Below are 108,651 nucleotides of genomic sequence, written 5' to 3'. Positions count from 1 at the left end.
CGCGCCTCCAGTCCGTTGCACTGTCGCGTCTACGGGCGCAGGAGCACCTTGCCGACGCGGCCGGCGGTGTCCGAGGCGCGGACCGCGTCGCGGACGTCCTCGAAGGCGAACGTCTCCGCGACGGGGAGCGTCAGCGAACCGTCGAGCACGCGGGTGATGAGCTCGCCGAAGAGCTGCCCCTTCGTCTCGGCCGGCATCGTCTTGCTGACGACGCTGCCCCAGAAGCCCTTCACCGTGAGCTGGCCGAAGATGACCTTGCCGGACGGGATCTCGAGCGTGGGGGAGGCCATCGCGCCGAACACGACGAGGGTGGCGTTCTCGCCGAGGACGCTCGCGATGTCGCCGGCGGCCTTGCCACCGACGGACTCGACGCCCGCGACGATCGGCGCACCGCCGGTGATCGCGGCGACCTGGTCCTTCCAGTCGTCCGCGTCGGTGGCGACGATGCGCTCGATGCCCTGCTCGCGGAGTTCCTCGACGCCGGCGGAGCGGCGGACGAGCCCGATGACGTTGATGCCACGCGCGGCGCCGAGCTGGGCGACCATGCGGCCGACCGCGCCGTTCGCGGCGTTCTGGATCAGCCAGTCACCCTCGTGCAGGTCGAGCGAGTGCAGCAGGCTGATCGCGCTGAACGGCATCGAGACGAGCTGTGCCGCTGCCTCGTCGGGCATCGCGTCGGGCACCGGGACGAGCCCGGCGGCGTTCGCGGTGTAGTACTCGGCCCAGACGCCGAACGCCCCGCCGGCGACGCGCTGGCCGACCTGCAGGTTCGTGACGCCCTCGCCGAGGGCCTCGACCACGCCGAGCGCCTCGGTGCCGGAGGCCGCCGGCAGTTCGGGCTTGAAGCCGTACGTGCCGCGGACGGTCCAGAGGTCGTGGTTGTGGATGGGGGAGAGGACCGTGCGGACGAGGACCTCGCCGGCGCCGGGGGTGGGGACCGGGCGCTCCTGCACACCGAGGACCTCGGCCGGCTCGGCGAAGGTCTCGTGGACGACGGCGCGCATGGTGGTGGGGGTGGTGCTCATGGACTAGTCCTCCGAGACGGTGATGGTGACGTCGATGTTGCCGCGGGTCGCGTTCGAGTACGGGCAGACCTGGTGCGCGGCGTCCGCGAGGGCCTGTGCCTGGTCGTGCTCGAGCCCGGGCAGGACGACCTCGAGCAGCACGGCCAGCTGGTAGCCACCCTCGCCGTTCGGGCCGATCTGCACGCGGCCGCCGACGGAGGAGTCGGCGATCTTCACCTTCTGGCTGCGGGCGACACCCTGCAGTGCTGAGTGGAAGCACGCGGCGTACCCGGCGGCGAAGAGCTGCTCGGGGTTGGTGCCGGCGCCCGAGCCACCCATCTCCTTCGGGATCGCGAGGTCGAGCGCGAACGAGCCGTCGCTGGTGGCGACGCGGCCGTCGCGGCCGGCGCCGGTGGAGAGGGCCTCGGCGGTGTAGAGGGCTTCCATGGTGTTCCTTCCTTCGTGGGGTCAGTGGTCCGCGGCGGCGCGGTTCGGCGTCGCAGCGGCGTGCATGGTCTCGGTCAGCCGGTGCAGCGTCGCGATGAGTTCCGTCGCGGCGTGCTCGTCGGGCAGGCCCATCCCGGCGGCGATCGTCGACGGGATGTGGGCCAGTTCGCCGCGGATCGAGCGGCCGCGGTCGCCGAGCGTGATCGTGACGACCCGTTCGTCGGTGCTGCGACGTTCGCGACGGACGAGGTCCGACTGCTCCATGCGGCGCAGGAGCGGCGAGAGGGTGCCGGAGTCGAGCTGCAGGTGGTCGCCGAGACCGGAGACGGTCTGGTCGCCCTCGATCCACAGCGTCACGAGGACGAGGTACTGCGGGTAGGTGAGTCCCCACGGTTCCAGCAGGGTCCGGTACGCCTGCGTGGTCGCACGGCTCGCCGCGTAGAGGGAGAAGCACACCATCTCGTCGGTCACGGGCATGCCACAAGCATTGCACGCAACTCAGTTGTGCACAACCGTATCGGGGGCACCTGTTGCCGATCTGTCCCGGTCACGCCCGGTCGACCGCCCATGGTCACCGCCGTCCCCACCGCGGCGAGGACGTCTCCCTGGCAACGCGGGTCCCTCGCTGGCCTGCTGGCGTGTCTGGCCGAGTGAGCGACCCGCGTCGCCCCCGGCGCGGGGCCCGGTGGGGCGGACGGGAGGCGCGGGGCGGGGCCGACCCGCGCCTCCCGTCCGTCAGTCGGTCGCGTCGGCGGTCGTCGGGGCGGCGTCCGGTCCGGCCTCCTCGGTGTCCTCCGGGCGACTGCGCAGGCGCAGGGTGGCCGCGAGGCCGAGCACCAGGAAGCCCGCGGCCGACCAGGCGGCCGCGCGCGTGCCGTCACTGAACGCCTCGGCCGCAGCGGCTCCTGCCGTCGGACTCTGCTCGGTGAGTGCCGCGATCGACCCGCCGGAGGACGCGACCACGGCATCGGCGATCTGCGACGCGGCCGCGCTCGAGGACCCGGCGTCCTCGAGCCGGTGCTGCAGCAGCGTGCCGGTCGACGTGAACAGCACCGTGCCGAGCACCGCGATGCCGAGCGCCGACCCGATCTGCCGGGCGGTGCTCTGGGCGCCGGAGGCCTCGCCGCTGCGCTCGACCGGGACGTCCCGCAGCACGACGCTCGTGAGCTGCGCGGTCGCGAGACCGACACCGAACCCGTAGACGAACAGGCACGGCACGATCGCCCACCACGGCGTCGACGAGGTCACGACGAAGCCGATCGCCGCGACGCCGACGATCTCCGCGGCGATGCCGATCCGGACGATCCGCAGCGCGCCGATCCGCTGGCCGGCCGTCGCCGCGAACCCGCTCGCGACGAACGACCCGATGGCCAGGGCGAGCAGGACGAACCCGGTCTGCAGCGCCGAGTACCCGAGCACGTTCTGCAGCCAGATCGGCAGGGACAGGATGATGCCGAACTCGCCGAGCGACACGATGAGGGCCGCGATCGACCCGTTCCGGAACGACCCGATCGTGAAGAGGTCGAGCGCGATGAGCGTGGAGCGGCCCGCGCGCTGTCGCCGCCTCGTCCAGAGGACGAACGCCACGCCCGCGACGACGCAGAGCGCGAACGCGTACGGGATCGGGGAGAGCGGTCCGGGCCAGGTCCAGTCGCCGACCGTCAGCCGGGTGGCGTTCGACCACCAGCCGTACGTGCGTCCCTCGATGAGGCCGAACACGAGCGAGGCGCTCGTCACGACGCTGAGGACGGCGCCGACGACGTCGATCCGGCCGGCGTGCACGGTGTCGCGGGACTCGCGGACGGTCAGGGACGCGCCGACGACGATCGCGATGCCGAGCGGCACGTTGATGCCGAACGCCCACCGCCACGAGAAGTCCGTCGTCAGCCAGCCGCCGAGGAGCGGGCCCACCGCGACCATGCCGCCGATCGTGGAGCCCCAGACGGCGAAGGCGATCCCGCGCTCGCGGCCGGTGAAGGTGGCGTTCACGAGCGAGAGGGTCGTCGGCAGCACCATCGCGCCGCCGACGCCCTGCACGATGCGGGCGAGCACGAGCAGGTCGCCCGTCGGGGCCAGTGCGGCGAGGACCGAGGCGAGCGCGAACACCGTGACGCCCACGATCAACAGGCGCCGCCGGCCGAAGCGGTCGGCGAGCGAGCCGAACACGAGCAGGAGCGCCGCGAAGACCAGGGTGTAGCTCTCCTGCACCCACTGCACCAGGGTGGAACCGATGTCGAGGTCGGCCACGATGCTCGGGATCGCGACGTTCACGATGGTCGAGTCGACGATGATGAGCGAGACGGCGATGCTGATGACGACGAGTCCGGCCCAGCGTCGGCGGTCGGGGGTGTGGTGGGTGCTCACGGGGCGGCTCCTCGGGTAGTCAGCATGCTGACTATCACCGTACGCCCGGAACGGCGACCTCGTGGAGCGCGCTCACGGGCGGGGTACGGACACCGTCGAGCGCGTGCATGGCCGGGACGGTTAGGCTGACGTGACCCACGATGACCACCAACGACCTCGACAACTCAGCGACCACTGGAGCCGGCCCCACCCGCCGCACCGGTAGGGCGTCGTCCCACGGCAAGACGATCCTGATCGGGGAGCACGCCGTGGTCTACGGCGCACCCGCGCTCGTCCTGCCGGTCATCGACGCCGTGGTGGTCGCGACGGTCACGCCGATCGACGACGCCGAGGGGCACCGCCTCGAGTCGGCCGTGCACACCGGCCCGCTCGACCTCGCCCCCGCCGCCGTGATGCCGACCGTCACCGCGGTCACCGCCACGCTGCGGCACTTCGGCGTGACGGACCGCCGCTTCCACGTGCGCGTCGACAGCGCGGTCCCCACCGCTCGCGGCATGGGATCGAGCGCGGCGGTGGCAGCGGCGGTGACCGCGGCGGTCGCGGACGCACTCGGCGAGACGCTCGACGCCGAGGCGCACCACGGACTCATCCAGGAGTGCGAGCGGGTCGCCCACGGCCGACCGTCCGGACTCGACGCCCGCGGGGTCGTCGCCGACGCACCGGTCTGGTTCGAGGGCGGCCGCATCGAGCCGGTCGAGCTCGGCGCCCGGTTCGCCTTCGTGGTCGCCGACACCGGGGTCCCCGGCCACACGCGCGAGGCGGTGTCCGCCGTCCGTGCCCGTCACGACGCCGACCCGGACGGCACCGGCGCCGTGATCGACCGGATCGGCGCACTCGCCCGACGCGCGCGGGCGACGCTCGTGGACGGCGACGCACAGGCGCTCGGTGCCACGATGGACGCCGCGCACGAGCTGCTCAGCGACCTCGACGTGTCGAGCGACGACCTGGACCGGCTCGTCGGTGCCGCACGTGCGGCCGACGCCCTCGGCGCGAAGCTCACGGGCGGGGGCCGCGGCGGGTGCGTCATCGCGCTCGCCACGGACGTCGACCACGCGGACCGCATCGCGGCCGCACTGCGCGGCGCGGGTGCCGCAGCCACCTGGACCACCACGATCGGAGACCGCGCCTGATGACCGCCACCGCCGTCGCGCACCCCAACATCGCCCTCGTCAAGTACTGGGGCAAGGCGGACGCCTCCCTCGCCCTGCCGGCGACCGGCAGCGTCTCGATGGGACTCGACGTGTTCCCGACGACGACGTCGGTGACCGTCGGGGACACGGCGGACGACACCCTCACCCTCAACGGCTCGGTCTCGACCGACGGGGCGCTCGTGCGGGTCACGCAGTTCCTCGACCTCGTGCGCGAGCTCGCCGGGTCCTCGGCGCGGGCGTCGGTGGTGTCCGAGAACACCGTGCCGACCGGAGCCGGACTGGCCTCGAGCGCCTCGGGGTTCGCGGCGCTCGCGACCGCGGCCGCGGCGGCGTACGGTCTCGACCTCTCCGCGCGCGACCTGTCCCGGCTCGCCCGACGCGGCTCCGGTTCGGCCACCCGGTCGATCCCCGGTGGCGTGGCGGTGTGGCACGCCGGCGACGACGAGGGCTCCTACGCCGAGCCGATCCCCGCGCCGCCGATGGCCATGGTCGTCGTGACGATCGACGCCGGCCCGAAGGCGATCGGCTCGCGCGAGGCGATGCGGCGCACCGTCGCGACGTCGCCGTTCTACCCCGCCTGGGTCACCTCGACCACCAAGACCGTCGGGGACATGCTCACCGCCTGCGCCGCGGGGGACTTCACCCGCATCGGTGAGCTGACCGAGAGCAACGCCCTCCGCATGCACGCCACGATCGAGGGCGCCTTCCCACCCATCCGCTACCTCAACGCCCGCAGCGTCGCCGTGTTCGACGCCGTGGCCGAACTCCGTGCCGCCGGGGTCGAGGCGTACGCCACCGCCGACGCCGGCCCGAACGTCGTCGTGCTCACGAAGCCCGAGGGCCGGGGCGCCGTCGCGTCCGCGCTCGCGGGCTTCGGCGACGTGATCGAGTCCGGTACCGGACCAGGCGCGCGCCTGCTCGGCTCCGAAGTCCCTGCGACGCAGGACCCGGAGGCACCCGCACCGGGTGTCGTCCGACCAGAGGAGTCCGCCGAGTGATCGAGTTCCGTGCCCACGGCAAGCTGTTCGTCGCGGGCGAGTACGCCGTCGTCGAGCCGGGCCAGCCGTCCGTCATCATCGCCCTCGACCGCGCCATCACCGCGCGCGTGCGCGAGGGCCACGGCGCCGGCAGCGTGCACTCCGAGGAGTACGGACACCTCCCGCTCACCTGGACCCGCGCCGAGGACGGCATCGCGCTCGACACCGAGCACCACCCGTACGACTACGTGATGGCGACGATCGACCTCGTCGAGAAGCTCCGCGCCGAGCAGGGCATCGCACCGCGGTTCCACGACCTCCGCATCCACAGCCAGCTCGACGACGCGAGCGGCCGGAAGTTCGGGCTCGGGTCCTCCGCGGCGGTGACCGTCGCCACGGTGGGGGCCCTCGACCGCTTCTACGGACTCGGGCTCTCGCAGCGGAAGCGCTTCCAGGTCGCCCTGCTCGCCACGATCCGGGTGAACCCGCGCGCATCCGGCGGGGACCTCGCCGCGAGCACCTTCGGCGGCTGGCTCCGCTACAGCGCGCCGGACCGCGAACGGCTCGCGGCGCAGCTCGACACCCGCACCGTGACCGAGATCCTCGGCGACGCGGGCGCGTGGGAGGGCTTCGACGTCCAGCGGCTGCCCGCCCCCGAGAACCTCGAGCTGCTCGTCGGCTGGACCGGTTCGCCGGCCTCGACCACGAAGCTCGTCGGTGTCGTCCGTCGGCACCGCAACGGCGGCTACCAGGCGTTCCTCGACGAGAGTCGCACCTGCGTCGACGACCTCACCGTCGGCCTCCAGACCGGCGACGCCGAGCGCACCCTCGGGGCACTCCGGCGCGCCCGTGGGCTGCTCCAGCGCCTCGGCACGTCGGTCGGCTCGCAGATCGAGACCGAGCGACTCGCGACCCTGTGCGACGTCGTCGAAGCCGCGGGCGGGGCGGCCAAGCCGTCCGGTGCCGGCGGCGGCGACTGCGGCATCGCGCTCGTCCCGGCGGACACCGACCTCGCCGGCATCCACCGCGCCTGGGAGGCGCACGACATCAGACACCTCAGCGTCGCGGTGCAAGCGCCCGAAGGGAGCGTCGATGACTGACCTGCTGACCCCGATCCCCACGAAGTGGGTGGGGCCGATCCGCATCAGCGGCAACGCGGTGGAGGGCGAGCACGAGGTGCCGCTCGCCACGTACGAGTCGCCGCTCTGGCCGTCCGTCGGCCGCGGCGCCCGCATCTCGCGCATGGTCGAGGGCGGCATCGTCGCGACCGTCGTGGACGAGCGCATGACCCGTTCGGTCGTCGTCCGTGCCGACAGCGCGGCCGCGGCACACCTCGCGACCGGGCGCATCCTCGCCCGGCAGGACGAGCTCGAGCAGATCGTCGCCGGCCAGAGCCGCTTCGCGAAGCTCATCGAGGTGCACCCGGAGATCGTCGGGGACCTGCTGTTCCTGCGCTTCGCGTTCACCACCGGCGACGCCTCCGGGCACAACATGGTCACGCAGGCGGCGGACAAGCTCCTGCCGGCGATCCTCGCGTGGGAGCCGGGCCTGCGGTACGTCAGCGTCTCGGGCAACTTCTGCACCGACAAGAAGGCCACCGCGGTGAACGGCATCCGCGGACGCGGCCGGAACACCGTCGCCGAGATCGTCATCCCGGGCGAGGTCGTCGAGAAGCGGCTCCGGTCGAGCGCGGCACGCATCGCCGAGCTCAACGTCGCGAAGAACCTCGTCGGGTCGACCATCGCCGGGGCCATCCGCTCCGCGAACGCCCACTACGCGAACATGCTCCTCGGCTTCTACCTGGCCACCGGGCAGGACGCGGCGAACATCGTCGAGGGGTCCCAGGGCATCACGAGCGCCGAGGACCGCGACGGCGACCTGTACTTCGCCACCTCGCTCCCGCACCTCATCGTCGGCACGGTCGGCAACGGCAAGGGCGGGGACCTGCCCGTCGTCGAGGACGCCCTCGTGCGCCTCGGCTGCCGCGAGGACCGCGAGCCCGGTGCGAACGCCCGCCGGCTCGCCGCCCTCTGCGCCGCGACCGTCCTGTGCGGGGAACTCTCCCTGCTCGCCGCGCAGACCAACCCGGGCGAGCTGATGGCCGCCCACGTCGCGATGGAACGTCGCGGCGCGAAGCCCGCCGGAGGTGCAGCGTGACCCGCATCGGCATCCACGACCTCGCCGTCGCGACCGGGCACCACGTGCTCGAGCTCGACGACCTCGCCGAGCGCCTCGGGGTGGACCCGGCGAAGTACCACGTCGGCATCGGGCAGGACGCGTTCAGCGTGCCCGCTCCCGACGAGGACATCGTCACGATGGGCGCCGCCGCCGCGAAGGAGATCATCGACCGCCACGGTGCCGACGGCATCCGCACGGTGCTCTTCGCCACCGAGTCCGGGGTGGACCAGTCGAAGGCCGCCGGGGTGTTCGTGCACGGCCTGCTCGGGCTGCCGCAGAACGTCCGCGTCGTCGAGCTGAAGCAAGCCTGCTACGGCGGGACCGCTGCCGTCCAGCTCGCCCTCGGCATCGTCGCGCGTGCTCCGCGGGAGCGCGTGCTCGTCATCGCCGCCGACGTCGCGCGCTACGACGTCGACACCGCCGCCGAGCCGACGCAGGGTGCCGGCGCCGCCGCGATCCTGATCGCCGCCGACCCCGACCTCATCGAGATCGAGCCGGCCGCGGGTGTCTTCACCGCCGACGTCGACGACTTCTGGCGGCCGAACGACCGCTCCACCGCACTCGTCGACGGCCGCCTGTCCGTGAGCGCCTACGTCGACGCGTTCGTCGGGGCGTGGGACGACCTCGCGGGGCAGGGCGGACCGGCGTACGAGGACATCGTGCGATTCGTCCACCACCAGCCGTTCACGAAGATGGCGCTCAAGGCGCACCGGAAGCTCACGCAGCACGTCGGGGTGCCCTTCGACGAGTCCGAGCTCGCCCTCGGGTTCACGTACAACAAGCAGACCGGCAACACCTACACGGCGTCGCTCTGGATCGGGCTGGCCGCACTGCTCGACCTCGACGACGACCTCGCCGGGGAGCGCATCGGCCTGTTCAGCTACGGGTCCGGCAGCGTCGGGGAGCTCATCACCGGCATCGTGCAGCCGGCGTACCGCGACCACCGCCGTGTGGGCCGGGTCCGCGAGCTCCTCGCCGCCCGGGTGCCGCTCTCGGTCGACGCCTACCGGGAGCTGCACGCCGCGGGTGCCGCGACGAGCGAGGACGTCGAGCGTCCGCGGGTCACGGCTGCGCCGTACCGCTTCGCCGGCGTCCGCGGCGGCGCACGCCGCTACGAGGCGACGCGCCCCTGACGTGACCGCGCGTCCCTGACGTGACCGGCTGACGGTCGGGAGGCGCGGTGCCGGCCGGCACCGCGCCTCCCGTCCGTCACGACTCATGCCGCCGCGGACAGGACCTCGCGTTCCAGACGCTGGTAGCTCGTCTCCATGCCGTCCGTCATGCCGGTCGCGAGGATCATGTCCCGCTGCTCCCGGTCGGGGTAGGTGATGCGGAGCGTCATGAGCGTGACGCCGTCGGCCTCGTCGAACTGCAGGTCGTTGACGTTGGCCGGGAACGGCGCACCGGTCATCCGTTCGGTCGTGACCATGCGGCGTTCCGGCTCGATGACGAGGTTCTCGCCCTCGAACCCGAACGCCTCGCCCTCGGTGTCCCCGACGGGCGCCCAGGCCTGCCGGAACGAGCCGCCGACGACCAGGTCGTTCTCGCACACCGTCATCTCCCACCCGTCCGGCCCGAGCAGCCAGCGGCGCATCAGCTCCGGCTCCGTGTGCGCACGCCAGAGCAGGTGCCGCGGCGCCGCGAACGCGCGGGTGATGGCCACGTGGGTGTCGTCCACGATCTCGGTGACCGTGCCCCGGCCGAGGGCGTACTCGCGGAGGTCGGCCAGCACCGTGTCGAGCTGCCCGAACGCCTGCTCGTAGCCGTCGAGCATGCCCATCTCGAGCATGGCCTCGAGGTCGGCGGAGGACGCGAACGACGTCAGCACCGTCACCCGTGACCCGCTGTCGACGGTGTCGAACGACAGCACGGTCTCGCTCGCGGGCAGCGAGTCGTCGACCGTGCCCTCGGCGTCGGAGAACAGGTCGCGGAAGGCGATCCGGCGGGGTTCGTCGACCTCGGACACCTGCCAGAGTGCGTGGAAGCGTTCGTTCTCGGGCGAGGTCATCCGGTAGTGGGCGACGCCGCCGGGACGGAGGTCGAACGACGTGAACGTGGCGGGGAACCCGGGCGGGCCCCAGAAGCGTTCGAGCTGCCGGGGATCCGCGAACGCTGCCCAGAGGCGTTCGACGGGGACGGGGAACTCGGCCACGAGGGTCATGGTGAGCTCCTCGGGGTCGGTGTGGACGGACGTGGTCGGCATCAGTGGCTCCCTTGCGTTCGGTCGTCGCCGCGCGGCGCGCGGTCTGCTCCCAGCAGTGCGTCGAGCCGGTCGATCCGGCCGCGCCAGAGGTTCGCGTAACCGTCGAGCAGCCCACGGACGCGATCGATCTGTCCCGGCTCGGCGCGCACGATGCGGGTGCGGCCCCGGGGTTCCTTGGTCACGAGTCCTGCTCCTTCGAGGACGGCGACGTGCTTCTGGACGGCGGCGAACGACATCGCGTAGGCGTCCGCGAGTGCGCTCACGGACGCCTCGCCGACCAGGGTGCGACGGACGATGTCGCGTCTGGTCGCATCGGCCAGGGCGTGGAAGACCCGGTCGACCTCGGCATCGCTCAGTTCGGTTCGTGCAACCATTTGGTTGTACGTTACGACGGTCCTGCCCGCCGCACAACCCCCGCGGTGTACAAGGACGCATGGGTCAGCTCATCTACGACGGAGAGCCGCTCGACCTCCGGATCGACGATCGAGCGCTCACACACCTGCAGATCGTCATCGTGAACATGCTCCGGCGGGAGCACCGGTTCGCGTTCTCGTGGAAGGACGACGCCGTCCACGGCAACGGGCGCAGCACCATCTGGATGCACCCGAACGTGAGCCTGCACTTCAAGTTCTCCGGCAGCCGGGTGCCCCGGATCAACCGCAGCTGGCTCGAGGACCTCTACGCCGCCGCCACCTCGGGGTCCGGTCTCGTGCTCACCCCGGAGCCGTCGGACACGAGCACGGCGGACGACTCGGCGTGGTCCCGTGCGGTGGTGCCCGGCGACGCGGACGACGACTCCGGTACCGACGACGCCGGATAGCACACAGCCCGTGAACGGTCAACGGGTCGCGCACGTCCGTGCAGTCTGAGTACGGTGGGCGTACCGCGCGAGTGATCGACTCCGGCCCAGGGAGCCGGTGACGGTGGCTCCGCGGTCGGAGGGGGGAACCACGCGACGTGCGAGGAGTCCCGGATCAGGGGCCTCCCGGCCCACAGCGCCCCCTCGCCGTCGCCCCGGTCGTGGATTCGGGTTCCGCACCGGGGCGACGGGCGTGGCACCGGCCGCGCGCGCCGCTCGCCGGCCGCGCGCGCCGCTCAGTACACGTCGCGGACGTACCGCTTGCCGCGCCGCATGTCGGCGAGGTACGCCTGCGCGTCGTCCTCGCCCTTGCCCCGCTGGCTCCCGATGACGGCCAGGAGCGCCTGCTCGACGTCCTTCGCCATGCGTGAGGCGTCACCGCACACGTACAGGTGCCCGCCGTCCTCGAGCCACGAGTAGAGCTCCGGGGCCTGTTCGAGCATCCGGGTCTGCACGTAGACCTTCTCGGCCTGGTCGCGCGAGAACGCCAGGTCGAGGCGGTCCAGGACGCCCTGCTCCTGCAGCTCGGTGAGTTCGTCCTCGTAGACGAAGTCGGTGTCGCGGTGCTGGTCGCCGAAGAACAGCCAGTTCCGTCCCGTCGCCCCGGAGACCGCACGCTCGTGCAGGAACCCGCGGAACGGAGCGATCCCGGTCCCCGGGCCGACCATGATCATCGGCGCGGACGGGTCGGCGGGTACCCCGAACGACGCGTTCGGCTGCAGGTAGACGTCCACGGTGCCGTCGGGGGCGACCCGGTCGGCGAGGAACGTCGACGCGACGCCGGCGTACATGCGGTGCGGGTCCCCGTACCGGACGGACGCGATCGTCAGGTGGATGCGGTCCGGGTGCGCGAGCGGGCTCGACGAGATCGAGTACTGGCGCGCCTGCAGCGGTCGGAGGTTCGGCAGGAGTTCGTCGAGTCCGGGTGCCGCGGGTCCGGCGTCGCGGAGCAGGTCGAGTACGTCGCGACCCCACAGCCAGCGGTCGAGCTCGTGCTTGTCACCGTGCGAGACGACGGCGGCGAGCTCCGACGACGGTGCGCGCTGGACGAGGTCCGCGATGAGGTCCTTCGAGGGCGTCCGGATCTCACGGTCGGTCCGCAGGACCTCGGTGACCGGGCGGCCGTCGAGCGTCTCGGAGCCGTTCGCGCCGACCTGCTCGAGCAGCTCGCCGACGAACACCTCGTCGTTGACCGGCACGACCGCGAGCGCGTCGCCCGCCGAGTACTCGATCCCGGAGTCGCCGAGGTCGAACTCGTAGTGCCGGATCTCCTTCGCACTGCGCGGCGAGGAGAGCAGCCGGTTCTCGACCAGCGTCGACGGGTACGGGTTGCGCTTGTTCCACTGGGCACCGGGCCTGGAGGCACGGCTCGCGCCCGCCCCGCCGGCCGCGGTCGTCGCACCGGTCGCCGCCACCGCCGTGGTCGCGCCGGGCTGCACGCCCGCCTCCGCCGCCAGACGGTCGAGCACCGCAGCCGTCCAGAGCGCGGCCGGGTCCTCGTAGTCCACGTCGCAGTCGACGCGGTCGTGGATGCGGGTGGCGCCGAGCTGCTCGAACCGGGTGTCGAGGAGCTTGCCGGCCTGGCAGAACTCGTCGTAGCTCGTGTCGCCGAGCCCGAGGACGGCGTACTGCAGTCCCTCGAGCCGCGGCACGGTGGTCGCCTGGATCGCGTCCCAGAACAGTCCGGCGTTGTCGGGCATCTCGCCCTCGCCGTACGTCGAGGTGACCACGAGCACGTGCGACATCCCGGCGAGCTGCTCCGGCGTGACGGCGTCGAGCGCGGTGGCACGACCGCCGAGCCCGCGGGCCTTCGCGCCGGCGACCAGCTCGTCGGCGAGGAACTCCGCGTTGCCGGTCTGCGTGCCGAACAGCACGTCGATCGTCGTCGTCGGGGCGCCGCCGGAGGCCCGCTTGCCCGCGGCGGCGATGCCGGCGATGAACCCGGCGAGCCAGGACTCCTGGGCCTGCGAGAACGGTGCGTCGACCGGGATCAGCGATCCGGTCGGGGGGAGCAGGCTCACGCGGACACCGCCTCGGTCGGCGCCTGCGGTGCACGGCGGGCGATGTCCTCGAGCGCTGCGTTCGCGAGCAGCTCGTCGAAGCGGGCCTCGCGGACGCGGCCGTCGTTCTTGGCGTTCTGGTGCATGATCCACCCGGTGGTGCCCGGCGCGTCCATGCTGCGGTTGTTCCGCTGCGTGAGCGCGCGCTTGTAGTCGTCGAGGCGCTTGATCGCGATGAGGGTCGCGAGCTCGTCGTCCGCGAAGCGGTCCAGCGTGCCGCGCAGGTACTTCACGACGCGCTGCTTCACGAAGAAGTCCTCGGTGAGGATGAGGTTCTTGACCGCCTCGGTCACCCGGGGGTCGTTCGGGCCGGCCGCGCCGGGGACCCGCTCGAGCGCGAGGTCCTGGGCGACGCCGAGCACGGTGTACGAGGACAGGAGCGAGAACATGTCGTCGCCCTGGTCGCCGAGCGACGGGGCACGGCCGCCGAGGACGGCGCGCTGGTCGCGGTAGTCGACCTTGAACGCGCGGAGCTTGTCCGTCGCGATCGAGGTCGCCAGCTCGTCGAGCAGTTCGTTCCGGCTCGCCGCGGCCAGGATCTCGCCGGCGTCCTGGGTGAGCAGGAGCGCCCGGGGCATGCCGACGAAGACGTGCTGGCGGGTGGTCTCCCACTCGGCGAGCAGACGCTCGGCCAGCGCCGAGCCCGTCGCCTCGAGGTGCCACTCGAGCAGCAGGCGCGCCGCTGCCTCGTGGAAGGCCCCGCGCTCGGTGTCGGTGACCGGGAACACGAGGAGCGAGTCGGTGCTCGCGCGCTCGGTGACCTCGCCGGAGGGGTCGTACTGGTACAGGAACCCGCCGGACATGCCGTTGCCGAGGCCCTTGCCGAAGGTACCGAGGTTGAACACGGCACCGCCCGTCATGTACTCGCAGCCGAAGTCCCCGACGCCCTCGACCACGGCCGTCGCGCCGGAGTTGCGCACGGCGAACCGGTCGCCGGCCTCACCCTCGACGAAGGTGCGGCCACCGGTCGCCCCGAACAGTGCGAAGTTGCCGACGAGGACGTTGCCGCCCTGTCCGGCACTGCCGCCACCGGGTGCGCGGACGATGATCCGGCCACCGCTCTGGCTCTTGCCGACGCCGTCGTTCGCGGTGCCGGTGTGCTCGAGCACGATGCCGTCGTTGTTGAACACGCCGTACGACTGCCCGGCCGACCCGAGCGTGCGGATCGTGACCGCGCCGTCGACGAGTCGGCGGCGTCCGCGGTCGTCCGTGGTGATCGCCGGGTGCCCGGACAGGTCGGTGTCGCGCAGCTCGTGGTTGAGCAGGCGCTCCACGTCGATGCCGAGCTGGCCGCCGACGGACTTGTCGCTGTTGCCGAGCAGCACGCCGTGCACGAGCACGTGCGCCTGCTCGTGGTCGACGAGGGCCGTGCGGACCCGCTCGAGCAGCGCGTCGTCGGTGTGGAAGTCCTTCTCGAGGTACTCCGGGTCCTCGACGAGCTTCTCGGGGACCTGCGCGAGGAGCGCCCGGACGTCGAGGCGCCCGACGCTCGCCGGGTGGTCGAGGAGCTGCAGCAGGTCGGTGCGACCGCGGGCCTCGCGCAGGGAGCGCAGGCCGAGGCGCGCGAGGATCTGCCGCACGTCGTGGGCGATGTTGAGCAGGTACTGCGCGAGCGCACGGGGGTCGCCCTCGAACGCCTCGGCGTTCGTGGTGAGGCCAGCCGGGCACTTCACGTTGCAGTTCTTCGCCATCACGCAGCCGAGCATCATGAGCGCGGTCGTGCCGAACTCGAAGCTGTCGCCGCCGAGCAGCGCGCTCGTGACCACGTCGGAACCGGTCTGGTGCGCGCCCGAGCAGCGGAGCGTGACCTTCTGGCGGAGGCCGTTCGCGACGAGCGCCTGGTGGACCTCGGCGACGCCGATCTCCGCCGAGCGGCCGGCGTACTTCAGGCTCGTGACGGCCGCGGCGCCCGTGCCACCGGTGTTGCCCGCGACGTTGATGACGTCCGCGCCGGCCTTGGCGACGCCGACCGCGATGGTGCCGATGCCCTCGGAGGACACGAGCTTCACGATCACCCGGACACGGGCGGCCTTGCAGTCGTGGATGAGCTGCGCGAGGTCCTCGATCGAGTACGTGTCGTGGTGCGGCGGCGGCGAGATGAGCTCGACGCCAGGGGTGCCACCACGGGCCGCGGCGATGTCCACCGTGACCTTCGGCGCGGGCAGCTGGCCGCCCTCGCCCGGCTTCGCGCCCTGGCCGATCTTGATCTCGAGCTCCTCGAGCATCGGGTCGGCGAGGTAGCCCGCCCAGATGCCGAACCGTCCCGAGGCGAACTGCTTGATGCGCGAGCCGCGGATCGTGCCGTAGCGGGAGTGGTGCTCGCCGCCCTCACCGCTGTTCGACATGCCGCCGACCATGTTCGTGCCGTGCGCCACCGCCTCGTGCGCGGTCGCGACGAGCGCGCCGTGGCTCATCGCGCCGGACGCCAGGGTCCGGGTGATCTCGTGCGCCGGCTGGACCTCGTCGAGCGCGACGCTCGCCGGGGCGTGGTCGAGCAGTGCGAGCAGCTCGACGGCGGAGCCGGTGGCGCGGAGCGTCACCTGGGTGTCGTCGACGGAGTCGACGTCGACCTGGCCGGGGTGCAGCAGCGCGAGGCCGTCCGCGAGGGCCGCGTGGCGCAGTGCACCCGTGGTCCCCGTCGACGTGAGCTCGAGGCGGAAGCGAGCCGTGCCTCCTGGGAGGTCCCCGTCGTCGGCCGGACGCGAGCCGGAGAGCCCGCGCACCGTGACGCTCGCGTTGCCGGTGGTCGAGAAGCGGCCGAGCTCGCGGGCGAAGTCCTCTGCCGTGTCGATGCCGGTGACGTCCGCGGGCAGCGCGAGGACGTCGCGGAGGGCCGCGGGACGGCGCGAGCGCTCGTCGTGCGTCGTCTGCAGGAACGTGACGTAGCCCGGGGTGATCCGGTGCGCGTCGATCTCGGCGTCGCTCAGCCGGTCGTAGCCCGTGTTCCGGTAGGCGGTGTCGGTGATGCCGAACGCGTCGTCGAGCTGTCCGAGCGTGAGGAGCCGCAGCGCCTCGGAGTCGCCGGAGCGCTCGAAGGCCGGACGCTCCTCGGTCATGCCGCCGAAGCCGCGCACGCTCGCGACGCCGAACGAGTGCCCGGCACCGTCCGAGCGCTCCTTGAAGAGGCCGAGCATGGGCACCTGGCCCTCGGACTCGACCGTGCGGGCGCGCTCGTGCCAGTCCGTCGCGGCCTGGGCGATGCGGGCGAACCCGACGCCGCCGACCGGGGCCTGCATGTGCGGGAAGACCCGGGCGAGCAGGTCGTCGCGGGTGTCGAGGTAGTTCGGCTCGAAGAACTCACCGCCGATGTAGCTCTCGGCCGTGCAGAGCCCGACGCGGCCCATCGTCTTCGCGAGGGCCTTCTCGGCCGCCTTCCGGAAGCGCTTGAGGGCGAGGTCGGTCGCGGTCAGTTCGCCGGCCGGGGCGGGCGCTGCGGGGTACTTCTCCTCCGCACGGAGACGTGCGGAGAGGCTGTACACCGCTGCGGCGCCGAAGCCGAGCGCCGTCGCCACGTGGTGTGACGATGGCAGCTGACCGGACTCGGCGACGACGGAGATCCGCAGGCGCAGGCCGGTCTCGATGAGCCGCTGGTTGACGGCGGCCACGGCGAGGATGACGGGGAGGGGCGCGTGCGTCGACGACACGTTGCGGTCGGTGAGCACGGCGATGCCGCCGGTGCGCTCCGCGAAGGCGGCGACGGCGTCGGCGAGGTGCTCGGTCGCGGTGCGGACCGCGTCGGCGTTCGCCTGCTCGTCGCCGAGCACCGGCACGTAGAGCATGTCGAAGCGCTCGAGCGGCACGATGTCCTGCTCGCGCAGGCGCACCATGTCGAGGTGCCCGAGGATCGGGGACTCGACGACGAGCTGCCGCGTCGCCGAACCCGTCCCGTCGGGCTTCGCGCCGAGGGCGACGCGCATCGACATGCCGTCGGCTTCGCGGATCGAGTCGAGCGGCGGGTTCGTCACCTGGGCGAAGCGCTGCGAGAAGTACTTCGCCATGCCGCCCTCGGTGTCGCTCAGGGCGTTGATGGCGTTGCCGTAGCCCATCGCCGAGATCCGCTCCGAGCCGTTCTGCAGCATCGGGTCGAGCATGAACCGGAAGCTCTCCTGGTTCAGCGAGTACGCCACGTAGCGGCCCGCGAGCGACAGATCGCCCTCGTAGCCGAGCGTGGTCGTGGTGCGCTGGTACTCCGGCGCCGGGACGTCGTCCAGGTTGACGCGGGCGGCGTCGAGGAGCGTGCCGTACGGCTTCCGCGCGGCGAGCATCTCGAGCACCTCGCGCGTGCGCATGAGCGTGCCGGTGCGGTGGTCGACGACGAGCATGCCGCCCGCCTCGATGCGGCCGCGGTGCACGACGTCCTCCGGCTCGAACTCGACCTGACCGGCCTCGGACGACACCATCAGGTACTCGGCGGTCTGCACGGAGCGCAGCGGGCGCAGGCCCAGTCGGTCGAGCCGGGCGCCGACCACGTCGCCGTCGCTGAAGATCACGGCGGCCGGGCCGTCGTTCTTCTCCTCGTAGAGCGAGAAGAACTCGAGCATGTCCCGCACCGCCGGGGTCAGGGTGCGGTCGTTCTCCCACGCCGGGGGCATGAGCGAGACCACGGCCTCGACGATCTCGAGGCCGTCGTCGAACACCCGGCTCTGCAGGGTCTGGTCGAGGCGGCTCGAGTCGGACTGGCCGGGCGGGCGGACGATGCTGCGGGTCCGTGCACGGGCGAGGGCCTCGTCGGACAGCCGGTTCTTCCGGTCGGTGTTCAGCTCGCCGTTGTGCGCCATCAGGCGGAAAGGCTGCGCCATCGTCGGGTGCGGCTCGGTGTTCGTCGAGAACCGGGTGTGGAAGTAGAGCGTCCGGACCGAGTGGCGCGGGTCACGCAGGTCGGTGAAGTACCCGATGACCTCGCCGGAGTTCAGCCGCCCCTTGAGGATCTGGGTCCGGGCGCTGAGCGACAGCGGGTACAGGGCGGCGTGCTCGGCGCGGTCGGCGGCGGCCTGGCCGTACGACACCGCCTCGATCGCGAGGAGGGCGCGGTTGGCGGCGGCGTCGACCTCGGCGCGGGTCCACGCCTCGGGGGCACGGAAGACCCACTGCACGATCGGCAGCTGGTACTGCTCGGCCTCGGGACGGGCGACGGAGTGGTCCACCGGGACGTCACGGACGAGCAGGAGCTCGAAGCCCTGCTGCTCGATGGCGTCCGTGACGGTCTGCTGCGCACGGGCGCGCTCGGCGTCCGCAGCCGGGCCTGTGCCGCTCGGCACGAAGCAGTTCGCGACGCCGAAGTGGCCCGCGCGGAGCTCCTCGCCGGTGATCGCGCTGAAGAACTCCACCGACAGGTCGATGCTCACGCCCGCGCCGTCACCGACACCCTCGGCGGACTTGCCGCCGCGGTGGGGGATGGCGCACAGCGCTTCGTCGCCCTTGCGGATGACGTCGTGGCTCGGCATCCCGTCGAGTCGGGTGATGAAACCGACGCCGCAGTCGCTCGATTCGCGGGCAGGGTCGTAGAGACCGAAGGAGGAGGGGTTCACGTGTGCAGGTCCAGTGGGGCGTTGCCGGCAGCGGACGGCCAGGCTGCATCAGTGGAGCGCTCGCCGCGGGCAGACCGATGGTGGCAGTCGGGCCCTGTGGGGTTGTGGTGCGGTGAGGCGATGCTACGGCGCGGTATACCGCCCGCGCAACACCGCGGGGCCGGGGTGCGCGGCGCGGGCGCGGCGGGGGTGTGCGGCGCGGGTGCGGCCGGGGTGCGGCGCGGTTCGCTTGCGCACAACGAAAGTCACTCCGCGCCGCGGATCCCCGTGGCGCGGAGTGACTTCGGTTGTGCGAGCGCGCGGCCGCGGGGCGGCCGGGCGGCCCGGCGGCGTCAGGCGGCGTGGCGCTCGTCGACCGCGATCGGCTCGGTCGCCGCCGTGCTCGCGTCCGCCGCCGGGGTCGTGCCCGGGCGGATGAGCTCCGGCCGACGCCGGGACCGGAACACCCACGCCTTGAACAGGACGAAGCGGACCAGCGTCGCCACGAGGTTCGCGGCCGTGAGCACCACGATCTCCGCACCGTGCGACGATCCCGGTGCCGCCGAGTGCAGGATCACCAGCGACCCGGACGTGATCGCCCACGCGATCCCGAACACCACCAACCCCTGCACGTGGTGCCGCCCTGCGCCGGCACGTCCCCGCACCCCGAACGTGAAGCGTCGGTTGAGTGCCGTGTTGCCGATCGCGGTGACCAGGAGCGCCAGGAAGTCCGCCGTCTGGGCACCGATCGCCGGGCGGAACAGGGCGTAGAGCACGGCGAACGCGATCGTCGACAGCACGCCGATCGCCCCGAAGCGCAGCACCTGCCCGACGATCCCGACGTGCGGTGGCGTGAACGGACGGCGGCCGATGGCGTCGTACACCGCACCGATCGGCACGCGTCCGGTTGCGAGCCCGCGGGAGACCCGCCACATCCCCTTGAGGTCCTCGGTCGCGGTCGAGGCGATGTGCACCGATGAGTTCACGTCGTCAACCCAGTCGACCGGGACCTCGTGGATCCGTAGTCCGGCGTGCTCGGCCAGCACGAGCAGCTCGGTGTCGAAGAACCACGCGTCGTCCTCGCACAGGGGCAGGACGTGTTCCGCGGCCTGCCGGGTGATCGCCTTGAAGCCGCACTGCGCGTCCGAGAAGGACACCCCCATCGTGGTGCGGAGCAGCAGGTTGTACGAGCGGGAGATGAACTCGCGCTTCCCGCCGCGCACCACACGTGACGAGCCCGCCAACCGGGTGCCGATCGCCACGTCCGAGTGCCCGGACAGCAGCGGGGCGACGAGGGGTTCGAGCGCGGCGAGGTCGGTGGAGAGGTCCTCGTCGACGTAGACCAGCACGGTGGCCGGCGACGCTGCCCAGACGGCCTTGAGCGCACGGCCCCGGCCCTTCTCCGGCAGGTGCACCGCGTGCACGTCCGGCAGCATCGCGGCGAGGTCGTCGGCGATGCGTGCGGTGTCGTCGGTCGAGGCGTTGTCCGCGATCGTGATGCGCCAGGTGTTCCGGAGCGACGTCCGGCAGAAGGTGTGCAAGCGGCGGACGTGGGCGGCGAGCGTGTCCTGCTCGTTGTAGCAGGGGACGACGATGTCGATGTCGAGGGTGTGGTTCGTCTCCGTCATACCGCACATGCTCGGGACCGGGCATACGGGGACCGCAGCAGCCTGCTGTGCCGCGTCTAAGAACGCGCGGCCGGCCACCGCGCAGCCCGACGACGACTGCGCACGGTGGACCACGAGCAGTCGTCGTCAGAGCGCGCACCCGTGGCCGGGCAGGACGGAGCGGACAGCGCGCACCGTGGCCGGGCAGCGCGCAGCGGGTCAGCGCGCGAACAGCACCTGCACGACCGCGATGACCACGAGCGCCGCGATGGGGACGCCTGCGATCCAGACCGCGGCGCGCACCTGCGTCCGCCGGATCGTGGCCGGCGCGTGCGACGTCCGGGCGAACTCGGTCGCCGCGACGAGCTCCGGGGCCGCGGCCGGCGGCGCGGGCTCGGGCTGGGGTCGGTCGTCCTCGAACGCGGGCACCTCGACCACGAGGTCGTCGGCGCGCGGCCGCTCCGGCAGTCGTGCGAAGTCGTTCGGCATGCGGGCCCCCGTCCGTTCCCGTCCAGTGTGCCACGGCACCGACGGCACCGACGGCTTTCGCGCCGGCCGCGAGCCCACCGGCAGCCGAGCTGCTAGCCACGCGCCCCACCGGCAGCCGAGCTGCGGGTCAGCCCTCGACGGTGAGCGCTCCCGACTGCAGGACGACCCGCCCGTCCTTCGGCAGCCACACCTGGAGTCCGCCGACCTCGGCGACCGAGAACCGCGACCGCTCGGAGTCGAACAGCTGCGTCACGGCCCCGGACGGCGGGAAGCGTCGGTCGTTCCCGACCACGATCGCGACGTACGGCCCCTGGTCGGCCCGGGTGGTGCCGCGCTCGGCGACGTACGGCACGAAGAGCCCCGGGGTCGCCGACACGAACAGGATCTTGCCGTCGGGCACGTGCTGTTCCTCGAGGTAGTCCCCGAGCAGCGCGATGCCCGTCGGGTGCTGGCGCGCGATGTCCTGGCTGAGCCGGACGGACGGCACGACGAGCGAGACGACCAGCACGAGCGACAGCGCCGTCGCGACCGGGGCCGCCCCCCGCACCGGCACACGCGGCAGTCGCGCCAGCCCGATCGCGGCCAGGACGAGCAGGAACGGCATCCACGCCGAGTAGTACGTGGGCAGCGCGATCTTCGCGACGACCACGTAGAAGCCCACGAGCAGCGCCAGGGCGACGCCGACGTACGCGACGAGCCGGTCGGCCCGGATCGCCAGCGCCGCGACGACCCCGACGGCGAGGACGACGAGCAGCAGCACCCCCGTGCCGGCCTCCATGAAGTGCAGGTTCGCCCACCACGGGGCGAACCGGTAGACGGTGCCGCCGATGGTGATCGGGTGCCCGGTGGTGTTCTGCCCCTCCTGGAACTCGATCATGTACCGGATCGCGGACCGGATCCCCATCGGCACGTACGACACGACGAACACCAGCCCGAACGCGGCCGCCCACATCGCGCCGCCGACGAGCAGTCGACGCCATGCCCGGAACAGCACCGGCAGCAGCAGGAACACCGGCAGCAGCACCACGGTGGAGACCTTCGACGTCACCGACAGGGCCATCAGCGCACCGGACACGGGCGCGAGCCACCACCGGTCGCCGCGCATCCACACCCACGCCGTGGCCACCGCGAGCACGGCGAACACGGTCATCACCGGGTCGAGCAGTGCCAGACGGTCGACGCGCGGACCGGCACCACCGCGCGGCGTCAGCCACCAGAGGGCGGCGGCGAGCAGGGCGCCCCAGTAGCCGATCTCGCGCCGCAGCCACCAGTACAGCGCGACGCCGACGCCGAAGGTGAGCAGGGCGACGAGCACCCGCGGACCGATCGGCCCCTGCCCGGCGACGAGCTGCGCGAGACCGAACAGGTACTTCGCGGTCGGGGGGTGCTCGCGGTTGAACGAGAAGTCGCCGTGCACGTACTGCCACCCGGCGCGGAGGTAGATGTCCTCGTCGCCGGTGATGTTGGGCCCGCCGATGTTCCAGAAGCACTGGTAGAGGGCCCAGAGCAGGACCACGGCCGCCACTCCTGCCCGGATGCGGAGGTCACCGGCGAGTGCGGACAGTCGTGAGGGCACCGTCCGAACCTAGTTGCTCGGCCGCTCCCGAGCGAACCAGCCCGGTCAGTCGGCGTCCGGTGTCCGACCCGGCAGATCGACCGTGAACGCCGTCCGCCCCGGCTCCGAGGCGACCCGGACGAGCCCGTCGTGCGCGGTCACGACGGCCCGGACGATCGCCAGCCCGAGGCCGCTCGTGCCGTGCTCGCGGGACCGGGACGCCTCGCCGCGGGTGAAGCGGTCGAACAGCGTCGGGAGCACCTCGGCGGGGATGACCGGTCCGTCGTTCGCGACCACGAGACGCACGACGTCGCCGGTCCGCTGCAGGGAGACCACCACGGACGTGCCCTCCGGCGTGTGCGTCCGCGCGTTCGCCAGCAGGTTCGTCACGACCCGCCGCAGCTGCGTCGCGTCCCCGGACACCACGAGCGGGTGGTCGTCCAGCACCTGCAACGTCCACCGGTGCCCGGGTGCGGTCGCGCGCGCGTCCATCGTCGCCTCGACGACGATCGACGTCAGGTCGACCGGCTCGCGCGCCGGTGCCGGGCCGGACGCCAGGGCGACGGCGTCGAGACGAGCGAGCAGGAGCAGTTCCTCCACGAGGTCGCCCATCCGCACCGCCTCGCGCCCGATCCGGTCGACGTTGCGGCGGACCGCGTCGGGGTCGTCCGACGACGCCGAGAGTTCGGCGTACGCCCGCACGGTCGCGATCGGGGTCCGCAGCTCGTGCGACGCGTCGGCGACGAACGTCCGCATGCCCGTCTCGGCCTCGCGTCGGACCGTGAGCGCCCGGGCGACGTGTCCGAGGAGGCGGTTGAGCGCGGTGCCGACCTGCTCGACCTCGCGGTTCGCCGCGAGGTCCCCGGCCGAGACCCGCACCGGGATGTCCGTGTCCCCGCGCTCCAGGTCGAGCTCGGTGACGTCGGACGCCACGGCCGCGACCCGTTCGAGCGGGCGGAGCGATCGCCGGACGAGGAGGGTCAGCGCCCAGGCCGCGACGAGCAGCCCGACGACCGTCACGACACCGATGACGAGCAGGAGGCGGGCGATGGCGGCGTCGAGGTCGCCGAGCGGCAGCGCGGTCACGAAGACGTCGCCGTCGTCGCCGACGGCCTGCGCCCGGTAGGTGCCGAGCTTCCCCAGGTCGACCGTCACGGGGTCGCCGTCGCTGGCGATGCGCGACAGGGTCGCCTCCTGCGCCGAGGACAGCCCGTGCTGCCGGCCGCTGCTGTCCGTGTACCCGCCGAGGACGGTCGCGCCGTCGCGCCGGATCGCGACGACGGTGCCGGCGGACTGTCCGGGAGCGCCGATGAACGCGTTGTCCGGGTCCGAGCCGGAGCCGGTACCGGTCGACGGGGGCGGTGGCCGTTCGCCGTCCGGCCCGCCGACGGTCCGCTCGGCCGCGGTCGCGAGTTCCGCGTCGAGCCGGTCGACCAGGTACCCGCGGAACGCGACGACCGTCACCGCTCCGACGACGACGTTGGTCGCGACGAGCAGGAGCGCCACGGCCGCCACGATCCGCCACCGCAGCGACGGCACGCGCCGCCGACGGTCGGTTCCGTTCCGGGCCCGGGAGGCGCGGCTCGCCGTCCGCGGTCGGCTCACGTCGTCGGCCGGAGCACGTACCCAGCTCCGCGGACGGTCTGCAGCATCGGCTCGCGTCCGGCGTCGAGCTTCTTGCGCAGGTACGACACGTACATGTCCACGAGGTTGGACGACGTGCCGAAGTCCATCCCCCAGACGTTCGCCAGGAGTTGCTCCCGGGAGAGCACGCGGTTGGCGTTCCGCACGAGGTGCCGCAGCAGCTCGTACTCGGTCGCGGTGAGGTCGATCGGTTCACCGGCGCGCGTGACCGTCCTGGCGTCCTCGTCGAGCCGGAGGTCGCCGACGCTCGTCGCGGCCGGACTCCCGACGGCCGTGACCCGCGGCGACGTCCGGGCCAGGATCCGCGCCCGGACGAGCAGCTCGTCGATGCCGAAGGGCTTGGTCAGGTAGTCGTCGCCGCCGCCCGTGAGTCCGGCGAGCCGGTCCTCGGGGGCGTCCCGCGCCGTGAGGAACAGCACCCGCACGTCGTCCCGGGCGTCCCGGAGTCGTTCGAGCACCTCGAACCCGTCGATGTCCGGCAGCATCACGTCGAGGACGACCACGTCGGGTCGGAAGTCCCGGGCGGCGAACAGCACGTCGCGCCCGCGGTGCACGGCCCGCACCTCCCAGCCGTCGCCCGCGAACGCGAGGGCGACGGCGTCCGCGAGGGCGTGCTCGTCGTCGACGACGAGGGCGCGGACGGGTGAGCCGTCGGTGCGCTGCAGCGGTTGCCCGGTCACGCCCGCGAGCCTATCCACCGCGCCCTCGTCGTCGATCACTTCGTGCTGCTCAGGTCGTAGACGGTCTGCCCGCCGACCGTCGTGGACTCGTAGTTCGCCGCGACCCACTCCTGGATGGCCGACGCCGTGGACGATCCGCCGCCCATGCCGCCGCCGCCCGAGCCGGAGGACACGTAGTACCCGATGTCCCCGTCGGCGACGTACGCCTGGAACTGGGCGAGCGTCGGTGCCGGGTCGCTCGACCAGCCACCGATCGCCATCACGGCCGTGTCGGTGTCGAGTTCGAGCTGTGCTGCCGACTGCGAGCCGTTCACCGCGGCCGCCCACTTCGCGTCGGACGCCTCGAGGAGCTTCTGCAACGCCGACGAGGTCGTCGACCCGCCACCGCCCATGCCGCTCGGGGCGCCGTCGGTCGATCCCTCGGCGGTGCCGTCGGTCCCGGTCGAGCCCTCGGTGGTCCCGGAGGCGCCACCGGGCGCCGTCCCGTCGGCACCCTCCGGCGCCTCGCCGCTCATGCCCTCCGGCGGGGTCCCGCCGGGACCCTGCTGGGAGCCGTCGTCGGAGGTGGAGCCGCCGCTCTCGGAACCGGAGGTCGACCCGCCGGGTCCACCCGCGCCTCCCGGCATGTCACCCGTGCCACCGCCGCCCATGCCGCCGGTGCTGCTGCCCGCCGGACCGACGCTCGGGATCGAACCGGAGTGCGCGACGGTCGTCGTGGCGAGGGCGTAGGCCGTGGTGCCGCTGAGCCCGAACAGGGTGCCGGCGAGGACGCCGATCGTGACGAGCCTGCGGAGCGACGGCACACTGCCCATCACGACGAGCGCTGCCGACAGCAGGCCGCCGGCCAGCATCACCCAGCGGAGCCAGGGCAGCCACGTCGGGTTCTCGTTGAGCAGGCACCAGCCCCAGAAGGCCGTGACGCCGATCATGGCGGCCAGACCGATGCGGCCGGTGAAGCGCTCGCGGGCGTGCCAGAGCAGCGCGCCGCCGGTGCCGACGAGTCCGGCGATCGCCGGGGCCAGCGCGACCGTGTAGTACGGGTGGATCGTGCCGGACATGTACGAGAAGACGAGTCCGGTGACGAGCAGCCAGCCACCCCAGAGCACGAGTCCGGCGCGGGCGGGGTCGGCCAGGTGACGGCGGCCGACGACGACCAGGCCGACGATCAGCGCGATGAGTGCGGCGGGCAGGAGCCACGAGATCTCGAGGCCCATCTCGGACGAGAAAAGCCGGTTCAGACCCGTCGACCCGCCGAACGAACCGCCCGCGGTGCCGCCGGTCATGCCGCCGCCTCCGCCGCCGTTGCCCGAGCCGCCGAAGATCCGACCGAGGCCGTTGTAGCCGAACACGAGGTCGAGCACGGTGTTGTTCGTCGAGCCGCCGATGTAGGGGCGGGACTCGGCGGGCCACAGCCACACGGCGACCACCCACCAGCCGGCGGCGACGACGAGGGACCCGGCGGCGACGAGCAGGCCGACGACGCGACGGCCCCAGGTGGTGCGAGCGGCGAACAGGTACACGAGGCCGAACGCCGGCAGGACGAGCAGCCCCTGCAGCATCTTCGTCAGGAAGGCGAACCCGAGGGCGACCCCGGCGAGGGCGATCCACTTCCAGCTGCCCCTCGGGAGCGCCCGCACGGTGCAGTACGCGCCGGCGGTCATGAGGAGGACGAGCAGCGCGTCCGGGTTGTCGAACCGGAACATCAGCGCGGCGGCCGGGGTCGCCGCGACGACGAAGCCCGCGAGCAGCGCGCCGACGTTCGCCGTGGTGGCCCCGAGCCGGGCGAGCGTGCGGCGGACCGTTCCCCACACGAGCGCGACGGACCCGACGGCCATGAGGGCCTGGGGGAGCAGGAGGCTGAAGCTCGAGAATCCGAACAGCCGGGCGGACAGCACCATCACCCACAGCGAGGCCGGGGGCTTGTCCACCGTGATGAAGTTCGACGAGTCGAGGGAGCCGAAGAAGAACGCCTCCCACGACTTCGTGCCGGCCTGCACGGCGGCGGCGTAGAAGCTGTTCGCGTACCCGGAGACGCTGAGGTCCCAGAGGTACACCACGGCGGTCACGGCGAGGAGCGCCCAGAACGCGGGCCGGAGCCAGCGGGCGTCCTCGCGCTCGCCGAGGAACAGGCGGGCGACGGGCTTGCGGCGCCGATCCCGCGCGTCGGTGCGCGCGGTCTCGCGTCGATCGGTCACGGGTATCGGGTACGTGGTCATGGCAGTGAGGATTCCGGGCGTTCCCCGACTGTCACCCTGCGGCGGCTATGCGCGCCCTAAGACGCGCGGCGCGCAGTTCACGCGTACCGCTGCGCCGCGCGCAGCGCCGCCCCCGTGTACAAGCCGCCGAACAGGAACACGTGCAGGAGCAGCGGCGCGAGCTGGTGCAGCTCGACCCGCTCCTGCCACCCGGCGGCGAGCGGGGACTCGGCGTCGTAGGCGGCGAGCACGGCCTCGAGTCGGGGGAGTCCGAAGAGTCCGAGGAGCGCCAGGTCCGTCTCGGCGTGCCCGCCGTGCGCGATGGGGTCGATGAGCACCGCTCCCGTGGGCGTCGTCCCGTCGACCGGCTCCGCGTCCGTCGGCCAGAGCACGTTGCCCGCCCAGAGGTCGCCGTGCAGCCTCGCCGGCCGGTCCCCGACGAGCTTGGGCTGCGGGGACCCGAGCGTCCCGTCCTGGACCCGGTCGGCGACCCGGTCGAACACGGCTGCCTGGGCGTGGTCGAACCCGCCGGCGTCGACGATGCGGCGGACGAAGTCGCGGATCCGGTACTCCGCGAAGAACTCGCCCCAGGTCGCCGGTGCGTCCGCCGCGGCGACGAACGGCGTGCGGGAGCGTCCCATCCGCAGGGGCGTGCCCGTCGGCCAGCCGGAGGGCGGCGCGCCCCAGTGCTCGGCGCCCGCGGCGTGGGTGTGCGCCAGGGACCGGCCGAACCGCTCGGCCTGCCGTGTCGACGGCGAACCGTCCGGGATCAGCTCGAGGTCGAGGACCGTCGGGCGGGGTCGACCGAGCACGCGGGCGATCCGGGTGCCGCCGTCGGGTTCGGCCTCGGCGAGCCAGTCCAGACCGGCTGCCTCGGCGGCGGCCTCGTCGGGGGAGGCGAAGGTCTTCACGTGCGTCTCGGCCATCGCCCCATCCTGCCGCCGTCGCCTCCGCACCGGGTCAGACCGCGTCGACGAGCGCCCTCGCCAGCGGGTGCCACTCGCGGGACGTCGGCCCGCTCAGCACGAGCGTCCGTGAGAGTCGCCGGGCCATCGGCACCATGACGAGGTCCGGCGGCAGCATCACCCGCCCGAGCGTCGGCACGATGGACACGCCCTCGCCCCGCTCGATCATCCCGAACATGGTGCTCATCTCCCGCACCCGGTGGGCGTACCGGAACGGCTGCCCGTCGAGTTCGTGCAGCCGCTGGATCTGGTGTTCACACCCGCCACCGCCCGCGACGAGCCCGTCCTCGTGCAGGTCGTCGAGCGTCAGCGCGGGGAGGTCGGCGAGCGGGTGGTCGCGGCGGACCACCGCGGCCATCTCGTCCTGCGCGACGACCACACCGCCCGGTGGCACCGGCGTCGGGTCGACGAGCACGGCGGCGTCGACCGTGCCGGCCTCGAGCCACTCGGGCATCTCGTCGTCGTCCCCCTCGTAGACCTGCACGTCGACGTCCGGCAGCGTCACCGCCCACAGCTCGCGGAGCCGCGGCAGCAGGCCCTGGCAGACGGTGGGGACGGCCGCGAGGCGCACGGTGCCGCGCGCCGTGGCGGGCCGGACCACTGCCTCCAGGGCCTCGACGGAGGCGAGCACGCTGCGGGCGTGGGCCAGCAGACGGTCGCCGAGCGGCGTCGTGACGGCGGCCGCCCCGCGCCGGACCACCGGACCGCCCACCTCGCGCTCGAGTCCTGCGAGGGCGTGCGACACGGCGGACTGCCCGACGCCGAGCACGGACGCCGCGCCCGTGAAGGAGCCGGCGTCGACGGTGGCGACGAACGCGCGCAGCTGGGGCACCGAGACGGTCATGCGTCTTCCTCATCCGTTCATGAGCGACATGCGTTTGCCGCATGCGCCGAGGATGTCGACACTAGGCGACATGAACGCGGTCCTCTACCTCCTCGTGGCACTGACCTGGGGCTCGAGCTTCCTGTTCGCGAAGATCGGGCTCGACGGGCTCGCACCGCAGCAGGTCGCCACGGTGCGCACGGTCCTCGGCGCGCTCACGCTCGTCGCGGTCCTGCTCGCGACCCGTCGGCGCTGGCCGCGTGAGCCACGGGTCTGGGGACACCTGCTCGTGGTGTCGGTGTTCCTCAACGCGGTGCCGTCGTCGCTCATGGCGTGGGCGGAGCAGACGGTGCCGTCCGGTCTCGCGAGCATCTACAACGCGACGACGCCGATCATGACGTTGGCGGCCCTCGCGGTGCTCGTGCCGTCCGAGCGGCTCCGCGGACGGCAGGTCGCGGGCATCGTGCTCGGGATCGTCGGCGTCCTGGTGCTGGTCGGTCCGTGGAACGTCATCGGGGACCCGGAGGTCCTGGCGAGCGTGCCGGGGCAGGTCGCGCTGCTCGGGATGACCGCGTGCTACGGCATCGGCCTCGCGTACCTGCGCCGGGTGGCGGTCGGCAGCGCGTACGACCCGGTCACGCTCGCGACGGTGCAGCTGACGCTGGCCTCCGGACTGCTCCTGCTGGTCGCGCCCGTCATCGCCATGGGTCCGGTACGGCTGGACTGGAGGATCGTGGGGGCGATGGTCGCACTCGGTTGCGTGGGCACGGGGCTGGCCTACGCCTGGAACACGCGGCTGGTGCAGGCGTGGGGAGCGGGTCGCGCCTCGACGGTCACCTACCTGACGCCCGTCGTCGGGGTGGTGCTCGGCGTGCTGGTCCTCGGCGAGCACGTCCGGTGGAACGAGCCGGTCGGGGGACTCGTGGTGCTGCTCGGCATCGCGCTGGCGTCGGGCGTGGTGGGTCGGCGACGTCTGGGCGTGCGGGCTCCCGCCTGAACGGGGGCCGGATCCGGAAGCGACCGCGGCCGTAGGATCGGGCCGAGAAGTCGTCCACGGAGTCGTCGACGGAGACGGAGACCGGTCATGACCGCCACCCACCACACCAGCGCCACCGCCTCGGTCGCAGCGATCCTCGCCGAGTCCGCAGCGCGGTACCCGGACGACGTCGCCGTCATCGTCGGCGACCGGCACACCACCTACGCCGAGCTCTGGAGCCAGACGCTCGCGTACGCCGGTGCGCTGCGGGCCCGCGGCGTCGGACCGGGCGACCGTGTGGCGATGCTCGTCCCGAACGTCGAGGACTTCCCGCGGGTCTACTACGCGACCCTCGCGCTCGGCGCCGTGGCGGTCCCCGTGCACGCGCTGCTCAAGCGACGCGAGATCGAGTACGTCCTGCGCGACAGCGGCGCCGCGCTGCTCGTCTGCGCCGCACCGCTGCTCGGCGAGGGTGCGGCCGGTGCCGAGCTCGCCGAGGTCGACGTGGTGACGGTGCTCGCCCCGGCCGACTCCCCGGACCGACTCGAAGCGCTCGCGCAGCAGGCCGAACCGCTCGACACCTACGTCCCCCGGCACCCGTTCGACACCGCGACGATCCTCTACACGAGCGGCACCACCGGCAAGCCCAAGGGTGCGGAGGGGTCGCACTTCTCGCTGCTCGAACAGGTCAACACGAACCTGATGACGACGTTCGACATGCACCGCGGGGACGTCCTGCTCGGCGCCCTGCCGCTGTTCCACACCTTCGGGCAGACCTGCACGATGAACACCGGCTTCCGGGTCGGCGCGACGATCGTCATGCTGCCGAAGTTCGACGGCGACACGGCGCTCGCCGCGATGGTCGAGCACGGGTGCGGCATCTTCATGGGCGTCCCGACGATGTACATGGCGCTGCTCGACGCGGCGACCCGCTCCGATGCCCGTCCGACCCTGCGGTACGCGATCTCCGGCGGCGCCTCGCTGCCCCTGGCGGTCCTCGAGCGGTTCCAGGACGTCTACGACGCGCCGATCCACGAGGGCTACGGCCTCACCGAGACCTCGCCGGTCGCGACCTTCAACCACGTCGGACGGCCACCGCGCCCCGGCACGATCGGCACCCCGGTGTGGGGCGTCGACGTCGAGATCGCCGACCCGGAGCAGCACGACGCGATCGTCATGCTGCCCCACGGCGAGATCGGCGAGCTCGTGATCCGCGGGCACAACCTCATGAACGGGTACCTCGACCGTCCCGAGGACACCGCGGCCGCGATCGTCGACGGGTGGTTCCGGACGGGCGACCTCGGGACGAAGGACGACGACGGCTACCTGACGATCGTCGACCGGACGAAGGACATGATCATCCGCAACGGCTACAACGTGTACCCGCGGCAGGTGGAGGAGGTCCTCGCGACCCACCCCGACGTCACGATGGCCGCGGTGTTCGGCGTGCCGCACGAGCTGCACGGGCAGGAGATCGAGGCGGCCGTGGTGCTCCGCGCCGAGGCGACGGCGACGCCGCAGGAGCTGATCGACTTCGTCGCCGCCGAGATCGCTGCCTACAAGTACCCCCGGGCGGTGCACGTCCTCGACGCGCTGCCCCTCGGCCCGAGCGGCAAGGTGCTCAAGCGCGAGCTCGTCGACCGGTTCGGCGCGGAGGTCCCGGCGGCCGGGTGACGTGGACGTGGACGTGGACACCGTCGTGCGGTCACCATCGCCGGCCGACCTCGCTCGGGGCCTGGCGGCGCTGCGGTCGTGGCAGCGCGACGACGCACTCGTGCAGCTCCACCCCGGCGACCTCGGGTGGGCGTGGCGCCAGGGGGCGGACGCGGTCGCGCGTGCGGTGCGCATCTGGGAGGTCGACGGGCAGATCGTCGCCTTCGGCTTCCTCGACGGACCGACCACGCTCCGCATGACCGTGGCCCCCGAGCGCTGGACGGACCCGGACCTCGCGCGCGCCCTGGCGGCCGACGCCTCCGACCCCGGCACCGGCGTGCTCCCGAGCGGCCCCGCGTCGATCGAGGTACCGGACGGCACCGCCCTGCGCGGAGCGCTGCACGCTGCGGGATGGGGCGCCGGCGAGTCCTGGACGCCGCTGTCCCTCGACCTGGCCGCGCCGATCGGAGTACACGGGTCGTCGCTGCACGTCGAGATCGTGCACGGCGCGGACACGTCCGACTTCACGGCGGTCCACCGCTCGGCCTGGGACAACGGGTCGTTCACCGACGAGCGCTGGAGGGCGATGTCCGCCGGTGCACCGTTCGCGGAGGCTCGCTGTCTGCTCGGCAGGGACGACGCCGGAGAACCGGTCGCCGGGATCACGGTCTGGTCGGCCGGTCGCGGCCGTCCCGGACTCATCGAGCCGCTCGGCGTCCACGCCGCCCACCGCGGTGCGGGGCACGGGACCGCGATCTGCGTCGCCGGTGCGGCACTGCTCCGCGAGACGGGAGCGTCGACCGCGTGGGTCTGCACCCCGAGCGACCTCGACAGCGCCGTCGCGACCTACCGGGCGGCGGGTTTCACGAGGCTCCCGGAACGGCTCGACTGCGTCCGGCAGGCCTGAGGCGAGTGACTCGGCGGGTGCCGGACGTACGCTGGCACCTGTGACCCGGCCACGCCGACCCTCGACCGCACGGTTGCTGTTCGCGTCGTCGCACCCGGGGCCCACCGTCACCGTGACCGTGCTCGCGACGGTGATCGCCGTGGCGGTCGGGCACACGTGGTGGACGGTCGTCCTCGTCGCCCTGACCGTCGTCGCTGGGCAGCTCTCGATCGGGCTCGCGAACGACTGGATCGACGCCGATCGCGACCGGGCGGTCGGCAGGTCGGACAAGCCCGTGGCACAGGGGGCGATCGCCGTCGGCACGGTCCGTCGCGCGGCCTTCGGTACCGCCCTGGCGTCCGTCGTCCTGTCGGTGTTGCTCGGGCCGGTCGCCGCCGTCGCGCACCTCGTGCTCATGGCCGCGGGGTGGGCGTACGACGCAGGGCTCAAGCGCACGGTCTGGTCCGTCGTGCCGTTCGTGGTCGCGTTCGGGCTGCTCCCGGTCGTGGCGGTCTCGGCCGGGCCGGACGGCGACTGGCCGGCGTGGTGGGCGATCGCGACGGGGGCGGTGTTCGGCGTCGCGATCCACTGCACGAACGTGTTGCCGGACCTGGTCGACGACGCGGCCACCGGGGTCCGGGGGTTCCCGCACCGGCTCGGGCTCCGGGGCGCGGGCGTCACGGCGTTCGGGTCGCTCGTCGTGGCGGCGCTGCTCGTGCTCGGTGGTCAGGTGCTCGGGGACGATCCGGTCCGGGGCGTGGGGGTGGTGCTCGCGGTGCTCGGGACCGTCGTGGTCGTCGCGCTCGCCGGGGTCGGGGTGCGGCTCGTGCTGGCCGGGCGGGCATCGCGGGTGCTGTTCCGGCTCGTCATCGCGTCGTCGCTCGTGCTCGTCGTCGAGCTCGGCCTCGCCGGCGCCCGCCTGGTCGCCTGACCGGCGCCCCCGCGACCCGTCACGCCCACCGCATCGCGTACACACCGGCCAGCGCATCCGCGGTCGGGAGGGACAGGACCGTCCGGAGCAGCGCCTCCCGTCCGGCCGCCCCCACCCTGCCGAGCGGACGGCCGAACGGACGCCCGAGCGCCATGTTCACCTCCGCCTGCCGCGCCGCCCGCCGCGCGACCGCCTGCCGCCGCCGCGCGTACTCCGGCCACGGGCCGGCGCTGCCCGAGGCGACCGCCTCCGCGAGGAGCGGCGCGAGTTCGGCCGCGTCGAGCCACCCGAGGTTCATGCCCTGCCCGCCGATCGGGCTGATCTCGTGCGCCGCGTCCCCGGCGAGGACGACACGGCCGACGCCGACCCGCTCGGCCTCCCGGCGTCGGACACCGAACCCGCTGCGCATGCTGCAGGACGTCGGGTCCGGCCGGACACCGGTGCGTGCCGCCACGATCGCCGCGAGGTCCGCCGCGCTCGGCGACGGATCGTCCGAGGACGCCAGGAGCACGACGCACCGACGACGGTCGCCGGGCAGCGGGAAGGACTCGACCACGCCGGCCGGCCCGACGTCGACGAGCGCGTCCGTCCGGGCAGCGGGGTCCTCGACGTCGGCGAAGTCCCCCATCGCGTAGCGGTCCGGGTAGTCGCGACCGGTGGTGGCGATGCCGAGCAGGTCCCGCACGGTGCTCCGCGAGCCGTCCGCCCCGATGACGAACCGGGCCCGCACGGCCACCGCGCCGTCGGGGCCGGTCCCGACCGCGTCGACGTGGTCCGGGTGCCGCTCGAGCGCCGAGAGCACCGTGCCGGTCCGGAGCGCGTCCGGCGCTGCCGCCGCGAGACGCTCCCGCAGCAGGGCCTCGGTCCGGTGCTGGTCGAGCGTCGCGACGTACGGGTGCGTGGCCGACGCGTGGTCGAACGTCAGGGCGCCGAGCTCCCGGCCACGGCTGCGCGCGACCCCGCGGCGGACCCGGACGGCCTCCGCGAGGACCGGCCCGTCCAGCCCGATCGCTGCGAACGCGTCGAGGGACGGCGGGTGGATCCCGATCGCGCGGGACCCGGTCGGCGCACCCTCGCGCCGTTCCCACACCACGACCTCGAGCCCGCGGGCCGCGAGGAGCGCCGCGGCGAAGAGGCCGACGGGCCCACCGCCGACGACGAGGACGTCGACGCGCTCCGTGGTCACGGCCCGAGCCTACGGACGGTCGGCGCAGCGCCCACCCAGCCGATCGGCACCCGGGGTCATCCGCTCGACCGAAGCGCTCCACCGGGGCCGTCCGCGATGCTGGGGTGGTGCCCTTCACCGTCAGCCACGCGGTCGTCGCCCTGGCCGCCCGCCGCACCCCGCTGCCCGTCGCGGCGGTCGCCGTCGGAGCCATGGCGCCGGACGCCGTCCTGTTCGCGCCGTTCCTGCCGCCCTACGTCGTGGCGCACTCGTGGGTGGGCGTCGTGACGATCGACCTGGTGGTCGCGCTGGTCGTCCTCGTGGCCTGGTGGTACCTGGTGCGGCCCGCGTGGGCGGAGGCCGTGCCGGGCGTCCGCGAGCGGCTGCCGGCGAGCTGGTCGTCCCCTCCGCGTGCCGGGGACCGGCCGGTCCGCCGGGCGGTCGCGGTCGTCGTCGCCTGTCTCGTCGGGAGCGTGACGCACGTCGTGTGGGACGCGTTCTCGCATGAGGCCGGGTGGGCGGTGCAGGCGATCCCGTTCCTCCGCGAGGGTCCGGCGGCCTATCCGGTCTGGGCCGGCGTGCAGGACGGTTCGAGCGTGCTCGGACTGCTCGGGCTCGTCGTCGCGGCTGTGGTGTGGTGGCGACGGAGCACACCGCGTCGGATGCCGCCGCCCGCTCGGTGGGAGGCCGCGGTCGTGGTGGCCTCGGGCGCGATCGTCGTCCTCGCCGTGCTCGGGATCGCCGGTCGGGTGCTCCTCGGCGGCGGTGGCGTCGCCGGGATCGTCACCGAGCTCGCCTTCCGGTTGCCGGTGGTCGTCGCGCTGGTGCTCGTGGTCGGCGCCGTCGGACTGCTGGTCGGACGCCGCCGTCCCCGTCGCAGCCGCTGACGCGGACCCCGGAGGCGCGGTGCAGCCGCCGTCGGTCGTCTCGCGTCCGGCAGACCGTGGGTCGGGAGGCGCGGTGCACGCACCGTCGGTCGTCTCGCGTCCGGCAGACCGTGGGTCGGGAGGCGCGGTGCGGGGCCGACCCGCGCCTCCCGTCCGTCAGGCGGTCGCGTCCGCCGTCTCGCGCGCGGACCGATCCGCGGCGACCAGTCGCCGGGCCTCACGGAACCGCTTCCGCAGCCGCTCGACCGGCACCTCGACCGCGTAGGCCGCCCCGACCGCGACCAGCAGCGCCGCCCCCACGAGCCACACCGTGCCCCACGCCCCGATCGCGAACGTGCCGAGCAGCGCGATGACCACGGGGTGCCAGAGGTACGCCGAGTACGACACGCGACGACCGAACCACGACACGGGCGTCCACGCGAGCGCGGCCGACAGCGGCGACCGCACCGACACCAGCCCACCGATGAGCAGCGCCGAGATCAGCCCGGTCACCGGGAGCACGACGCCGAACGACCAGGCGTGCTGCGTCCAGTCGTCGTCGATCCAGAACTGCACCGCGGCGAGCAGCCCGATGCCGAGCCAGGTGCCGACGTGTCCGGCGATCCCGGAGGCCCACGTGCGGAAGCGCTCGTCGTCGAGGAGCAGTGCGAGCAGGCACCCGGTCGCCAGCGGCACGACGCCGAGCACGGGGGAGAAGTACACGTCCGGGGTCGCGCCGCTGTTCGGCGTCCGGTAGCTCAGCCACGACGCCGCTGCGGCACCGACGATCACGACGCCGAGCCCGGTCATCAGCCAGCGCCGACGCGACCGCAGTGCGAACAGGAGCACGAGGACGGGCGGCCAGACGAGGTAGAACTGCTCCTCCATCGACAGGCTCCACGTGTGCGCGAAGACGCCCTGCGTGGTGTCCCAGTACGAGCGGAAAAGGTTGCCGGTGTAGCTCAGCGCGATGAACGCCGCCTCGCCGGGGGAGAACGAGGCGCCCTTGTAGTCGCCGACCCAGTTCCACAGCGCGAGGCCGACGATGACGAGCGCGAGCAGTGCCGGGTAGAGGCGGAGGAGCCGCTTCGTCCAGAACGAGCCGAGCCGGATGCGCCCGGTGCGGCGGTGCTCGCCGAGGAGCAGCGTCGAGATGAGGAACCCGGAGAGCACGAAGAACACCGTCACGCCGATGAACCCGCCCTCGAACTGCGGCACGTGCAGGTGGTAGAGGATCACGATGAGGATCGCGACCGTCCGGAGCCCGTCGAGCGCCGGAGCACGGTTCGTGAGCGGCGGCGGGGGCGTCGGTCGTGCGTGCCTGCCGTCGGTGTCGGCCGGTGCGGATGTCGTGCGGGTCCGCTCCGGCGAGGTCGTGGTGATGGCCACGGACGCCTCCTGCGCGATGCTGTCGATGGGGTCACGGGCCGTCGGGCCGTGACCGGATCGTTACATGATGCTCGCGGAAGGTAAGAGCCGTCTCAACGACCGGGGTGCACCAGGGTCGTCAGGGCGTCGAGTCGTTCGTGGGCGATCGTGGCGAACGGGCGGTCCTCGTCGTCGGCGATCCACTGTGCGAACGACAGGTGGAACACGGTGACGGCGGTCTCGGCGGCGATGGTCGCGGCGGGCTCCGGGACGCCGCGGTCGCGCAGGACCTCACCCAGTCGGACCTTCAGGGTCGCGAGCTTGCCGAGCTCCCGTTCGCCGAGTGCGGGGTTGCCGTCGATGATGCCCTGGCGTGCGCGCGACCACGGGCGGCGCTCGTCGGGGAAGAACGCGCCGCTGGCGTCGAGCGCGAGCCGGACGAGGTCGAAGGGCGGAGTGCCGGCCGGTGCCGCCTCGATCGGGGTGGTGAACATGCCGAGGAAGTCGTCCTGCCCGGCGAACAGCACTTCGCGCTTGTCGGCGAAGTGTCGGAAGAATGTGCGCTCGGTGACCTCGGCCGCGGCGGCGATCTCGGCGACCGTCGTCTCGTCGTACCCCTGCTCCGCGAAGAGCTGCAGGGCCGTGGCCTGCAGTCGCTCACGGGTCCCGGGTTGCCATCTCGCCATGTCCGCAGTCTACTGATGACAGCGACTGACATCGAGTGCTACGGTGATGTCAGTTCATGACATCACCGCCGTGGACACCTGCGAAGGGAAAGCACATGCACGTGTTCGTCACCGGGGCCTCCGGATGGATCGGCTCCCACACCGTCGACGAGCTCCTCGCCGCCGGACACACCGTCACCGGCCTCGCCCGCTCCGACTCGTCGGCCGCCGCGCTCGAGGCGAAGGGCGTCGCCGTCGTCCGCGGTGACCTCGACGACCTCGACGCCATCCGCCGCGGGGCCGCCGCGTCCGAGGGGGTCCTGCACCTCGCGAACAAGCACGACTGGGCGAACCCGGCCGCCACGAACGCTAGCGAACGCGCCGCGGTCGAGACCATCGGCGAGGCGCTCGTCGGCACCGACCGGCCGTTCGTCGTCGCCTCGGGCGTCGCCGGACTCGCACAGGGCCGCCCCTCGACCGAGGCGGACCCCAACCCGTTCGTCGGCCCGGACAGCATGCGCGGCGGCAGCGAGAACCGCGGGTTCGACTTCGTCGACCAGGGCGTGCGCACCATCGCGGCCCGCTTCAGCCCGACCACGCACGGCACCGGCGACCACGGGTTCATCGCCGCGATCGTCGCCGCCGCACAGCGCACCGGCGTCTCCGGCTACATCGGCGAGGGCACGAACAGCTGGGCCGCCGTGCACGTCACCGATGCCGCTCGGCTCGTCCGGCTCGGCCTCGAGCACGCACCCGCGGGCACGAGGCTGCACGCCGTCGCCGAGACCGCGATCCCGACCCGGGCCATCGCCGAGGCCATCGGCGACGCCCTCGGGCTGCCCGTGACCTCGGTCGACCCGGCCGACGCGGTGTCGCACTTCGGGTTCATCGGGCAGTTCTTCGGCATGGAGATGTCGGCGACGTCCGAGGCCACGCGCGAGCTCCTCGGCTGGGAGCCCACCGGGCCGGGGCTGCTCGAGGACATCGCCGCCGGCGCCTACTCCGACGTGCGGGTGGCGTAGCGCGACCCACCGTCGGCCTGGAGGCGCGTGGCGGCCTCGCCCCGCGCCTCCAGGCCGTCGCCGGTCCGGACCACCGCCGCCGGTCCGGACCACCGCGCACTTGGTGAGCAGAAATGGTCGGGTCCCGTCTCCGGACCCGACCATTTCTGCTCACCAAGTGGGCGCGCGGCGCGCGCGGGGCGCGCCCGCGGGGCGCGGCGCCCGCGCGCGCCTACTCCGCCTTCTGCATCTGCCAGGGCTCGGGCTCGCGGTCGCCGTTCGGCCGCACGGGCCGGACGTCGCCGACGATCGGGATCGCCCGCTTCCGCATGAACCAGAGGTACCGCACGAAGAAGTGCGACAGCGTCGACAGCCGGTTGCCGTTGCCGAGCAGCGACGCGATGTGCACGGCCACCCATGCCGCCCAGGCCACGGGCCCGACCATCGTGATGCCGCCACGGAGCTGGGCCACCGCGGCGTTCGTGCCGATCGTCGCCATCGTGCCCTTGTCGAAGTACTTGAAGTGCTCGGTCGGCTTGCCCGCCATGAGCCGCACGATCTGCCGCGCCGAGTGCCGTCCGCCCTGCAGCGCCGGCTGGGCGAGCTGCGCGAGGGCGTCGTCCTGCGCGGCGATGTCACCGGCGGAGAAGATCCGCTCGACGCCCTTCACGCTGAGGTCGTCGTTCACCTGGATGCGTCCGCCGTGGGTCTGCGGCATGCCCCAGCCCGAGACCTCCTTGTGCGCGGCCACACCGGTCGCCCAGATGACCTGCGACGCCGGGATGAACTCGCCCTCGGCCGTCATCACGCCGTCGGGCTTGACCTCGGAGACGCCGGTGTTGAGGCGCAGGACCACGCCGCGCTTGCGGAGGACCTTGGCCGCGTACCGACGCAGCCGCGGGGCGAACGGCTTGAGGAGCTCGCCGCTGCGGTGCACGAGGGTGATCGAGATGTTGCCCCGCTCGATCTCCGGGTACGCGCCGACGAGGGCCTGGTCGCGGAGCTCGGCGAGCGCACCGGCCATCTCCACGCCGGTCGCGCCACCGCCCACGATGACGATCTTGATCTCGTCGGGGCCCTGGTTGGCGGCGGCTTCCTCGAGGCGGGTGAACAGCTCGTCGCGGATGCGGAGCGCCTGCGAGCGGGAGTACATCGAGTACGCGTACTCGTACGCGCCGGGCGTGCCGAAGTAGCTCGTGTTCACGCCGTTCGCGAGGATCAGCCAGTCGTAGTGCAGGTGCTCGCCGTCGGACATCTCGGCGACCCGCTCGACCGGGTCGATGCCGGTGAGCAGCCCGTGCCGGAACTCGGCGTTGCTCTGCTTCGCGCGGAGGCTCCGGAGGAAGTACGTCACGTCGCCGGCGTTCAGCCCACCGGTCGCCACCTGGTACATGAGCGGCTGGAACATGTTGTAGACGTGGCGGTCGACCAGGGTGACCCGCACCGGTGCGTCGGCGAGCTCGCGCATGGCCGCGACACCGGCGAATCCACCGCCGACGATGACGACGTGCGGGCGGGTGTCCTGGGGCATGCTGACTCCGGCTTCCTCGGATGGTGAGATGGTCACCACCGAGGGTACGCGCGGTTCGGACAGTCGTTCGACGGCCGGGAGGCGCTGCGCACCTCCGTCAGGCGTCGAGCCGCGCGTAGGTGCTCACGACGTTGCCCTTGCTCGTCACGGTGCTGTCGACCAGGCGCAGGCGCGTGGGCGGGTCGGTCGGCTCGAAGAGCCTGCGGCCCGAGCCGGCGATCGCCGGGTGCACCATGAGCTGCAGTTCGTCGAGGACCCCCGCGAACAGCAGGCTGCGGACGAGCGTGACACTGCCGCACACCGCGATGTCGGCGCCGTCCCGCTGTTGCAGCCCGCGGACGAAGTCGGGGACGTCGCCCGTGATCCGGGTGCTGTTCTCCCACGCCAGGTCGTCGCCGAGCGTGGTGGACGCCACGTGCTTCTCGATCGGGTTGATCCACTGGCCGAAGGGGTCGTCGGGGTGGGCGGGCCACCACTCGGACCACTCCAGGTAGCTGTTCCTGCCGAGGAGGACGGTGTCGGTGCGGGCCATGAACGCGCCCATGCCCGCACCGAGCTCGTCGTCGAAGGAGTCGTACTGGAAGGTGTACGGGTCCTGCACGACGCCGTCGACCGACGTGAAGAGTCCAGCGGTGACCTTGCGCATGGTCGGAGCGTAGCCCTCAGCTGTTCGCGGAGGAACCGCTCGTGTCCGATCCGGTGCCGGAGCCGGTGCCGGTCCCACCCTGCGTGCCGTTGCCCGGGAACTGGCCGGTGCCGCCGCCGGGGAACTGGTTCGTGCCGCCGTTCGTGCCCGGCACCTGCGTCGTGGACTGGCTCGTGCCGCCGCCGATCGCGTGTCCGATGGCGAAGCCGATGCCGCCGCCGACCAGCAGCGCCGCGAGGCCGACCCCGACGGCCAGCACCTGCCAGAACCACGGCGGTCGCGGGCCGCGCCCGCGCCCGCGCCGGGGCGTCGCCGCGGATCCGTACCAGGGCGTCGCGCCGTTCGGGGCGCCCGGGTTCCACGAGCCCGCGGACGGTGCCGGTGTCGCGTACGGGTGCTCGGGCGCCGGCGCCGGGGCGTCGAGCGTCGCGGTCGAGGTGGGCGTCGGTGCGGCGCCCCAGCCGGCCGGGCTGGCGGGGTACGGCGTGGTGGGCTGGTGGGCTGCGGGGTCCACGTCGTCGCGGGACTCGGGGTTCACGGGGGTGCGCTCGGTCATGAGGACGAGTACAGACCGGTCGCCTATGCGTGGGCGATGACGACGCTGGTGCGTCACTGTGCACAGCGCCGTCCGCGTAGCCTCGCATCGTGCGCGCGAGAGTCGAGACCGTCCGGATCGACGGACTCCCCGTGCGCCTGCACACGCTCGCGCCGGCCGGCAGGGTGCACGACGCCCTCGCCCCGACGGTCGTGCTCGTGCACGGCATCGGGATGTCGCACCGGTCGTTCGCGCGGTCGCAGCGGGCGCTCGCCGCGACGCACCGGACCGTGAGCGTCGACCTGCCGGGCTTCGGCGGGCTCCCGGCGGCCGGCCGGCGCCTCACCATGACGGAACTCGGGGACCTCGTCGTCCGCGCCGTGCGGTCCCGCGGGGCCGGGGACCTCGTGCTCGTCGGGCAGTCGATGGGGACGCAGGTCGTCGCCGAGGCGGCCCGTCGGCACCCGGACGCCGTCGCCTCGGTCGTGCTCGTCGGTCCGGTCATCGCCGCCGGTCGTCGCCGGCTGCTCACGCAGGCGCTCGACCTCGGGCGGGACGGCTTCGTCGAGGGCGCCCGGATGAACGCCGTCCTCGTGACCGACTACCTGCGGAGCGTGCGGCAGTACGTGCCCGAACTCCGACCGATGCTCCGCTACCGCCTCGAGGACACCGTCGGCGAGCTCGCGCAGCCGGTGCTGGTCGTCCGTGGCACCGAGGACCCGATCGCGCGCCACGACTGGTCCGCCCGGGTCGCCGCCACCGCCCCGCGCGGCGCGTTCGTCGAGCTGCCGGGGCCGCACCACGTGCAGGAGCGCCAGCCGGTGGCGTTCGCGCGGCTCGTGGGGGAGTTCCGCCGCGTGCAGACCCTGGAGGGGCTGCGGTGACCGACGCGACCACGTCGGGGACGGACGGGGCGCGCACGGACCGCACCGCGCCTCCCGTCCGCGCCTCCCTGCTCCGCCGCACCCGGTGGGCCGTCCTCGACTGGTGGTACGCGATCCGCTGGCAGGTGCGGAGCCTCGGGCCGACGACCGCCGACGACTACCGCAGCGGCGACGGCCAGCCCGTCGTCGTCGTGCCCGGCGTCTACGAGACCTGGCACTTCATGCGTCCGCTCATGGACGCCCTGCACGACCGGGGACACCCCGTGCACGTGCTGCCGGTGCTGCGGCACAACCTGCGTCCGGTGCCGGAGTCCGCGGCGGAGGTGCTGGCGTACCTCGACGAGCACGACCTCCGCGACGTCCTGCTCGTCGCGCACAGCAAGGGCGGGCTGATCGGGAAGTACGCGATGACGCGCCTCGACGACCACGGGCGGATCGACCGCATGGTGGCGGTGTCGACGCCGTTCGCGGGCTCCGGGTACGCGCGGCTCGCACCCGTCCGGCACCTGCGGGCGTTCCGGTCGAGCGACCCGGTGCTCGCCGGCCTCGCACGGGAGCTCGACGCGAACGCCCGGATCACCAGCGTGTACGGCGTCTTCGACACGCTCATCCCCGAGGGCAGTGCGCTCGCCGGGGCGACGAACGTGCGGGTCCCGGTCGGCGGGCACTTCCGCATCCTCGGCGACCCGCGGACGCGTGCGGCAGTGCTTGCGGCGGCGGATCCGGACCACCAGGCCCCGGCCGAGCCCCGGCCGAGCTCCGGCCCGACCCCGGCCGAGCCCCTGCCTGGCCCGACCCCGGCCTGAGCCCTAGGCGCCCGGCAGGAACAGGCAGAACGGGTGCCCGTCGGGGTCGAGCAGCACGCGGACGTCGTCCTGCGGCTGGAACGCCGCCTGACGAGCGCCGAGCCCCTCCGCCCTGGTCACCGCCGCCGGCAGGTCCTCCACCTGGAAGTCGAGGTGCAGCTGCATGCCGGGGGCGTCCTCCGTGCCGGGCCACGTGGGCGCCACGTAGGCCGGTTCGTACTGCACGGAGAGGCCCGGTCCGTCCTCGGGGCGGATGCGGGCCCAGGTCGGGTCGTCCTCGTGGACGGTCCAGCCGGTCAGCGCGCCGTAGAACCGGGCGAGCGCGAGGGGGTCCGGCGACTGCAGCACGGTGGCGGCGAGCGTCGGCATCGACGGGTCAGCAGCGGTCATGCGGCGGAGCGTACGCCGGACCCGCCCGCCCCGGTCAGCGCGTGGCCACGCTCGCGCGCTCGACGATCCGGTGCGGCACCACGACGGTCTCGGGCGGAGCCTCGCGGTCCTCGATCCGCCGGGTGAGCAGGTCGAGCGCGGCCGTCGCGAACGCCCGTCGGTCGAACGACACCGTGCTCAGCGCGGGGATCGCGTACGCGGCCCCGTCGACGTCGTCGAACCCGATCACGCTCACCTGCTCGGGGACCCGCACACCACGTGCAGCGAGGACGTGCAGCACCCCGAACGCGATCGAGTCGGTGAACGCGAACACCGCGTCGGGCAGCGGGTGCTCGTCGAGCCACGCCGCGAACGCCGACGCCGCCGCGCTGGTCGACCACGCCGGCAGCGGGACCCGCAGCTCCGGGTCCGCACCGATGCCCGCCTTCGCGAGACCCGCGAGGTACCCACGCTCCCGCAACTCGCTCGTCGCGGTGGCCTCGACGTCCCGGGCGGCACCGACGATCGCGATCCGACGGTGGCCCCGGCCGACGAGGTACGACGTCACCTGCTCGGCCGCGGCACGGCTGTCGACGTGCACCTGGTCGACGTGCTCGGGCTCCACCTCGCCGATGACGACGGTCGGGGGCAGCCCCTCGGTCGAGGCCAGCACGCTCGCGCTGAGCGACACCGGGTTGAGGATCAGCCCGTCGACGAGGTGCGCCCGGGCACGCGAGACGAGGTCCCGCTCGCGGGCGGGGTCGTTCGCGGTCTGGTCGAGCTGCACGGTCCAACCGCGCTCCCGCGACAGTTCGACGAACCACTGCGCGAGTTCGGCCGAGTAGGCGCTGGCCATCTCGGGGAGCGTCAGGGCGATCGCACCCGAGCGTCCGTTGCGCAGACCCCGGGCGGACAGGTTCGGCACGTAGTCGAGCTCGGCGAGTGCCTGCTCGACCCGTGCGCGGGTCTCCGGGCGCACCACGACACCGCCGTTGATGACGTTGGAGACGGTCTTCGGCGACACCCCGGCGAGGGCAGCCACGTCCCGCACGGTCGCGCGCATCGCCACGAGCGTAGCGCGGCTGCGGCTCAGGGACGCACGTACCGGTGCACGTACGTGGTGTAGCCGACGGGGACGGTCGCGCTCCCGGCGGTCTCCGGATCGTCGTCGAGCACGCGCCGCACCCGGTCGAGGAGGGCGGTGCGCTCGTCCGGCGGCAGCACGATGACGTAGCTGCGCGAGGCGACCATGTCGAGGAACGCCGACCGGTCCTGCTCGTGCACCCACGGGAACCGCTCGTGCTCGACGGCGCCGTCGTCGAACGGCGCTCCGACGACCGGCGCGCTCTGGACGCTCGCCCGCGACTCGGGCTGGGACAGGATCGCGCTGATCCGGGCGGACCAGGGCCGGGTCTCGTCGCGGACGTTCCACACCAGACCGAGCACGCCGCCGGGGCGGAGGACCCGGGCCACCTCCTGCGACCCCCGCACCGGGTCGACCCAGTGCCACGCCTGCGCGAAGGTCACGGCGTCGGCGCTCCCGTCGGCGAGGGGGATCGACTCGCCGGTCCCCGCGAGCGCCCGCACGTCGGGCAGCACCGCGGTGAGCCGTTCGCGCATCGCCGGGTCCGGTTCGACGGCGACGACCTCGGCGGCGCGTCCGACGAGGCTCCGCGTGAACTTGCCGGTCCCCGCGCCGACGTCGGCGACGAGTCGGGCGTCCGCCGGCAGGAGCCAGTCGACCGCCGCCTCGGGGTACCCCGGCCGTCCGCGCTCGTACGCATCGGCAGCGGCTCCGAACGAGTTGGCGTACTCCTCGAGGGTCATGCGTCCAGCATGCCCCGCCCGGCCGGGTGGCGGACCGGAGACGCGGGCCGAGCCGGTCGCGCGCCTCCCGGCCGGCCGTGTGACGGACTGGAGGCGCGGGTCGGGGCCGCCACGCGCCTCCCGTCCGCAGTGGGGTCGCCGGGCGACGCGTCGCTCACGCCGTCGGGACGGGCACCGTCCTGCCGGTCCGCACCGACTCCTGCGCCGCGAGGACGATCGACAGCGTCCGCAACCCGACCTGCACGTCGGGCTGGGGCTGCGCGCCGTCCCGCACCGCGTCGAGGAACGTCCGCAGCATCGGCACGTCGTGGTCCGCCCCGTACCGCAGTTCGATCGGCCGGCCGCCGACCGCGTCGAGCCCCCTGGCCGCCGCGCCGAAGAAGTCGACCGACACCGTGCCGCCCGTCCCCGCGACGTCGAGCGTCAGGCCGCCCCACGCGGGCGCCGTGTCCGGGCGGCTCCACGAGCAGTCGACCGCGACGACCATCCCGGTGTCGTAGCTCACCGTCACGAGCCCGGCCGTCTCGGCCCGTGCGCGCTCGGCGTGCAGCACGCGGTTCGCGACGGCGGTGACGGACACCGGTCGCGCGCCGGTCAGCCCGTCGACGAGGTCGGCGACGTGCACGACGTGGTCGACGATCGCGCCGCCGCCGCTCAGCCCCGGGTCGGTGAACCAGTCGCGCGTGAGCGGCAGCATGCCGTTGTTCGCGCCGCGGACCGAGAACACCGTGCCGAGTGCACCCGAGGCGTGCGTGGCACGCAACCGGTCGAACGCCGACGCGAACCGCACCGGGTAGGCCATCATCAGCGTGACCCCGGCGCGCTGCACGGCGTCGCGGATCGCGAGGCCGTCCTCCCACGAGGTGGCGAGCGGCTTCTCGCAGAGCACGTGTGCGCCGGCGGCGGCTGCCCGTTCGACGAACTCGCGGTGCCGCGCGTTCTCGCTGGTGACCACGACGGCGTCCGGTCCCCAGGCGAGGAGGTCGTCGACCGTGTCGGCGTGGCCGACGCCGAGCGCTCCGGTGAGGTCGGCGCCCCGGAGTTCGCCGAGGGTCGTGCCGGTCGAGACGCCGCCGGGGTCCGTCCCGCGCACCTCGACGTCGGGCATCGCGGCGAGCGCCGAGAGGTACCCGATCGCGTGCGTGTGGGCGAAGGACAGGACGCCGACGCGGAGGGTCACAGCGTCACCTCCACGGGTTGTCCGGACTCGATGGACGCCAGGGCGGCGTTGGCGAGGCGCACCGCGACGGCACCGTCCGCCGCACTGACGCGGGGGAGCGGCCCGCCGTCGAACGCGGCGACGAAGTCTGCGAGCTCGAGGGCGTACGGGTCCTCGGCGGGGTCGACGGACGGCAGGAACCCGTCGACAGCGGTCGGGGTCGCGAGGTCGGCGCGGGTGTCCTCCTCGGCGAGGGACGAGTGCGACAGGCTGCCGAGCGTCCCGGTCACCGAGTACTCCGTGCTGAAGGCCAGGTGCGGTGGTCCCCAGAGTCCGGCGACGTGGCTGATCGCGCCGGACGCGTGCGTGAGGAGGACGTGCGCGGCCTCGACCGGGTGCTCGTCGTCGCCCGTGCGGACGGTGACGGCGGACACCCGGGTGACCGGACCGGCGACCCAGCGGGCGATGTCGAGGTCGTGGATCATCTGGTCCATCACGATGCCGCCGGACTGTGCCCGGTCGCCGAACCACGCGACACGGGTCGGGAACGCCCCGGAGCGGGAGAAGCGCAGGACGGCGAGGTCGCCCAGGAGGCCCGTGGTGACGGCCTCGTGCAGCCGCCGGTACGCGGGGAACCAGCGGACGACGTGCGCCGGGTAGAGCTGCAGGCCCGCGTCCGCCGCCCGGGCGACGAGGTCGTCGGCGTCGGCGTCGGTGCGGGCGAGGGGCTTCTCGGAGACGACGTGCCTGCCCGCCGCGAGTGCCGCGCGGACGACGGTGGCGTGGGCCGGTGTCGGGACGACCACGTCGACGACGTCGACCGCGGCGAGCAGCTCGTCGAGCGAGTCGGCGACGGTGATCGTGCTGCCGACCCGTGCGGCCTCGTCCGCGAAGGCGGCGGCGAGCGCGGGCGCACCGTCCTCCGAGTGCACGACGAGGTCGCCCAGGCGGAGGAGCCCGGGGACGTGCGCCACCGCGATGCCGCCGGCGCCCACGAGTCCGATCCGCCGGCGTGGTCGGGGTGCTGACTGCAGCGTCATGGAGCCAGCGTAGAGGTCCGCCGGACGCGGTGCGGCGATGAGACCCGGCTTCGTCCCGATGGACCGTTACAACGATGGAAACGTTTGGCAACGGGTTGCCGCACGGTTGCCGTCACCGCCAGGGTCGCTCCAGGAATCCAACGGAGGGGGCCACCGAGTGACGAAGCTCGACGACCGTGCGACGAACCGCACGAGGACCGCTGCACAGCGCGACCCGGGAGCGGCACCACCACCCGACCCCGGGCTCCGTCGGCGCAGCACGTGGCAGCGGATCCGCCGTGACCGCGTCCTCCTGCTCATGGGCCTGCCCGGCGTCGCGCTCCTGCTCGGGTTCCACTACCTGCCGCTGCTCGGGAACCTCATCGCGTTCCAGGAGTACCTGCCCTTCGTGCCGCTCGGCCGCAGCCCCTGGGTCGGCGTCGAGAACTTCTCCGTCATCTTCGACGGCGACCCCGAGTTCCTCCGCGCCCTCGGCAACACGCTGCTCATCACGCTCGTGCAGGTCGTGTTCGTGTTCCCGGCGCCGATCATCCTCGCGCTCATGCTCAACTCGCTGCTCTCCGAGCGGATCAAGCAGGTCGTGCAGTCGGTGCTGTACCTGCCGCACTTCCTGTCGTGGGTGATCGTGGTCGCGGTGTTCCAGCAGATCCTCGGCGGCTCCGGACTCGTGAACAACGCCATCCGCGCGGCCGGCGGTGACGCGATCGACTTCCTCGGCAACCCGAACGGGTTCATCGCCCTGCTGACCAGCCAGGTGATCTGGAAGGACACCGGGTGGGCGACGATCCTGTTCCTCGCGGTCCTCAGCCAGATCGACGCGAGCCTGTACGAGGCCGCGAAGATGGACGGCGCGAGTCGCTGGCGGCAGCTCTGGCACGTCACGCTGCCCGGCATGCGCGGCATCATCATCCTGCTGCTCATCCTCCGGCTCGGCGACTCCCTGACCGTCGGGTTCGAGCAGATCCTCCTGCAGCAGCAGGCCGTCGGCCGGGCCGCGAGCGAGGTCCTCGACACCTACGTCTACAACAACGGCGTGCTCGGCGGGCAGTGGGGCGTCGCCGCAGCGGTCGGGCTCGTGAAGGGCGTCGTCGGCGTCCTGCTCGTCCTCGGCGCCAACAAGCTCGCGCACGTCTTCGGCGAAGCGGGCGTCTACCAGAAGGAGGCGAAGTGACCGCCACGCACACCGTGACCGTCCCCCGGACGAAGAAGCGCCGCCGCGGTGGCCCGGACGCGCCCCCGCTGCCCGGACGGCTGCTCACCGGGTTCGTCCTGCTCGTGATCTGCCTCGTCGTCATCCTGCCGTTCGTCGGCATCGTGTCGACCAGCCTCGCGCCCGTCGCCCAGGTGAACGACGCCGGCGGGTTCGTGGTGTGGCCGCAGGGACTCGACCTCGGCGCGTACCAGAGCATCTTCGCCGGCGGCGTCGTCACCCGCGCGATGCTCGTCAGCATCGGGATCACCGTCGTCGGGACGCTCATCAGCCTGTTCGTCAGCGCGATGCTCGCCTACGCCCTGAGCCGTCCGGGGTCGTACGGCTCCGGGTTCGTCCTGAGCCTCGTGCTGGTCAGCCTGCTGTTCGCGCCCGGGCTCATCCCGAACTACCTCGTCGTCAAGGAGTTCGGGCTGCTCGACTCGTACTGGGCCCTGATCCTCCCGACGGCCCTCAGCGCGTTCAACGTCATCGTGATGCGGTCGTTCTTCATGGCGATCCCGAAGGAGCTCATCGAGTCCGCCCGCATCGACGGCGCCGGCGACTTCCAGGTCTTCTGGCGGATCGTGCTCCCGCTGTCCAAGGCCGTCCTCGCCGTGATCGGCCTGTTCTACGCGGTCGGCTACTGGAACGCCTTCTTCAACGCGCTGCTCTACATCAACGACACCGCGAAGTGGCCGCTCCAGCTCGTGCTGCGCACCTACGTCATCAACAACGCGCAGCTCGGCGGCGCCGACCTCGGCACGTCCTCCGACGCGCTGCCCCCGCAGGCCTCGATCCAGATGGCGATCCTCGTCGTCTCGATCGTGCCGATCCTGATCGTCTACCCGTTCCTGCAGCGGCACTTCGCCAAGGGTGTCCTGACCGGCGCGGTGAAGGGCTGACCATGACCACCTCCATCAGCCGCCGCGCGCTCGTCGCGGGCGGACTCGGGATCGCGGCCACGACCCTCCTGGCCAGCTGCTCGACCGTGACCCGGTCCACCGACGTCCGGGCCATCAACAAGGCCGTCCAGCTGCCGGACTACGTCCCGTGGACCGGCGGCCCCGAGCCCGTCCTGCCGAAGACGAGCCCGCTCATGCCGAGCGCCTTCCGGAAGATCCCGGCGACCCTCGTGCCGACCAGGGGCAAGCCCGGCGACGGTTCGACCGTGCACGGCAGCGTGCCCACCAACTCGCCCGTCCCGCCGTCGAAGGGGAGCAACCCGTACTGGCAGGGCCTCGACGAGCGGATGGGGATCGACCTCGACCTGACGATCACCCCGAACGCGGACTTCGGCAACAAGTTCGCCACCCAGGTCGCGGGCGACACCCTCGGCGACGTCTTCACGATCAACCAGGCGTTCTCGTACCTGCCGCAGTTCCTCGAGGCGAAGGCCGCCGACCTCAGCCCGTACCTCTCCGGCAGCGGCGTCCGCGACTACCCGTACCTGGCGAACCTGCCGACGGCGTCGTGGCGCGGGACGGTGTTCTCGGGCGGCATCTACGGCGTCCCCGTGCCCCGGGGGCCGCTGACCTCGCAGGCGCTGCACCGCCGCCAGGACCGCTTCGAGCGGCTCGGCGTCGACCCGTCGTTCTCGAGCGTCGACGAGTTCGTGCAGCTCTGCCGGCAGGTCTCCGACCCGCACGCGAACCGATGGGCCCTGGCCTCGGTGCCGACGAGCATCCTCGCGCCGATGCTCGGCCTGCCGAACCAGTGGCAGGAGCAGGGCGGGCGGCTCACCCACATGTACGAGCTCGAGGAGTACGTGGAGCTCCTCGACGTGTCGCGCCGGCTCATCGCCGAGGACCTCGTCCACCCCGACAGCGTCACGGCCTACAACGGCAAGGTCTGGTTCGTGCAGGGCTCCGCGCTGATGCTGTCCGACACGTACAGCGCGATCCCGGGACTCCTGCAGCAGGCCACGCCCGGCTCCGGGTTCGAGCTGACGATCGCCCCGTTCGTCGGACCGTCCGGAGAGGCCGCGAAGCCCTGGTTGGGTGACCCGAACAACACGATCACGTCCGTGGCCGCCGGCTCTGAGTCCCGGGTGCGGATGCTCCTCGACGTCTTGAACTGGTGCGCGTCGCCGTTCGGCACCGAGGCCTGGACCTACCGCAAGTTCGGCATCGAGGGGCGCGACTTCGAGTACCGCGACGGCGCCCCGGTCCTGACGAAGACCGGCAACAGCGAGACCGCGCTCGGCGAGTTCCCGCTGCAGTACTTCACCGAGTGCCCGCTGCCGCTCTACTACGCGGGCAACCCGACGATGACCGACACCGTGTACGAGTCGCTGGCGTCCTGGCTCGACCGCGGACTGCCGAACCCCGTCTACGGCCTGTACTCGCCGACGAACTCGACGAAGGGACCGGCGGTCGGCACGTTCGCGACGAACGCGATCAACGACGTGCTGCTCGGGCGGGCGACGGTCTCGTCGTGGCGGGCGACGGTGCGCGACTGGCGCCGACGGGGCGGCGACGCGATCCGCCGCGAGTACGAGCAGGCGCTGGAGGCGCGCGCCTCCTGACGCGGCTGCTGACGGACGGGAGGCGCGGGTCGGCCCCGCCCCGCCCCTCCCGTCCCGCAGCCCGGCGCGCCCACCCCCCACCGGACTCCGCTGGCTCGCGGACGTCCGCATCCGCCTCCGGTCGTGACCGTTCCGGTTCGCGGAACCCGGGGATCGCGAACCGGAACGGTCACAGGTCGCGCGGATTGCCCGAACCCGGCGCGCTCCGTGCCCTACGCTCGGGCTGTGGGGAAGCGCGGCATCTACGTCGAGACGGTCATCGACGTGGACGTCGACCGGGTGTGGGCGGCGACGCAGGACCCCGAGCAGCACGTCCGGTGGGACGTCCGCTTCTCCGAGATCGTCCCCGAGCCGGCGGACGCCGACGGTGCCGCCCGCTTCACGTACGTCCGGCGCTCCCCGGTGCACGACGTGCACGGCACCGGCGTGAGCATCGGCGAGCGACGTCGTGCGGACGGCACCCGCACGTCGGCACTGCGGTTCGCGACCGACGACCGGTTGTCGCCGATCCGGGCCGGCCGCGGCTACTGGCGGTACGTCCCGACCGACGACGGGCGCACCCGGTTCGTCACCGGCTACGACTACGACTCCGGCTGGGGCCCGCTCGACCTGGTGGTCCGGCCGCTCCTCGGCTGGGCGACCGCGTGGAGCTTCGACCGGCTCCGGATCTGGCTGGAACGCGGGGCCGAGCCGGAGGCCTGGCCGCTCACCTCGGTGCTGCAGCCGTGGCGGCGGGACCGGCCCCGCGCCTCCAGGACCCGCCGCGCGCCCGTCGGTGGCACCCGGCGAGGCGACCAGCTGCACGACGCGCCCGCCACCCTGGCAGCGCTGCCCGACCCGGGAGGCGACCGATGAGCTCGGTGTTCGAGGAGGCGCTCGGCGCCGACTTCCAGCGGCTGCACCCGCAGATGCGCCGCAGGTTCGGCGTCGGTCTCGACGCCGCCGAGGCGTGCACCGGCCGCGGCGTCATGACGTCGATCCGCCGGGGACCGTGGTGGACCGTGCCGTTCCTGCAGATCGGGCGACTGCGGAACATCCTCGTCCCGGACGTCGGGACGGACGTGCCGTTCACGATCGAGAACTACCCCTACCGCGACCGGTACGGCCGCGAGACGGTGACGTTCGTCCGGACCTACACGACCAAGCCCGGGCGGACCGCTCGGTTCGACGCCACGATGGTGCTCGTCGACGGCCGGGTGCTCGACTACCTCGGTTCCCACCAGCACCTCGCGGTGGACCTCGACCTGACCGTCGACGACCGCGGTGGCCTCGTCCTGACCTCGGAGGCGCAGCGGTTCTACGAGGGGCCGATCGCGTTCCGTTTCCCGATGCTGTTCAGCGGTCGCGCGACCCTCCACGAGTGGTGGTCGGACGACGACCAGGCGTTCCACGTCGACCTCGAGGTGCACAACCGCGTCTTCGGGTTCCTGTTCGGCTACCGCGGGACGTTCACCTGCGAGTGGACGCCGGCGACCGACGCCCCCGAGCGGTTGAAGCCGCGGCGGACCGAACTCCGGACCTGACCGCGGCGGCGGGCACCAGGGTGTTCAGCGGCGGAGCCACCCCGCCTCGGCGAGCACCGTCTGGAGCTCGTCGACGAACCGGGACCCGTGGAAGCCGTCCGTGACCGCGTGGTTCACCTGGAGCGCGAGCGGCATCAGCGTGCGCCCCTCGACGAACCGGTACCGGCCGATGGTGAAGATCGGCAGCAGGTGGTCCCAGCCGTCCCGCACGTGCAGGGCGAACCCGGTGAAGGACGCCCCGGGCAGGGTCGAGATGTCGAAGACGTTCCGCGGGCGGTCCTCCTGCGGGAACATCCGGTGGTCGTCCCGGTAGCGCTCCATCGTGGCGACCGCGGCCTCGTGGAAGCGCGCCGGATCGTCGTCGTACGGCACGGTCAGCACCGAGAACGTCTCGGTGTCGGGGTGGAACACGGTGAACATCGGGTGCACCACGTCCCAGACGGCAGGCGACCCGTCGTCGAGCAGCTGCATCCGGAACTCGGCGTGCCGGTTCACCACCGAGGCGATCGCCCAGATCTGCGACGCGTACGTGCGGCGGTCCGTGGCGCGCACGGTCTCGGCGAAGTCCGTGACGTCGAGCTCGACGGTCATCTCCCACGTGCAGGGCACCCGGTCGCGGTAGTGCTCGAAGTGTTCGCGTCGGGGCCAGCGGTCGAGGTCGACGGGGCGGAGCTCGGTCATGGGACCAGCTTCGTCGCGAGCGCCTGGTCGAGTGCCGAACGGTCCCCGTCGATCGTCACGGCGACCGTGTCGAGTGGACGCCTGCCCCAGAGGACGAGCAGCAGGTCCTCCGCCCGCCCCGTCACCCGGACCGCCGGCCCGGCACCCGCCGTCCCGACGAGCTCCGCCTCGCCGTCGGCGTCCGGGAACCGGAACACGACGGTCTGCGACAACGGGTCGACGCGGCCGAGGCGCACCTGGCGCGGGTACAGGTCGCCGACCGCCTCGCGCACGCCGTCGGCCGCCGTGTCGGCCTGGAGGCGCGGCTCGCCCCCGACCGCCTGCTGCGCGTCCCACAGGTGGATCGTCGTCTCGTGCAGCTGCCGTCGTGCCCACGTGCCGGCCGCGTCGGGTGGGTAGATCGCGCTGCACGCCGCGTCCGCGGGGCGCGCGCGGAGCGCGGCCACGAGGCGGTCCGCGCCGGCGCGGAACCGGTCGGCGAGGTCGGCGGGCTCCGGCGCTTCCGGGTCGTCCGGCTCGGTTCCGGTGAGCTGGCCGAGGGCCCAGCGGTGGACGTCCGTCAGGTGCCCGGCGAGGTCCGCCAGCGTCCACCCCGGGCAGGACGGCACCACGGCGCGGTGGTCGCCCGTCCGGAGCACCGCCTCGAAGCCGTCGACCGCCTCCGCGAGCAGGTCGATGCGGGCCCGGTAGGTGGATCCACCGGCGTCGGTGAGGTCGATGCCGCTCGAGCGCAGGGCAGCACGGAGTCCGTCGACCCCGGTGAAGTGGTGGACCCGCATGCCGAGCTCCTCCGCCCCGGCCAGCTTCCGCTCCGAGTCATCCGTGAAGAACACCTCGGGTCCGTCGAGGTCGAGCGCGTCGAGCACGTGCCGGAAGGCCCGGACGTCGGGCTTCGCGAACCCGATCTCGTGCGAGCTGAACACGGCGTCGACCCGGTCGTGCAGGCCGAACGAGGCCACCTCGGCCGGGATGCCGTCCGTGCCGTTCGTGAGCACCGCCGTCGTGTACCCGGCGGCGCGGAGCTCGTCCGCGAGGGCCAGTACCTCGGCGTCCGGGGTGAACGGCTGTCGGCCCCAGGCCTCGGCGGCGTGCTGGTCGCCGATGCGCTCGCCGACGGCCCGGACCCACTCGGCACGGGTGATCCGGCCGGTCGTGACCTCGTCGATCAGGGGTGCGGCGAACGCCACCGCCTCGATCGTTCCCGGTGGCAAACCGTGCGCGCGTTCGATGGCCGCGACGTGCTCCGGGTGGAAGTGCCGGATGACGCCGTCCAGGTCGAACAGGACCGCTCGGATGCCCGTCACGAGCCGTCAGTCGTTCGGACGGATGAGGCAGAACGGGTGCCCGGCCGGGTCGAGGTACACGCGGAACGTGTCCGTCCCCGAGCCCGTCGCCGTCGCCCCGATGGCCAGGACCGCGGTCTCGCCGGCGTCCAGGTCGTCGACCTTCACGTCGAGGTGGCTCTGCTGCGGGACGTCCTGGCCGGGCCACTCGGGGGCGCGGTACTCCGCCACCTGCTGGAAGGCGAGGATCGGCCGGTGGTCCGTGAAGGGGAGCGCGACCTCGGTCCAGTCCTCGTCGAAGCCGACGATCTCGCCGCCGAGCAGTTCGGCGTAGAAGCGGGCGAGGGCGCGAGGGTCTGCGCAGTCGAGGACGATGACGTCGAGTGTGCCGATCACAGGAGTGCTCCCGCCGTGACGATCGCGAAGGTGAAGAGGACCCAGTCGTTGATGATGTGCGCGCCGGTGCTGACGGCGATGTTCTTCGTGCGGATGTACGCCAGCGTCAGGACGAGCCGTGCGACACCGATGACGAGGAACGCCTGGACGGGGTTCCAGCCGTACGTGGGCAGGTGCGCGGCGCCGAACCAGACCGCCGTCACGAGCCACGCCACGAGGATCGCGCCCTTCCGCGACATCCCGCCGCGCGCGCAGAACGACAGCACGGCGAGGAACGGCAGGATCGAGAAGAGCTCCTCGCCGAACAGCTGGATCGCCGTGCCGACGTAGAAGCTCGTCACCTCGGCCGCACCGTGGATGCCGTCCGTCGCACCGTTCGAGTTCGCGCCGAACACGTACTTGACGACGATGCCCACCGCGAAGGTCACGATGAGGTTCGCCACCGCGAACCCCACCATCGTGAGGACGTCCCGCCCCGTGGTCCGCTGGAAGATCCGCGACCAGTGCCGGCGGGTGAAGACGATGAACACCGCGAGGGGGATCGCGGCGAAGAGGAACCGGGGGACCAGCGACTGGACGTTGTCCGCCGCGGGGGTGAAGCTCAGGACGAGGAACCCGACGGCACACGCGGCGATCACCGCCACCCACTGCAGGATCGACAGCGGCAGCGGATCACCGTCGTAGTACGGGAAGTCCCGCCCGTCCCTGCGCTCGATCGCCCTGCCGTACCGCGCCTGCACCCGTTCCGGCCTCGCCGTCGTCCCCACCATGCCCCGAGGCTAGCGGGATCAACGGGCGGCGGCCAGGGCCTTCGTGATGCGCTGCAGCGAGACCGTCTCGGCGGTGCCGAGCTCCTGCGCGAACAGACTGAGCCGGAACTCCTCGAGCATCCAGCGGGCGTGCACGAGTTCGGGGTGCGCGCCGACGGACGGCGGGAAGGTGCCGCCCGCGTCGACGTACCGGTCGGTCGCCACGGTGACCTCGCGCATCCACGTGGCATCGCGCCCGGGGTTCTGCAGGAGCTTCTGCACGCGTGCGTCGACGCCCTGCAGGTACACCCGGATGCGCCGGAGACGATCGAGCCCGGCGACCGAGACGAACCCCGGGAAGACGAGCCGCTCCATCTGCTGCCGCATGTCCGTGAGCGCCGGCAGGAGCGACATCGAGTTCGCCTGCTTGAGCGACCGTTCCGCGGCGCGGTGCGCGGCGAGGACCGCGGCCACCTCGGACACGGCGGTGAACATCGTGTCGACGACGGTCGCGGACACGGTGTCGCGCACGGACTCGAAGTCGGTCTTCGTGAACACCAGCCCGTCGGGGTGCGCCCGGCGGATCCCGGCGTCCACGACCGCCGCGAGGACGTCGTCGAAGAGCGCCGCGGTGGAGGGGTACGGGCTGGCGGCGAGCGCGAGCTTCTCCTGCGCGGTCAGGTGGGACTGGATGTAGGAGACCGGCGAGGGCACCGCGTGCATGACCAGCCGCCGGACACCGGCGGGCATCCGCACGGCCCGGTCGGACGGCGTCGCGAGCAGCTGGACGCCGACCGTCGCCTTCGGGCCGTCGCCCTCCTCCACGAGGGACGGGTACGCGCGGATCACGCCACCCGCCTGCTTCGTGTCGAGCACCTGCGGCAGGTCGTCGGACGGCCAGGTGGTGAGCTCTGACCGCTCCACGGCGCCACCGGAGGCGGCGGACGCGACGCGAGCCGCGCCTCCTGGACGCCCTGCGGCGCGCGTCGTCGCCGAGGCGACGCTCTGCTGCGTCCGGTCCTTGAGCTTCGTCTGGAGGGCCGAGAGGTCCTTGCCGGCCTCGACCCGACGGCCGCGTTCGTCGACGACCGCCCACGTCGGCAGGAGGTGGCCCGGAACCCGCGAGAGGTCGAAGTCCGACTCCGACACCGGCACGTAGGTCATGCGCTGGATCGCCTTGGCGAGGGTGGCGCGGAACGACTCGGTCGGCTCGGTCGGGGCGTCGTCGGGGAGCTCGGCGACGATCTTCTCGGCCCAGTCGGCAGCGGGGACGACGTTCTTCCGGATCTGCTTCGGCAGGGACTTGATGAGCGCCGTGACGAGCTCCTTGCGGAGGCCGCGCACCTGCCAGTCGAAGCCCTCTTCGCGCATGCGGGGGAGCAGCGCGAGCGGCACCTGCACGCTCACGCCGTCGTCCTGCGCGCCGGGTTCGAACCGGTACTTGATCGCGAGGCGCTGGTCGCCGCTCCGCCACTGGGTCGGGTACTCCTGCTGGTCCTGTGCGGCCTCGGCCGCGTCTTCGTCCAGCAGGTCCGACCGGCGCATCGTGAGCAGGTCCGGCTGCTCGCGCCTCGTCTGCCGCCACCAGCCCTCGAAGTCGCGCGTGGTCGCGATGTCGGCCGGGATGCGGGCGTCGTAGAACTCGAAGACCCGCTCGTCGTCGAAGAGGATGTCGCGGCGACGCGTGCGCTCCTCGAGCTGTTCGAGCTCGCGCCGCAGCCTGCGGTTGTCGCGGTCGAACGCCTGCTGCGCGTCCCACTCGCCCTCGACGAGCGCGTGCCGGATGAAGAGCTCACGCGAGTGCTCCGGGTCGACGCGCTTGTACTGCACGCGGCGGCGCTGGACGATCGGGACGCCGAACAGGGTGACCCGTTCGTAGGCGACCGCCGCACCCTGCTTCTTCTCCCAGTGGGGTTCGCCGTACGTGCGCTTCAGGAGGTCCCCGGCGAGCGGCTCGACCCACGCCGGGTCGATCCGACCGACCGTCCGGGCGAAGAGCCGACTCGTCTCGACGAGTTCGGCGGCCATCACCGCGTCCGGTTGCTTCTTGGCGAGGACACTGCCGGGGAACACCACGAACCGGGTGTTCCGCGAGCCGAGGTAGTCGCGCTTCTCACGGTCGCGCAGACCGATCTGGCTGAGGAGTCCGGCCAGCAGGGAACGGTGCACCGCGTCGCCGTCGTCGGAGCGCGCCTGCCCGATGCGGACGTCGACCTGCTTCGCCGCGCGGGAGAGCTGCCGGTACAGGTCCTGCCACTCGCGGATGCGGAGGTAGTTCAGGAACTCGGCCTTGCACAGGCGACGGAACGCACTGGACGAGAGCTCGTCCTGCTTGTCCTCGATGTGGTTCCAGAGGTTGAGCAGGGTGAGGAAGTCGCTCGTCGGATCGGCGAACCGGGCGTGCAGCTGATCGGCGTGCGCGCGCTTCTCGAGGGGGCGCTCGCGCGGGTCCTGGATGCTCAGGGCGCTGACGACGGCGATGACCTCGCGCCCGACGCCCTGCCGACCGGCCTCGAGCACCATGCGTCCGAGCCTGGGGTCGATGGGCAACCGGGTGAGCTGCTTGCCGGTCTTCGTGATCGTGCCCGCGGCGTCGACGGCTCGGAGCTCGCGGAGCAGGTCGAGGCCGTCCTTCACACCCCGGGAGTCCGGCGGCTGCAGGAACGGGAACGCCTCGATGTCGCCGAACCCCAGCGAGATCATCTGCAGGATCACCGCCGCGAGGTTCGTCCGCAGGATCTCGGGGTCGGTGAACTCCGGACGGCGTTCGAAGTCGTCCTCGGAGTAGAGCCGGATCGCGATGCCGGCGCTCGTGCGGCCCGCGCGACCGGAGCGCTGGTTCGCGCTCGCCTGCGAGATCGCCTCGATCGGCAGCCGCTGCACCTTGGCCCGCGGCGAGTAGCGCGAGATGCGGGCGGTGCCGACGTCGATCACGTACTTGATGCCGGGGACCGTCAGACTCGTCTCCGCCACGTTGGTCGCGAGGACCACTCGGCGTCGGATGCCCGGTGTGGTGCGCCGCTCGAAGACCCGGTGCTGGTCGGCGGCGGACAGACGACCGTAGAGCGGGAGGACCTCGGTACCGGGGTAGCGCTTGCCCTCGATGGCGTCCTGCGCGTCGCGGATCTCGTTCTCGCCGGAGAGGAACACGAGGACGTCGCCCGGGTCCTCCTGCGCGAGTTCGTCGAGCGCGTCGGTGATCCCCTGCATCGTGTCGCGGTCGTCGGCCGTGCGGCCGCCGTGGTCGTCCGTCCGCGGATCGTCCTCGTCGCCTTCGTCGTCGCGGTCGGCGTCGTCGGCGTCCTCCGCGACGAGCGGGCGGTACCGGATCTCGACCGGGTAGGTGCGGCCGGACACCTCGATGATCGGTGCCCCGCCGAAGTGCTGCGAGAACGACTCGGGGTCGATCGTCGCACTCGTGATGATGAGCTTGAGGTCCGGCCGGCGGGGGAGCAGCCGCTTGAGGTAGCCGAGCAGGAAGTCGATGGTGAGGGACCGCTCGTGCGCCTCGTCGATGATGATCGTGTCGTACCGCTTGAGGTCGCGGTCGAAGTGGATCTCGTTGAGCAGGATGCCGTCGGTCATCAGCTTGACCCGGGTGTCGGAGGACACCTTGTCGGTGAAGCGGACCTGGTACCCGACGAGGCCGCCGAGCTCGCCCCCGAGCTCTTCGGAGACGCGCTCGGCGATGGTCCGGGCAGCGATCCGTCGGGGCTGGGTGTGCCCGATGTGCTCACGTCCGAGCTCGAGGCAGATCTTCGGCAGCTGGGTGGTCTTGCCCGACCCCGTGGCGCCGGCGACGATCACGACCTGGTTGTCGCGGATGGCGGCAGCGATGTCGTCCCGCCGCTGCGACACCGGCAGTTTGGGCGGGTACGTGATGACGGGGGTGGCAGACATGAGCCCTCCAGGATACCGCGCCGGGGGTCGGTGGGTCGCTAGCCTGTCGTGCGGACTCGATCGCCGAGGAGAGGAACCGGCCGGTGCACGTGTGGATCCGCCCGAGCGCGCGTGGTGCGGTGCGAGGAGCGGCAACCGCTCGGGAGCGGCCCTGGGATGCACTGGCCGCGGTCCGGACGCTCGACGCGGAACTGAGCAGCGGCCGACGGTTCTGGGGTGGGACGGTCTCGGTCGCACTCGCGGTGCTCGGAGGCGCGGTGCTGTCCGGGGTCGGCGGCGCTCGGAGCGGTCCGGATGTCGTCGTAGTGGCGATCACTGCCTCGCTGCTGCTGGGAGCGGCGATCTGGGTGGGGATCGGAGTCCTCCGTGCACGGCACGCCATCGTCGAGGCGTTCGTCACGTGGTCGTCGATGTCGGCGCCGCTCGGCCCTTCGTCGGTCTTCACCGGGCAGCTCAGCGGGAAGAGCATCGCTCGTACGGCGCTCGCCGCCGTGCTCTTCATCGCCGCTGCGTTCAGCTGGTCGTCGGTCGCGGCCGGCCCGTGGGCGTCCGATGACTGGTCGTTCCGCCTGTCCGCCGTTGTGTGGGGTGTCGCCAGCACGGTCGCGATGCTCGCTGTCGTCGCGACCGAGGTCCGTGGGAACCTCGCTCGGACCGGGCGCATCGCCCGTGGCCGGCTCTGAGCGCCCCTGACTCCGCCGCTTCCGGGTGTCGCCGCCGGTCGGGCCGCGAGCTGGTCACGCGCTGAGCTGTGCCGTCAGCTCGTCGACCGACCGCGCGGGCAGGGCGCACACGCGGTCGTGGCAGACGTACCCGGCGGGGTCGAGTCCGTCGCGGGACTCGAAGAGCGTGAAGCCCGCGGTGGACCAGTCGGCCGCCTGTGCCGGGGTCACCGTGGCGACGACGGTCCCCGGACGCCGAGCGCCGCGGGCCACCGCACGGATCGGGTCGTCCGGGTCCGACGCGACCACGACGACCTCGCGCGAGGGACGCTGCAGCGCGAGCGCGATTCCGAGGGCATCGGCGTGCCCGAGCGGCCGCTCCGTCCCGGTGACGGCCCGGTCGGCCACGAGCGACACCGCCGCCGCCCGGTACGACTCGTCGCCGGTCAGTGCGGCGAGCGTCGCGGCGGCCGCGGCGAGTGCGACCGTGCCGGAGCGCATGGCGGTCTGCGGTTGCTCGCCCGTGGCGGTGCCGGCTGCCGCGAGCACCGGGTCGGTGTCGAACCGCCCGGCCAGGCCGTCGTCGACCAGCGTGCGCGCGATGTCGGCGTAGGGGCGCTCCCCGGTGACGAGGGCGAGTTCGAGGAGTCCTTCGGCGAGGAGTCCCACGTCCTCGATGGTGGGCGCCGCCGTCGACGCGCCGCGCGGAGTGCTCGACCGGACCGACACGTGTCCGTCCGTGAGGTGTCCGGCGACGATCGCGTCGGCCGCACCCCGTGCGAGCTCGATCATCTCGGCGTCCCCGTGGCGGGCCCCGGCGATGGCGAGCCCCCGGATCGCCAGGCCGTTCCACCCGGTGAGCACCTGGTCGTCGAGCGGCGGAGGATCGAGCCGCCCACGCGCGTCGAGCGGGAGTCGGTACCACTCGCCCTCGACCCGCCGGCCGTCGATGGTGGACTCGCTGTCCTGCGCCGCGACGAACGCGCCGTCCGCACGCCGGAGCGTGTCCCGCAGGAAGTCGGCGATCCCCCGGGCCTGCTCCGCCCCGGCCACCGCGAGCACTCCCGCGTTGTCGTAGAGCATCCGCTCGTAGTGCGGCACCGACCAGTCGCGCTTGGTCGCGTACCGGAAGACCCCGCCGTCGGCGTCGGTCAGCTCGCTCGCGCGGATCGCGTGCAGGGAACGTTCGAGCAGTGCGGACGCCCGAGCGTCGCCGTCGGCGGCGACGTCCGACAGGAACTCGAGCAGCGGCGCGCTCGGGAACTTGGGGGCACCGCCGAAACCGCCGTATGTGGTGTCCTCGGCCTGTGTCAGTTGGTCGACGACGGCTCGGACGTCGTCGACGCTCGGGAGGCGCGGCTCGTCCCCGCCACCGTCCGCGCCACCGCGGGCGGTCCGGTCCGCCTCGGCCCCCTGCCGGATCGCCGCCGCGATCGCACTCGCGTTCGCGTCCACCTCGTGCCGGCGCTCGGTCCACGCGTCGAGCACCGCCGCCAGGATCTGCCGGAACGCCGGCACCTGCCCGACGGGCGACGGCGGGAAGTACGTCCCCGCGAAGAACACGTGCCCGTCCGGTGTGAGGAACGTCGTCAGGGGCCAGCCGAGCTGCTGCGTGAAGGCACTCGCCGAGGCCATCAGGCTGGCGTCCACGTCCGGCCGTTCTTCGCGGTCGACCTTCACCGCGACGAAGTCCTGGCGGAGCAGCTCGCCGATGCCCGGGTCGGAGAAGCTCTCGCGTGCCATGACGTGGCACCAGTGGCACGTGGCGTAGCCGACCGACACGAGCACGGGGACGTCGCGCTCGCGGGCCTCGGCGAAGGCTTCCGGACCCCACTCACGCCAGTCCACCGGGTTGTCGGCGTGCTGGCGGAGGTACGGGCTGACGGCGGAGCCGAGGCGGTTGTCGGTCATGCGTCCAGCCTGCCTCGACCGTCCTGGGTGCGCTGCCCTCAGTCGCGATCTGTGGACGGATCCGCGGTGTCCACAGGCAGCCGCAGACCGACCCAGCCCACGAGCGACGCGAGCTGCGCGGCCACGTCGACCGGCGACCGGGAGTCGGTGTCCACCCGGGTGACGTCGCCTCGGACAGCCGAGTCGAGCCTCCTGGCCGTCCGCGTGCTGTGCGCCAGCTGCGCCTCGGGGAGGTGCCCACCGGAACGACGGCGCAGCCGGTCGGCGGTCGTCGTGTCGCCGGCGCGGAGCAGCACGGCGGTCACGACGGGATCGTCGCCCATCGCCTCGGCCAACGCGTCCCGCTCCAGCACCGACACGGTGTTCGTGTAGACGAGCCGGTGGTGGCCGAGTTCGCGGTACCGGGCCCACATCGCGGCGAGGTTCCGTTCGGCGAGGCGGGCCTCCGGGTGCTCGACGTGCGGCGCGGGGTGGGCGAGGTCGAGGAAGTCGCCCTCGATGACGGCGTGCGGCACGTCGGCGGCGACGAGCAGGTCGTGCAGTGCCTCCGCCGCGGTCGACTTGCCCACGCCGGACCTGCCCCCGATGAAGAGGACCTCGGTGCGGGGCACGGCGTCAGTCCCCGCTGAGCGACAGGAGGGCGAGGGCGGCGTCCTCGGGGCCGTAGTCGAACAGCCGGTCCCAGAACGGGTCGTCGGCCCACGGCACGTCGCTGCCGGCCGGGACCGCGTTCGCCGTCTCGACGAGCCAGTCGAGCTCCGGCCGGACCGCCGTCGCGAACACGGGCGGCTCCCACCCGAGGGCACGTGCAGCGGTGGTGTCGAGCACGAACGGCGTCGGCGTGGTCCACGGGGTGGGCCCCACGAACGCGGGGGCGTCGGCGTCGAGCAGGACCTCGTCGAACGGGTGGTCGAGGTGACCGGCGATGGTCCGGACGATCTCGAGCACGCTCGGCGCGGTGTCGTCGGCGACGTTGAGGATGCGCCGGTCAGGTGCATCGGCGACGAGGCGGACGAGGGAACCGATGCCGCTGGCGGCCGTGGTGTGGTCGACGCTGCGGCCGTGGTCGGCGAGGAGGATGCGCTCCCGACCGTCCAGCGCCCGCCGGACGACGAACCACTCGCGGGGCCGACCGATGCCGACGCCGTACACCTTCGATGGCCGGACCACGGTGACCGGGGCGCCGTGGTCGAGCAGCACCTGTTCGGCGGCGACCTTGGCGGCGCCGTAGCCGTCACGACCGGTGGGGTCGCCGTCGCCCGCCGTGACGGTCGGCTGCAGCTCGGTCACCGCGCCGCCGAACACGGGCTTGTCCAGCGAGTTCGCGTGCCGACCCTGCTCGTCGGCGTACACGGCCTTCGATGACACGAACACGGTCGAGCCGACGTCCTCGAGGAAGGGCAGGAGCTGTCGGGCGTCGTCGCGGGTGAGGCCGACCGTGTCCACCAGCAGGTCGGCGCCGGGGCGGAGGAGGTCGCGGAGGACGGCGGTGTCGCGACGGTCGCCCGGGAGGAACGTCGCTCCCGCCGCGGTGAGTTCGTCGGCGACGGGGCCACCGCGGCGGGCGACCACGTCCACCTGCCAGTCGTCGCCGCCGCGTCCGGAGGCGTCGAGGAGCGCACGCGCGACGGCCGAACCGATCCCGCCGGTACCGCCGAGGACGACCGCGCGTCTGGTGCTCATAGGTCAACGGTAGTCGGCGCGGGCGCGGTGCAACCCGAGACGAGGCCGGCGTCGGCTGCCGGTGTCGGCGGGGTCGGCTGCCGGTGTCACCGGTGTCGGCCGCCGGTGTCGGCGGTGTCGGCCGCCGGTGTCGCCAGCGTCGGCCCCCGGGTCGTCGGGCTAGGAGGCCAGTGCCTCGGGCTCGCGCCGCCACCAGTCGAGCAGGGACCCGTCGTAGACCCGGACCTTCTCGTGGCCGAGCACCGTCAGCGCGAGGGCGTCGACGCACGCGGCACTGCCGACACCGCAGTACGTGACGATCTCATCGGCGTCGAGCACGGACGCGAAGGCCTGCTCGAGGGCGGGACGGCGCAGGTACGCGTTCGTCGTGGGGTCCACGAGCGTGTCCACGGTGATCGGGGTGCTGCCGGGGACGATCGGCGGGTGCTCGGCGCCGAGGGCGGACTCGGGCGCGGCGAACACCAGCGACGCGGGCTGCTCGCCCGAGACGGCACGGAGGACTCGTTCGTGGTCGGCCCAGAGCGGACGCTCCTCGCCCGCGAGGAAGGTCGTGGTCGCCGTCGCGTCGCCCACGTGCGACGCCGGGGTCGACGCTGGCTTCGGCGCCGATCGGAGCGCGCCGACGCGCACCGGGCGACCCTCGTCCCGCCACTTCGTGAAGCCCCCGTCGAGCACAGCGACGGAGTCGAAGCCGAACGAGCGGAAGATCCACCAGAGCCGCGCCGACCACTCGCCGACGCTGTCGTCGTAGACCACGACCGTCGAGGTGTTCGTCACGCCGAGGTCGCCGGCGGCGGACTCGAACCGCTCGGCGCCGGGTCGGGTGAACGGGACGTCGGCGTCGGGCGTGGAGAACGCCTCGACGAGGTCGGCGTACCGGGCGCCGGGGACGTGTCCGCGCTGCTCGTAGGAGTCCCGCGCCGTCTGCCACGTCGTCTCGAGACCGGTCCCCGCGGTGTGCACGGACGCGTCGAGCACGACGAGCTCGTCAGCACCGAGGTGGTCTGCGAGCCACTGCGTCGACACGAGCGGCGAGGTCAGGACGGGGGCCATGCCGGAAAGGGTAATCGGCACCCCTGACGTGTGCGAGGGAAACCGACACACGGCGCAACCGGGCCGCGTCCTGCGGCGGATCGTCAGACCGGACGGAGCGGTTCCGGCGTGCCGGCGGGGACCTCGACGCGGATGCGGTCTCCGGGGCGGACGACCCCGCCGGTGACGACGACGGCCATCACGCCGCCCTTGCGCTCGACCGAGCCGTCCTCGGCACGACCGAGCACGGCGCGGAGGAGCCCAGGCTCGAAGTCGTTGATCTGCTGGCAGGGGTTCCGCAGGCCGGTCACGCGGACGCAGGCGTCGTCGCCGAGGTGCAGGAGCGTGTCGGTCGGCAACCCGAGCAGGTCGACGCCGCGGGTGGTCACGTTCTCGCCCATCTGGCCCGGGGCGACCTCGTACCCGGCCTCGGCGACCTCGTCGAAGAGTTCGGTGTGCAGCAGGTGGACCTGCCGCAGGTTCGGCTGCGAGGGGTCCCGCGCGACCCGGGACCGGTGCTGGACGGTGGTGCCGGCGTGTGCGTCGCCCTCGATGCCCCAGCCGGCGACGAGCACGACCTCGTCCACGACCGGCTTGCTGAACCGGTGATCGGTGTCGCGGCTGACGGAGACGACGGCGGCGTGGTCTTCCTGGTGTTCGGTCACCCCTCGATCCTGGCGCGGATCGGGTCGGGGCGCGAGGGGGTCCCGCGCGGAGTGCGACGTTCCGCGAGTCGATCCACCCGCGGGTTGTCGAAGACCGCGTGCAACCCAGGGCGAGCCCGCGCACACGAACGGCCCGCCCCGGAGAACCGGGACGGGCCGTACGTGTCGAGCGGGACGGGTCAGTGCGCCGCGGTCGGGATGCTGCCCGTCGTCGCCGCGCTGGCGTGTTCGAGCTTCGCGAGCCGCACCGACTGGCGGTTGATGAGGAGCCCACCGGCCAGTGCGACCAGGACGAGCACGCCCGCCGAGATGCCGAACGCCACGTGGTACCCGTCGAGCACGGCCTGCGCCTGCTGGAGCTTCGTCGGCGCCGCGGAGAGCCCGGAGAGGCTGTTCGCCACGACGTCCGCGAAGATCGTCGACAGGAGCGCGGTGCCGATCGAGCCGCCGATCTGCTGCATCGTGTTCACCGTCGCCGAGGCCACGCCCGCGTCGGCACGGGCGACCCCGGTCGTCGCGGTGTTCATCGCGGACGAGAAGATCGTGCCCATGCCGAGGCCGATCACGATGAGCGCCGGCAGGACGGTGCCCGCGTAGGAGCTGTCGAGGTCCGTGCGGAGGAGCAGCAGCAGACCGATCGACCCAACGAGACCACCGGCGAAGATGAGCACCTTCGGCCCGACGCGGGGGAGCAGGCGACCACCGATCTGCGTCGCCGAGATCATGATCGACAGCGGCATCGGCAGGAACGCCAGACCCGTCTGCAGCGAGCTGAACCCGAGGGTCTGCTCGAGGTAGTAGGTCAGGAACAGGAAGATGCCGAACATGCCGATCGCCACCAGGCCGATCGCGATGAACGAGCCACCGCGGTCACGGTCGAGCACGACCCGGAGCGGCAGCAGCGGGTGCGCGACGCGGGTCTCGATGAAGACGAACGCCGCGATGAGCACGACGCCCGCGGCGAGCATGACGATCGTGACCGGGGAGTCCCAGCCGTTGGTCTCGGCGTTGGAGAAGCCGTAGACGACGCCGACGAGCCCGGCCGTGATCGTGAGGACGCCGGCGACGTCGATGCGCGGGCGCTCGACCTTCGGCGGCTTCGCCATGAACACCAGGGCGCCGATCACGCCGAGCACCGCGAACACGACGTTCACGTAGAGGCACCAGCGCCACGACGCGTACTCGGTGAGCACGCCGCCGAGGAGCAGGCCGATCGCGGCACCGGAGCCGGCGATCGACCCGAAGATGCCGAACGCACGGCCGCGTTCCTTCGGGTCGCGGAAGGTCGTCGTCAGCATGCCCAGCGCGGAGGGGGCGAGGAGCGCGCCGAACACGCCCTGCAGTGCACGAGCGGCGACGAGCAGGCCGAACGAGTCCGCCAGGCCGCCGAGCACGGACGCCACGGCGAAGCCGACGAGCCCGATGATGAAGGTGTTCTTCCGGCCGAAGAGGTCGCCGAGCCGCCCGCCGAGGAGCAGCAGCGACCCGAACGCGAGCGAGTACGCCGTGACGATCCACTGGCGCTGGTCGGTGCCGAAGTCGAGGTCGGCCTGGGCCGAGGGCAGTGCGATGTTGACGATCGTCGCGTCGAGCACGACCATCAGCTGCGCGAGGGCGATGACCGCCAGGGCGATCCAACGGTGGTTGCTCTTGTCGGGCGTGGAGCCGGAAGTCGTGGGTGCTGTCCCGGTGGGGGTCGGCACGGTCTGTTCTGCCGTCACGGCAGCCTCCTTCGAGAAGGTGGAGGGATGGTGGAGCACGCGCCGTCGGGCGCTCCGGGAGAGGGAGGGGTGAAGCGGATGCGATGCATCCGCTTGTGACCAGTGTAGACCGAAACGGAAGGTCCGCATCCGCTTATTCCCAGAAAGTTCAACTAGCGTCGAGGCCGTGAGCACCACCGACCTCGAGCGCCCCCTCCGCGCCGACGCAGCACGCAACCGCGAGCTGATCCTGCAGACGGCACGCAAGTGCTTCGCGGAACGCGGGTTGTCGGTCACGCTGAACGACATCGCGCACGAGGCCGGGGTCGGCGTCGGGACGGTCTACCGCCGCTTCGCCGACAAGGACTCCCTGATCGAGGCGCTGCTCGCCACCAAGTTCGAGGCGATGAACGACGCCGCGGCACGTGCGGCGGACGAGTCCGATCCGCGCGAGTCCCTGCGGGTGTACCTGATGGGCGTGTTCGAGTTCCGGGCGCGCGACCGGGCCCTCGCCGACGCCATCGTGCGTGCCGGCAAGTCGCGTCCGTCGATCGTGCAGGAACGCGATCGACTCGAGACCCAGGTCTCCGAGATCATCCGCCGTGCGCGGGACGCCGGCGTCGTGCGGGTCGGGTTCGACTACCGCGACCTGCCGATGCTCACCTCGATGGTCGGCGCCGTCGCGGACACCACCCGCGCGCACGACCCGAACGCGTGGCGCCGCTACGCCGAGGTCCTCATCGAGGGCGTGCTCCCGGGCGAACGGGAAGCGCCCATGCTCGGCGACCCGCTCGACCGCGAATCGATCGAGCGAGCGCTGCACGCGCAGTCCTGACGCCGCGCACGCCGCAGTCCCGGCACCGCGGCGGCCGAGCGCTACAACCAGCTCGGCACCCAGTAGTGCGACCGGACGAAGTCCCACGGCATCTGCATACCGGTCCACATCGGGAACCAGTACGCCGACGCGAGCACCACGACCCCGAGGTACACGCCGACCCAGACGACCGCTCGGGTCCGGCGTGGCCGTGGATCGTCCCGTGAACCGAGCACCAACCCGATCGCCGCGGCGAGCGCCATCACCATGAAGGGCTCGAACGAGACCGTGTAGAACTGGAACACCGTTCGGTTCACGTAGAGCAGCCACGGTAGGTACCCCGCCGCGACGCCCATCAGGACGAAGGCGTACTCCCACCGGCGGCGCAGGATCCAGAGCACCAGCAGCGCCACGGTCGCGATGACCGCCGCGTACCAGATGAACGGGTTCGCGATGCCGGTGATGGCCTCCCCGCAGCGGGTCGCCGTGCAGCCTTCCTGACCGGCGTTCGTGCCGACGTAGTACATCGACGTGGGCCGCTGCATGAGCAGCCAGAGCAGTGGGTTCGCCTGGTACGAGTGCGGGGTGTGCAGGCCGATGTTGAAGCCGTAGATCTCGGACTGGTAGTGCCACCAGTTCTGCAGGCTGTCCGGCACCCACGACAGCACGCCGGTCCAGCGCTGCCCGCCCGTGGCGATCCAGTCGCGGTCCCAGCCGTCCTTCGACACGAACCACCCGGCCCACGACGCGACGTAGGTGACCGCGGCGATCGGCACCGTGAGCAGGAACGACGCCGGTCCCTGCTGCAGCCAGGCGCTCGAGGACCAGAACTCGATGCCGGCCCGCTTCCGCAGCATCATGTCGGTCAGGACGGAGTACACCGCGAAGAACGCGAGGAAGTACATGCCGGACCACTTCGTCGCGGTCGCGAGTCCGAGCGCCACCCCCATCGCGATCAGCCACGGACGCCACCAGAGCACCGGTCCCCAGAGCGTGTCGCGGCCGGCTGCCGTGCGCCGGGCGACCCAGGCGTCGAGCCGCTTGGACGTCCAGCGACGGTCGAGCAGCAGCGCGCCGAAGCCGAGCACCACGAAGAACGTCAGGATCCCGTCGAGCAGGCTCACACGGGACAGCACGATCGCCTGCCCGTCGATCGCCAGCAGGAAGCCGGCGAGGGTGCCGACCAGCGTCGAGCGGAAGAGCGACCGGGCGATGACCGCCGTGAGGAACACGGTCGCGATGCCGAGCACCGCCACGGCGAACCGCCAGCCGAACGAGTTGTCCGCGCCGAACAGGAGCATCCCGAGGCCGATGAGGTACTTGCCGAGCGGCGGGTGCGCGATGAACTCCGCAGCGCTGGTGAACAGCGAGGTCTCACCGGACGCGAACCGCTGGTCCGTCGTCGGCAGGGAGCTGTCGGCGGGGTTGCCCGGCCAGGTGCCCTCGTACCCGAGGTGCACGATCGACCAGCCGTCCTTGACGTAGTAGGTCTCGTCGAACACGAGCGAGTGCGGGTGTCCGAGGGCGACGAGCCGCAGCACCGCGGCCAGCAGCGTGACGGCCAGGGGCCCGGCCCAGCGCCAGACGGCGACGCGCCTGGCGGTGGAGAGCGTGCGCCCCCACCAGTCGTCGAGGCGGGAGCCGACCGGCCCGTCGGGGACGGCGGTGCGGTCGTCGGTCAGCTCGCTGGTCATCGGAGAGCATCCTACGGATCGGCGCCATGTCCCCGCAGCCGCGCACAGGCGACCACAATGGTCCCGTGATCGTGCTCGCAGCAACGCCCATCGGCAACCTCGGAGACGCCTCCCGGAGGTTGGTCGAGACCCTCTCGAACGCGAGTGTGGTCGCCGCCGAGGACACCCGCACCGCGATCCACCTCATGCGGGCGCTCGGCATCGAGAACCGCCCGCGCCTCATCGCACTGCACGAGCACAACGAACGGGCGAAGGCAGCCGAGGTCGTCGAGCTCGCGCGGGACGAGGACGTCGTCGTCCTCACCGACGCCGGCATGCCCGCCATCAGCGACCCGGGCTTCCCCCTCGTCGAGGCCGCCGCGGCCGCCGGGGTCACAGTCACCGCGCTGCCGGGCCCCTCGGCGGTGCTCATGGCGCTCGCCGTGTCGGGGCTGCCGACCGACCGCTTCAGCTTCGAGGGGTTCCCGACGCGGAAGGGCGGGGAACGTCGGCGGCTCTTCGCGTCGCTCGCCGGGGAGCAGCGGACGATGGTGTTCTTCGAGTCGCCGCACCGGTTGGGCGACACGCTCGCGGACATGGCCGCGGGCTTCGGGGACGACCGGCGCGCGGTCGTCTGCCGCGAGCTGACGAAGCTGCACGAGGAGGTCCGGCGCGGGTCCCTCGCGGAGCTCGCGGCGTGGGCAGCCGACGGGGTGCGCGGTGAGATCTGCGTGGTCGTGGAGGGGTCGACCGGTGCGCTCGACGACACGACGATCGAGGACGGCGTCCGGCTCGTGCTGGAGCGGGTGGCCGCCGGGTCGCGCATGAAGGAGGCGGCCGCGGCCGTCGCGGACGCGACGGGGCTGTCGAAGCGCGACCTCTACGAGGGCGCGCTGGCGGCGCGGTAGACGCGAGCGTCACCGGACTGGAGGCGCGGCTCCGGACACGCACCGCGCCTCCCGTCCGGTTCTCCACAGGTGGCGCGCGGGGCGCGTCATGCGGCTCCCGCCCGCCCGTAGGATGGTCCGCATGTCCGACGGGTCCTCGTTCAGCATCACCACGCCGATCTTCTACGTGAACGACGTGCCCCACATCGGGCACGCCTACACCGAGGTCGCCGCGGACGTCCTCGCGCGCTGGCACCGGCAGCGCGGCGACGACACCTGGCTGCTCACCGGCACCGACGAGCACGGGCAGAAGATCCTGCGGACGGCCTCGGCCAACGACGTCACGCCCAAGGAATGGGCTGACCGGCTCGTGACCGATGCGTGGAAGCCGCTCCTCGACACGGTCGACGTGGCGAACGACGACTTCATCCGCACCACGGACGAGCGCCACGAGCGCGGCGTGACGGCGTTCCTGCAGAAGCTGTACGACGACGGCTACATCTACGCGGGCGAGTTCGAGGGCTTCTACTGCGTGGGCTGCGAGGAGTACAAGCAGCCGAGCGACCTCGTCCCCGGCACCGGTGCGTACGAGGGGCAGCAGGTCTGCGCGATCCACTCGATCCCGGTCGAGGTGCTGTCCGAGCGCAACTACTTCTTCCGCATGTCCGACTTCGAGCAGCGCCTGCTCGACCTGTACGAGTCGAACCCGCTGTTCATCCAGCCGGAGAGCGTCCGCAACGAGATCATCTCGTTCGTCAAGCAGGGTCTGCGCGACCTGTCGATCTCGCGGTCGAGCTTCGACTGGGGCATCCAGATCCCGTGGGACCACGACCACGTCCTCTACGTGTGGTTCGACGCCCTGCTCAACTACGTCACGGCGCTCGGGTACGGCACCGACGACGACGAGGCCTTCCAGCGCCTCTGGCCGAGCGTGCACATCGTCGGCAAGGACATCGCACGGTTCCACGCGGTGATCTGGCCGGCGATGCTCATGGCCGCCGGGCTGCCCGTCCCCGAGCGCGTGTTCGGCCACGGCTGGCTGCTCGTCGGCGGCGAGAAGATGTCGAAGTCGAAGCTGACCGGCATCGCGCCGTCGGAGATCACCGACACGTTCGGGTCCGACGCCTTCCGCTACTACTTCCTCCGTGCCATCACCTTCGGGCAGGACGGCAACTTCAGCTGGGAGGACATCTCCGCCCGCTACCAGGCCGAGCTCGCGAACGGTTTCGGCAACCTCGCCTCCCGCCTCGTCGCGATGCTGCAGAAGTACTTCGACGGTGCGGTGCCCGAGCGTGGGCCGCTGACCTCGTCCGACGAAGCGATCGACGCGCTCGCGGTCTCCGTCACCGAGCGCGCGGACGCCGCCATCGCCGCGTTCGCCCCGCACGAGGCCATCGCCGCGGTGTGGGAGCTCGTCGACGCCCTGAACGGGTACATCACCGAGCAGCAGCCGTGGGCGCTGGCGAAGGACGACGCGCAGCGCGAGCGGCTCGGCACCGTCCTGGCCACCGCGCTCCGTGGGCTCGGCACCGTCGCCGTCCTGCTCTCGCCGGTCATGCCGAAGGCGACCGAGAAGCTCTGGGCCTCGATCGGTGCCGGCGGATCGATCGCCGAGCAGCGGGTGGACCGTGCCTGGGAGTGGCAGGGTGCCTCGACCGTGGTCCCGCTCGAGTCCGGGTTGTTCCCGCGCATCGAGCAGTCGGAGCAGGGCGCAGCGTGACCGACGCCCACCTCCGCGCCCGTGGTGACGGCGACGGGTCCAAGCGGGACCTCACCTACCCGCCCCTGCCCGAGGCGCTCGTCGTCCCGGTCTACGACAACCACACCCACATGGAGATCGCCGACGGCGGCGACGGCGCGCTGGACTACCGGGAACACCTCGACCGCGCGTCGAGCGTCGGCGTCCGCGGTGTCGTGCAGGTCGGCACCGACCTGGCCACCTCGGAGTGGTCGGCGGCGATCGCTGCTCGTGAGCCCCGGGTCCTCGCAGCGGTGGCGCTGCACCCGAACGAGGCGCCGTCGCTGCAGGAACAGGGTCTCCTCGACGAGCACCTCGCCGGCATCGAACGGCTCGCGGCACTGCCCCGGGTCCGGGCGATCGGTGAGACCGGTCTCGACTTCTTCCGCACCGGCGAGGACGGCCGCGACGCCCAGGTCCGCTCGTTCGAGGAGCACATCCGCATCGCGAAGGCGCACGACCTCGCGCTGACGATCCACGACCGCGACGCGCACGACGCCGTGGTCGAGGTCCTCGACCGTGTCGGCGCTCCCGAGAAGACCGTGTTCCACTGCTTCTCCGGCGGTCCCGACCTCGCCCGGCTCTGCGCGGAGCGCGGCTGGTACATGTCGTTCGCCGGCACCGTGACGTTCAAGAACGCGGCCCCCCTGCGCGCCGCGCTCGAGGTCGCACCGCGTCACCTGATCATGGTCGAGACCGACGCCCCGTACCTCACGCCGACGCCGTTCCGCGGTCGCCCGAACGCGCCGTACCTCATCCCGCTCACCCTCCGGTCGATGGCCGAGACCCTCGGGACCGACGCCTCGATGCTCGCGGCACAGATCGCCTCGACCACCGAGCTCGTCTACGGCGCGTGGGACGCCGAGCCCGTGACGGTGGAGCAGTAGTGGCATCGCTCCTCGGCCCGGCGGAGATCCGGGACCTCGCGGCCCAGCTCGACGTCACGCCGACGAAGAAGCTCGGCCAGAACTTCGTGCACGACGCGAACACGGTCCGTCGCATCGTGGCGTCCGGTCGGGTCACCGCCGACTCGAAGGTGCTCGAGATCGGTCCCGGTCTCGGCTCGCTGACGCTCGGGTTGACCGAGACGGGCGCGTCCGTCACCGCGGTGGAGATCGACGGCCGGCTCGCCGCACAGCTGCCGACCACGGTCGCCACGATGCAACCGGCGGCCCGGCTCGAGGTCATCCACCAGGACGCCCTCACCGTCGCCGCGACGGACCTGCCCGAGGCGCCCACGCACGTCGTCGCGAACCTGCCCTACAACGTCTCCGTCCCGGTGCTGCTCCACCTGCTGGCGACCTTCCCGTCGATCGAACGGGCGCTCGTCATGGTGCAGGCCGAGGTCGGCTACCGCATCGCCGCGGGCCCCGGCAGCAAGGTCTACGGGGCGCCGAGCGTGAAGGCCGCCTGGTACGGGTCGTGGTCGATCGCCGGACAGGTCAGCCGGCAGGTGTTCTGGCCGGTGCCGAACGTCGACAGCGTGCTCGTCGGGTTCGACCGGCACGACCCGCCCGGGGACGAAGCACTGCGGGCGCAGGTCTTCGCGCTCGTCGACGGGGCGTTCCAGCAGCGGCGGAAGATGCTCCGCCAGAGCCTCTCCGGTGTCCTCGGCAGCAGTGCCCGGGCGTCGGAACTCCTCACCGCCGGCGGGGTCGACCCGACGGCTCGGGGCGAGATGCTCAGCGCCGACGACTTCGTGCGCCTCGGCCGGACGGTCCTCGCCGCGGCGGAGTGACCCCGGCGGCCGCGTCCGCCGTCGTGCTCCAGTGCCCGGGGCGCTGGAACCCCTCCGGCAGGACCGTGGCCGCGTCGCCCCGCGCCGCGTTGACCTGCATCTGCGTGAGGAACACCGCGCCACGGAGATCGGTGCCGCGCAGGTCCGCGTCGCGGAGGTCCACGCCGAGCAGGTCGCAGCGCTCCAACCGGGCGCCCCGGAGGTCTGCTGCGATGGCGAGCGACCCGCGCAGCGTCGCCCCGCGCAGGTCGGCCCCGCGCAGGTCCGCGCCGACGAGGTCCGTCCCCGGACCGACCCGCTGTGCGTGGGCACCGACCGGACCCTGCCGACGCGCGATCGCACTCGCGTCGAGCAGGAGCGGACGGGCGCGGTCGTACTCCGCGTCGACGTCGAGGGTGGTGAGGTCCTCCGGCGTTCCGTCGCTCAGCAGGCGGACGTGCTCGAAGGCCGCGACCCAGGAGGTCTCATCGTGTGTCGCTCGCACGAGGGTGATCGCCTCGTCGAGGTACCGCAGGAGGTCGTGGAGTCGTCGGACGATCGGGAACGTGGCGAACATGGACCGCCGCGTCTCGGGGTCGTCGCGCCACGAGCGGCCCGCGAAGGTGTGCCGGGAGACTTTCTGCCCGGCCCCCGAGCAGTCGAACACCGTGCAGCCGGAGAAGCCCCGCTCACGCAGGTGCGGGTGGATCCGGCAGCCGTCCGCGTCGTCGAGGTTCGTGCACGGGTCGCCGGCGTCCTTGTCGAACGGGAAGTCCGCGGACTTCGCGAACGCCAGGGCGACGCAGCACAGGCCGAAGCAGTTCGCGCAGTCGGCGCCGAGGTCCTCTCGTCGCCCCAGCTCGACCCGCGTCCGCGTCGCCATCAGTGGTCGTTGACCCGGACGACCGTCCCACCGGTCAGCGACAGCAACTGCTCGAAGGTCAGGGGGAGCACGCTGTTCGCGGTCCCCGCCGCCGACCAGACCGTGTCGTACTCGCGGAGCGCCTCGTCGACCACCGTGCGGATCGGGGCCGGGTGCCCGACGGGGGAGACGCCGCCGATCGGCTGCCCGGTGATCTCGCGGACCTGCTTCGCGGTGGCCATGGTGAGCTCGGTCGCGTCGATCTGGGCGGCGAGCAGGTCGGTGTCGACCCGGTGCCGGCCGGACGTCATCGCGAGTAGGGGTTCCCCGTCGGCCAGGAACAGCAGGCTGCTCGCGATCGCTCCCGGTTCGGTGCCGAGCGCGGCGGCGGCCTGCGCGGCGCTGTGGGTCGAGTCGGGGAGTTCCCGGGCGGTCGCGTCGATGCCGGCTTCGGCGACGATGCGCTGGACGGTGGCGAGGCGGTCGTTCATCACCGTCCATCCTCGTGGGAAGCGGTGTCGAGCGCGAGCACCTGCCCCGAAGTCATGGAAATCCAACATGTTTGCAGACCGGCTCCGTGCCCGCCTACGGTCGTCCCCACGAACCGAAGGAGACACCATGACCAGCACCCGTCGTCCGCATTTCGCACATCGCACGCTCACTCCTGCTGAGATCGAAGCACGTCGTACCCGACCGACCGGCACCCCGGCGGAACGCGCACAACGGGTCCGCGAGATCCTCAGCACGTCGACCTTCACGATCGCTCCCCGTCCCACTCGTCACGCCTGGCGGGGTGTCCGAGGACATGCCGCTGGAGTTCGCTCCGATCGACGAGCCGTACCGTGTCTTCCCGATGGAGGACGTGGCGCGGATGCCCGCTGCGGTGGTGCTCGAGCGGAGCTTCGTCGTCGCCGCACTCGAGCGCAGCGCTCCTGGGCACGACTCGGCCGCCGGCTTCCTCGAACGGATGGTGCTGGCGGACACGACGCTGTTCTGCAACGACGTCCTCGAGCTCCAGCTCCAGGACGCTGCCTTCGACCTCGCCCTCCGAGAAGTCCGTCTCACGGGGACACGCTCGGAGGCATCCGTCTGCTCACACCGCTGCTCGAGGACGTCATGTACTACCGCGAGCGCTTCGGTCTCCCCGCCCTCGACTCGGTCCAGGCGGCGATGGTGATGGCGTCCGGCGCGGACGGCATCGTGACCGTCGACCAGTACTTCGGAGAGGTCGATCCCTCGCTGCTCCCGATCTTCACACCCCAGCAGTTCGTCCGTGGCACCCGAGCGCGTCGACGCTCGAGCGGCTGGACGAGTCCCTGACGAGAGCACGAGCGTGATGCGATCGCACCGCCCCTACGATGGCGGCATGACCGACGGGACGGTGCGATCGCACGCGCAGGGGATGGCCGCCGACAACGTGCTCGCGGCGACCGGTCGCACGCCGGACGACTGGTACGCCCGCATCGACGAGATCGACGGACGGACGATCGGGCACGCCACCATCGCCGCCTGGATCGTCGAACAGGGCGTCGAGCCGTGGTGGGCGCAGGGCGTCACGATCGGGTACGAGCAGGCGCGGGGCCTCCGGATCCCCGGGCAACGATCGGACGGCTCGTTCGCGGTGTCGGCGTCGCGCCAGGTGCCCGGGGAGCGCGAGACGGTGCTCGACGGGGTCGTGCCGGTCTGCACGACGGCGTTCGGGTTCGCCCCGACCTCGGAACGCCGGGGTGGGAAGCGGCCGTCGGCGCGGTGGATGTTCCCCGATCGCGAGTCGGTGCTGCTCACCATCGAGGACGGCTCCCGGGCGGGCACGGTCCGGATCGCCGTGCAGCGGGAACGGCTCACCGGACCGGAACGCATGCCCGTCGCCAAGGCGGAGCTCCAGGACTTGCTCGCGGCACTCTGAACCGGGGTCCCGAACGGGGCACGCGCGGATCGACCGGATGGCCCTAGGCTTCGACGGGTGTCTGCACCGCGTTCCCGTTCCGCACTCGTCCTCCTGCTCACGGCAGTGGTCGCAGGGTGCGCCATCGTGGTCTTCGCCGTGCTCGCGCTGCTCCGGGATCCGTCCGACGCCGCCGCGTGGGTGGCCGTCGTGCTGGGCGGGCTGTTCGTCGCGTGGGGGATCACGTTCGACCGCCTTCCCGACGATGACGATGACGGCGACGGCGACGGCGACCACCACGACCACGACCACGACCACAGCCACGACCAGGGCTGGACGCCCCGCCGCCTCAACGCCGCCCTGTCGACCGGCCTGGCGATGACCGGCGCGTACGTCGTGATCCGCGCGCTCGACCGCCCGGTCGACACGGCGCTGGTCGGGGCCCTCGCGTGGCCGGCCTGGCGACTCGTCAACCGGATCCTCGACGGCGTGATCCGACGGCGCGGAGCCCGCGGCGAGGCGGACGGCGCCACCGACTGAGCGAGGCGGACTGCGCCCCCGCCGACCCGCCAGCGGAGGCCGGCGAGCCGGTCGTCAGTGCCCCCGCGACGCCAGCGCCTCGATGAGCTGCTGCTGCGTCCCGTCCCGCTCCGACCACCGCAGCGGCAGCACGTTCTGCACCAGGATCTCCGGCGCGGCGCCGGCCTGCAGCAGCGACACCACCTCGTCGAGGAACGAGGACAGCGGCATCCCGCCGAAGTCGACGCCCTCGCCCATCAGGTCCGTGGCGACCGCCGGCGGCACGAGCTCGAGCACCGAGACGGGTGACCCGGTCAGCTGCTGGCGGAGCGACTGCGTGTACGAGTGCACCGCGGCCTTCGTGGCGCTGTAGGTCGGGGTCGCGGCGAGCGGTGTGTACGCCAGCCCCGACGACACGGTGACGATCGTCGACGCCGGACGACCGAGCAGGTGCGGCAGGAACGCGTCGATGAGGCGGATGGTGCCGAGCAGGTTCGTCTCGACGGTGGCGACGGCGTCGGCCAGGTGCTCCGACGATCGCAGGTCCTCGGCGCGCATGATGCCCGACATCGTGACGAGGGCGTCGAGCGACGGGTAGGCATCGATGACGGAGGCGGCAGCGGCGGTGATCGACGCCGGGTCGGTGACGTCGAGCTCGACGGTGCCGAAGCCGTACTCGTCGTGCAGCGAGTCGAGCAGGGCGCGACGTCGGCCGCCGATGACGACGGTGCTGCCCGCTGCCTGCAGGCGCTGGGCCAGCCCGAGGCCGATGCCCGAGGTCGCGCCGGGGATGAAGACGGTGGAGTTCGTGATGTCCATGACGACCACGATCCACCCGCCCGACCGCCCGAACCAGAGCGCCGTCATCGGGGGACCGCCGATCCCTGGCACGGTCGCCGGGCCCGGTGCACGATGAAGGCATGGACCGCCCCGGGCTCGCCGACTTCCTCCGCCGCCGCCGCGAACTGCTGCGCCCCGAGGACGTCGGGCTCGGTTCCGGACAGCGCCGTCGCACGCCGGGCCTCCGGCGTGAGGAGGTGGCCGCGCTGGCGGGGATGTCCGCCGACTACTACACGCGCCTCGAGCAGCAGCGCGGACCGCAGCCGTCCGAGCAGATGGTGGCGGCGATCGCCCGGGCGCTCCGCTGCAGCCTCGACGAGCGCGACCACCTGTTCCGCCTCGCCGGGCACAACGCGCCCGCTCGGGTCCACCGTTCCGACCACGTCGACCCCGCGATCCTCCGGGTGCTCGACCGCCTCGAGGACACCCCGGCGATCGTGGTGAACGACCTGGGGGAGACCCTCGTCGAGAACCGGCTCGGGGCGGCGCTCCTCGGCACGACCACGGGGTTGCCGGGCAACGAGCGGTACCAGCCGTGGCGCTGGTTCATGACGGGCTACGAACGGGCGAAGTACGCGCCGGAGGAGCACGAGCGGCTCGCCCGGGCACAGGTCGCCGCACTCCGCGCCGCGGTCGGCGCCGCGGGACCGACGGACACCCGGGCAGCGGAGCTCATCGCCGACCTCGAGGCGAACAGCGCGGACTTCCGAGCGCTGTGGTCCCTGCACGAGGTGGCGAGCCGGTGGGAGGACCACAAGACGTTCGTCCACCCCGAGCTCGGTCGCATCACCGTGGACTGCCAGGTGCTCCACACGACGAGCCAGACGCAGGCGCTGCTGCTCTTCACGGCACCGACGGGCAGCGAGGACGCGCAGAAGCTCGAGCTCCTCGGCGTCGTCGGCCAGCAGACCTTCGCCCGCTGACGGAGTAAACCCGCGTCACACACCTGGCGACTCCCGGCAGGCCGTGCCTAGGGTGGCGAGGTGAGCACTCCCCGCGTGTACGTCATCCACGAGAACCCCGAGTGGTTCCCGCCGCTCGCCGCTGCCTTCGAGGCCGAGGGAGTCCCCGTCGAGGAGATCCTCCTCACCGAGGGACAGATCGACCTCGCAGCCGACCCCGAACCGGGCGTGTACTGGTCGCGGATGTCGGCGAGCTCCCACACGCGCGGGCACGAGCACTCGAAGGAGTACACCCGCGCGGTCCTCGGCTGGCTCGAGCGTGCCGGTCGACCGGTCGTCGGCGGCAGCCACGTCCTCGAGCTCGAGGTCTCGAAGGTCGCCCAGCACGGACTGCTCCGGAACGCCGGGTTCGACGTGCCCCGCACCACGGCCGTCTTCGGGCGCACGACGCTCAAGCAGGCGGCCCACGACTTCACCGGCGGCCAGGACGTGCCGTTCATCACGAAGCACAACCAGGGCGGCAAGGGCCTCGGCGTCCGCCGGTTCGACTCGCTTGCCGAGTTCGACGCCTACGTCGACAGCCCGGAGTTCGAGGAGCCCGTCGACGGCATCACCCTGCTGCAGGAGTACCTCACGGCCCGCGAGCCGTTCATCACGCGCGTCGAGTTCGTCGGTGGCGAGTTCGTCTACGCCGTCCGCGTCGACACGAGCGCCGGCAGCTTCGAGCTGTGCCCGGCCGACGCGTGCGAGGTCCCGCAGGTCATCGCGGGTGCTGTCTGCGACGTCCCCGGCACCGAGGCCGCCGGGGCACCCCCGGCGTTCAGCGTCCGCACGGAGGTCACCGCCGAGCACCCGCTCGTCCAGCAGCTCCGCGGGTTCCTCGCGGAGCAGCGGATCCAGATCGCGGGCGTCGAGTTCATGGAGACGACGGACGGTCGCACGGTCGTCTACGACATCAACACGAACACGAACTACAACCCCGCCGTCGAGGAGACGGCGCCGGCCTCCGGCCCGCGCTCCATCGCGCGGTACCTCGGCGGCCTGCTGGAGACGCAGTACGCGGCGCAGCTCACGGCCTGAGAACGCAAGATCCACCGGACTGGAGGCGCGGTGCGGGCCCGCCCCGCGCCTCCAGTCCGTCCCTCCCCACCTCCCCAAGGAACTCACCCCGTGCGATTCGGATACTGGACCCCGCTCTTCGGCGGCTGGCTGCGCAACGTCGACAACGAGAACATGCCGGTCACCTTCGACTACGTGAAGCGGCTGGCGCAGCGCGCCGAGCGGATCGGCTTCGACCTGACGCTCGTGCCGGAGCTCAACCTCAACGACATCAAGGGCACGGCCGCGCCCTCGCTGGAGGCCTGGTCGCTCGCCGCGGCCATCGCGGCGACGACCGAGCGCCTCGAGATCATGGCGGCGATGCGTCCCGGGTACCACCTGCCCGCGGTGACGGCGAAGCAGGCCGCGACGATCGATGACATCTCGTGCGGCCGGTTCACGTTCAACGTGGTGAGCGCGTGGTGGGCGGAAGAGGCCAAGCAGTACGGCGGCATCTTCTCGGAGCACGACGACCGGTACAAGCGCACGGCGGAGTTCGTCGAGATCATGAAGGGGCTCTGGCGGGAGACGCCGTACTCCTTCCACGGCGAGTACTACGACATCGAGAACAGCCACCTCGAGCCGAAGCCCCGGGTCACCCCGCGCATCTACGCCGGCGGCGAGAGCGAGGCCGGCAAGGCGGCGATCACCGGGTACGCCGACGCCTACGTGACCCACGGCGGCACCGTCGAGGAGCTCCGGACGAAGATCGCCGAGATGAAGGAACGCCGTGTCGACGCCGGGCTGTCGCCGTTCGAGGCGTTCGGCATGGCCGCCTACGTCATCGTCCGCGAGACGGAGGAGGAGGCACAGGCCGAGCTCGCCCGGATCACCGACGTGCAGCACGGCAACGCGTACGAGTCGTACCAGGACTTCATCTCGAAGTCGCAGCTCGAGCACGTCCCCTCGCTCGAGGACTACTCGGTGTCGAACCGCGGCCTGCGCCCCGGGTTCGTGGGGACGCCGGAGCAGGTGGCCGCGCGGATCCGCGAGTTCGAGGACGCCGGGGTGGACACGCTGCTGCTGCAGTTCTCGCCGCAGCTCGAGGAGATGGACCGGTTCGGCGAGCAGGTCATCCCGCTCGTCCGGCCGTCCGTGGCCGCGCCGTCCGGGGCGGTCGTCTGATGGGCGACGCCTCCGACGGCACCGAGGCCGGCTGGGCCTTCGAGACCCGGCAGATCCGTGCCGGCTTCCGGGCGGACCCCGGGTTCGGTGCCAACGTGCCGCCGATCGCGCAGAGCGCCGCGTTCGTGTACCCGTCGGGTGAGGACGCGGCCGATCGCTTCATGCTCAACGCGCCCGGTCACACGTACTCGCGGGTGAACAACCCGTCGGCTGCGGCGCTCGAGCGGCGCATCGCGGACCTCGAGGGCGGTGTCGGCGCCCTCGCGCTCGCGTCCGGGCAGGCTGCGACCTCGCTCGCCGTCCTCGGCCTGGCCCGCGCCGGAGACCACATCGTGTCGAGTGCGTCGCTCTACGGCGCGACCTACACGCTCTTCGCCTCCACCCTGGGCGACCTCGGCATCGCGTTCACGTTCGTGCAGGACCCGACCGACCTCGACGAGTGGGCGGCGGCGGTCCGTCCGGAGACGAAGGCGTTCTTCGGCGAGTCGATCCCGAACCCGCGCGGCGACGTCCTCGACTTCGCGGGGGTGGCCGGTGTCGCGCACGAGCACGGCGTGCCGCTCATCGTCGACAACACCATCGCCACGCCCTACCTCGTCCGGCCGATCGAGCACGGTGCGGACATCGTCGTGCACTCGGCGACGAAGTACCTCGCCGGGCACGGCAGCGCCATCGCCGGACTCATCGTCGACAGCGGGAACTTCGACTGGGCGGCGCACGCCGAGCGGTACCCGCAGCTCGCCACGACCGAGCAGTCCGGGTTCGCGAACACGAACTTCGCGGCGAAGTTCGGGCGGCGCGCCTTCATCCAGCGCACCCGCTCGAAGCTCTCCGCCGACCTCGGGCCGGCGATCGCACCCTTCAACGCCTTCCTCGTCCTGCAGGGCATCCAGACCCTGTCGCTCCGGATGGACCGGCACGTGTCGAACGCGGCCGCGGTGGCGACGTGGCTCGACGCGCACGACCAGGTGCTCGGCGTGCACTACGCCGGGCTGCCGTCGTCGCCGTGGCACGAACTCGCCCAGCGGTACGTGCCGGCGGGTCCGTCGGCGGTGCTCGCGTTCGACCTCGACGGCGGGGTCGACGCCGGGCGGCGGTTCGTCGCGGCGCTCGAGCTGTTCGACCACGTGTCGAACATCGGCGACGTGCGCTCGCTCGTCGTGCACCCGGCGTCGACGACCCACGTGCAGATGACCTCGGCGGAGCGGGCGGCCGCGGGGGTCGGGGACGGGCTGATCCGGCTGTCCATCGGACTCGAGCACGTGGACGACATCCTCGCGGACCTCGCGCGCGGCTTCGCGGCTGCGTCGGGATAGGTTGGGGGCATGACCACGCTGGCCGCACCGACCCGTGTGCGGACGCGCGCCCCCGGGAAGATCAACGTCTACCTGTCGGTGGGGGCCCTGCAGGACGACGGGTACCACGACGTGGCGACGGCGTACCAGGCGGTCTCGTTGTACGAGGACGTCTCGGCCGAGCCGGCGGACGACTTCTCGGTGACCTTCACCGGGCCGATCGACACCCGGTCGGTGCCGGTCGACGAGTCGAACCTCGCGATCCGGGCCGCGCGCCTCGTGGCCGACGCTGCCGGGTACCGCGGGGGCGTCCGGCTCACCATCGACAAGCAGGTCCCGGTCGCCGGTGGGATGGGCGGTGGATCGGCCGACGCCGCAGCGACCCTGCTCGCCGTCGACACGCTGTGGGGGACCGCGCTCGGGCGTGAGGAACTGCTGCGTCTCGCCGCGCAGCTCGGCGCCGACGTGCCCTTCGCCTTCGCCGGCGGGACCGCGGTCGGGACCGGGCGCGGCGACGAGCTGAGCCCGGCGCTGGCCAAGGGCGAGTTCCACTGGGTGCTCGCCCTGAGCGACGCCGGCCTCTCGACGCCCGCCGTGTACCGGGCCCTCGACGAACACCGTGAGCGGTACCGTGCGGACATCGCGCCGGCACCCACCACGCCCGTGGTCGAGGCGAACGTGCTGCAGGCCCTCCGCGCCGGCGATCCCGACCTGCTCGCGGACTGCTTGCACAACGACCTGCAGGCCCCGGCGATGCGCCTCCAGCCCGCGCTCGCGACGACGCTCGAGATCGGTGAGAAGGCCGGTGCCCTCGCCGGACTGGTGTCGGGCAGCGGGCCGACGGTGGCGTTCCTCGTCGCCGAACGTGATGCCGCGCTCGAGGTGCAGGTCGAGCTCAGCGCCGCCGGCATGGTCGCGGTGCGTGCCGCCGGACCGGTGCACGGCGCCCGCGTCCTGCACTGACCGTCCTGCACCGACGGTGGCACGGCCCCGTCGGACGGCCGCGGGCGGCGGGCCTCGTCCGGTCAGTTCCGGACGTACTCCGTGATGACGACCGTGCCGGTCTTCCAGTGCTCCTTCGCCGTGAAGCCGTGCTCCGCGAGCACCGCGGCGGTCTCCGGCTCGATGTTGCGTGCCTTCACCGTCCCGCCGACGAACCACACCGTGTCGATGTCGCCCAGGCGGCTCGGGATCGTCGTCTCGAGGTCACCGGTCTGGTTCCACAGGACGCCGGACTCGGCTCCGACCTTGCGCACGCCGAGGTCCGTCATGCCCGCGAACGCCGACGGGTAGGAGACGCGGATGACGTCGGCGGTGGTGCCGGGGTGCCCGTAGACGCTGCCGAACACGACACCCTCGTCGGCGTCGGCGCGGTTCGTGCTCCGCTCGGCGATGATCGAGGCGGCACGGGCCCAGGTCGAGTCCTGCTTCGCGAGCGGCTCCTTCACGGCCACGGCCGTCGGCACCGACAGCACGAGGACGGCGGCCACGGCTGCGGCGAGCAGTGCCTTCGGCCGGACCAGCGTCAGGGCGAGGGCGATGAGCAGCGCGACGAACGGCAGGCTGAGGGTGGCGTACTTCGGGGAGTACAGGTGCTTCCCCATCGCCGTGGCGAGCACGAGCGCGGCCGTCGGGATGACGACGAGCGGCACGGCGACGCGGACCGCCTGCGCTCGGACGAGCGACCGGACCGTGGCGGAGCGCCGGTGCGCCTCGACGAGGGCGAACACCGTGCCGACGAGCATGAGCGCCCACGCGCCCGCGGCGTACACGTCGACGCCACCGAACCACGCCGTGGCGAACACCTGCACACCCGTGCGCTCGCCGATGCCGGCGATCCACGCGACCTGCTTCGACTGCGAGGCGACCTCGACGACGAGCGGCGAGACGGCCACGGCGGCGAAGGCGGCTGCGACGGCCCAGCGGACCAGGACCCCGCGGGTGACGAGCGCCGGACCCAGGTCGTGGCCGCGGCGGGACACCGTGGCGCGACGGACGGCCGCGCGGCGGGCCACCAGCGTCCACAGCAGGGTCACGGCGTGCGCGACGACCGCGAGCGAGAGGTAGACGTTGAAGGTCACCGAGACGAGTGCGAGTGCCCCGTAGGCCGCCCACCAGTGCAGGCTGCGACCCGTCCGGGTGCGGCGGACCGCGGTCAGGCCGACGAGGGTGAGGCAGACGGCCAGGGTCGTGATCGTGGCGTACGGCCGACCTTCGGACCCGGCCCACTGCACGCGGGGCAGCGCGAGGAACACGAGCCCGGCGGTGATGCCCAGGCGGAGTCCGCCGAGCCGGCGCCCGAGCGCGACGAGGAGCCCCGCGGCCACGCCGATGGCCAGGGCGCTCGGGAACCGCAGCGTGAACGGTGTGTACCCGACGAGCCAGAACCAGACGTGCATCAGCGAGTAGTAGAGCCCGTGCACGGCGTCGACGCTGTGCAGCTCGGCCCAGAGCTGCGGCCAGGTCCGCTGGGCGCTCGTGACCGTCGCGGCCTCGTCGTACCAGAGCGACGGGACCCAGGCGAAGGCGGCGCAGACGATCACGCCGAACGCGCCGACCGTCAGTTCGGGCGTACGGACGACGGCGGTGCCGATGCTCGACACGAGGCCGCGGAACCAGGAGCGGGAGCGGGCACGGACCGGCGCGATCCCCGACGTTCGGGGGATGCTGATGGTGCCGGTCCGTGGTGCAGTCACGGTGAGGACGGTATCCGCGGCGGCTGGGCAGGTGCCCGGCGTCCCCGCAGCCCAGACTGAGAGTTCCACATACCGGTATCGTGCGGAGGACCATGACGAAGCTCCGCATCCGCGACGCCGCGCGGTACCTCGGCGTCAGCGACGACACCGTCCGGCGGATGGTCGACGCCGGGACCTTCACGCGGGGGACGGACCCCTCCGGACGGACCGTCGTGGACGGGCGGGAACTCGCGGCGCACATCCGCGGCACCGGCGGGCAGCTCGACGACCCGTCGGGGACGAAGAGCTCGGCGCGCAACCGGTTCGTCGGGATCGTCACCGACCTCGTGGTCGACGGCGTGATGGCGCAGGTGGAGCTGCAGAGCGGCCCGCACCGGGTCGTGTCGCTCATGAGCGCCGAGGCCGTCCGCGACCTCGGGCTCGAGGTCGGGACGGTCGCCGTCGCATCGGTCAAGGCGACGATGGTGTCGGTCGAGGTGCCGGCGGAACCGACGGACGCATGACCGACGACCGGCAGACGAGCGACGACCGCCGTCGGTTGCTGTCCCGGACCGCGGCGCTCCAGGGCGCGGGGGACCGGGCCGTCCGGGCGCTGTCCGAGGCGAGCGTCCTCGTCGTCGGTGCCGGTGGCCTCGGCGCGCCCGTGCTCACGTACCTGGCCGGGTCGGGACTCCGACGCGTCACCATCGTCGACCACGACGTCGTCGACACGTCCAACCTGGCACGGCAGACGCTCTTCGCCGCGGCGGACGTCGGCCGACCCAAGGCCGAGTGCGCGGCCGAGCGGGTGCGTGGCGTCGACCCGGAGCTCGAGGTCGTCGCACTCGCCGAGCCCTTCCACGCCGACCACGTCGCGGGCCACGACGTGGTCGTCGACGCCGCGGACAGCGTCGAGGTCACCCGGGCGATCTCGGACGCCTGCTCCACGGCCGGGGTGCCGTTCGTGTGGGGCACGGTCCTCGGCACCGACGGGCAGGTGTCCGTGTTCCACGACGCCGGGCCGGAGCCGATCGACTTCCACGACCTGCACCCGGACGCCCTGCCGGACGAGGGGTCCTGCGCGCTCGACGGCGTGCTGCCCGCGCTGTGCGGCGCCGTCGGCTCGGTGATGGCGGCCCAGGTGACCGCGCTCGTCGCCGGCATCGGGGAGCCGTTGACCGGCCGGTTGCTCACGGTCGACGCGCGACGGTGGCGCTGGACAGAGAGCACGCTGCGACGCGGCCCGGGCTCCCGGCGTCCGGCCCCCGCGGTGGACGAGGCCCCGCCCCGGATCGCCCCGGCGGCACTCGCCGCCCGACTCGACCGGACCGCCGGCGGCAGCGGCGGACCCGTCCTCGTCGACGTCCGCACCCCGGCGGAACGCGCCACCGGGATCGTCGCCGGCAGCCTCCCGCCGGACGACCTCGCCGCAGACGACGACCGACCCGTCGTCGTGGTGTGCGCCAGCGGCGTCCGCGCGACCGCCTGGGCACGCGCAGCCCGTGCCGCAGGTCGTGACGCGACGGTCCTCGACGGTGGGATCCAGGCCTGGGACCGGGAGGGCCTGCCGACGATCCGGCCCACGGCGACCGCAGATGCGGATACGATCGAGCGATGACGACGCACGTGCGGAACGCCGCCTTCTTGATCGCCGCGACCGCCCTCGTCGCCGTCGGCCTCGCCGGCTGCAGCACGGCCGACACGGCCGACACGGCTGGCACGGCCGGCACGACGGACACGACCGCCCCGAGCAGCAGCGCGAGCAGCACGGCCGGGGCCCCGACCGGGAAGATCACCGTCTTCGCCGCGGCGTCGCTCCAGAAGACGTTCACGACCCTCGGTGAGCAGTACGAGGCCGCCCACCCGGGGACCACGATCACCTTCTCGTTCGCCGGCTCGAGCGACCTCGTCACGCAGATCCAGAACGGCGCCCCCGCCGACGTCTTCGCGTCCGCCGACGAGGCGAACATGGACAAGCTCGTGAAGACCGACATCGCCGCCGGTTCGCCGCGGGACTTCGCGACGAACGTCCTCGAGATCGCCGTGGCTCCCGGCAACCCGAAGGGGATCAAGGACCTCGACGACCTGACCGCCTCGGACGTGCAGCTCGTCACCTGCGCCACCCCGGTGCCGTGCGGTGCCGCGACCGCGAAGGTCGAGCAGGCCACCGGTGTCGACCTGCAGCCGGTCAGCGAGGAGCAGTCGGTGACCGACGTCCTCGGCAAGGTCGAGTCCGGCCAGGCGGACGCGGGACTCGTCTACGTGACCGACGTCGAGGGCACCGGCGGCAAGGTCGACGGCGTCCGGTTCGACGCGGCGTCGAAGGCCGTGAACACCTACCCGATCGGTGTCCTGAAGGACGCGTCGAACCCCGACCTCGCGGCGGCGTTCACGGCGTACGTGCGTTCCGACGCCGGCCAGAAGGTGCTCGCCGACGCCGGCTTCGGAGCCCCCTGAGCCGTGCCCGACCACTCTGACCGAACACCCCGGGCGAGCCCGTCCGTCCGCACCCCGGTGCCGTGGTGGCTGCCGGTCCCGGCGGTCCTCGGCGGCCTGTTCGTGGTGGTCCCGGTCCTGGCGATGGTCGGCCGCGTCGACTGGGGGTCGTTCGGCGCACTCGTCACGTCGCCCGCGTCGCTCACCGCCCTCGGACTGAGCCTCGGGACCGCTGCCGCCGCGACGGGCATCGCCTTCGTGCTCGGCTACCCGCTCGCCGTCCTGTTCGCCCGGTCCACGTCGCGGTGGATCGGGGCCGCACGCGCCCTGGTCCTGCTGCCGCTCGTGCTGCCGCCGGTCGTCGGGGGACTGGCCCTGCTCGCGGCGTTCGGTCGGCTCGGCGTCGTCGGGGCGTGGCTCGACGACCACGGTCTCCGGATCGCCTTCACCACGGCCGCGGTCGTGATCGCGCAGACCTTCGTCGCGATGCCGTTCCTGGTGTCCTCGATCGAGGGTGCGCTGCGCGTCGGCGGTGACCGGTTCGAGCGGGTCGCCGCGACGCTCGGCGCGTCCCCGACCCGGACGTTCCTGACGGTGACGACACCGCGGGTGCTCCCGGGCATCCTGGCCGGCCTCGTCCTCTGCTTCGCCCGTGCCCTCGGGGAGTTCGGCGCGACCCTCACGTTCGCCGGCAGCCTGCAGGGGGTCACCCGGACGCTGCCCCTCGAGATCTACCTGCAGCGCGAGATCGACCCGGACACCGCGGTCGCGCTGGCGCTCGTGCTGGTCGTCGTCGCGCTGGTGGTCATCGGCGCCTCCGCGCTCCGCACCCGGACGGCACTCGCATGAGCCGCGAGCGTCCGGCGCACAGCGGCCTCCGCGCCCGCGTCGTCGTCCCCGACCGTGGCGTCGACGTCCACCTCGACGTCGCACCGGACGAGTGCGTCGCGCTGGTCGGGCCGAACGGCGCGGGCAAGTCCACGGTCGTCGAGGCCCTCGCGGGACTGCTGCGCATCCGGTCCGGATCGGTCCTGCTCGGCGACCGCGACCTCACGGGCGTCCGAGCGCACCGCCGCGGGGTCGGGCTCGTCGCGCAGCGCGCGGACCTCTTCCCCCACCTGTCGGTCGCCCGCAACGTCGGCTACGGACCGCGTGCGGCCGGTTCCGGGGGCCAGGAGGCGCGGCTCCGCTGCGACGCGGCCCTCGCCGCCGTCGGCGTGGCCGGTCTGGCGGACCGCGCACCGGGGACGCTCTCGGGAGGGCAGGCCCAGCGCGTGGCGATCGCCCGGGCCCTCGCCACCGAGCCGGCGCTCCTGCTGCTCGACGAGCCCACCTCGGCGCTCGACGTCGACGCCCGGGCCGAGGTCCGCTCCGCCCTCGGGACCGCCCGGACCGGTCGACCGACGGTCCTCGTCACGCACGACCCGCTCGAGGCCGTCACCCTCGCGGACCGCATCGTCGTGCTCGAGGGTGGCCGGGTCGCCGAGCAGGGGCCGACCGCCGTCGTCCTCGGGCGTCCGACCAGCGCGTTCGCGGCGTCCTTCTCGGGCCTGACGCTCCTGCGCGGCACCGCCACCCGGGGTGGGATCGCCCTCGACGACGGGGGTGCGCTCGCGTCGTCGACCGGCACCGCGCCTCCTGGCTCGTCCGCCCTCGCCGTCTACCACCCGACGGCCGCCGTCGTGACGCGCGACGGTGCCGGGCCGGAGCGCCGGGTGACCGGACTCGAACCGCGGGACGGGCTCGTCCGGGTGCGGGCCGGCGACCTCGTGGCGGACGTCACGGTCGCGGTGGCTGCGGCGCTGGGGCTCGCGCCGGGGGATGCCGTGCGGATCGCGGTCCCGGCGGACGAACTGACGGTCTACCGGCCGGACGGACCCACGCCGGACTGAGCCGGACACGGCCGCGGGGCACAGGTGCCGGACTCGGCTGCCGGACTCAGTCGCCGGAGTCGGCTGCCGGGCTCAGCCGCCGGAGTCGGCTGCCGGGCTCAGCCGCCGGCGAAGGGCGGCATGACGTCGACGACCGCCACGCCGTCGAGCCCGGTCGCCCGGTCGCGCGTCGTCACCCCGTCGACGAGGTACGAGCAGCGCTCCTGCAGCGCCCGCCACCGATCGGGGTCGTCCGCCGTCACCGACCGCAGGGCCTCGTCGAGCGTCGCTGCCTGCACGGCGACGTCGTCCACGCCCACCGCTGCCCGTGCCGCGGCGAAGAACCGGATCGTCGTCACCGTCATCCGCCGATCGCGCTCATGCCCCGGGTGGGGTGCACCAGGTCGTCGCTGTCGTCGCCGTGGTCGCGGGGCTTCGCCCACATCGCCAGGCGCCAGAGCTCGGCGACCTCGTCGTCGGAGGCACCCTGGCGCATCGGGCCGAGCACGTCGGTCTCGTCGTCCGAGAAGAGGCAGCTGCGGACGTTGCCGTCGGCCGTCAGACGGGTGCGGGTGCAGTCGGCGCAGAACGACTCGGTGATGCTCGCGATGATGCCGATCGTGCCGAGCTCCGCACCGACGCCGCCGTCGGCCGTCCGTGCGAGCACCCGGAAGCGCTCGGCCGGGGCGCCGTCACGGGGCGCCTCGTCCGGCACCAGGGCGAAGGACTCGGACAGCATCGCCCGGGTCTCGGCCGCGGTCACCATCGACGTGCGGTCCCAGGCGTGGTCGGGGTCGAGCGGCATCTGCTCGATGAACCGGAGCTCGTAGCCGCGGTCGAGGCACCACCGCATGAGGTCCGGCGCCAGGTGGTCGTTCACGCCCCGCAGCAGCACCGCGTTGACCTTGATCGCGAGCTCCGCTGCCCGGGCGGCCTCGAGCCCGGCGATGACCTTGTCGAGGAACGGGCGGCGGGTGACGGTGGTGAAGACGTCCGGGTCGACGGTGTCGAGTGACACGTTCACGCGTCGGAGGCCGGCGTCGTACAGGGCGGCTGCGCGGTGGGCGAGCCCGATCGCGTTCGTGGTGAGCGACAGCTCCGGGGCGTCGGGGAGCGCGGCGCACCGGGCGATCACGTCGACGAGGTCGTGGCGGAGCATCGGCTCACCGCCGGTGAAGCGGACCTTGCGCACGCCGAAGCGGTCGGTCGCGAGCCGGACGAGCCGCTCGATCTCGGCCGCGGTCATGAGTGCGTCGTCGGGGGCGAACGGCAGCCCGGCCGCCGGCATGCAGTAGGTGCAGCGCAGGTTGCAGCGCTCGGTGAGCGATACGCGCAGGTCGACCGCGCGCCGCCCGAACCGGTCGAGCAGGCCGCCGGTGGAGCCGAGCATGGTCGCGGGTGCCATGTGCGTCAGCGTACGGGGTCGGCGGGTCCTCCACCTGATGACATCGCGAGCGCTCGTTCCCGGAAGGCGAGCCGGCGCCCCCAGCGCTCCCAGTCGGACCGCCGGGTGCGCACCAGCGTGACCACGATGACCACGACGACCGCGGCGGCGAGCCACCAGCGGTACGCGTCCGCCGACGGCCAGACGCCGCGCAGGGCGATGGCGAGCCCGATCGACAGCCACTCCCAGCGCCCGGAGAGCACCACGAAGGGGATGAGGAGCAGCGCGTACCAGGGGTAGCGCGGGCTCACCGCGAGGAACGTCACGCCGATGAGGAGGACCTCGCCGGACCACGGCCGCGCGGGGTCGGACAGCCGCCACGCCACGAACGCCGCCAGCAGGACGAGCAGTCCGACCACGAGCGTCGCCGCGTCGCCGTGGAAGACGAGTGAGACCAGGGCGAACCGGGAGCCGTCCTCGTAGCCCTCTTCCGACAGGTACCCGGGCAGGTAGCCGAGGACGTCGAGGCCCGTCGTCAGCACGTACGGCACGTAGAGCAGCCCGAACACCGCGATGCCGACCGGGATCGCCCACCAGTTCCGCCACCGACCGAGCAGTGGCGGGTACACGATCGCGGGGATGAGCTTCGTCGCGGTCGCGGCGCCGAGGGCGATCCCGCCCCAGATCGGCCGACCGAATGCGACGAGCACGGCGCCGGCGGTGGCCAGAGCCGCGCCGAGGGCGTCGACGTGCGAGTTGGTGACGGCCTCGGACGCGACGAGCGGGGACCACGCCCACAGTGCGGCCCACCACGTCGGTCGTCCGAGCTTGCGGAGCACGACGACCAGGCCCACGGTGACGCCGAGCGACAGGAGCAGCCCCGCGACCTGGAACGGCATGTACTGCGCGGTGGCCGGCACGAACGCCCGCACCGCCGCGAACCAGAGCTGGGCCATCGGCGGGTAGATCGTCACGACGTCCGGGCGGTTGATCGCGACACAGTGCCCGTCCGCGCCGTCGCCGAGCCCGCGGAACCGGGGTTCGAGCGGCTTGCACGTGCCGTCGACCTTGTCGGGGAAGAGCCAGTCGGGGCGCAGACCGGACAACGCGGTCGACTGCGGCGTGTGCGCGTACGGCGAGATCCCGGCGTGCTGCACGATGCCGTCCCAGGCGTAGCGAGCAGAGTCGGTGCTGGTGTTCGGCGGCCCGGCGATGGCGGCGAGCCCGACCACCAGGCCACCGCCGACCACGAGCCACGTCATCCACTTCGCCGGGACGAACCGCAGCGCGAGCACCGCGAGCGCGAACACCGTCCAAGCGATCAGGGTCCACGCAACGAATGGGGAACGATGACCGGACCGGAGGAACCCCAGATGCGTGACGCCGAAGGCGATGACGCCCGACAGAGCGAGCACGCCGACCACGGCCAGCACGGTCGGCAGGAGTCGGCCGGGGCGAAGTCGTTCACTCATGGTGCGACGAGGCTATCCATGGTCCGCGGGCTGCTCCTGGATGCACGATCCGCGATGGCGTCGCCGAACCGGAACGCGCGGACGGCGGTCGTCCTGGGGCGGTTGCTCGGGGTGGCGTTCCTGGTCTGCTTCGCGACCGGCGTCTACAGCTACTTCCTGCAGCAGCCGCTGCCGTGGATGCGGTTCCCGACCCGTCCCGCGCAGCTCTACCAGTTCACGCAGGGCGTGCACATCACCGCGGGGATCGCGATCATCCCGCTGCTGCTCGCGAAGCTCAACACGGTCATGCCGGCACTCGTGCAGACCCCGCCGGTGCGTGGGCCGCTGCACCTGCTCGAGCGGCTGTCCATCGCGGTGTTCGTGGCGTCGGCGATCGTGCAGGTGACGACGGGCCTGCTCAACACGTACCAGTGGTACCCGTGGCCGTTCCCGTTCAAGCAGGTCCACAACGCGCTCGCGTACGTGCTCATCGGGTCGCTCGTGCTGCACATCGGCGTGAAGCTCCGGCTGATCAGCCGGTACTGGCGGAAGCGGGACTCGTACGACGAGCACGGCCGGTTCGTGGTCGACCCGGCCGCGGGGAGCGAGTTGCTCTCGCCGTCCCAGGAGGCACGGGTCGACCCCGCCACGTCGGCTCCGGCACCGCAGGCGGTCGCGTCCTACCCCCGCGGCATCACCGGCCGCGTGCTCCGCTGGGTCGATGGCGTCCCGGCCGTCCCGGCCGTCCCGGCCGTCCCGGCGGACGCTGCCGAGACTCGTCCCGGCGGACCGGACTCGGCGTCCACGACCCGAGCGGCGTCCGCAGAGCCGAGTCTCGGCGTGCCGCAGGACGGTGCGGCGGAGGCGAGCCGCGCCTCCAGGGCCACGCCGGAGGCGACCGACGGCCGACGTGAGCGGATCGCCCGACGCGGGTTCTTCGCCGGTGTGACCGCCGCGACGGTCGGTGTCGTGGCGTTGACCGCCGGACAGTCGAGCACGCTCGCCGAGCCGTTCAACGTGTTCGGCGCCCGACAGCGGCACCGCGGGCCGAACGACCTGCCGGTCAACCGCACGGCTCGTGCCGCCGGTGTGCTCGCCACCGCCACCGCCGCCGACTGGTCCCTGACCGTCGTCGGGCACGACGTGGTCCGCACCTTCTCGCGTGCCGAGCTCGTGGCGCTCGGCACCGCCGAGGCCGAGCTCCCGATCTCCTGCGTCGAGGGCTGGAGCCAGATGGCGACCTGGAAGGGCGTGCGGATGCGCGACCTGCTCGGCGCCGTGCAGGCGGCGCCGGGGTCGCACGTGCGGGTGACGAGCCTCGAGCGGCACGGCGGCTACCGCATCATGGACATGGGCCCCGAGTACGCCGAGGACCCGACGACGCTCGTCGCGCTCGAGCTGAACGGCGCGACACTCGACCTCGACCACGGGTTCCCGGCGCGGATCATCGCTCCCGGACGACCCGGTGTGCTGCAGACCAAGTGGATCGAGAAGATCGAGGTGATCGCATGAGGGCCGCACGCATCGTGCTCGTCGTGGTCGGGGTGCTCGTCATCGCGTTCGGGGCGTACGTCCTCGTGACGACGGTCCGACCGAACCGGATCTGGGGGCTGGCGACCTGGCTCCTCGGGGCCGTGATCCTGCACGACGCGATCCTGTCGCCGTTCGTCGTCGGAGTGGGGCTCCTGCTCCGCCGGACCGGGCGGACGCTGCGGGCCTGGGCGCTCGTCGTCGTGCAGGCGGTCGTCGTGCTCGGGAGCGTCCTCGCGCTCGTGGTCCTGCCGGAGATCGCGGCGAAGGCGCACGGGCAGAAGAACCCGACGGTGCTGCCGTTCGACTACGGCGCGCGGCTGCTCCTCGTCGAGGGGGTCCTGCTGCTCGTCGTCGTGGCGGTGCTCGTGGTCGCCGCACGTCGTCCGGCACGCGTTCGCGCGAGTACTGGTTGAACCGACAACCTTTCGGTAGACTCGACGCATGACCGACGACACCCCGTGGCTCACCCGCGACCAGCTGCGCGCGTGGATGAAGCTCGTCGCGGTCATGGAGCTCCTGCCGGCCGCGCTCGACCAGCAGCTCCAGCGCGACGCCGACCTGACGCACTTCGACTACATGGTCATCGCGATGCTCTCCGAGACCGACTCCCGGACGCTCCGGATGTCGGCGCTCGCCTCGGCGACGAACGCCTCGCTGCCGCGGCTGTCCCACGTGGTGTCCCGGCTCGAGAAGCGCGGCCTCGTGGCGCGCTGTCCCTCGACCGACGACCGGCGCGCGACCGACGTCCGGCTGACCGACGCCGGCTACGCGACCATCGTCGACGCGGCGCCCGACCACGTCCGGACCGCCCGTCGCGTGGTGATCGACGCGCTGAGCGACGAGCAGGTCGGGCAGCTCGACGGCATCGCCGCGGCGCTCCTCAGCCGGCTCGACCCCGAGGGACGGTTCGCCGCCCTGACCTACCCGCGCGACGACGACGAGCCCGCCATCTGCGAGGCCCGGCTGACCGGCACGGCCACCGACTGACGCCACCGTCACGCACGCCTGCGGGCCGTGGGCGTTGCAATAGGCTCGCCGCATGACCGAGTCCGCCGCGCCGTCCGACACGTACTCCTACCTCGGACCCGCAGGGACCTTCACCGAGGCTGCGCTCAAGCTCGTGGACGCGGCGGCCGGCAAGCCCTGGCGGAGCGTGAACAACGTCGGCGAGGCCCTCGACGACGTCGTCAGCGGCCGGTCGATCGGTGCCGTCATCGCCATCGAGAACAGCGTCGACGGCGGGGTCAGCGCGACGCAGGACGCCCTCGCCCGGATCCCCGGTGTGCGCATCGTGGGGGAGTACCTCGTCCCCGTCGACTTCGTGCTCGTCGCCCGCCCCGGCACCGCGCTCGCCGACGTCCGCACCGTGAACGCCCACCCCGTGGCCTACGCCCAGACCCACAACTGGCTCGAGGCGAACGTCCGCGGCCACGGGCACATCCCGGCGTCCTCGAACGTGGCCGCCGCGGCAGCCCTGCTCGACGAGCACCCCACCGCCGACGCCGCCGTCGCACCCCCGGGGATCACCGACCACTACGCGCTCGAGGTCCTGGCCTCGTCCATCGGGGACAACGCCTCGGCGGTCACCCGGTTCGTGCTCGTGTCGAAGACCCTGGCGCTGCCCGAGCCGACCGGGGCCGACAAGACCAGCGTCATCGTCGAGCTCCCCGCCGACCACCCCGGCGCCCTGGTCGACATGCTCGAGCAGTTCGCGACGCGGGGCATCAACATGGGGTTGCTGTCCTCGCGGCCGATCGGCGACGAGCTCGGGCGGTACCGGTTCGTCATCGACCTCGACGGGCACGTGCGGGACGAGCGCGTGGCGGACGCGCTGCTCGGCCTGCGGCGGTTCAGCCCGCGGGTGACGTTCCTCGGGTCGTACCCGCGGGCCGACGGGGTCCGGCCCGAGGTGCCCGCGCGCTACTCGGACGTCGCGTTCGTCGAGGCGCGCGACTGGCTGCGCGCGATCGTGTCGGGCGAGCCCGAGGCGCGCTGACCGCTGCGCGCTGCGCGCTGCCCCCTCGTGCACCGGCGCGATCTGCTCCCGCACAACCGAAGTCCCTCGGAACCGCGTCGTCGCGTGGTTCCGAGGGACTTTCGTTGTGCGGAGCGCGCACCGCGCCGCGGCGCGCGCGCGGCCCGCGCTACCGCCGGCGGCCGCGGCCCGTCGCCGGCTCGACCGCGGGGATCCGCACGTCCAGCGAGCCCGGGTCGATCTTCGCGCGGAACGCCACGATCTCGCCCACCGGGTCGCCGTCGATCTCGAACTCGTCCGGCTTCGCCAGGCGCAGCGTGAACTCCTCGCCGCGCAGGTACCGCAGCGGGCGCTCCTGCTTCGCGGCCGTGGTGATCCGGCGGCCGATCACGGTGTCGGACAGGGCCGACCGGCGGAACCACCGCAGGATCCCGTTCTCCCAGAACACCCGGGCCGCGATGCGCACCCAGCCGAAGAACCCGCGAGGCCGCATCACGACGATGTCGAACACCCCGTCGTCGATCTCGGCATCGGGCAGGAGCATCGCGTTGGCCTGGAGCATGCCGCAGTTGCCGACGATGACCGAGTGCGCCCGGACCGAGCCGTTGCGTGCCGACTCGTCGAGCCGGTACTTGAACTCGAAGCCGTCGGTGTCCCGGACGGAGCGGAACAGCGAGTCGAGGTAGGCGAGCCACCCGACGCGCTTCTTCAGCTCGGGGCGCGTGTTCGCGAGCATGCGGGCGTCGAGCCCGAGGCCGGCCATCACGACGAAGCCGAACCGGTCGCGGGAGCCGTCGGGACGCTCGACGCCGAGCAGTCCGAAGTCGATCGAACGGTCGTGCCCGGTGAAGATCGCCTTGGCCATCCCGCCGAGGTCGTCCAGCGGCAACTTCATGTTCCGCGCGAGCAGGTTTCCCGTGCCGCTCGGCAGCAGCGCCAGCGAGGCGTCGGACCCGTGCACCACCTCGGCCACGGCGCGGACGGTCCCGTCCCCGCCCGCGGCGGCGACGACGTCGGCACCGGCTTCGAGCGCGGCGCGGGCCATGCCGCCGCCCGGGTCCTCCTCCGTCGTCTCGAACCAGAGGGTCTCGGCCCAGCCGGCCTCCTGCTGGTGCTTCTCGACGGTGCGCTTGAGGGTCGGCAGGTGGACCTTGACCGGGTTGTAGACCACCGCGGCCGTCCGCTGTTCGGTCTGGAGGGCGTCCTGGTCCGCGGGCGCGGTCTCCGAAGGGGTCGACATGCACCAACGGTACCGATCGAAGCCTGGAGGCGCGGGTCGGGCCCGCACCGCGCCTCCAGTCCGTCCGCAACTGCGCCCCTTTAGGATGGTGCGGTGATCGATCCCCAGCTGCTGCGTGACAACCCGGACGTCATCAAGGCCTCGCAGGAGGCGCGCGGCGCCTCCGTCGCCGTCGTCGACGAGGCCGTCGCCGCGGACGCGGCACGGCGGAGCGCGATCACCTCGTTCGAGTCCCTCCGGGCCGAGCAGAACGCCTTCGGCAAGACCGTCGCGAAGGCCCCGAAGGACGAGAAGGCCGCGCTCGTGCAGCAGGCCCAGGCGCTCGCCGCGAAGGTGAAGGAAGCGCAGGCGACCGTCACCGCGGCCGAGGAGTCCTTCAACGCGGTCGTCCGGAGCATCCCGAACGTCGTGCTGCCCGACGTGCCGAAGGGCGGCGAGGACGACTTCGTCACGCTCCGCACCGTCGGCACGAAGCCGGAGTTCGACTTCGAGCCCAAGGACCACGCCGACCTCGGCGAGCACCTCGGCATCATCGACATCCCGCGCGGCGTGAAGGTCTCCGGCTCGCGGTTCTACTTCCTGCGCGGCCTCGGTGCACGGCTCGAGATCGCCCTGATGTCGCTCGGCCTCGACCGTGCGATCGCCGCCGGCTTCGAGCCGCTCATCACCCCGACGCTCGTGCGCCCCGAGACCATGGCCGGCACGGGCTTCCTCGGCGAGCACGCGGCCGAGGTCTACCGGCTCGAGGCGGACGACCTCTACCTGACCGGCACGAGCGAGGTCGCCCTCGCCGGGTTCCACGCCGACGAGATCCTCTCCTTCGACGGTGGCGACGGCCTGCGGTACGCCGGCTGGTCGACCTGCTACCGGCGCGAGGCGGGGTCGGCGGGCAAGGACAACCGCGGCATCCTGCGCGTGCACCAGTTCAACAAGCTCGAGATGTTCGCCTACGTCCACCCGGACCAGGCCGAGGCCGAGCACGCCAAGCTCGTCGGGTACCAGGAGCAGATGCTGCAGGACCTCGGGCTGCACTACCGCGTGATCGACGTGGCGGGTGGCGACCTCGGCACGAGTGCGGCGCGCAAGTACGACATCGAGGCGTGGGTCCCGACGCAGGGTACCTTCCGCGAGCTCACGTCGACGTCGAACTGCACGACGTTCCAGGCCCGTCGCCTCGACATCCGGTACCGCACCGAGAGCGGGAAGACCGCGCCGGTCGCGACCCTGAACGGCACCCTCGCGACCACCCGGTGGATCGTCGCGATCCTCGAGACGCACCAGCAGGCCGACGGCTCGGTCGTCGTGCCCGAGGTCCTCCGTCCCTACCTGGGCGGCGTCGAGGTGATCGAACCCCGATGAGCACGCAGGGTCGGTTCGTCGACGGTTCGGCCGGTGCGGGTGCGCCGGCCCGGACGAAGCGCTGGTTGGTGGCGCTCGACATCGACGGCACCACCATGCGCGAGGACGGTGTCGTCACCGACACCGTGATCGCCGCGCTCCGCGATGCCGAGGCAGCCGGACACGAGGTCATGCTCAGCACCGGTCGCAGCGAGGGCATGACCGTCCCGCTGCTCGACACGCTCGGCATCCAGCCGAAGTACCTCGTCTGCGCGAACGGCGCGCTGACCCTGGGACGCCGGTCCGACGGTTCCTACGAGCGGGTGCACGTCGAGCAGTTCGACCCGAGCGAGGTCCTCCGGACGATCCACGGCGCCCTCGAGAACGCCGCGTTCGGCGTCGAGGACCAGACCGGGCACTTCCTGCTCTCCGGCAACTTCCCCGACGACACGATGACCGTCGCCGGCGAGCACGTCCCGTTCGAACGGCTGCTCGGCGTCGAGGCGACCCGTGTCGTCGTCATCTCGCCCGGCCACGACACCGAGGACTTCCTGCAGATCGTCGAGCGGATGGGGTTGCACAAGGTCTCGTACTCGGTGGGGTGGACGTCGTGGCTCGACATCGCACCCGAGGGCGTGACGAAGGCCACCGCGATGGAGCGGGTCCGTGAGTGGCTCGACATCCCGCGCTCCCGCGTGTTCGCCGCGGGGGACGGTCGGAACGACATCGACATGCTCCGGTGGGCCTCGACCTCGGGGCGCGGCGTCGTCATGGGGCAGGCACCCGAGGACGTCGTGGACGCGGGCAACGAGCTCACGGGCGGCGTGACCGACGACGGCCTGGCGGCTGCGCTCGACTCCCTGCCGCGCTAGCCCGGTAGACTTCCCGGGACGCGATCACGTCTCGCCACGTGGTCGCGTCGCTGGAGGGTTGTCCGAGCGGCCGATGGAGCCTGTCTTGAAAACAGGTGGGCAGAGATGTCTCGTGGGTTCGAATCCCACACCCTCCGCCATGGACACACGCCTGCGTCTGATCCGCGTCGACGACGCCGCGACGCTCGCGGCCGTCGTCAGTGCGAGCGCTGACCACCTGCGGCCGTGGGAACCGACCCGTTCGCCCGCCTACTTCACCGAGGCGGGGCAGCACGACGTCATCGTCCAGGCCCTCGCGGCCGAGCGTGCCGGCACGTCCGTCCCGTTCGTGATCGAGTCGGTCGACGGTGAGCTGCTCGGCCGGATCACGCTGAGCGGCATCACCCGCGGTGCCCTGCAGTCGTGTGCGATGGGGTACTGGATCCGCGCCGACCGGACCCGGCAGGGACATGCCTCCCGGGCGGTCCGGGCGGCTGCGGCGCACGCGTTCGAGGTGCTGCGGCTCCACCGTGTCCAGGCGGAGACCCTGCCCGAGAACGTGGGCTCGCAGCGTGCACTGCAGGCAGCGGGGTTCACGCGCTACGGCCTGGCACCCGAGTACCTCAAGATCGCCGGGGCGTGGCGCGACCACGTCATGTTCCAGCTCCTCGCTCCGACCGACCGGTGAGCCCCCGGTTCAGCTGACGAGCCCCGTCACCACGTCGTGCACCACCCGGGCGGCACGGGCGGCCGCATCGTCGAGGTGCTCCTTGAACTCGTCGCCGTCCGGCGCGCACAGGTCGCTGATGCACCGCACGGACACGAACGGCATGGCGTGGACGTGCGCGAACTGCGCGATCGCCGCCGACTCCATGTCGACCGCCGCAACCGTGGGGAACGCCGTCCGGAGCAGACGCGCTCGACCCTCGGTGACGAAGATCTCGCTCGAGCCGATCGTGGCCGAGCGGAGGCGGTACCCGGCGTCCGAGGCGAGTGCCAGCTCGACGAGCCGGTCGTCGGGCTCGTACCCGGTGGGCATGCCCGGGACCTGGCCGAGCGCGTACCCGAACGCCGTCGCGTCGGCGTTGAGGTTGACGTAGCGGTCCCCGACGACGACGTCGCCGATCTCGACGCCGTGCATCAGCCCACCGGCCGTCCCGACGCTGATCACCGGGATGCCGGAGCCGAAGTCGTGGAAGGCGTGGGCGACCGCTGCCGTGGCGTTCGTGAACCCGATGCCGCTGCGGCGCACGGCTACCGTGGCGCCACCGACGTCGAGCAGGTGGTGTTCGTCGTGCCCGCCGACCGGACCGTCGAGGATCGGGACGCCACCGAGGAGCCCGGCGAACGCGGACACCTCTTCGCTCATGGCGGCGATGACGACCGCGATCGGGGGAGGGAGTTGCACTGATCGATGATCGCACGGGCCGCCGACCGTCGGGACACCGGGACGCGTACCGTGCACCGTGCGCGAGGAGATCCAGGGGGCGGTGTGGTCGAGGTCGTCGAGTACCGGGCGGAGTGGCCGCGGCGCTTCGAGGCGCTGCGGACGACGTACGGCGCGGCGCTCCTCGCCGCCGGCGTCCCGCACCGCATCGAGCACGTCGGGAGCACGGCGGTGCCCGGCCTCGCGGCGAAGCCCGTCATCGACGTCGACGTGGTCGTCGGGGCGGCGGACGTGCCCGCGGCCGTCGAGGCCCTCGCTGCGATCGGCTTCGTGCCGCGCGGCGACCTCGGCATCCCGGGGCGGCAGGCGTTCCGCACGCCCGAGCGCTTCGCCCCGAGCAACACCTACGTCGTGGTCGAAGGATCGCTCGCGCTCCGCAACCACCTCGGCGTGCGCGATGTCCTGCGCGCGGACGACGCACTCCGCGAGGAGTACGCCGCCGTGAAGCGTCGGGCTGCCGCCGAGGCGCTGGACATCGACGACTACCTCGTGCGCAAGACCGCGGTGCTCGACCGGGTGCTGCGCGCGGCAGGCCTCACCGCCTCCGAGCGTGCGTCGATCGCCGATGCCACCGCGGGCATCGCCGGCCGAGGCGCCCACGGCTGACCCCGGACGCGCGGGTGTGACCCGACCGGCAGGGATCGGCCGACTCGCGGCGGTCGTGCGCGTGTCGTCCCGCCGTCGTGACCGTTCCGGTTCGCGGATCACGGGATTCGCGAACCGGAACGGTCACGCGGCCCGCGGAACCGGCCGTGCCGCCGCGTTCCGACGCTTCAGCGCGCCGCGGCGTGTCCCGACGCCTCGCCGCCGCGTGTCCCGACGCCTCGCCGTCGCACGGAACGGCGGCCCGGGTCGCGAGCACCGCCGAGCCCATCGACAGCGAAGGCGTCAGGCCGACGCCAGCGCCGGGTAGAGCGCGGTGAGCGGGGCGCTCAGTCCGGCGCGGACGTCGCGGCTGACCTGGTCGGCCAGGACCTCGTGCTCGCCGGCCTCGAGGGCGTCGTAGATCGCCGCCACGATGTCCGCCGGGTCGGCCTTCTCGACGTCGAGGTCGGCCGTCATGCCGGTGTCCGTGTAACCGAGGTGCGCTCCGAGGACCTGGGTCCCCTGGGGTGCGAGCTCGAGGCGCAGGGAGTTCGTGATCGACCAGAACGCGGCCTTCGAGGCGGAGTAGCCCCCGGCCAGCGCGATCCAGCTGAGCACCGAGTGCACGTCGACGAGCGCGCCCCCGGCCAGCGACGGCGCGAAGGCCTTGGCGACCCGGAGCGCACCGAAGACGTTCGTGGCGAAGACGCGCTCGACCTCGTCGACCGAGGTCTCGAGGAGCGGCGCGGAGCCACCGATGCCGGCGTTGTTCACGACGATCGTGGCATCGGCTGCTGCGCGGGCGGCGGCGTTGACGCTCGCCTGGTCGGTGACGTCGAGGGCGAGCGGCACGATGCGCTCGTCGTCCCAGGTGCGCGGGGTCCTGGCCGTGGCGTAGACCTTGGCGGCACCGCGGTCGAGGGCCTGCTGGACGAACGCGGCGCCGAGGCCGCCGTTCGCTCCGGTGACGAGGACGGTCGCGTCGGTGAGGGTGGTCATGATGGGCTCCTGTCGAAGAAGGGTGGGTACGGAAAGTGAACCTAGCACGGTGTGTCTGGATTCCGAACCCAGGTAGGATGAACACATGCTCGGCATCCTCGGCGGCGACGAGCGCTGCCCCATCGCGCGGTCCCTCGACGTCCTCGGCGAGAAGTGGACGCTCATGATCGTCCGCGACGCCCTCGCGGGGTCGACCCGCTTCAGCCAGTTCCAGCAGAGCCTCGGGGTCCCGCGGGAGGTCCTCACGGCGCGCCTCGGCTCCCTCGTCGAGGGCGGCGTGCTCGAACGCCACGCCTACAAGCCGGACGGTGGACGGGTCCGTGACGAGTACGTCCTCACCGAGGCCGGCCGCGACCTCTCGCTCGTGCTGCTCGCTCTCGGCGGGTGGGCGGACCGGCACCGGCCGTCCGAGCGCACGTCCGACCTCCGCTTCGTCGAGGCGGCCACCGGCGAGCCGGTCGAAGCGGTCGCCGTGACGCGCAGCGGGCACCGCCGCGTCGCGCTCGACGCGCTCGACGCGGTCATGGAGGGCTGATGGTGCGAGCAGGCGGACTGGCGTGACCAGCGTCGGACGGGAGGCGCGGGTCGGCCCCGCACCGCGCCTCCTGGACCGCAGGCGGGTGCGTCAGCGACGCACGCCGCACCCGCAACTGGCGCCGAGCACCAACTCGGCGGGGACGAGGTCCCGGTGCCACTGGTTGTCCGCGTCGAGGCCGAGCACCCGGTCGACGGCGGCGGTCGCCATCGTCTCGATCGGCTGCCGGACCGTGGTGAGCTGCGGGTTCGTGTAGTCGGCCTCGACCGCGCCGTCGAAGGAGACGATCGCGACGTCGTCGGGCGCGGACAGTCCGAGCTCGAAGAGGGCGCGCAGGAGCCCGACCGCCTGCATGTCGGAGCTGACGAAGACCGCTCGGGGGCCGGAGCCCTCGCCGAACATGCGGAGACCGGCCTCGTAGCCGCCCCGTCGGGTGAACTCGCAGCGGACGATCGGGCCGTCGGGCAGCCCGGCGTCGCGGAGTGCTCGCATCCAGCCCTGCTCGCGGAGCTCCATCGAGCCGGCGTGTCCCATGACCAGGCCGATCGAGCGGTAGCCGTGCTCGACGAGGTGCTGCGTGCCGTCGTACGCGCCACGGAGGGCATCGACGCCGATGCTCGCGTAGTCGGGGACCTCGAAGAAGGTGTTGAGCAGGACCATCGGGATGCCGGGGTCCGTCACGGTGGACAGGTCGGGCCGCGTCATGATGCTCGTGACGATGATGCCGTCGACCTGCCGGGCGGAGAGGCTGCGCAGGCGCTCCCGTTCCTGCGCGGCGTCGCCGTCGCTGTTGGCGAGCAGGACGTCGTACCCGCGCGCGGCGGCGGCGTGCGTGACCGCGACGCCGAGCTCGGACCAGAACGGGTTGTCGAGCTCGGGGACGATGAGTCCGAGCATCTTCGAGGACCCGGTGCGGAGGGCCTGGGCGCTCGCGTTCGGGCGGTAGCCGAGGACGCGGATCGCCTCGCGGACGCGTGCCGCGGTGGCCGCTGCGACCGGACGGGGTCCGTCGTGCACGACGTAGCTCACGACGGAGGTGCTCACGCCGGCGTACCGGGCGACGTCGGCGCGGGTGACCGCCCTCGGGGTCGTCGGGACGGTCACGGGTGCCACCTTCGTCGGGTCGGAAGTCGCGTTCGGGTGCCGGCCCGTGCGGACCGACACCCGAACTCCACTTGCTAGTCGCTGGCGATACTAGACGAGCCCACCGCCTCGACCGTCTCCGGGGCGTCGCCGAAGTCCGGCACCTCGAGGCGGACGCCGCCCTGTAGTGCGGACTGGTGGGCGATGATGCCGGGCAGCGTGAACCGGGCGGCGGTCCAGGCGTTCACCGGCGGCAGGGTCCGGTCGACGACGGCGCGGACGAAGTCGTCGGCGAGGAACTGGTGGCTGCCCTCGTGTCCGGTCGGCACGCCGGCGTACTCGGCCGGCAGGCGCGACGTGTCGTGCACGGCCGCGTAGCCGGAGACGAACGCGTCACGGAGCGAGGGGTCGACGCCGGCGAGGCGGGGGTCGTCGAGCTCCATCGTGGCCTGGGTGTCGATCTGGTCGCTGATGTCGTGCGAGTCCTCCTTGTCCTGCCAGACGCTGACCTTGGCGAGCTGCTCGAAGCTCGCCTCGGTGCCGAAGTAGCGGAAGCGGGACTCGCGGATGTGCGACGGGTAGCCGACGCGGCGCATCTCGTTGATCCGCATGACCCCGCCGTTGTCGAGCTCGAACAGGGCGGTGGCGTTCGAGAAGTCGTTGTCGAACTGGCTGACGTCCTTGTCGAAGACCCCGTCGCCGCGGTCGTCCTTGACGCCGATGCAGCTGACGCTGACCGCGTGCCCCGGGATCGCACCGAGGACCCCGCCGACCGAGTGCGTCGGGTAGAGCATGGGCGGGTAGCTGGCGGTGCGCTTCCAGTCCTCGCCGCCGCTGAACTGGTACGCGGCGTAGAAGCCGAGGTCCATGTCGTGCACGTAGTCGCCCTCGGCGTAGAAGACACGGCCGAAGGCACCCTCGGCGACCTTCGAGCGGGCGAACACCGTCGCGGGGTTGTAGTAGCTCGTCTCGCCCATCATGTAGGTGAGTCCGGTCTCGCGGACGGCCTCGATGATGGCCTGGATCTCCTCGACCGAGATCGCCATCGGTACAGCCGAGTACACGTGCTTGCCGGCGCGGAGGGCCTTGACCACGAGCGGCCCGTGCGTCCAGCGCTGCGTGAAGATCGCGACGGCGTCGACGTCCGAGGCGAGCACGGCGTCGAAGTCCGGGAACGTGCCGTCGAGGTGCTGCGACTCGACGAGCTCGGATGCTCGGTCGTCGACGAGGTCGGTGACGAAGACGCGGTCGACGTCCGGGTGCAGCTTGAACAGCTTGGCGAACTGGGGGGCGAACTGGCCCGCGCCGACCATTCCGACAGAGATCATCAGTGACCTTTCCAGGTGGGGGATGCGTCGCCGGGCAGGTCGCTCCGATGCGATCGAGGGACATCCTGACACCGATGTCTACACGTGACAACCCCCGATTCAAACGAAGAAAAAGCCTCTTGCCACCCGCTGTCCCCACGTGTAGATTCCCGGCTCACGGACTGCTGCACGTCAGTCCACCGCAGACGAAGGAGTCGCGATGGCCACCGAGAGCCCTGTGTCGTCACCCTTGACGACGGCCAGCACGAGACGGAGGAGTCGGGCGACCGACCTCGCCCGTGCCGGCACCACCTCCCCGCGACGCCGGCCCAGGAACGACCTCTGGCTGGCGCTGATCTTCATCGCCCCGGCATCGGTCGGCTTCGCCGTGTTCCTCGCGTGGCCCACCGTCCGGGGCATCTACCTCAGCTTCACGTCGTTCAACCTGCTCACACCCCCGGTGTTCACCGGCCTGCAGAACTACGAGCGCCTGGTGCAGGACTCGATCTTCTGGCACTCGATGGCGGTGACGGTCGAGTACGTCCTGCTGAACATCGGGTTCCAGACGATCCTCGCGCTGTTCATCGCCGTGATGATGCACCGCCTCACCAAGTCGACCTTCGTCCGGGGCATCGTCCTCGCGCCGTACCTCGTGTCGAACGTCGTCGCGGCGCTCATCTGGCTGTGGATCCTCGACACGCAGCTCGGCATCGGCAACGAGATCCTGTCGGCGATCGGTGTGGGCCGCATCCCGTTCCTGCAGAGCGACTTCTGGGGCATCCCGACCATCGCGTTCATCAACGTCTGGCGGAACGTCGGCTACACGGCCCTGCTCATCTTCGCGGGCCTGCAGGCGCTGCCGGAGCAGGTGTACGAAGCCGGCCGCATCGACGGCGCCAGCGAGTGGAAGATGTTCTGGCGCATCACCGTGCCGCTGCTCCGACCGATCCTCTCGCTCGTGCTCATCATCACGATCATCGGGTCGTTCCAGGTGTTCGACACCGTCGCCATCGCCACCCAGGGCGGGCCCGCGAACGCCACGAACGTCGTGCAGAACTACATCTACAACCTGGCGTTCGGCCGGTTCCAGTTCGGCTACGCGTCCGCCGTCTCGGTGGCCCTCCTCATCGTCCTCAGCATCATCACGATCATCCAGTACCGACTCTCGCGTTCCGGCGAGAGCGACCTGGACTGACGGCCACAGCACACGGAAGCGAGTCGAAGATGACCAGCACCCTGCCCCCGGTGGTCGAACCGCAGACCACCCGCGCGATCACCACCCGCGGCGGCCCCCGACCGCCTCGTCGGAAGCCCTCCGTCGGACGGGTCATCGCCTGGATCGCGATGATCGCCGTCATCGTCGTGACCCTGTTCCCGTTCTACTGGATCCTCCGTACCGCCCTGTCCTCGAACGGTGCGATCTCGGCCGACCCCACCTCGCTCCTCCCCACGGGATTCAGCCTCGGTGGCTTCGAGCGCGTGTTCGGCCTGCAGTCCACGAAGGAGGCGCTCGCCCAGGGCGGGTCCGGCGCTGCCATCAACTTCTGGCAGTACCTGCTGAACTCGGTGCTCACCGCGACGATGATCACCGTCGGCCAGGTGTTCTTCTCCGCCGGGGCGGCCTACGCGTTCGCGCGGTTGCGGTGGCCCGGGCGCGACCGCGTCTTCGCGGTCTTCCTCGCCGGACTGATGGTGCCGACGATCTTCACGCTCCTGCCGAACTTCACGCTGATCAAGTCGCTCGGCCTGGTCGACACCCTGTTCGGGATCGCCCTGCCGTCGATGCTCATGACGCCGTTCGCGGTGTTCTTCCTCCGGCAGTTCTTCCTCGGGATCTCCCGCGAGGTCGAGGAGGCGGCACTGATCGACGGCGCCGGCAAGGTCCGGGTCTTCTTCCGGCTCATCCTCCCGATGGCCTCCGCCCCGATCGCGACGCTCGCCGTCCTGACGTACATCACGGCGTGGAACGACTACTTCTGGCCGCTGATGGTCTCGTACACCGACAGCTCCCGCGTGCTCACGGTGGCGCTCGGGGTCTTCAAGTCGCAGTCGCCGCAGTCCGGCACCGACTGGGCCGGGCTCATGGCCGCGACGCTCGTGGCGGCGCTCCCGATGATCGTGCTCTTCGGCGTCTTCGCCAAGCGGATCGTCAACTCCATCGGCTTCTCCGGCATCAAGTAGGGATCCGTACATGACGAACTCCATCACCCGCCGTGCTCTCTTCGCCGGCGGAGCGTCCGCCCTGGCGCTCGGTGCGCTCGCCGCCTGCTCCACCACGGGCACCCCGAACCCGCGGAGCGGTGCGACCGGCACGGTGTCCTACTGGCTCTGGGACTCGAACCAGCTGCCGGCGTACCAGGCCGTCGCCAAGGCCTTCGAGCGCGAGAACCCCGGCATCACGATCAGGATCACCCAGCTCGGGTGGGCCGACTACTGGACGAAGCTCACCGCCGGGTTCATCGCCGGCACCGCGCCGGACGTGTTCACGGACCACCTGTCGAAGTTCCCGCAGTTCGCCGACCTCGACGTGCTGTACAAGCTCGACGAGCTCGAGGCGACGTCGGGGATCCGTGACGACGACTACCAGTCCGGGCTCGCCCAGCTCTGGAAGGGGCGGGACGGCCACCGGTACGGCTCGCCGAAGGACTGGGACACGGTCGCGATGTTCTACGACCAGAAGGTCATCGCGAAGGCCGGGTACACCGCCGACGACCTGGCCGCTCTGTCCTGGAACCCCGATGACGGCGGCACCTTCGAGCGCGCCGTCGCGCACCTCACGATCGACGGCAAGGGGCGCCGCGGTGACGAGCCGGGTTTCGACAAGACGGACGTCGCCGTCTACGGGATGAGCGCCAACGGCAGCGGGGGCGACGGGTTCGGGCAGACCCAGTGGTCGCCGTTCACCGGGTCGATCGACTGGTTCTACACGAACAAGAACCCCTGGGGGAACCGGTTCCGCTACGACGACGCCGGGTTCCAGAAGACGATCTCGTGGTACTTCGGGCTCGCCGAGAAGGGCTACATGCCGAAGTACGGGGTCTTCTCCACGACGACCGGACCGGACGTCCAGCTCGGCTCGAAGAAGGTGGCGCTCTCGTTCAACGGCTCGTGGATGATCGGGACGTACGCGAACCTCCCGGGCATCGACGTCGGGATCGCGCCGACGCCGACCGGGCCGATCGGGCACCGCGCGTCGATGTTCAACGGTCTCGGCGACTCGATCACGAAGCAGGCGCGGAACCCGGAGGCAGCGGCGAAGTGGGTCGCGTTCCTCGGCAGCGCTGCCGCCCAGGAGATCGTCGGCCGGGCGGGCATCGTCTTCCCGGCACGCCGATCGGGGACCGACGCAGCGGTGGCGGCGTACGCGAAGCGGGGCCTCGACGTGACGGCCTTCACCGAGCAGGTCGAGGACGGCACGACGTTCCTGTTCCCCGTGACCCGGAACCCGGCCGACGTGCAGGCCCTCGTGCAACCGGCGTTCGACGACATCTACGCGAACGGCAAGCCGATCTCGACGCTGACCGGCGTGAACGAGCAGGTCAACAACCTCCTCGCCCTCACCTGAGCCGCCGTCGGTCGACCGACTGGAGGCGCGCGTCGGGCCCGCACCGCGCCTCCGGTCCGCACGTGGGGGACTGGAGGCGCGGGTCGGGGCCGCACCGCGCCTCC

The 108,651-nt window shown here is 72.4% G+C and carries 101 protein-coding genes and 1 tRNA gene; 51 read left to right on the top strand and 51 right to left on the bottom strand.

Annotation, left to right across the window (positions count from 1 at the left end; all coding sequences use genetic code 11):
- Window positions 1-29: 29 nt before the first annotated feature.
- The 4 genes from BIV03_RS13830 to BIV03_RS13815 form a co-directional block, all read right to left on the bottom strand.
- On the bottom strand, window positions 30-1,004 hold the full coding sequence (locus BIV03_RS13830; protein ID WP_071296124.1) for a zinc-binding dehydrogenase: 975 nt from the start codon (window positions 1,002-1,004) through the stop codon (window positions 30-32).
- A gap of 24 nt (window positions 1,005-1,028) precedes the next feature.
- Window positions 1,029-1,451, bottom strand: coding sequence for an organic hydroperoxide resistance protein (locus BIV03_RS13825; RefSeq protein WP_022905450.1), 423 nt, complete (start codon window positions 1,449-1,451; stop codon window positions 1,029-1,031).
- A gap of 21 nt (window positions 1,452-1,472) precedes the next feature.
- Window positions 1,473-1,928, bottom strand: coding sequence for a MarR family winged helix-turn-helix transcriptional regulator (locus BIV03_RS13820; protein WP_175473692.1), 456 nt, complete (start codon window positions 1,926-1,928; stop codon window positions 1,473-1,475).
- 258 nt (window positions 1,929-2,186) lie between these two features.
- Window positions 2,187-3,815, bottom strand: coding sequence for a DHA2 family efflux MFS transporter permease subunit (locus tag BIV03_RS13815; RefSeq protein ID WP_071296106.1), 1,629 nt, complete (start codon window positions 3,813-3,815; stop codon window positions 2,187-2,189).
- Window positions 3,816-3,955: 140 nt separating this feature from the next.
- Here BIV03_RS13815 and mvk point away from each other — a divergent pair, with 140 nt between their 5' ends.
- From mvk to BIV03_RS13790, 5 genes are read left to right on the top strand one after another with little or no spacing between them, the layout of a single operon-like run.
- Window positions 3,956-4,945 carry a mevalonate kinase gene (gene mvk / locus BIV03_RS13810; protein WP_083403439.1) on the top strand — a complete coding sequence of 330 codons (990 nt, stop codon included), beginning with the start codon at window positions 3,956-3,958 and terminating at the stop codon, window positions 4,943-4,945.
- Window positions 4,945-5,964 (top strand): diphosphomevalonate decarboxylase, encoded by a 1,020-nt coding sequence (gene mvaD / locus BIV03_RS13805; protein ID WP_071296105.1) that lies wholly within the window; start codon window positions 4,945-4,947, stop codon window positions 5,962-5,964. The genes mvk and mvaD overlap by 1 nt, the downstream gene beginning before the upstream one ends.
- Complete coding sequence (locus tag BIV03_RS13800) at window positions 5,961-7,043, top strand: phosphomevalonate kinase (RefSeq protein ID WP_071296104.1); 1,083 nt, start codon at window positions 5,961-5,963, stop codon at window positions 7,041-7,043. Before mvaD ends, BIV03_RS13800 begins: the two co-directional genes overlap by 4 nt.
- Window positions 7,036-8,100 carry a hydroxymethylglutaryl-CoA reductase gene (locus BIV03_RS13795; protein WP_070418055.1) on the top strand — a complete coding sequence of 355 codons (1,065 nt, stop codon included), beginning with the start codon at window positions 7,036-7,038 and terminating at the stop codon, window positions 8,098-8,100. Before BIV03_RS13800 ends, BIV03_RS13795 begins: the two co-directional genes overlap by 8 nt.
- Window positions 8,097-9,254 carry a hydroxymethylglutaryl-CoA synthase gene (locus BIV03_RS13790; RefSeq protein WP_071296103.1) on the top strand — a complete coding sequence of 386 codons (1,158 nt, stop codon included), beginning with the start codon at window positions 8,097-8,099 and terminating at the stop codon, window positions 9,252-9,254. The genes BIV03_RS13795 and BIV03_RS13790 overlap by 4 nt, the downstream gene beginning before the upstream one ends.
- 83 nt (window positions 9,255-9,337) lie before the next feature.
- On the opposite strand, the gene BIV03_RS13785 is transcribed toward BIV03_RS13790, so the two are convergent.
- Together BIV03_RS13785 and BIV03_RS13780 are read right to left on the bottom strand one after the other, a co-directional pair.
- Window positions 9,338-10,324 (bottom strand): SRPBCC family protein, encoded by a 987-nt coding sequence (locus BIV03_RS13785; protein WP_071296102.1) that lies wholly within the window; start codon window positions 10,322-10,324, stop codon window positions 9,338-9,340.
- Entirely contained in the window at window positions 10,324-10,698 is a 375-nt protein-coding gene (locus tag BIV03_RS13780; RefSeq protein ID WP_071296101.1) for a helix-turn-helix transcriptional regulator, read from the bottom strand. The genes BIV03_RS13785 and BIV03_RS13780 overlap by 1 nt, the downstream gene beginning before the upstream one ends.
- Before the next feature lie 59 nt (window positions 10,699-10,757).
- Between BIV03_RS13780 and BIV03_RS13775 the strand changes: the two genes are divergently transcribed.
- On the top strand, window positions 10,758-11,144 hold the full coding sequence (locus tag BIV03_RS13775; protein ID WP_070418059.1) for an ATP-dependent DNA ligase: 387 nt from the start codon (window positions 10,758-10,760) through the stop codon (window positions 11,142-11,144).
- 275 nt (window positions 11,145-11,419) lie between these two features.
- Here the strand turns inward: BIV03_RS13775 and BIV03_RS13770 are convergent, their stop codons facing one another.
- The 10 genes from BIV03_RS13770 to BIV03_RS13725 all read right to left on the bottom strand — a co-directional run bounded on the left by BIV03_RS13770 (window position 11,420) and on the right by BIV03_RS13725 (window position 28,729).
- Window positions 11,420-13,204 carry a sulfite reductase subunit alpha gene (locus BIV03_RS13770; RefSeq protein ID WP_071296100.1) on the bottom strand — a complete coding sequence of 595 codons (1,785 nt, stop codon included), beginning with the start codon at window positions 13,202-13,204 and terminating at the stop codon, window positions 11,420-11,422.
- A complete protein-coding gene (locus BIV03_RS13765) occupies window positions 13,201-18,771 on the bottom strand; it encodes a glutamate synthase-related protein (protein WP_071296099.1) in 5,571 nt (1,856 codons plus the stop codon). Before BIV03_RS13765 ends, BIV03_RS13770 begins: the two co-directional genes overlap by 4 nt.
- Before the next feature lie 332 nt (window positions 18,772-19,103).
- Window positions 19,104-20,378 (bottom strand): glycosyltransferase, encoded by a 1,275-nt coding sequence (locus BIV03_RS13760; protein ID WP_368086575.1) that lies wholly within the window; start codon window positions 20,376-20,378, stop codon window positions 19,104-19,106.
- Window positions 20,379-20,576: 198 nt separating this feature from the next.
- Window positions 20,577-20,846: a hypothetical protein gene (locus BIV03_RS13755; RefSeq protein ID WP_071296097.1), complete on the bottom strand. Its 270-nt coding sequence runs from the start codon at window positions 20,844-20,846 to the stop codon at window positions 20,577-20,579.
- Between the two features lie 127 nt (window positions 20,847-20,973).
- A complete protein-coding gene (locus tag BIV03_RS13750) occupies window positions 20,974-22,422 on the bottom strand; it encodes a glycosyltransferase family 39 protein (protein WP_071296096.1) in 1,449 nt (482 codons plus the stop codon).
- Window positions 22,423-22,467: 45 nt separating this feature from the next.
- Window positions 22,468-23,940, bottom strand: coding sequence for a cell wall metabolism sensor histidine kinase WalK (locus BIV03_RS13745; protein ID WP_071296095.1), 1,473 nt, complete (start codon window positions 23,938-23,940; stop codon window positions 22,468-22,470).
- A gap of 62 nt (window positions 23,941-24,002) precedes the next feature.
- Window positions 24,003-24,725: a response regulator transcription factor gene (locus tag BIV03_RS13740; RefSeq protein ID WP_083403443.1), complete on the bottom strand. Its 723-nt coding sequence runs from the start codon at window positions 24,723-24,725 to the stop codon at window positions 24,003-24,005.
- 35 nt (window positions 24,726-24,760) lie between these two features.
- Window positions 24,761-26,941, bottom strand: a complete 2,181-nt coding sequence (locus tag BIV03_RS13735; RefSeq protein WP_254790902.1) for a glycosyltransferase family 39 protein — start codon at window positions 26,939-26,941, stop codon at window positions 24,761-24,763.
- A gap of 77 nt (window positions 26,942-27,018) precedes the next feature.
- A complete protein-coding gene (locus BIV03_RS13730) occupies window positions 27,019-27,846 on the bottom strand; it encodes a fructosamine kinase family protein (protein WP_071296094.1) in 828 nt (275 codons plus the stop codon).
- A 34-nt stretch (window positions 27,847-27,880) separates the two neighbouring features.
- Complete coding sequence (locus BIV03_RS13725; RefSeq protein ID WP_070418066.1) at window positions 27,881-28,729, bottom strand: LysR family transcriptional regulator; 849 nt, start codon at window positions 28,727-28,729, stop codon at window positions 27,881-27,883.
- 70 nt (window positions 28,730-28,799) lie between these two features.
- Between BIV03_RS13725 and BIV03_RS13720 the strand changes: the two genes are divergently transcribed.
- From BIV03_RS13720 to BIV03_RS13705, 4 genes are all read left to right on the top strand, one after another.
- Entirely contained in the window at window positions 28,800-29,705 is a 906-nt protein-coding gene (locus BIV03_RS13720) for a DMT family transporter (RefSeq protein WP_083403438.1), read from the top strand.
- An 87-nt stretch (window positions 29,706-29,792) separates the two neighbouring features.
- Window positions 29,793-31,358, top strand: a complete 1,566-nt coding sequence (locus BIV03_RS13715) for a long-chain fatty acid--CoA ligase (protein ID WP_070418068.1) — start codon at window positions 29,793-29,795, stop codon at window positions 31,356-31,358.
- Between the two features lie 13 nt (window positions 31,359-31,371).
- A complete protein-coding gene (locus BIV03_RS13710; RefSeq protein ID WP_071296120.1) occupies window positions 31,372-32,244 on the top strand; it encodes an N-acetyltransferase in 873 nt (290 codons plus the stop codon).
- 40 nt (window positions 32,245-32,284) lie between these two features.
- Window positions 32,285-33,154 (top strand): UbiA family prenyltransferase, encoded by an 870-nt coding sequence (locus tag BIV03_RS13705; protein ID WP_071296092.1) that lies wholly within the window; start codon window positions 32,285-32,287, stop codon window positions 33,152-33,154.
- Between the two features lie 19 nt (window positions 33,155-33,173).
- Here the strand turns inward: BIV03_RS13705 and BIV03_RS13700 are convergent, their stop codons facing one another.
- A complete protein-coding gene (locus BIV03_RS13700) occupies window positions 33,174-34,340 on the bottom strand; it encodes an NAD(P)/FAD-dependent oxidoreductase (protein ID WP_071296091.1) in 1,167 nt (388 codons plus the stop codon).
- A 107-nt stretch (window positions 34,341-34,447) separates the two neighbouring features.
- Between BIV03_RS13700 and BIV03_RS13695 the strand changes: the two genes are divergently transcribed.
- Window positions 34,448-35,206 carry a DUF4184 family protein gene (locus BIV03_RS13695; RefSeq protein ID WP_175475857.1) on the top strand — a complete coding sequence of 253 codons (759 nt, stop codon included), beginning with the start codon at window positions 34,448-34,450 and terminating at the stop codon, window positions 35,204-35,206.
- Between the two features lie 156 nt (window positions 35,207-35,362).
- On the opposite strand, the gene BIV03_RS13690 is transcribed toward BIV03_RS13695, so the two are convergent.
- Both BIV03_RS13690 and BIV03_RS13685 read right to left on the bottom strand, forming a co-directional pair.
- Window positions 35,363-36,574 (bottom strand): acyltransferase, encoded by a 1,212-nt coding sequence (locus BIV03_RS13690; RefSeq protein ID WP_071296089.1) that lies wholly within the window; start codon window positions 36,572-36,574, stop codon window positions 35,363-35,365.
- A gap of 92 nt (window positions 36,575-36,666) precedes the next feature.
- Window positions 36,667-37,239 carry a TetR/AcrR family transcriptional regulator gene (locus tag BIV03_RS13685; RefSeq protein WP_070418073.1) on the bottom strand — a complete coding sequence of 191 codons (573 nt, stop codon included), beginning with the start codon at window positions 37,237-37,239 and terminating at the stop codon, window positions 36,667-36,669.
- 95 nt (window positions 37,240-37,334) lie between these two features.
- Here BIV03_RS13685 and BIV03_RS13680 point away from each other — a divergent pair, with 95 nt between their 5' ends.
- Window positions 37,335-38,240: an SDR family oxidoreductase gene (locus BIV03_RS13680; protein WP_071296088.1), complete on the top strand. Its 906-nt coding sequence runs from the start codon at window positions 37,335-37,337 to the stop codon at window positions 38,238-38,240.
- A gap of 211 nt (window positions 38,241-38,451) precedes the next feature.
- Here BIV03_RS13680 and BIV03_RS13675 read toward each other — a convergent pair whose 3' ends face one another.
- The 3 genes from BIV03_RS13675 to BIV03_RS13665 all read right to left on the bottom strand — a co-directional run bounded on the left by BIV03_RS13675 (window position 38,452) and on the right by BIV03_RS13665 (window position 40,952).
- The gene (locus BIV03_RS13675) at window positions 38,452-39,786 is read right to left on the bottom strand and encodes an NAD(P)/FAD-dependent oxidoreductase (protein ID WP_229086779.1); all 1,335 of its coding nucleotides are present in this window, start codon (window positions 39,784-39,786) and stop codon (window positions 38,452-38,454) included.
- A gap of 61 nt (window positions 39,787-39,847) precedes the next feature.
- Window positions 39,848-40,396: a dihydrofolate reductase family protein gene (locus tag BIV03_RS13670; protein WP_071296087.1), complete on the bottom strand. Its 549-nt coding sequence runs from the start codon at window positions 40,394-40,396 to the stop codon at window positions 39,848-39,850.
- Between the two features lie 16 nt (window positions 40,397-40,412).
- On the bottom strand, window positions 40,413-40,952 hold the full coding sequence (locus tag BIV03_RS13665) for a hypothetical protein (RefSeq protein WP_071296086.1): 540 nt from the start codon (window positions 40,950-40,952) through the stop codon (window positions 40,413-40,415).
- Between the two features lie 89 nt (window positions 40,953-41,041).
- On the opposite strand from BIV03_RS13665, the gene BIV03_RS13660 reads away from it, so the two are divergent.
- Together BIV03_RS13660 and BIV03_RS13655 are read left to right on the top strand one after the other, a co-directional pair.
- Window positions 41,042-41,815, top strand: coding sequence for an alpha/beta fold hydrolase (locus tag BIV03_RS13660; RefSeq protein WP_071296085.1), 774 nt, complete (start codon window positions 41,042-41,044; stop codon window positions 41,813-41,815).
- Window positions 41,812-42,621, top strand: coding sequence for a triacylglycerol lipase (locus BIV03_RS13655; RefSeq protein ID WP_254790900.1), 810 nt, complete (start codon window positions 41,812-41,814; stop codon window positions 42,619-42,621). Before BIV03_RS13660 ends, BIV03_RS13655 begins: the two co-directional genes overlap by 4 nt.
- Window positions 42,622-42,624: 3 nt before the next feature.
- Here the strand turns inward: BIV03_RS13655 and BIV03_RS13650 are convergent, their stop codons facing one another.
- The 5 genes from BIV03_RS13650 to BIV03_RS13630 form a co-directional block, all read right to left on the bottom strand.
- A complete protein-coding gene (locus BIV03_RS13650) occupies window positions 42,625-43,011 on the bottom strand; it encodes a VOC family protein (RefSeq protein WP_071296084.1) in 387 nt (128 codons plus the stop codon).
- A gap of 34 nt (window positions 43,012-43,045) precedes the next feature.
- Window positions 43,046-44,053 (bottom strand): LacI family DNA-binding transcriptional regulator, encoded by a 1,008-nt coding sequence (locus tag BIV03_RS13645; protein WP_071296119.1) that lies wholly within the window; start codon window positions 44,051-44,053, stop codon window positions 43,046-43,048.
- 26 nt (window positions 44,054-44,079) lie between these two features.
- Window positions 44,080-44,817, bottom strand: a complete 738-nt coding sequence (locus BIV03_RS13640) for a class I SAM-dependent methyltransferase (RefSeq protein WP_071296083.1) — start codon at window positions 44,815-44,817, stop codon at window positions 44,080-44,082.
- A gap of 154 nt (window positions 44,818-44,971) precedes the next feature.
- Complete coding sequence (locus tag BIV03_RS13635; protein WP_071296082.1) at window positions 44,972-45,997, bottom strand: Gfo/Idh/MocA family protein; 1,026 nt, start codon at window positions 45,995-45,997, stop codon at window positions 44,972-44,974.
- Window positions 45,994-47,016, bottom strand: coding sequence for a Gfo/Idh/MocA family protein (locus BIV03_RS13630; protein ID WP_071296081.1), 1,023 nt, complete (start codon window positions 47,014-47,016; stop codon window positions 45,994-45,996). Before BIV03_RS13630 ends, BIV03_RS13635 begins: the two co-directional genes overlap by 4 nt.
- Window positions 47,017-47,173: 157 nt before the next feature.
- On the opposite strand from BIV03_RS13630, the gene BIV03_RS13625 reads away from it, so the two are divergent.
- From BIV03_RS13625 to BIV03_RS13605, 5 genes are all read left to right on the top strand, one after another.
- Window positions 47,174-48,187, top strand: coding sequence for a sugar ABC transporter permease (locus BIV03_RS13625; RefSeq protein WP_254790898.1), 1,014 nt, complete (start codon window positions 47,174-47,176; stop codon window positions 48,185-48,187).
- The gene (locus BIV03_RS13620; protein WP_083403435.1) at window positions 48,184-49,110 is read left to right on the top strand and encodes a carbohydrate ABC transporter permease; all 927 of its coding nucleotides are present in this window, start codon (window positions 48,184-48,186) and stop codon (window positions 49,108-49,110) included. The genes BIV03_RS13625 and BIV03_RS13620 overlap by 4 nt, the downstream gene beginning before the upstream one ends.
- Before the next feature lie 2 nt (window positions 49,111-49,112).
- Window positions 49,113-50,732 carry a hypothetical protein gene (locus BIV03_RS13615; protein WP_071296080.1) on the top strand — a complete coding sequence of 540 codons (1,620 nt, stop codon included), beginning with the start codon at window positions 49,113-49,115 and terminating at the stop codon, window positions 50,730-50,732.
- A 225-nt stretch (window positions 50,733-50,957) separates the two neighbouring features.
- Window positions 50,958-51,587, top strand: a complete 630-nt coding sequence (locus BIV03_RS13610; RefSeq protein ID WP_139201984.1) for an SRPBCC family protein — start codon at window positions 50,958-50,960, stop codon at window positions 51,585-51,587.
- Window positions 51,584-52,255, top strand: coding sequence for a DUF4166 domain-containing protein (locus tag BIV03_RS13605; RefSeq protein WP_071296079.1), 672 nt, complete (start codon window positions 51,584-51,586; stop codon window positions 52,253-52,255). Before BIV03_RS13610 ends, BIV03_RS13605 begins: the two co-directional genes overlap by 4 nt.
- A 24-nt stretch (window positions 52,256-52,279) precedes the next feature.
- Here BIV03_RS13605 and BIV03_RS13600 read toward each other — a convergent pair whose 3' ends face one another.
- The 5 genes from BIV03_RS13600 to hrpA are packed head-to-tail and all read right to left on the bottom strand — an operon-like array spanning window position 52,280 to window position 59,264.
- Window positions 52,280-52,936 (bottom strand): CatA-like O-acetyltransferase, encoded by a 657-nt coding sequence (locus tag BIV03_RS13600; protein WP_071296078.1) that lies wholly within the window; start codon window positions 52,934-52,936, stop codon window positions 52,280-52,282.
- Window positions 52,933-54,240: an HAD-IA family hydrolase gene (locus BIV03_RS19745; protein ID WP_175475855.1), complete on the bottom strand. Its 1,308-nt coding sequence runs from the start codon at window positions 54,238-54,240 to the stop codon at window positions 52,933-52,935. Before BIV03_RS19745 ends, BIV03_RS13600 begins: the two co-directional genes overlap by 4 nt.
- Before the next feature lie 6 nt (window positions 54,241-54,246).
- The gene (locus BIV03_RS13590; protein WP_070418086.1) at window positions 54,247-54,615 is read right to left on the bottom strand and encodes a VOC family protein; all 369 of its coding nucleotides are present in this window, start codon (window positions 54,613-54,615) and stop codon (window positions 54,247-54,249) included.
- Window positions 54,612-55,385: a CPBP family intramembrane glutamic endopeptidase gene (locus BIV03_RS13585; protein WP_083403434.1), complete on the bottom strand. Its 774-nt coding sequence runs from the start codon at window positions 55,383-55,385 to the stop codon at window positions 54,612-54,614. The genes BIV03_RS13590 and BIV03_RS13585 overlap by 4 nt, the downstream gene beginning before the upstream one ends.
- An 18-nt stretch (window positions 55,386-55,403) precedes the next feature.
- Window positions 55,404-59,264, bottom strand: a complete 3,861-nt coding sequence (gene hrpA / locus BIV03_RS13580; protein ID WP_071296077.1) for an ATP-dependent RNA helicase HrpA — start codon at window positions 59,262-59,264, stop codon at window positions 55,404-55,406.
- A 305-nt stretch (window positions 59,265-59,569) separates the two neighbouring features.
- Between hrpA and BIV03_RS19195 the strand changes: the two genes are divergently transcribed.
- Window positions 59,570-59,947 carry a hypothetical protein gene (locus BIV03_RS19195; RefSeq protein WP_139201983.1) on the top strand — a complete coding sequence of 126 codons (378 nt, stop codon included), beginning with the start codon at window positions 59,570-59,572 and terminating at the stop codon, window positions 59,945-59,947.
- 54 nt (window positions 59,948-60,001) lie between these two features.
- Here the strand turns inward: BIV03_RS19195 and BIV03_RS13570 are convergent, their stop codons facing one another.
- From BIV03_RS13570 to BIV03_RS13545, 6 genes are all read right to left on the bottom strand, one after another.
- Window positions 60,002-61,837, bottom strand: a complete 1,836-nt coding sequence (locus BIV03_RS13570) for a thioredoxin domain-containing protein (protein WP_071296075.1) — start codon at window positions 61,835-61,837, stop codon at window positions 60,002-60,004.
- Window positions 61,838-61,875: 38 nt separating this feature from the next.
- Window positions 61,876-62,448: an ATPase gene (locus BIV03_RS13565; RefSeq protein ID WP_071296074.1), complete on the bottom strand. Its 573-nt coding sequence runs from the start codon at window positions 62,446-62,448 to the stop codon at window positions 61,876-61,878.
- A gap of 4 nt (window positions 62,449-62,452) precedes the next feature.
- Entirely contained in the window at window positions 62,453-63,520 is a 1,068-nt protein-coding gene (locus BIV03_RS13560; RefSeq protein ID WP_071296073.1) for an NAD(P)-dependent oxidoreductase, read from the bottom strand.
- A gap of 159 nt (window positions 63,521-63,679) precedes the next feature.
- On the bottom strand, window positions 63,680-64,573 hold the full coding sequence (locus BIV03_RS13555; protein ID WP_071296072.1) for a sulfurtransferase: 894 nt from the start codon (window positions 64,571-64,573) through the stop codon (window positions 63,680-63,682).
- Between the two features lie 83 nt (window positions 64,574-64,656).
- Window positions 64,657-65,217, bottom strand: a complete 561-nt coding sequence (locus tag BIV03_RS13550; protein ID WP_070418093.1) for an MOSC domain-containing protein — start codon at window positions 65,215-65,217, stop codon at window positions 64,657-64,659.
- A 179-nt stretch (window positions 65,218-65,396) separates the two neighbouring features.
- Window positions 65,397-66,938, bottom strand: coding sequence for an MFS transporter (locus tag BIV03_RS13545; protein WP_071296071.1), 1,542 nt, complete (start codon window positions 66,936-66,938; stop codon window positions 65,397-65,399).
- A gap of 166 nt (window positions 66,939-67,104) precedes the next feature.
- Between BIV03_RS13545 and BIV03_RS13540 the strand changes: the two genes are divergently transcribed.
- A complete protein-coding gene (locus BIV03_RS13540) occupies window positions 67,105-67,752 on the top strand; it encodes a TetR/AcrR family transcriptional regulator (protein ID WP_071296070.1) in 648 nt (215 codons plus the stop codon).
- 41 nt (window positions 67,753-67,793) lie between these two features.
- Here the strand turns inward: BIV03_RS13540 and BIV03_RS13535 are convergent, their stop codons facing one another.
- On the bottom strand, window positions 67,794-69,425 hold the full coding sequence (locus BIV03_RS13535; protein ID WP_071296069.1) for a dolichyl-phosphate-mannose--protein mannosyltransferase: 1,632 nt from the start codon (window positions 69,423-69,425) through the stop codon (window positions 67,794-67,796).
- A gap of 65 nt (window positions 69,426-69,490) precedes the next feature.
- Here BIV03_RS13535 and rsmI point away from each other — a divergent pair, with 65 nt between their 5' ends.
- The 4 genes from rsmI (at window position 69,491) to rsmA (ending at window position 73,767) form a co-directional block, all read left to right on the top strand.
- Window positions 69,491-70,312 carry a 16S rRNA (cytidine(1402)-2'-O)-methyltransferase gene (rsmI, locus tag BIV03_RS13530; protein WP_070418096.1) on the top strand — a complete coding sequence of 274 codons (822 nt, stop codon included), beginning with the start codon at window positions 69,491-69,493 and terminating at the stop codon, window positions 70,310-70,312.
- Between the two features lie 121 nt (window positions 70,313-70,433).
- The gene (metG, locus tag BIV03_RS13525; RefSeq protein WP_071296068.1) at window positions 70,434-72,011 is read left to right on the top strand and encodes a methionine--tRNA ligase; all 1,578 of its coding nucleotides are present in this window, start codon (window positions 70,434-70,436) and stop codon (window positions 72,009-72,011) included.
- Window positions 72,008-72,916 (top strand): TatD family hydrolase, encoded by a 909-nt coding sequence (locus tag BIV03_RS13520; RefSeq protein ID WP_070418098.1) that lies wholly within the window; start codon window positions 72,008-72,010, stop codon window positions 72,914-72,916. Before metG ends, BIV03_RS13520 begins: the two co-directional genes overlap by 4 nt.
- On the top strand, window positions 72,916-73,767 hold the full coding sequence (rsmA, locus tag BIV03_RS13515) for a 16S rRNA (adenine(1518)-N(6)/adenine(1519)-N(6))-dimethyltransferase RsmA (RefSeq protein ID WP_070418099.1): 852 nt from the start codon (window positions 72,916-72,918) through the stop codon (window positions 73,765-73,767). Before BIV03_RS13520 ends, rsmA begins: the two co-directional genes overlap by 1 nt.
- Here the strand turns inward: rsmA and BIV03_RS13510 are convergent.
- Together BIV03_RS13510 and BIV03_RS13505 are read right to left on the bottom strand one after the other, a co-directional pair.
- Complete coding sequence (locus BIV03_RS13510; RefSeq protein ID WP_071296067.1) at window positions 73,712-74,629, bottom strand: pentapeptide repeat-containing protein; 918 nt, start codon at window positions 74,627-74,629, stop codon at window positions 73,712-73,714. The two genes, rsmA and BIV03_RS13510, sit on opposite strands and share 56 nt — an antisense overlap.
- A complete protein-coding gene (locus BIV03_RS13505; protein ID WP_071296066.1) occupies window positions 74,629-75,099 on the bottom strand; it encodes a YbaK/EbsC family protein in 471 nt (156 codons plus the stop codon). The genes BIV03_RS13510 and BIV03_RS13505 overlap by 1 nt, the downstream gene beginning before the upstream one ends.
- 625 nt (window positions 75,100-75,724) lie before the next feature.
- Here BIV03_RS13505 and BIV03_RS19190 point away from each other — a divergent pair.
- From BIV03_RS19190 to BIV03_RS13490, 3 genes are read left to right on the top strand one after another with little or no spacing between them, the layout of a single operon-like run.
- Complete coding sequence (locus BIV03_RS19190; protein WP_071302825.1) at window positions 75,725-75,928, top strand: hypothetical protein; 204 nt, start codon at window positions 75,725-75,727, stop codon at window positions 75,926-75,928.
- A 46-nt stretch (window positions 75,929-75,974) separates the two neighbouring features.
- Entirely contained in the window at window positions 75,975-76,514 is a 540-nt protein-coding gene (locus tag BIV03_RS13495; protein WP_071296064.1) for a hypothetical protein, read from the top strand.
- Between the two features lie 57 nt (window positions 76,515-76,571).
- On the top strand, window positions 76,572-77,033 hold the full coding sequence (locus tag BIV03_RS13490) for a hypothetical protein (RefSeq protein WP_071296063.1): 462 nt from the start codon (window positions 76,572-76,574) through the stop codon (window positions 77,031-77,033).
- A gap of 54 nt (window positions 77,034-77,087) precedes the next feature.
- Here BIV03_RS13490 and BIV03_RS13485 read toward each other — a convergent pair whose 3' ends face one another.
- Complete coding sequence (locus tag BIV03_RS13485) at window positions 77,088-77,879, bottom strand: SDR family oxidoreductase (RefSeq protein WP_254790896.1); 792 nt, start codon at window positions 77,877-77,879, stop codon at window positions 77,088-77,090.
- A gap of 53 nt (window positions 77,880-77,932) precedes the next feature.
- On the opposite strand from BIV03_RS13485, the gene BIV03_RS13480 reads away from it, so the two are divergent.
- From BIV03_RS13480 to BIV03_RS13460, 5 genes are all read left to right on the top strand, one after another.
- Window positions 77,933-78,775: a helix-turn-helix transcriptional regulator gene (locus BIV03_RS13480; RefSeq protein ID WP_071296062.1), complete on the top strand. Its 843-nt coding sequence runs from the start codon at window positions 77,933-77,935 to the stop codon at window positions 78,773-78,775.
- Window positions 78,776-78,835: 60 nt separating this feature from the next.
- Entirely contained in the window at window positions 78,836-79,834 is a 999-nt protein-coding gene (locus BIV03_RS13475; protein WP_070418106.1) for a RimK family alpha-L-glutamate ligase, read from the top strand.
- Between the two features lie 90 nt (window positions 79,835-79,924).
- Window positions 79,925-80,977: an LLM class flavin-dependent oxidoreductase gene (locus tag BIV03_RS13470; RefSeq protein WP_071296061.1), complete on the top strand. Its 1,053-nt coding sequence runs from the start codon at window positions 79,925-79,927 to the stop codon at window positions 80,975-80,977.
- The gene (locus BIV03_RS13465) at window positions 80,977-82,293 is read left to right on the top strand and encodes an O-acetylhomoserine aminocarboxypropyltransferase/cysteine synthase family protein (RefSeq protein ID WP_070418108.1); all 1,317 of its coding nucleotides are present in this window, start codon (window positions 80,977-80,979) and stop codon (window positions 82,291-82,293) included. Before BIV03_RS13470 ends, BIV03_RS13465 begins: the two co-directional genes overlap by 1 nt.
- Window positions 82,294-82,302: 9 nt before the next feature.
- A complete protein-coding gene (locus BIV03_RS13460) occupies window positions 82,303-83,235 on the top strand; it encodes a 4-(cytidine 5'-diphospho)-2-C-methyl-D-erythritol kinase (RefSeq protein WP_071296060.1) in 933 nt (310 codons plus the stop codon).
- A 62-nt stretch (window positions 83,236-83,297) separates the two neighbouring features.
- Here the strand turns inward: BIV03_RS13460 and BIV03_RS13455 are convergent, their stop codons facing one another.
- Window positions 83,298-84,968 carry a hypothetical protein gene (locus BIV03_RS13455; protein WP_071296059.1) on the bottom strand — a complete coding sequence of 557 codons (1,671 nt, stop codon included), beginning with the start codon at window positions 84,966-84,968 and terminating at the stop codon, window positions 83,298-83,300.
- Window positions 84,969-85,060: 92 nt separating this feature from the next.
- On the opposite strand from BIV03_RS13455, the gene BIV03_RS13450 reads away from it, so the two are divergent.
- Genes BIV03_RS13450 through BIV03_RS13430 form a run of 5 tightly spaced genes read left to right on the top strand, consistent with a single transcriptional unit; the run spans window position 85,061 to window position 89,275 of the window.
- A complete protein-coding gene (locus BIV03_RS13450) occupies window positions 85,061-85,471 on the top strand; it encodes a molybdopterin-binding protein (RefSeq protein WP_071296058.1) in 411 nt (136 codons plus the stop codon).
- Window positions 85,468-86,565 carry a ThiF family adenylyltransferase gene (locus BIV03_RS13445; RefSeq protein WP_071296057.1) on the top strand — a complete coding sequence of 366 codons (1,098 nt, stop codon included), beginning with the start codon at window positions 85,468-85,470 and terminating at the stop codon, window positions 86,563-86,565. Before BIV03_RS13450 ends, BIV03_RS13445 begins: the two co-directional genes overlap by 4 nt.
- Window positions 86,562-87,404 carry a molybdate ABC transporter substrate-binding protein gene (gene modA / locus BIV03_RS13440; protein WP_071296056.1) on the top strand — a complete coding sequence of 281 codons (843 nt, stop codon included), beginning with the start codon at window positions 86,562-86,564 and terminating at the stop codon, window positions 87,402-87,404. Before BIV03_RS13445 ends, modA begins: the two co-directional genes overlap by 4 nt.
- 3 nt (window positions 87,405-87,407) lie before the next feature.
- On the top strand, window positions 87,408-88,232 hold the full coding sequence (locus BIV03_RS13435; RefSeq protein WP_071296055.1) for an ABC transporter permease: 825 nt from the start codon (window positions 87,408-87,410) through the stop codon (window positions 88,230-88,232).
- On the top strand, window positions 88,229-89,275 hold the full coding sequence (locus BIV03_RS13430; RefSeq protein WP_071296054.1) for an ABC transporter ATP-binding protein: 1,047 nt from the start codon (window positions 88,229-88,231) through the stop codon (window positions 89,273-89,275). Before BIV03_RS13435 ends, BIV03_RS13430 begins: the two co-directional genes overlap by 4 nt.
- 98 nt (window positions 89,276-89,373) lie before the next feature.
- On the opposite strand, the gene BIV03_RS13425 is transcribed toward BIV03_RS13430, so the two are convergent.
- Genes BIV03_RS13425 through BIV03_RS13415 form a run of 3 tightly spaced genes read right to left on the bottom strand, consistent with a single transcriptional unit; the run spans window position 89,374 to window position 92,110 of the window.
- Window positions 89,374-89,619, bottom strand: coding sequence for a MoaD/ThiS family protein (locus BIV03_RS13425; protein ID WP_070418116.1), 246 nt, complete (start codon window positions 89,617-89,619; stop codon window positions 89,374-89,376).
- Entirely contained in the window at window positions 89,616-90,659 is a 1,044-nt protein-coding gene (gene moaA, locus BIV03_RS13420; RefSeq protein ID WP_071296053.1) for a GTP 3',8-cyclase MoaA, read from the bottom strand. The genes BIV03_RS13425 and moaA overlap by 4 nt, the downstream gene beginning before the upstream one ends.
- Before the next feature lie 5 nt (window positions 90,660-90,664).
- On the bottom strand, window positions 90,665-92,110 hold the full coding sequence (locus BIV03_RS13415; protein ID WP_083403432.1) for a glycosyltransferase family 87 protein: 1,446 nt from the start codon (window positions 92,108-92,110) through the stop codon (window positions 90,665-90,667).
- Window positions 92,111-92,164: 54 nt separating this feature from the next.
- On the opposite strand from BIV03_RS13415, the gene BIV03_RS13410 reads away from it, so the two are divergent.
- From BIV03_RS13410 to pheA, 4 genes are read left to right on the top strand one after another with little or no spacing between them, the layout of a single operon-like run.
- Window positions 92,165-93,601, top strand: coding sequence for a molybdopterin-dependent oxidoreductase (locus BIV03_RS13410; protein ID WP_071296113.1), 1,437 nt, complete (start codon window positions 92,165-92,167; stop codon window positions 93,599-93,601).
- A complete protein-coding gene (locus tag BIV03_RS13405; protein ID WP_070418119.1) occupies window positions 93,598-94,035 on the top strand; it encodes a hypothetical protein in 438 nt (145 codons plus the stop codon). The genes BIV03_RS13410 and BIV03_RS13405 overlap by 4 nt, the downstream gene beginning before the upstream one ends.
- Window positions 94,036-94,063: 28 nt before the next feature.
- A complete protein-coding gene (locus tag BIV03_RS13400; protein WP_070418120.1) occupies window positions 94,064-94,609 on the top strand; it encodes a MarR family winged helix-turn-helix transcriptional regulator in 546 nt (181 codons plus the stop codon).
- Window positions 94,610-94,661: 52 nt separating this feature from the next.
- Complete coding sequence (gene pheA / locus BIV03_RS13395; RefSeq protein ID WP_071296051.1) at window positions 94,662-95,618, top strand: prephenate dehydratase; 957 nt, start codon at window positions 94,662-94,664, stop codon at window positions 95,616-95,618.
- Window positions 95,619-95,766: 148 nt separating this feature from the next.
- Here the strand turns inward: pheA and BIV03_RS13390 are convergent, their stop codons facing one another.
- Complete coding sequence (locus BIV03_RS13390) at window positions 95,767-96,837, bottom strand: diacylglycerol kinase family protein (RefSeq protein ID WP_083403430.1); 1,071 nt, start codon at window positions 96,835-96,837, stop codon at window positions 95,767-95,769.
- 93 nt (window positions 96,838-96,930) lie between these two features.
- Here BIV03_RS13390 and serS point away from each other — a divergent pair, with 93 nt between their 5' ends.
- The 4 genes from serS to BIV03_RS13370 all read left to right on the top strand — a co-directional run bounded on the left by serS (window position 96,931) and on the right by BIV03_RS13370 (window position 99,714).
- A complete protein-coding gene (gene serS, locus BIV03_RS13385) occupies window positions 96,931-98,196 on the top strand; it encodes a serine--tRNA ligase (RefSeq protein ID WP_070418122.1) in 1,266 nt (421 codons plus the stop codon).
- Complete coding sequence (locus tag BIV03_RS13380) at window positions 98,193-99,047, top strand: HAD family hydrolase (RefSeq protein WP_175473690.1); 855 nt, start codon at window positions 98,193-98,195, stop codon at window positions 99,045-99,047. The genes serS and BIV03_RS13380 overlap by 4 nt, the downstream gene beginning before the upstream one ends.
- 52 nt (window positions 99,048-99,099) lie before the next feature.
- Window positions 99,100-99,187, top strand: a tRNA-Ser gene (locus tag BIV03_RS13375).
- Entirely contained in the window at window positions 99,187-99,714 is a 528-nt protein-coding gene (locus tag BIV03_RS13370) for a GNAT family N-acetyltransferase (RefSeq protein WP_071296050.1), read from the top strand. Before BIV03_RS13375 ends, BIV03_RS13370 begins: the two co-directional genes overlap by 1 nt.
- Before the next feature lie 9 nt (window positions 99,715-99,723).
- Here the strand turns inward: BIV03_RS13370 and mtnN are convergent, their stop codons facing one another.
- The gene (gene mtnN, locus BIV03_RS13365; protein ID WP_083403429.1) at window positions 99,724-100,434 is read right to left on the bottom strand and encodes a 5'-methylthioadenosine/S-adenosylhomocysteine nucleosidase; all 711 of its coding nucleotides are present in this window, start codon (window positions 100,432-100,434) and stop codon (window positions 99,724-99,726) included.
- 84 nt (window positions 100,435-100,518) lie between these two features.
- Between mtnN and BIV03_RS13360 the strand changes: the two genes are divergently transcribed.
- Window positions 100,519-101,079 (top strand): GrpB family protein, encoded by a 561-nt coding sequence (locus BIV03_RS13360; RefSeq protein ID WP_071296049.1) that lies wholly within the window; start codon window positions 100,519-100,521, stop codon window positions 101,077-101,079.
- A gap of 282 nt (window positions 101,080-101,361) precedes the next feature.
- Here BIV03_RS13360 and BIV03_RS13355 read toward each other — a convergent pair whose 3' ends face one another.
- Window positions 101,362-102,057: an SDR family oxidoreductase gene (locus BIV03_RS13355; protein WP_071296048.1), complete on the bottom strand. Its 696-nt coding sequence runs from the start codon at window positions 102,055-102,057 to the stop codon at window positions 101,362-101,364.
- Window positions 102,058-102,142: 85 nt separating this feature from the next.
- Between BIV03_RS13355 and BIV03_RS13350 the strand changes: the two genes are divergently transcribed.
- Window positions 102,143-102,592: a helix-turn-helix domain-containing protein gene (locus BIV03_RS13350; RefSeq protein ID WP_071296047.1), complete on the top strand. Its 450-nt coding sequence runs from the start codon at window positions 102,143-102,145 to the stop codon at window positions 102,590-102,592.
- A gap of 90 nt (window positions 102,593-102,682) precedes the next feature.
- Here BIV03_RS13350 and BIV03_RS13345 read toward each other — a convergent pair whose 3' ends face one another.
- Together BIV03_RS13345 and BIV03_RS13340 are read right to left on the bottom strand one after the other, a co-directional pair.
- On the bottom strand, window positions 102,683-103,696 hold the full coding sequence (locus BIV03_RS13345) for a LacI family DNA-binding transcriptional regulator (RefSeq protein WP_254790894.1): 1,014 nt from the start codon (window positions 103,694-103,696) through the stop codon (window positions 102,683-102,685).
- A 74-nt stretch (window positions 103,697-103,770) separates the two neighbouring features.
- The gene (locus BIV03_RS13340; RefSeq protein WP_139201987.1) at window positions 103,771-105,006 is read right to left on the bottom strand and encodes a Gfo/Idh/MocA family protein; all 1,236 of its coding nucleotides are present in this window, start codon (window positions 105,004-105,006) and stop codon (window positions 103,771-103,773) included.
- A 196-nt stretch (window positions 105,007-105,202) separates the two neighbouring features.
- Here BIV03_RS13340 and BIV03_RS13335 point away from each other — a divergent pair, with 196 nt between their 5' ends.
- The 3 genes from BIV03_RS13335 to BIV03_RS13325 are packed head-to-tail and all read left to right on the top strand — an operon-like array spanning window position 105,203 to window position 108,547.
- The gene (locus BIV03_RS13335) at window positions 105,203-106,177 is read left to right on the top strand and encodes a carbohydrate ABC transporter permease (protein ID WP_083403428.1); all 975 of its coding nucleotides are present in this window, start codon (window positions 105,203-105,205) and stop codon (window positions 106,175-106,177) included.
- Between the two features lie 29 nt (window positions 106,178-106,206).
- Window positions 106,207-107,163 (top strand): carbohydrate ABC transporter permease, encoded by a 957-nt coding sequence (locus BIV03_RS13330; protein WP_083295227.1) that lies wholly within the window; start codon window positions 106,207-106,209, stop codon window positions 107,161-107,163.
- A gap of 10 nt (window positions 107,164-107,173) precedes the next feature.
- Window positions 107,174-108,547 (top strand): sugar ABC transporter substrate-binding protein, encoded by a 1,374-nt coding sequence (locus BIV03_RS13325; protein ID WP_071296045.1) that lies wholly within the window; start codon window positions 107,174-107,176, stop codon window positions 108,545-108,547.
- The last annotated feature ends 104 nt before the right edge of the window (window positions 108,548-108,651 follow it).

It is taken from the genome of Curtobacterium sp. MCBA15_016, from assembly GCF_001865105.1.
Taxonomy (GTDB): domain Bacteria; phylum Actinomycetota; class Actinomycetes; order Actinomycetales; family Microbacteriaceae; genus Curtobacterium.
This window is presented reverse-complemented; position numbering and strand designations above follow the sequence as displayed.

Coding starts and splice junctions, on each gene's coding strand:
- BIV03_RS13830 (WP_071296124.1), bottom strand. CDS start 1,004: ATGCGCGCCGTCGTCCACGAGACCTTCGCCGAGCCGGCCGAGGTCCTC.
- BIV03_RS13825 (WP_022905450.1), bottom strand. CDS start 1,451: ATGGAAGCCCTCTACACCGCCGAGGCCCTCTCCACCGGCGCCGGCCGC.
- BIV03_RS13820 (WP_175473692.1), bottom strand. CDS start 1,928: ATGCCCGTGACCGACGAGATGGTGTGCTTCTCCCTCTACGCGGCGAGC.
- mvk (WP_083403439.1), top strand. CDS start 3,956: ATGACCACCAACGACCTCGACAACTCAGCGACCACTGGAGCCGGCCCC.
- mvaD (WP_071296105.1), top strand. CDS start 4,945: ATGACCGCCACCGCCGTCGCGCACCCCAACATCGCCCTCGTCAAGTAC.
- BIV03_RS13795 (WP_070418055.1), top strand. CDS start 7,036: ATGACTGACCTGCTGACCCCGATCCCCACGAAGTGGGTGGGGCCGATC.
- BIV03_RS13785 (WP_071296102.1), bottom strand. CDS start 10,324: ATGCCGACCACGTCCGTCCACACCGACCCCGAGGAGCTCACCATGACC.
- BIV03_RS13780 (WP_071296101.1), bottom strand. CDS start 10,698: ATGGTTGCACGAACCGAACTGAGCGATGCCGAGGTCGACCGGGTCTTC.
- BIV03_RS13775 (WP_070418059.1), top strand. CDS start 10,758: ATGGGTCAGCTCATCTACGACGGAGAGCCGCTCGACCTCCGGATCGAC.
- BIV03_RS13760 (WP_368086575.1), bottom strand. CDS start 20,378: ATGACGGAGACGAACCACACCCTCGACATCGACATCGTCGTCCCCTGC.
- BIV03_RS13755 (WP_071296097.1), bottom strand. CDS start 20,846: ATGCCGAACGACTTCGCACGACTGCCGGAGCGGCCGCGCGCCGACGAC.
- BIV03_RS13735 (WP_254790902.1), bottom strand. CDS start 26,941: ATGACCACGTACCCGATACCCGTGACCGATCGACGCGAGACCGCGCGC.
- BIV03_RS13730 (WP_071296094.1), bottom strand. CDS start 27,846: ATGGCCGAGACGCACGTGAAGACCTTCGCCTCCCCCGACGAGGCCGCC.
- BIV03_RS13725 (WP_070418066.1), bottom strand. CDS start 28,729: ATGACCGTCTCGGTGCCCCAGCTGCGCGCGTTCGTCGCCACCGTCGAC.
- BIV03_RS13720 (WP_083403438.1), top strand. CDS start 28,800: ATGAACGCGGTCCTCTACCTCCTCGTGGCACTGACCTGGGGCTCGAGC.
- BIV03_RS13715 (WP_070418068.1), top strand. CDS start 29,793: ATGACCGCCACCCACCACACCAGCGCCACCGCCTCGGTCGCAGCGATC.
- BIV03_RS13685 (WP_070418073.1), bottom strand. CDS start 37,239: ATGGCGAGATGGCAACCCGGGACCCGTGAGCGACTGCAGGCCACGGCC.
- BIV03_RS13680 (WP_071296088.1), top strand. CDS start 37,335: ATGCACGTGTTCGTCACCGGGGCCTCCGGATGGATCGGCTCCCACACC.
- BIV03_RS13670 (WP_071296087.1), bottom strand. CDS start 40,396: ATGCGCAAGGTCACCGCTGGACTCTTCACGTCGGTCGACGGCGTCGTG.
- BIV03_RS13665 (WP_071296086.1), bottom strand. CDS start 40,952: ATGACCGAGCGCACCCCCGTGAACCCCGAGTCCCGCGACGACGTGGAC.
- BIV03_RS13650 (WP_071296084.1), bottom strand. CDS start 43,011: ATGACCGCTGCTGACCCGTCGATGCCGACGCTCGCCGCCACCGTGCTG.
- BIV03_RS13645 (WP_071296119.1), bottom strand. CDS start 44,053: ATGCGCGCGACCGTGCGGGACGTGGCTGCCCTCGCCGGGGTGTCGCCG.
- BIV03_RS13640 (WP_071296083.1), bottom strand. CDS start 44,817: ATGACCCTCGAGGAGTACGCCAACTCGTTCGGAGCCGCTGCCGATGCG.
- BIV03_RS13630 (WP_071296081.1), bottom strand. CDS start 47,016: ATGACGCTGCAGTCAGCACCCCGACCACGCCGGCGGATCGGACTCGTG.
- BIV03_RS13615 (WP_071296080.1), top strand. CDS start 49,113: ATGACCACCTCCATCAGCCGCCGCGCGCTCGTCGCGGGCGGACTCGGG.
- BIV03_RS13605 (WP_071296079.1), top strand. CDS start 51,584: ATGAGCTCGGTGTTCGAGGAGGCGCTCGGCGCCGACTTCCAGCGGCTG.
- BIV03_RS13600 (WP_071296078.1), bottom strand. CDS start 52,936: ATGACCGAGCTCCGCCCCGTCGACCTCGACCGCTGGCCCCGACGCGAA.
- BIV03_RS13585 (WP_083403434.1), bottom strand. CDS start 55,385: ATGGTGGGGACGACGGCGAGGCCGGAACGGGTGCAGGCGCGGTACGGC.
- hrpA (WP_071296077.1), bottom strand. CDS start 59,264: ATGTCTGCCACCCCCGTCATCACGTACCCGCCCAAACTGCCGGTGTCG.
- BIV03_RS13570 (WP_071296075.1), bottom strand. CDS start 61,837: ATGACCGACAACCGCCTCGGCTCCGCCGTCAGCCCGTACCTCCGCCAG.
- BIV03_RS13560 (WP_071296073.1), bottom strand. CDS start 63,520: ATGAGCACCAGACGCGCGGTCGTCCTCGGCGGTACCGGCGGGATCGGT.
- BIV03_RS13555 (WP_071296072.1), bottom strand. CDS start 64,573: ATGGCCCCCGTCCTGACCTCGCCGCTCGTGTCGACGCAGTGGCTCGCA.
- BIV03_RS13535 (WP_071296069.1), bottom strand. CDS start 69,425: ATGACCAGCGAGCTGACCGACGACCGCACCGCCGTCCCCGACGGGCCG.
- metG (WP_071296068.1), top strand. CDS start 70,434: ATGTCCGACGGGTCCTCGTTCAGCATCACCACGCCGATCTTCTACGTG.
- BIV03_RS13510 (WP_071296067.1), bottom strand. CDS start 74,629: ATGGCGACGCGGACGCGGGTCGAGCTGGGGCGACGAGAGGACCTCGGC.
- BIV03_RS13505 (WP_071296066.1), bottom strand. CDS start 75,099: ATGAACGACCGCCTCGCCACCGTCCAGCGCATCGTCGCCGAAGCCGGC.
- BIV03_RS19190 (WP_071302825.1), top strand. CDS start 75,725: ATGTACTACCGCGAGCGCTTCGGTCTCCCCGCCCTCGACTCGGTCCAG.
- BIV03_RS13495 (WP_071296064.1), top strand. CDS start 75,975: ATGACCGACGGGACGGTGCGATCGCACGCGCAGGGGATGGCCGCCGAC.
- BIV03_RS13485 (WP_254790896.1), bottom strand. CDS start 77,879: ATGACGGCGCTCTGGTTCGGGCGGTCGGGCGGGTGGATCGTGGTCGTC.
- BIV03_RS13480 (WP_071296062.1), top strand. CDS start 77,933: ATGGACCGCCCCGGGCTCGCCGACTTCCTCCGCCGCCGCCGCGAACTG.
- BIV03_RS13465 (WP_070418108.1), top strand. CDS start 80,977: ATGGGCGACGCCTCCGACGGCACCGAGGCCGGCTGGGCCTTCGAGACC.
- BIV03_RS13460 (WP_071296060.1), top strand. CDS start 82,303: ATGACCACGCTGGCCGCACCGACCCGTGTGCGGACGCGCGCCCCCGGG.
- BIV03_RS13450 (WP_071296058.1), top strand. CDS start 85,061: ATGACGAAGCTCCGCATCCGCGACGCCGCGCGGTACCTCGGCGTCAGC.
- BIV03_RS13445 (WP_071296057.1), top strand. CDS start 85,468: ATGACCGACGACCGGCAGACGAGCGACGACCGCCGTCGGTTGCTGTCC.
- modA (WP_071296056.1), top strand. CDS start 86,562: ATGACGACGCACGTGCGGAACGCCGCCTTCTTGATCGCCGCGACCGCC.
- BIV03_RS13430 (WP_071296054.1), top strand. CDS start 88,229: ATGAGCCGCGAGCGTCCGGCGCACAGCGGCCTCCGCGCCCGCGTCGTC.
- BIV03_RS13425 (WP_070418116.1), bottom strand. CDS start 89,619: ATGACGGTGACGACGATCCGGTTCTTCGCCGCGGCACGGGCAGCGGTG.
- moaA (WP_071296053.1), bottom strand. CDS start 90,659: ATGGCACCCGCGACCATGCTCGGCTCCACCGGCGGCCTGCTCGACCGG.
- BIV03_RS13415 (WP_083403432.1), bottom strand. CDS start 92,110: ATGAGTGAACGACTTCGCCCCGGCCGACTCCTGCCGACCGTGCTGGCC.
- BIV03_RS13410 (WP_071296113.1), top strand. CDS start 92,165: ATGGCGTCGCCGAACCGGAACGCGCGGACGGCGGTCGTCCTGGGGCGG.
- BIV03_RS13405 (WP_070418119.1), top strand. CDS start 93,598: ATGAGGGCCGCACGCATCGTGCTCGTCGTGGTCGGGGTGCTCGTCATC.
- BIV03_RS13400 (WP_070418120.1), top strand. CDS start 94,064: ATGACCGACGACACCCCGTGGCTCACCCGCGACCAGCTGCGCGCGTGG.
- pheA (WP_071296051.1), top strand. CDS start 94,662: ATGACCGAGTCCGCCGCGCCGTCCGACACGTACTCCTACCTCGGACCC.
- BIV03_RS13390 (WP_083403430.1), bottom strand. CDS start 96,837: ATGTCGACCCCTTCGGAGACCGCGCCCGCGGACCAGGACGCCCTCCAG.
- BIV03_RS13380 (WP_175473690.1), top strand. CDS start 98,193: ATGAGCACGCAGGGTCGGTTCGTCGACGGTTCGGCCGGTGCGGGTGCG.
- BIV03_RS13370 (WP_071296050.1), top strand. CDS start 99,187: ATGGACACACGCCTGCGTCTGATCCGCGTCGACGACGCCGCGACGCTC.
- BIV03_RS13355 (WP_071296048.1), bottom strand. CDS start 102,057: ATGACCACCCTCACCGACGCGACCGTCCTCGTCACCGGAGCGAACGGC.
- BIV03_RS13350 (WP_071296047.1), top strand. CDS start 102,143: ATGCTCGGCATCCTCGGCGGCGACGAGCGCTGCCCCATCGCGCGGTCC.
- BIV03_RS13335 (WP_083403428.1), top strand. CDS start 105,203: ATGGCCACCGAGAGCCCTGTGTCGTCACCCTTGACGACGGCCAGCACG.
- BIV03_RS13330 (WP_083295227.1), top strand. CDS start 106,207: ATGACCAGCACCCTGCCCCCGGTGGTCGAACCGCAGACCACCCGCGCG.
- BIV03_RS13325 (WP_071296045.1), top strand. CDS start 107,174: ATGACGAACTCCATCACCCGCCGTGCTCTCTTCGCCGGCGGAGCGTCC.